The following is a 115,343-nucleotide window of genomic DNA, read 5'->3' on the forward strand; positions in this document are numbered from 1 at the left end:
CAGGAAAACACCGGGCATTACAGGAGTGTCATGGCAACCCGCCGTCCCAAGGTCCCCCGGGCAGACGCCCTCGGAGGTGCGCCACTGAAGAACCCCGACGGCGGCCACGTCATCCGTGCCGAATTCGGCGAGTCCCGCAAGGTGGCTCCGGGCCAGCACGAAGCCCCGGCCTCAGCGGGAGCGAAGGGATCAGCCGGCGCTGTTTCCAAGAACGGCGCGGTTTCCAAGAACGGCGCGGTTTCCAAGAACGGCGCAGTTTTCAAGAACAGTGCAGGCGGGACATCCACCGGGCGCGGCCGCACGGGAGACTCCACGGTTTCAAAGGCCTCCCATAAACCGACATCGTCCGGCAACGACGCAACCGTCGGCAGGCCGGTTCCCGCGAAGGCCTTTTCCGGCCGGATGCTCGCCCTCGCGGTGGTGATGATCGCGATCACCGTCATGCTCGCGCCGACGGTCAAGATCTGGCTCGAGAAGAAAGCGGAAATCTCGGGCCTCCAAGCCGATATCGCGAGCAAACAGGCGGAGCAGGCCGACCTGCGCAAGCAGATCACGCGCTGGCAGGATCCCAACTACGTGAAACAGCAGGCCCGGGACCGCATTAACATGGTTATGCCGGGTGAAGCCGGCTATTGGGTGTTCGGCGGCGACGATTCCGCCGGCACACCGGGTGGACGCACCGCCTCAGGCGCTTCGGGGACCCCGTCCAATCTGCCATGGGTGGATGGGCTGTGGGATTCGATCGTACGCTCGGCAACAGACTAGACGCGGTGCCCGCCGCCGTCGCGCTTTGGATAGACGCGACCCAACAGGGCAGGAAGGACGGCAGCGCCAGTGGAAGAAAACCCGGCACTTGCCTCGAAGGAGTCCCGCAAGCCAACAGCCCACGATCTCGATGTCTTGAGCCGCCAACTCGGCAGGCCCGTGCGTGACGTCGTCGAAATCCCGGCGCGTTGCGTGTGCGGCAATCCCTTGGTCGCGGCTACGGCACCGCGTTTGAGCAACGGCACCCCGTTTCCCACCACGTTCTACTTGACGCACCCCGTGATCACTTCTGCGGTTTCCCGTTTGGAAGCCGGCGGCCTCATGAACTACATGAACGACCGCTTGGCGGCGGACGAATCCTTGGCTGCCGCCTACCGTGATGCCCACGACGCCTACTTGCGGGCGCGTGAGGAGATCGCGGCCCGCGTGGGGACGGGGGATGTTCCCGAGATCTCGGGCGTTTCCGCCGGCGGCATGCCCACCCGCGTCAAGTGCCTGCACGTCCTGGTGGGCCACTCGTTGGCGGCGGGGCCCGGAGTGAACCCACTCGGCGACGAAGCCATCGAAGCCATCAAGGAATGGTGGACCGTGGACCGCTGCTATTGCGAAGGCGCGTGGGACAGCGCCGGACAAGCGCCTTCGAAGGACCTCAGCCGCCACGGCCCGCAAGGCCTTCCGGACATCGTGGGCCGGCCGGCACCCGTCCGAAAATCGCAGCAAGCCGTTACGAACGGAACCGACGCCCCGGAGCAGGACGCATGAACCGCGTAGCCGCCATCGATTGCGGTACCAATTCGATCCGCCTCCTCATCGCCGACGCGGACGACGCCGGCTCGCACGCCCCGCTCCGGGACATCGTGCGTGAAATGCGCGTCGTGCGCCTCGGGCAAGGTGTGGACGCGACTGGCGAATTGGCGCCCGAAGCCCTCGAACGCACCTTCGCGGCCGCTGGCGACTACGCCGGGCTGATCCGCCACCACGGGGCCGGACGCATCCGTTTCGTGGCAACGTCCGCCAGCCGGGACGCCCGCAACAGGGACGTCTTCGTGGACGGGATCCGATCGTTGCTGGGCGTCGAACCGGAGGTCATTTCCGGCGACGAAGAAGCGTCGCTGTCCTTCGCCGGGGCAAGCAGCGTCCTCCCGCCGAGCGGCAAAGACGCGGTGCTGGTGGTGGACCTCGGGGGAGGGAGCACGGAGTTCGTCCTCGGAGACGACGACGGCGTCATTGCGGCGAAGTCCGTCGACATCGGCTGCGTCCGGCTCACCGAACGGCACCTCCACAGCGACCCCCCGACGCCGGCGGAACTCGCCGCCGCGGAAGCCGACGTCGATGCCGCCATCGACCTGGCGAACCGCACCGTCCCGCTGAACCAGGCCACCGCCGTCGTGGGCGTTGCCGGGACCATCACCACCATCACGGCTCATGCGCTGGGACTGGGCGAATACGATCCCGGAGCGATCCACGGGGCGAGCCTCGACCTTGACACCATTTGCGACGCCGCCACGAGCCTGATCGAGATGACCCGCGAGGAGCGCGCGCGGTTGCCGTACATGCACCCGGGCCGCGTGGATGTCATCGGCGCCGGAGCGCTTGTGTGGCGCCGCATCCTTCAGCGATTGGCCGAGCTGAGCGATGGCGCGATCAGTGAAGCGACCTCAAGCGAGCACGACATCCTCGATGGCATCGCGCTGAGTATTCGCTGATGGTCCGCGGACACCAGCGAAGCAACCGTCTCCAGCCAGGGATCCGGCCTCGTCGGCGCTTCCGGGCGGCCGCGGCTGCGCTGGCCGCCGTCCTGGCCGGAGGGAGCCTGGCCGGCGGATTGTTCATCGCGCCGTCCGCGTTCGCCGACTCCTGGCGGGACAAGGAATATTGGCTCAACGAATACGGCATCTCCGCTGCCTGGCAAGTGTCGAAGGGCGCGGGCGTGAAAGTCGCCATCATCGACAGCGGCGTGGACGGCCAGCATCCGGATCTCAAAGACGCAGTGGTCGGCGGAACCGACGCGTCAGGGGCCGGTAGCCCGGACGGGCAGAAGAGCATTGGTTCCAAGCCCGAGCACGGGACACTCGTTGCCACGCTCCTGGCCGGGCGCGGGCACACTCCGCCGAGCCCGTCGGGAGCCCCGGCATCGCCTTCACCCGCAGCCGGCTCCATCGGGTCCGACGGCATAGTCGGCGTCGCACCCGAAGCCCAGATTTTGACCGTGTCGGCCTGGCTCGGTTCGCCGAACCCCGCGGGCAAGACGGACCAGGAACAGATTCCCGAGGCCGTGCGCTGGGCCGTGGACAACGGCGCCAAGGTCATCAATATTTCCTTGGGGAGCACCTCGCCGGACTGGCCGCAAAGCTGGGATGCCGCCTTCCTCTACGCCGAGCAGAAGGACGTCGTGGTTGTCGCGGCGGCCGGCAACCGGATCGCGGGCAACGTCCAAGTGGGCGCACCGGCAACCATTCCAGGCGTCTTGACCGTGGCGGGGCTTGACCGGAACCGCACCGCCAGCGTCGATGCCTCGTCGCAGGGGATAAGCATCGGGGTCTCGGCCCCATCGGAGCAACTCGTGGGCGGTCTCCCCGGGGGCAGCTATGAGGACTGGGCAGGAACGTCCGGCTCTGCCCCTATCGTCTCCGGCGTCGCTGCCCTCATCCGTTCCAAATGGCCCACCATGAGCGCCAAACAGGTCATCAACCGGATCGTGTCTACGGCCCAGGATGCAGGTGCTCCTGGCAAGGACCCAATTTACGGCTACGGCATCCTGAACGCCGAAGCCGCGCTCAAGGCCGACGTGCCGGAGGCGCAATCGAATCCCTTGGGCTCGATCGCGGACTGGATCCGGGTCCATCGCCGCGGGGACCTCAGTACGCCCACGCCGTTGCCGACCACCAAAGTCAGCAGTTCCCTGCCTCCTTTGGCCGACCCCACGGTCCCTGTCGCGAAGGCGCCGTCCGAGGCGGACACTACGGTTCCGGCCGCCGTCGTGGTTGGTTTTGGCGTCCTGTTCATTGCGATCCTGGCCGGTGCGACGTTCCAGTTGAGGCGGGCCTACCGGGCGCCTCCGAAGCCGGTGGAGGCGACGGAATCGGGCGAGGTGGAAGTCGTGGATCCGAGTCCGCCGAAATAAGGTTCGCGGCCCTGGCATGAGACTTGGGAAATAGCTAGTGAAGATTTTCACAAAGTGCTGTACCCTAGTGATATGACCACGCCTGAGCTTATTGACCGTCCCCGTGTCCTTGTTGTCGGCGGCGGGTACGTCGGCCTGTACGTAGCCCTCAAGCTGCAGAAGAAGATCGCCAACGCCGGCGGAATCGTCACCGTCGTTGACCCGCTTCCCTACATGACCTACCAGCCCTTCCTCCCCGAGGTGGCCGGCGGAAACATCGAGGCGCGCCACGCCGTCGTCTCCCACCGCCAGCACCTCAAGCAGACTGAGCTGATCCAGGGCCGCGTCACCAGCATCGACCACCAGAACCGCACCGCGGTTGTGGCTCCGGCTGACGGGGGTGAGCCTTTCGAGGTTCCCTACTTCGACGTCGTGGTTTCCGCGGGCGCCATCACCCGCACGTTCCCCATCAAGGGCCTCGCGGACGAAGGCATCGGCCTGAAGACCATCGAAGAAGCTGTGGCACTGCGCAACAAGGTCCTGGAGCGCATCGAGGTTGCCTCCACCATGACGGACCCTGCCGAACGCACCAGGGCGCTGACCTTCGTGGTTGTCGGCGGCGGTTTTGCCGGCATCGAGTGCATCACCGAAATGGAAGACCTGGCCCGCGCCGCCGTCAAGAACAACGCGCGCATCCGCCAGGAAGAAGTCCGCTTCGTCCTCGTCGAAGCCATGGGCCGCATCATGCCTGAGGTCACCGCACAGCAGGCCGAGTGGGTTGTGGGACACCTGCGCAGCCGTGGCATCGAGGTCCTCCTCAACACTTCCCTCGACAACGCCGAGGGCAGCCTCAAGCTCATCAACCTCCCGGACAAGACGCCTGCCCAGGAGTTCGAAGCAGACACCCTCGTGTGGACTGCGGGCGTCCAGGCCAACCCGATGATCCGCTCCACCGACTTCCCGCTGGAGCCGCGCGGCCGCGTCCGCGTCCTTCCGGACCTGCGCATCGCCGGTGACGAAGGCATCATCGACAACGCCTGGGCCGCCGGCGATATCGCGGCTGTTCCGGACCTCACGGGCAAGGGCCTGCCGGACGGTACCTGCGTTCCCAACGCCCAGCACGCCCTGCGCCAGGCCAAGCGCCTCGCGAAGAACCTGTGGGCATCCCGCTGGGACAAGCCGCTGGCCGACTACAAGCACAAGAACCTCGGTGCTGTTGCCGGTTTCGGCGAGTGGAAGGGCGTTGCCAACATCAACCTCTTCGGCCGCATCGGCCTCAAGGGCGGCCTCGCCTGGCTGGCACACCGTGGTTACCACGGCCTGGCCATCCCTACGGGCGAGCGCAAGGTCCGCGTTATCTTCAACTGGCTCTTGGGCATGACCATGGGTCGCGACACCACCCAGTTGCTGGACCTGGACAACCCGCGCGGCGCTTTCGTCGCCGCGGCCACCCCGGCTCCCAAGCCGGCAGCAGCTCCCGCGCCGGCTGCCGAGTCCAAGGACCCGGTAGCGGCCAGCGCAAAGTAGCACCACCCAAAGCAGTCCCGACGACGGCGACCGTTCCCCTGAAGGGGCGGTCGCCGTCGTCGTCCCCCGAGTTTGTGTACAGATAACGCCCTTAAAACCCGTCCATAAGGGCGTTACGTGTACACAATCTCTGCCTACACTTGGCACCATGGCAGGCGAAAGCGATCTGACGACCCTCCTCACGTCCATGCACCCGGCGCTCCGCGACGGCGACTACGTGTATGCCTTGTGGCCGCACGGCAAGCCCCTCGAAGGCCACGTTGAGGCCGCCGTCCGGGAGGCAGAAGGCTTGACCGTAGTGCTGCATCGCGACGAAGCCGAACGACTGGGCGTGTCCTACGATTTCGTCGCGGCCTGGATCACCCTCCAAATCCACTCCGCGCTGGACGCCGTCGGCCTGACCGCGGCCGTGAGTTCCGCGCTGACCGCCGCCGGCATCAGCTGCAATGTGCTCGCGGGATTCCACCACGACCATTTGCTGGTTCCGGCCGCCCAGTCCGGTCACGCGATGGACATCCTGGAACTCTTGGCGCAAGGCGTCGTGCTGCGGACGGAAAAGCCGTCCGACCGCGAGCACATCCTGGCGTTGACCGCTTCTGCTTTCTCGGTCAGCCCCGTTACTGGCCTGCCGGTGGAAGGGACGCCGGAGGAGGTGACGTTGTTGCGGGAGCTGTTCGACTCCGATGAATACCTTCCGGAATTCAGCATCGTGGCCGAGATCGGCGGCGACATCGTAGGGCACGTCATCAGTACGCGGGGCTGGATCGGCGAGCTCGGACTCCTGGGCCTTGGTCCCATCAGCGTGCAGCCCCACTTGCAACGTCGCGGGATCGGATCCGCGCTCTTGCGCGAGTCGGCCCGCCGGGCCGACCGGGCGGGGGAGCCGGGCATCGCCCTGCTTGGCAGCACCGCTTACTACCCGCGCTTCGGCTACGTCCCCGCGGGGACGCTGGGGATCGAAGCCCCCGATCCCGCCTGGGGAGACCACTTTCAGCTGTTGCCGTTAAAAGCATGGCCCGACGGCGTCAAGGGCACCTTCCGCTATGCGTCGCCTTTCCACGCGGGCTGACCGGCGACACTCCCGGGTTACAGGCTGGGTTACGATTGTCCGGGCGCCCCAGTAGCCCAATCGGCAGAGGCAGCGGACTTAAAATCCGCTCAGTCCGGGTTCGAGTCCCGGCTGGGGCACAAAATTTACATGTAGTTCACGCGGTGAATTCGTGCTGCCTGCCATTACCGACCGTTACACGATCCTGACCTGCAAATATGTGTTGTGGGACACATATTTGGTAGTACGCTCATGGAACATGTTCGAAGTGAAAGCCGCTTCGGGCGAATGACCACGAATCACATGCGGCGCGGAGGTTATTTATGTACGGGAAGAAAGTCATTTCGGCGATAGCGACGACGGCCGCCCTCGGCATGTTGGTGGCTGGCTGCGCGAACCAGTCCGGCCCAAGCAATACGGAATCTTCGGGGAGCAGCGGCAGGGTCAACATCCCTTCGATTTCCAAGGTCGACGTTCCCGCCGGGGCTGTACTACCCGCGGGCGACGGCAAGGGAACGTGCCCGTCCACCACCACCATTGCTTATGCCGGTGCCGAGACCGGACCCAATGCCCAGCTGGGCATCAACATCTTCAACGGCATCCAGTTGGCCGTCAACCAGCACAACGCCGCCAACGCCGGCTGCCAGGTCCAATTCAAGAAGTTCGATACAGAAGGCGACCCGAACAAGGCCACCGGTCCGGTCACGCAGATCGTCTCCGAATCGGACATCATCGGCGTTGTTGGTTTGCCCTTCTCCGGCGAATCCAAGGCAACAGGCAACATCTTCGAACAGAAGGGCCTGGTCCACATCACGCCGTCGGCCACCAACCCCGGCCTGACCAAGAACGGCTGGACCACCTTCTTCCGTGCCCTCGGCAATGACGCCGTTCAGGGACCGGCGGCAGCCAAGTTCCTCACGGACAAGCTGCAGGCCAAGAAGGTCTACTTGGTCCAGGATGATTCCGACTACGGCATCGGCCTGGGAACCACCACGTCCCAGGCGCTCGGTTCCGCCATGGTCGGTTCGGACAAGGTAGTCACCGGCCAGAAGGACTTCTCGGCCGTCATTTCCAAGATCATGAACGCGAAGGCGGACACTGTCTACTACGCCGGCTACTACGCGGAAGGCGCCCCGTTCGACCAGCAGCTGGTTGGCAAGGGATTCACGGGATCGTTCGTTGGCCCAGACGGCGTGAAGGATGACCAGTTCATCAAGCAGGCCGGCGACGCGTCGTCGAACGCCTACTTCACGTGCCCCTGCATTCCCGGAGAGCTGATCCCGAGCTTCGAGTCCGAATACAAGAAGCTGGCGAACGCAGAGCCCGGAACCTACTCCATTGAGGGTTACGACGCAGCTACCGTCCTGTTGTCCGGTATCGACAAGGGCAAGCAGACTCGCGCCGACCTTCTTTCCTGGGTGAAGTCCTACGACGCGGACGGGCTGTCAAAGCACTACAAGTGGGACTCCACCGGTGAACTGGCAACCCCGGATGTCTACGGCTACAAGGTCGAGAACGGCAAGATCGTCCCGATCGGCGTCATCGGCAAGTAGTGACATAGGCCGTCTGAATGCTGGGGGTTGGCATCCGTGCGGACCCCCAGCATTTCTTTGACAACAGCAGGAAGTGCCCATGATTAGTGAAGTAATTCCCACCTTGCTCCATTCGGTGCCTATGGATGACACGTGGATCACATTTGACGTCAATTCACTCGCCGAGAACTTCTGGAGCTCCACTTTCGACGGGTTCACCTTCGGCGCGATTTATGCCCTGGTGGCCCTTGGATACACGCTCGTCTACGGTGTTTTGAACCTCATCAACTTTGCCCACTCCGAAGTGTTTATCACGGGTTGCTACGGCGTGTTCTTTACGCTGAGCGCCCTCAATTTCGGGCCGTCCGCACCGCACCTTGCCTTTTGGGCGATCGTCGGAAACCTTATCCTTGCGCTCGTCGTCGCAATTATTGCTTCCGCATTGATGGCCGTGGTGGTTGAACGCGTTGCCTACAAACCACTGAGAACCCGCAAAGCCCCCCGGTTGGCCTTCCTGATTACGGCGATCGGGGTTTCCTTTGCCATTCAGTACACCATTTATTGGTGGCGCGGCCCCAGCCCCGAAGCGGCCTTGACCATGTTCCGGCCAATACCGATTTTCGATGTTTTCGGGACAATCGTCGATTCCCAGCAAGTGGTCATTGTCATCGCTGCCATCATTTTGATGATTGCCACCGACCAGTTCATCCGGCGTTCGCGCACGGGCCGCGGAATCCGCGCAGTGGCGCAGGACCCGGATACCGCCACGCTGATGGGCGTCAACAAGGAAAAGATCATTGTCACAACCTTCATCATCGGCGGAATCCTCGCTGGCGCGGCGGCATTGTTCTACGTCATGAAAATCCCTTCGGGCGTGCAGTACAACGGCGGCTTCATCCTCGGCGTCAAAGCCTTCGCGGCCGCTGTACTTGGCGGCATCGGCAACGTCCGGGGCGCTTTGCTGGGCGGTTTGTTGATCGGGCTGATCGGAAACTACGGCCAGGTCCTCCTGGGCAGTTCGCAGTGGACGGACGTTGTTGCCTTCGTGGTTTTGGTTTTGGTTTTGATCGTTCGTCCCGAAGGTATCCTTGGCAGCTCGCTAGGAAAGAGCAAGGCATGAGCACTACAGACGGTCCCACACTGATTCCGGATGATGCGGCGGCCCAGGATATTGCGGACCGCGAAGCAAGAAGGCGGCAGCGCAAAGGCTGGTTCCCGGGTCTCGGCGACAAGTGGAACGCGCTCCCGCGCCATATCCAATGGCTGATCCTGATCGTCGTGGTTGTCATCGCGTACTTGCTTCCGATCCTCAATCCGCCGTTGATCACCACGGAGCCCGGCAACAACTGGCAAATCGCCTTGGCGCAAATGTCCGTGTACGCATTGGTGGCCGTGGGCCTGAATGTCGTGGTCGGCTATGCGGGCCTCCTGGACTTGGGGTACGTGGCATTCTTCGCGCTCGGGTCCTATACGGCGGCGATGTTCACGAGTCCCGACTCGCCGTACGTGCACATTCCCTACCTGTGGACACTGCCGTTGGCGATGGCGGTCACGATGTTCTTCGGCGTGCTCCTCGGGGTGCCTACGCTTCGCCTCCGCGGTGACTACCTGGCAATCGTGACCCTTGGCTTCGGTGAGATCGTGCGTATCCTCGCGACCATCATCCCGGCCATGAAGGGCCAGGTCGGCTTCCAAAACGTCGGCCACCCTCCTGGAACGGATTCAAGCGGGCAGCCGATCTTCCTGAACTCGAACGGAACCCCGTGGTACTGGTTCACGTTGTCAGTGATCATCATTGTGCTGCTCGCCGCCGGAAACCTTGAGCGAAGCCGCGTGGGGCGGGCGTGGATCGCGATCCGCGAGGACGAGGACGCCGCCGAAATCATGGGGGTTCCCACCTTCAAATACAAGGTGTGGGCATTTGCCATCGGCGCATCCGTCGGCGGTTTGTCCGGCGCCTTGTTTGCCGGTCAGGTCGGATTCGTGAACAACCAGAAATTCGATATCGCCACCTCCATCCTGTTCGTCGCTGCCGTGGTGATGGGCGGCACTGGAAACAAGGTGGGTGCGCTTCTTGGGGGTTCCCTCGTGGCTTACATTCCTCTCCGGTTCACGGCCATCGCCGAATTCAAGTACTTGATCTTCGGAGCGGCCTTGGTGCTGATCATGATCTTCCGTCCAGGGGGAATCCTGCCGGCACGCCAGAGCCTCCTTGCGTATGGGCGCTTGGCGTACAACAAGGTCAAGGGTGCTTTTGGCGGTACCGCCGCCCCTGGGCAGACAATTGCCCGGGCTCCTGGACAAATAGCCACCGAACCCGCGAAGGGAGCAGGCAATGAGTGAAGCAATCGAGCCGGAGATCGACGTCGATGCCCTCAAGGAGCAGGGTGTGGACCTTGAGGTCGCGGAAAAGGTTGCGCCGGAGCGCGATATCGTCACCAAGGTGGGCGAGGCGCTGGTCCAAGTGCAGAACCTCACCATCAAGTTCGGCGGCCTGACAGCCTTGGACAACGTCACGTTCGATATCAACCGCGGTGAAATCCTGGGCCTGATCGGTCCCAACGGTGCCGGCAAGACCACGTGCTTCAACGCCATGACAGGGGTATACAAACCGACGGCGGGGAAGGTCCTGCTGGAGGGGAAGTTGCTCAATGGATTGCCGCAGCACAAGATCACCAGGCGCGGCCTCGCCAGGACTTTCCAGAACATCCGGCTCTTCGGCGAGATGACCGCCTTGGAGAACGTCGTGGTTGGCCTGGACGCCCGGCACCGAACGAGCGTCGGGGGGGCGTTGTTTCGCCTGCCCACCCATGTCCGGGAGGAAAAGACGGCCATTGAGCGGGGAATGGCATTGCTCGAATTCGTCGGTATCGCCGACCATGCGCATTTCCTGTCGCGGCACTTGCCCTATGGGTACCAGCGCCGCCTGGAAATCGCCCGGGCGCTCGCAACGGACCCCAAAGTCCTTTGCTTGGATGAACCGGCGGCCGGCTTCAACCCGGCGGAAAAAGAGGAACTCATGTCCCTCATCCGAACAATCCGCGATGACGGATACACGGTTCTGCTCATTGAGCACGACATGAAGTTGGTCATGGGCGTCACGGACCGGATTGTGGTCCTGGAGTTCGGAAAGAAGATCGCTGACGACGTGCCGAAGGTTATTCGCGATGACCCCAAGGTCATTTCCGCCTATCTCGGGGAGCCTGAAGATGACGTTGCTTGAGCTGAAGAACGTTTCCGTCCACTACGGCCGGATCCAAGCCATTTCCAACATGTCCTTCAGCGTCGAAGAAGGCGAAATCGTCTCGCTTATCGGTGCCAACGGTGCGGGAAAGACAACCACCATGCGGACCATCTCGGGTTTGCTCCATCCGTCGTCGGGATCCATCACGTTCGGGGGCAGGGACATCACCCGCATGAAGGCGCATGTCCGCGTCATGCAAGGAATTTCCCAAGCTCCCGAGGGGCGGGGGATTTTCCCGGGCATGACGGTGATGGAGAACCTGGACATGGGTTCGTATGGCCGCAAGGACCGGGCCAAGATATCGGAGGACCTCGAGCGGGTTTTCGACCTTTTTCCCCGGTTGAAGGAGCGCATCCGGCAGTTCGGCGGAACCATGAGCGGTGGCGAGCAGCAAATGCTCGCAATCGGCAGGGCGTTGATGTCCAATCCGAAATTGCTGCTGTTGGATGAACCCTCGATGGGCCTTGCCCCGCAGTTCATCCGGCAGATCTTCAAGATCGTCAGCGAAATCAACAACCAGGGCACCACGGTGCTTTTGGTCGAACAAAATGCCAACCAGGCCTTGGCCCGGGCCAACCGGGCGTTTGTCCTTGAGACCGGGTCGATCACGCATAGCGGCACCGGCAAGGAATTGCTTGCAAATCCGGTGATCAAGGAAGCCTACTTGGGCGTCGGATAAGAGACCGTGCCGGCGTCCCGGTCTCAATATGGGGACGCCGGCACAGGACCGATGGAACTATTCGGGCGGTCCGAGCGTAGGAATTGGTAGCGTGAACTATCACTTCGCACCCAAACCAAGAAGGACATCCATCATGGCACTCGGCGGCAACCCGATCTTCAACGGAAAGAGTTTCCGTGGAGCCACACAGGCACCGCGTGTTCCCAGTTATCCGCAAGGCCAGCAGCAGTACGGCCAGCCCCAATACGGCCAGCCGTCGTGGGAAACACAGCAGATGAGCAGCGACCAGCTGCAGCAGATGTACAACCGGCCTTCCGCCGGCCCGGCCGAGACAGGCCGGATGACTTTCGACGACGTCATCGTCAAGACGGCGGCTTGCCTCGCTGTCTTGCTGATCGGCGCGGCCATCAGCCTGTTCGTCGCACCTGGAACGTCCAGTCTTTTGATGGTCGTCGGTGCGTTGGGCGGCTTCGTCTTGGCCATGGTCAACACCTTCAAGAAGCAGCCGTCGCCGGCCTTGATCCTTGGCTATGCCGGGTTGGAGGGGTTGTTCCTTGGTGGCCTGACGCGTTTCCTGGACGCCTTGTACCCGGGCGTCGGCCTGCAAGCCGTGATCGGAACCCTGGCCGTCTTCGGCGTGACACTGGCGCTTTTCAAGAGCGGCAAGGTGCGCGCCACTCCCAAGGCGATGCGGTTCTTCATGATCGCGATGCTCGGGTACCTCGTTTTCGCCGTGATCAACATGCTCATGGTGTGGACCGGCGTGGTGAATTCACCGTTCGGCCTCAGCACCAGTGTCCACATCTTCGGCATTCCGCTGGGTGTCTTCATCGGGCTACTGGCCATCGGCCTGGCTGCGTTCTCGTTGGTGATGGACTTTACGAGCATTGAGCAAGGTGTCCTGCAGGGCGCTCCGGAACGGTATTCCTGGACGGCCGCGTTCGGCCTGACCGTCACCCTCGTGTGGCTGTACGTGGAGATCATCCGCCTGCTGGCGATCCTGCGAGGCGACGACTAACCCCGAGGAAGGCTAGGAAAGGCGCTCGAAAACGACAGCCATGCCTTGCCCGCCGCCGACGCACAGGGTCGCCAGTCCCAAGGTGCCGTCGCGTTCGCGCAAGCCGTTGAGCAAGGTGGTGGCCATGCGCGCTCCGGTCATCCCGAAGGGGTGGCCGAGGGCGATCGCGCCGCCGTGGACGTTGAGCTTTTCGGGATCGATGCCGAGTTCGCGGGCGCTCGCCACCACCTGCACGGCGAACGCCTCGTTGAGTTCAACGAGGTCGATATCCGCCATCGTCAGTCCGGCGGAGGCGAGGGCGCGGCGGGACGATTCGACCGGACCCATGCCCATGAGTTCGGGGGAGAGGGCGCTGACGCCGGTGGAGACAATGCGGGCCAGGGGTTGCAGGCCAAGCTCCCGGGCACGGGAATCGCTCATGACCACGACGGCGGCAGCACCGTCGTTGAGCGGGCAGGCGTTGCCCGCGGTCACGGTTCCTTGCGGCCGGAAAACGGGCTGCAAGGCCGAGACCGCCTCAAGGGTGACGCCTGCCCGGGGCGAATCGTCACGATCCACCACGGTGCCGTCCTTACGTTCGTACGGCGTGATCTCCCGGGCATAGAAGCCTGAAGCAATGGCGGCTTCCGTGCGGTTCTGACTGAGCACTGCCCACTCGTCCTGCTCTGCCCGGCTGATCCCTTGGCTTGTGGCAACGTTTTCCGCGGTCTGTCCCATCGCGATGTAGACGTCCGGCATCCTGCCGCCCCAGCGTGGATCGGTCCATGGCGTGTTGGATGCGGCTCGGGCAGCGGTGCGTGCCCTGGCCGCGGCGAAGAGGGGATTGTGGACGCTGGTATCGGTCTCGCCTGCGCCCACCCAGTTCTGGTAGCGGGAGACCGATTCGACACCCGCCGCCACGAAGGCGTTGCCTTCCCCGGACTTAATGGCATGGAACGCCATCCTCAGGGTCTGGAGGCTCGACGCGCAGAACCGGTTGATGGTGGCCGCGGGGACGATGTCCAGCCCGGCGAGGACGGTGACCACACGGGCCATGTTCGATCCCGCCTCGCCGCTGGGTTCGGCGCATCCGAGGTAGAGGTCGTCCAGGCCGCGCCCGTCCGCCGCGCCGGGATCGAACGCGGGAATCCGGGCCAACGCGGCGTTCACCATGGCTACTGCGAGGTCGTCAGGGCGTTCGTCCTTGAGGGATCCTTTGAACGCCCGGCCAATCGGGCTCCTGGCGGCTGACACGATGACGGCCTGAGTCATGTGCCCAGCTTACGCCCGCGGCAGGTGGCCGCACTCCGCCGAATCGACCGGCGGTGCGGCGCTCAGATCAGGCGTGTGGCGCCCGCTGCGGGGACTACGGTGAAGATGTCCGGCGTCGTGAATCCGGCCGCTTCGAAGGCGCGCACGACGGCGTCACGCACCTCCTGCTCGTGCCGCACCGGGGTGAGCGCGATGGCTGAGCCGCCGAAGCCACCACCGGTCATCCGTGCTCCGATGGCGCCGTGCGCGCGGGATGTGTCCACAGCAAGGTCCAGTTCCGGGCAGGAGATCTCGAAATCGTCCCGCATGGAGGCATGGCTTGCGTCGAGCAGCAGGCCGATATGGCCGGGGCCGTCCGAGGTAAGGCGCTCGACCGTTTGGAGTACGCGGTCGTTCTCGGTTACTACGTGGCGGACGCGCCGGAACGTCGTGTCGTCAAGCAGCCCGCTGGCTTCCTCGAGGTCGCCGACGCCGACGTCGCGAAGCGATGGGACTCCCAGGACCTGGGCGCCCAATTCGCATGATTCGCGCCGGGACGCGTAGCCGCCGTCGGCATGGGAATGGGAGACCTTGGTGTCGATGACCAGCAGCACGAGTCCTGCTTCCTCCGCGTCGAACGGGACCAACTGGATGCTTTGGTCGCGGCAATCCAGGAAGACGGCGTGGCCCGCGGAACCGCGCAGGGAGGCAGACTGGTCCATGATTCCGGTGGGAGCGCCGACGAATTCGTTTTCGGCCCGCTGCGTTTCCAGCACCATGTCTTCTGCCGTGAGGCCGGCTTCCTTGAGCTCGTTGAGGGCCAGGATGACGGCGCTTTCAATGGCGTGGGAAGAAGAGAGCCCCGCACCGAGGGGCACGTCGGAGTCCAGGAGCAGGTCGAAGCCAGGGACCTCGATGCCGCGCTGTTGGAGGGCCCAGGCCACGCCGAGGGGATATTTCGTCCAGCCTTTGGCGGAGCCTGGAACCAGCGTGTCGGCGTCCGCCTCGACGAGGCCTTGCGCGCCGAAGGTGGAAAGGAGCCGGATCCGCGAATCCGGGCGCAAGCGCAAGGCCACCTTCGCCGTCTTGTCGATCGCGAAAGGAAGCACGAAACCTTCGTTGTAATCGGTGTGCTCACCGATCAGGTTGACTCGTCCGGGAGCCTGCCACACGCCGTCGGGCACTGAACCGAACGCGGCCTCGAATTGTTCGGAGAGGGCACTCACTGCGGGAGCGCCGGGAGTGGAGGTCATGCTGAGGCCCCTTCCGGGATTCCGGTGGTGGTCTTGCCGGCTCGCGTGGAGCCGCCGGCGACCGAGCGCAGGCGGGCGGCCACGGATTCGGGCGTGGTGTCGTTGATGAAGGCTCCCATGGCGGCCTCGGAGCCGGCAAGGTATTTGAGTTTGTCGGCCGCCCGGCGGGGGGAGGTCAATTGCAGGTGCAAGTGGCCGGACTGTCGCAACGCCGGGTCCAGCGGCGCCTGGTGCCAGGCGGAAATGTAGGGGGTCGGTGTTGGATACAGGGCGTCGAGTCGTTTGAGCAGGTCGAGGTAGACGTGGGCCAGTTCGTCGCGTTCGGATCCGGTCAGGGCTGCCAGGTCCGGTACTTGGCGGTGGGGGACCAGATGTACCTCCAAGGGCCACCGCGCCGCGAACGGCACGTAGGCACTGAAATGTTCCGCTTCGAGCACCATGCGCCTGCCGTCCTGCAGTTCCGCCTTGAGGATGGAGGACGTGAGCGATTCCCGGCCCTTGGAGTCGTCGAAGTGCTTGCCGGCTTCGGCCCCGAGGCTCGCCGCGCGGGGCGTCACGTAGGGGTAGGCGTAGATCTGCCCGTGGGGGTGGTGGAGCGTTACTCCGATTTCGGCGCCGCGGTTTTCAAACGGGAAGACCTGCCGGACCCCGGGGAGGGCACTGAGCGCTTCGGTCCGGTGTGCCCAGGCTTCAATGACTGTCCGGGCCCTGGTCTCGCCGAGTTCGGCAAAGGATCCGGTGTGCTTCGGCGTGAAAGAGACAACTTCGCAACGGCCGAAGGCCGGTCCCGATGTTCCCCAGGAAGGCGCGTCCGGAGTGGATCCCACTGCCGGGCCCAAGGAGGGGAAGCGGTTCTCGAACACCACGACGTCGTAATCCGGCGCCGGGATTTCCGAAGGGTTCGCGGGGGTGGTGGGGCAGATGGGGCATTGGTCGGCGGGCGGGAGGTGTGTCCGGCTTTGGCGGTGGGCGGCGACAGCTACCCATTCGCCGCTGAGGGCGTCGTAACGCAACTCGCCCGGGTCAGCACGGGGTGGAAGGTCCCGGTGGTCCACCAAGGACCGGGGATCACGCTCCGGCGAGCCGGGGTCGTCGAAATAGATCAGTTCCCGACCGTCGGCGAGGCGTGTGCTGGTGAGGCGAGTCATGAAATTATGGTGCCACAGACCGCTCAAAAAGGCAAAATATCTAACAAAATTGAACATTGGACGCCTTCCGCCGCACGACTCGACGATGCAGTACGGTGGTGCCATGCCTCCTACATCCCCGTCGGCCGCCGTCGGCGACGCCGTTTCCCGCCGCTTCGCCACCGGCCGCCAATTCGAAATCCGCCGCGGTGACGCGTTCGCCGTCGTTACCGAACTGGCCGCGGGCCTCCGGTTGTTCAGCCGCAACGGTGTCCAATTCACGGAAAGCTACGGCGACGACCAAATCTCGCCGGGCGCCACCGGCATCACCTTGGCGCCGTGGGCGAACCGGGTGGAAGACGGTGTCTGGTACCTCAACGGCAAGAAGCAGCAACTCGACGTCACCGAGGTCTCGCGGAACAACGCCAGCCACGGACTCCTGCGTAACTCGTCTTATGCCCTCGTCGCGGAGGACGAGTTCTCGGTGACCCTCGAGGCCGTGATCTTCCCGCAGCACGGCTACCCGTTCCTGGCCCGGCACCAGGTCCGCTACGGGATCGACGCCGAACTCGCCCTGCGGGTTTCGCAAACCTTCATTAACGATTCGGCGTCGCCCGCTCCGTTCGTGCTGGGCGCCCACCCCTACTTCCGCATCGGCGACGTCCCGCCCGAGGAGACGGTCCTGACGGTCCAGGCCCGCACGCGCCTCGTCACCGACGAACGGCTCATCCCGCGCAGCGCGGTTCCCGTCGAGGGAGACTTCGATTTGAGCGGCGGCCGGAACGTCGGCAGCCTCGAGCTGGATTCCGCGTATTTGGACCTTGCGTTCGACGACGGCGTTGCCCGCCACACGCTGTCCGCGCCGGACGGCAGGACGGTCACTTTGGAGCAGGACAGCAACTGCACGCACGTCCATGTCTTCGTCACCGACACCTTCCCGGGACGTTCGAAGGCGGTTGCGCTCGAGCCCATGACGGGACCGGCCAACGCCTTTAATTCAGACGAGGGGCCGCGGTGGGTCGAGCCGGGGGAGGCGTTCACCATGAACTGGGGAATCGTCGCCGTGCCGTAGCCGGTTTCCCATCCTGCGATCCCTGCGGAATTATGGGGTCATGACGCCAGCACATGACGCCACTGCAGCAAGCGACTCCTCTCCGGGAAGGCTAGCGCCCCTCCCGGAGAACCGGATCGCGCAAGACATCCCGTACGGAATCCGGATCGCGGCGGCGTGGGCTTGGCGCGTGGGCCTCATCATGGTGGTTGTCGCCGCCCTCGTGTGGTTGCTGGGCAGGGTCAGCTTCCTGGTCATTCCCGTCATGGTGGCCGCGCTCCTTGCCGGTTTGCTCTACCCGGTCACAGCATCGCTCAGGAGGCTCAAACTACCGCAAGGCCTGGCGGTCGCCGTCACCGTCCTCGGTTTCGTCGGCGTCATCGCTGGTGCATTGGCGCTGGTGGGACGGCAACTGGCCGTGGGCTTCGGCGAGCTGTGGCAGGAGGCCCTCGTCGGAATCCAACAGATCCAGACTTGGCTCGCCGAAGGACCTTTGCGCCTGACCGCGGAACAAATCGACAAGTACGTCCAAGACGCCACGGCCGCCCTGCAGAACAACAGCAGCAGCATCCTGAGTGGCGCGTTGTCCTTCGGGAGCACAGCCGGGCACTTTGCCGCGGGAATGGTCCTGGCCCTCTTCATCCTCATCTTCTTCCTCCTGGAGGGGCCGCGGATCTGGGGGTTCATTGTGGGACTCCTGCCGAGGACCGCGCGTGCGGCGGCCGACGGCGCTGGACGACGTGGTTGGTCGTCCATGGTCAGCTACGTCCGCATCCAGATGTTCGTTGCTTTCGTCGATGCCGTGGGAATCGGTGTCGGCGCAGCCATCATCCAAGTTCCGCTGGCCGTGCCCTTGGCCGTGCTGGTGTTCATCGGTTCATTCATCCCGGTCGTCGGAGCCTTGGTCACAGGTGCGGTTGCCGTCCTTCTTGCCTTGGTGGCGAATGGTCCGGTCAATGCGCTCGTCATGCTCGGCATCGTCCTCCTGGTGCAGCAACTCGAAAGCCACATCCTCCAGCCGCTCGTCATGGGCAAGGCGGTCTCGCTCCACCCGGTCGCCGTCATCCTGACTGTCGCCGCCGGCTCCTACCTCGCCGGGATCCCCGGAGCGCTTTTCGCAGTTCCGCTGCTGGCCGTAGCAAACTCGGCGATTCGCTATATTGCCGCAAGGACGTGGGAACATGATGAAGGACCGGATGACGCCGCCGCTGCCCAAGCGCCCGCCGAACTGATCCCTTCAGGCAATGCCGCAGAAGAAACCAACAAAGGAGAATAACCCGTGAATACCCTCGACACCCTGCCCGTCACGCTGGACGATGTCCTCAAGGCGCGGGAGCTGCTCGAGGGCATTATTACCAAGACTCCCATCGAGTCCTCACGGGCCCTCGGCGCCATGGTTGGCGGCGACGTCTTCTTCAAGTGCGAAAACCTCCAGCGCGCCGGCTCCTTCAAGGTCCGCGGCGCCTATGTGCGCATGGCGCGTCTGTCCGACGAGGAAAAGAAGCGCGGCGTCGTTGCTGCCTCCGCAGGCAACCATGCGCAAGGCGTTGCGGTTGCGGCGAAATCCCTGGGAATCAACGCACGCATCTACATGCCGCTCGGGGTCGCACTGCCCAAACTGTCCGCGACGCGCAGCCACGGTGCCGAAGTGGTCCTCCACGGCCACAACGTGGACGAAGCACTTGCCGAAGCCCAGCGCTACGCCAACGAAACCGGTGCAGTCTTCGTCCACCCGTTCGACAACGTGGATGTCGTGGCCGGCCAAGGCACAGTCGGCCTCGAAGTGCTGGACCAGGTCCCGAACGTCGATACCGTCCTGATGGGCGTGGGTGGCGGCGGCTTGCTCGCCGGAGTCGCCGTCGCAATCAAGTCCCGCGCCCGTGAACTCGGCCGCGAGATCCGGATCATCGGAGTGCAGGCGGAAAACGCCGCCGCCTACCCGCCGTCGCTCGCTGCAGACGCCTTGGTGCCGCTCAAGAAGGTTTCCACGATGGCGGACGGCATCGCCGTCGGACGTCCCGGCCAATTGCCGTTCAGCATCATCCGCGAGCTCGTGGACGACGTCGTGACCGTGAGCGAGGATTCCTTGGCGCGGGCGCTCATCTTCCTGCTCGAGCGCGCCAAGATGGTGGTGGAGCCGGCCGGCGCCGTGGGCGTCGCCGCGCTGATGGACGGCAAGATCGAGAATCCGGGCACTACCGCGGTGATCCTCTCGGGCGGCAACATCGACCCCATGTTGATGCTCAAGGTGATCCAGCGCGGCCTCTCCGCCGCCGGACGGTTCATGACCGTCCGCATGATGCTGGATGACCGGCCCGGTTCCTTGGCCACCATCGCCCGCATCATCGCCGAGAACGATGCCAACGTGACGGGCCTGGACCACACGAGGGTGGGCGGCGCGATCAGCATGGGCGACGTCTCCATCACGATCAACCTGGAAACGAAGGGACACGAGCACAGTGAGCAAGTCCTCGCCGCTTTGAGGGCCGAGGGCTTCCACCCCATCGTGGTCCACTAAGCGGCAGGCGGCCATGGTCCTTTACCCGAACGCGGACGCGCCCTCGCCAGGCAAGGATTCGCTGGCGAGGCGCGCCCGCGGAGGACTGCTGTTCATGATCGGCTTCGTCGCCCTGCTCGCGGTGATCGAAGTCCTCAACACCATGATGTTCGGCAGCCTCAACCGGACGTTCGGCTTGCGCCCGCGCACCCTGGACGGGATCTTCGACATCCTGACGTTTCCGCTCCTGCACGCCAGCTTCGGCCACTTGCTCTCCAACGCGTTGCCGCTGATCATCTTCGGCTTCCTGGTGTTCCTGTCCGGCCTGCGGGTGTTCCTGACGGCGCTGGCCTTCAGTTGGCTCGGTTCGGGCCTCGCAGTGTGGTTCTTCGGTACCGGCGGGGTGACCGTTGGCGCGTCAGGGCTGGTTTTCGGACTCTTCGCGTTCCTTTTGGTGAGGGGATTCTTCAACCGCAGTTGGTGGCAGATCCTGCTATCCGTGGTGTTGTTCCTCGCCTATGGCGGGATCTTGTTCGGGATGCTGCCCACGGTCATGGGCGTCGTCTCGTGGCAAGCGCACCTGGGCGGGGCGATCGGGGGAGTCGTCGCGGCGATACTCCTGCGCCCGCGGCGGGCAGGGGCGCCAACAGCGTAGCAAGCCGCCGGCCACCCGGTGCCGAAACGCAGAAACGCCGGCCTTCCGCGAACGGGAGGGCCGGCGTCGTGTTTTGTGGCTGGTAGGCCGGAAGGCAGGTTAGCCGGAGAACGGCTTGGCGGAAACGATCTCCACCGGGATTTCCTTGCCGTTCGGGGCGACGTAGCTCAGCTTCTCGCCTTCCTTGTGGCCGATGATGGCAACGCCCAGCGGCGACTTCTCGCTGAAGACGTTGAGATCGGAATCGCCGGCGATTTCGCGGGATCCGAGGAGGAACGTTTCTTCGTCGCCGGCGATGCGTGCCACGACGAGCATGCCGGGCTCGACGATTCCGTCGTCGGCCGGAGCTTCGCCAACCTGGGCATCGCGCAAGAGCACGGTCAACTGGCGGATGCGGGCTTCGATCTTGCCCTGTTCTTCCTTCGCGGCGTGGTATCCGCCGTTTTCCTTGAGGTCGCCTTCCTGGCGGGCGGCTTCGATCTTCTGCACGATTTCGGCACGGCCAGGGCCGGAAAGGTGGTCCAGCTCTGCCTTCAGGCGGTCAAATGCGTCCTGGGTGAGCCAAGCTGCAGGTGCGCTGTTGGTGGTCGACACGGACTTCTCCTTATGGATCCGACAAGCAAAAACCCGCTGGTGTTGGCAACTCGTGGAACTCAGCAACCAACTCAGCGGGGTCGAGGTATTGATCCAGTGTAGTCAATCAAGTGGGCGAACCCAAGCTGACTGAGTCGCGGGTCACTTCTTTGTTATTTCCCGTTACTGTCGATCCAGCAGTTGTCCACGGAGGCGGAGACGGCTTGCGATTCGGTCCGCAGGATTGTCCTGTGGACAGTTGTCTGCCCGCCGTCGGCGCTGGCCTTGGGGTCGTTCGGGCCGATCACAACAACCTTCCAGCCGACCACCCCGAACGTGGAATCCAATGCCTTCACGGCGCACTTCGCCGTGGCGCCGGGATCCTTGGTGACCTGGAAGTCCGCTTCGGACTGGGTGGCATCCGTAGAGCTGTAACCCACGTCCTTGTAGGAAACGGAGGGGCCGGAAGGGGCCATGGTGATCCAGGCCAGGAGTCCGATGGCCACAAGGAGGCCGGCAATCAAAATGTTGCGCCTGGTTTTACCCCCGAAGGCGCGCTTTTGGCCGCCGTAGCGATTGGCTAGGCTGGTAGTTGCCGGCAGCGCCGCGCCCGATGGGTCCTCCGAAGTCACCCACCTAGTTTAGTGGCCTTCCGGAGCCTCGGCGCACACGGCCGGAGACGGCGTTCCGGCGAGCCCGAAAACGTCCAAGGGCATGAAGGCATCATGAAGGCAACACCGCAGAAAGAGGAACCGTTCCGGATGAGCACATCCACCAGCACCACCCCGCAGTTGAGGTTGCTCGCAGTCCACGCGCACCCGGACGACGAATCGAGCAAGGGCGCCGCGACCATGGCGATGTATGCCGCTTCCGGAGTCGACGTCATGGTGGCCACGTGCACGGACGGTTCCCGGGGAGACATCCAGAACCCTGCCATGGAGTCCGCGCCGCATCCGAAGCGGGACATGGCCGGAGCCCGCCGCCTCGAGATGGATGCGGCGGCCGCGGTGCTGGGAGTCAAGCAGCGTTGGCTCGGTTTTGTGGACTCCGGCCTGCCGGAAGGCGAGCCGATGCCCCCGCTTCCGCCGGGTTGCTTCGCGCTCCAGCCCCTGCAGCGCGCCGCCGCGCCGTTGGTCCGGCTGGTCCGCACCTTCAAGCCGCACGTCATTGTGAGCTACGACGAAAACGGCGGCTACCCCCACCCGGACCACGTCATGGCCCACAAGGTCGCGGTGGAGGCGTTCCACGCGGCCGGGGACCCTACGCGTTATCCGGGAACCGGCGAGAGCTGGGCACCGAGCAAGTTGTACTACGACCGCGCCTTTAGCCCGGAGCGGTTCCGCGCGTTGCACTTCGCCCTTGAGGAAGCGGGACTTCAATCGCCGTACGCCGAACGGCTTGCCGCCTGGCTTGAGGCCGACGCTGAAGGCCACACGCCGCCAAGAACCGCCAACCCGACCACCACCCAGGTTGAATGCGGTGACTTTTTCGAGGCCCGGGACGATGCCCTCCGCGCGCACCGGACCCAGATCGATCCGCTCGGCTTCTTCTTCGCGGTGTCGCCCGACATGCAGCGAAAGGCCTGGCCTTGGGAGGACTACACCTTGGTCCACTCGAGCATTCCTCCGGAACTGCCGGAAAAGGACCTGTTCGCGGGGCTAAGATAGGAGGGCCGGCGTTTTCTATCCTGCGTAGAATTCGCTCCTGGAACCCCCACAGCCTGGAACCCCCACAGCCTGGAACCCCCACAGAAGGTTTGAACCGTGCAGCACTTTCTCATTGCCCTGGCCGCGACCCCGTCGCCTTCCCCGACGCCGTCGCTGCGCCCCGGCTTGTCGGAAGACCAGGTGACCCCGGGAACCTGGGGATTCGTCCTGACAGCCTTCATTGTTGTGCTGACCACCTTCCTGATTGTGGACATGGTCCGCCGCATCCGCCGGGTCCGGTACCGCGCCCAGGTCGAGGAAGCGCGCCTGGCCGCCGAAACGGGCGGCGCATCCGACGTGGAAAACGATGGCGATGCCGGCGCCGGAGCCCGCTGAGCAGGGCACAGCCAGGGAATGGCCGGGGGCTTCGAACGCCCTCGGTTCCGAACCGTCCGCATACTTGCGCCAGCACGCGCACAATCCGGTGCATTGGCGCCCCTTCGGTGACGAAGCCTTCGCTTTTGCAACCGCCCGGGACGTCCCCGTCTTCCTCTCCATCGGCTACGCCGCGTGCCACTGGTGCCATGTCATGGCGCACGAGTCGTTCGAAGACCAGGGGACCGCGGACTACCTGAACGCCAACTTCGTGGCCATCAAGGTGGACCGCGAAGAACGGCCGGACGTGGACGCGATCTACATGGCGGCCACCCAGGCCATCAGCGGCGAGGGCGGCTGGCCGATGTCCGTCTTCCTGACTCCCGAAGGCCTCGCGTTCCACGCGGGCACCTACTTTCCGCCGAAGCCCCAGCCGGGCCGTCCTTCTTTCCGGCAAGTCCTCGAAGCGGTCCGGGAAGCCTGGCTGGAACGCCGGGACGCCGTCGAACAAAACGCGAGGGGACTCGCCGCCGGCATGGCGGAGGCGCAGCTTTCCACCGCGGTTTCCGTCGACGGTCCCCCGCCGGCGGTGGACCGCAAGCTGCTCTCGGAGGCCGTGCGGCTCCTTGCCCGCTCTGAGGACCCCGACGGCGGTGGCTTCGGCAACGCTCCCAAGTTCCCGCCGTCGGCGGTTCTTGAGTTCCTGGTCCGCCACGCGGCAGTCCCTTCAGGGACTTCCGACGCCGCCCGGGACCTGGCGGGGCGGACGCTCGCCGCGATGGCCCGCTCAGCTTTGTGTGACCAACTCGACGGCGGGTTCGCGCGGTATTCGGTCACGGCCGATTGGTCCGTGCCGCATTTCGAGAAGATGCTCTACGACAATGCGCAGCTGCTTCGCGTCTATACGCACTGGGCACGGCTGGAGGGCGACCGGGTCCTGCCCGCCGGGGAAGCCGCGGCTGTGGTCTCGCGGGCTGCCGACTGGATGCTCGACTCGCTCGGGGTTGGCGGCTCCACGGCGCCGGGAGGGCTCGCGTCCTCCCTTGACGCCGACACTGTGGTGGACGGTGTGCATCACGAAGGGGCGTCGTACCTGTGGACCCCTGAAGGCCTCGAAGAGGCACTTGGGCCGGGCGACGGCGCGGCAGTGGCGCAGTTCATGAATGTCGGTCCGCGCGGCACGGTTTCGGCCCTCGGTTCGCCGCTGCACCCCGGCAGGCACCTCTCGGGCTCCGAATCGAGGCTATGGAACCGTGTCCGGCCGGCCCTTCGCGAAGCCCGTTCCGCGCGCCCCCAGCCGGACCGGGACGACAAAGTGGTGGCCGGGTGGAACGGCTTGGCCATCGCCGGGCTCGCCGAGGCCGGAGCGGTCCTTGATCGGCCGGAGCTCGTCGCGGCCGCGGAAAACATCGCCGATTACCTGGCGCGAGTGCACTGGCGTCCGCCGGCGGGTGGCGGCGAACCCGTGTTGATGCGGGTCTCGCACGACGGCGTCGCCCGGGGCATCGGCGGCTCGCTCGAAGACTATGCCTTTTGCGCGGAAGGATTCCTCGCCCTCTACGCCGTCACGGGGAAACGGCGTTGGTACCGCTTCGCTGAGACGTTGATCCGGGAAGCCTGTGCCCGTTTTGTCGTGGACGGCAGGCTGGCCGACTCCGTGGGCGAATCTGCCCAGGTCTTCAACGCCCAGGGGCAGCACCCGGGGCTGGATCCTTTCGATAACGCGGCTCCGAGCGGGGCGTCTGCCTTCGCCGGCGTGCTCCTGGCTTACGCCGCATATTCCGGCTCGCACGAGCACCGGACCATGGCCGGCAACATCCTCTCCGTCCTGCCTCCGCTGGCTTCGCGTGCCCCGAGGGTGGCCGGATGGTTGCTCGCGACCGCCCAGGCGGCTGTTGCCGGTCCGGTCGAGGCGGCAGTGTCCGGTCCTGCCGGGCAGCGGCAGCGAGAGCTCCACCGAGCCCTTCTGTCGTCGCCGAGCCCTGGAATGGTCGTGGCCGTCTTGGCCGGTGAACAGGCCCGGAGGGACGACGACGGCGGCCTGCCCGGAACCGGGCATCCGGAACGTGAGGTGCCGCTGCTGGAGTCGCGCTTGCCTGCCGCCGACGGCTCGCCCCAGGTGTACTTGTGCCGGGGGATGGTCTGCGACCTGCCTGTTGGCTCCGTCGAGGAACTCGCCGCGCGCCTCCAGGCCATGACGGAAGATTCGGCGCAGGGCGGGACGGGTTGGTAGGGCGGGACGGGTTGACAGGGTGGGACGGGTTGGTAGGGCGGGACGGGTAGCTAACTGAGCACGGCCATCATGATCGCCACGAAGTGCGCCGCGAACGCCAGGACCGTGAAGGCGTGGAACAGCTCGTGGAAGCCGAAATTCGCGGGGCTGAAGTTGGGCCTCTTGATGCCGTAGAACACTGCTCCGGCGATGTAGAGCGCGCCGCCGACGCAAATCAGGATCGAGGCGGCGGCATTGGCTGCGAAGAATTCGGGCAGGAAGATGACGGCGCTGCAACCGAGGGCCACATAGATGGGCACGTAGAGCCAGCGGGGAGCACCCGTCCACAAAACCCGGAACAAGACCCCAAGTAACGCCCCTGACCAGATCATCCACAAGACGAGCTCGGCCTTTGGCCTTGCCAGGAGCACCCAGGACAAGGGCGTGTAACTGCCCGCGATGACCAGCATGATGTTGGTGTGGTCCAAGCGCTTGAGGATCGCTTTGGTCCGCGGTTTCCAAGTACCGCGATGGTACACGGCCGACACGCCGAAGAGCAGGGCGCCTGTGAGGGCGTAGATGGCCGAGGCGATTTTCCGGTCCGTCGTCGGCGCGACGGCCACCAGCACAATGCCGGCGGCTATGGCGAAAGGCGTCGCGACGGCATGTATCCAACCGCGCCACGTCGGTTTGAGTGGCTCGAGGGTGGGCTGCTCCAACATCATTCAAGGGTACCTCGCGGCTGGTCAAAGTTACCGGCGAGTAACGCCATTGGCCGTTTGACGCAAACCCCCGCATGCGCCGACCGGTCAGCTTGGGAAGGTAGCCTTGGTGGTGCACCTGCGGCACGGGTCCGCAGGTGGCGATAGCGGTTTGGCCGGGGCCACCAGCCCCACCCGCCTGCCGCCGTCGTAGTTTTCCGCTGTTCTGTGCCCAGGAAGTCAGGTGAGTGTCCGGATGGAGTTGCCCGGGTTCCTTTATGGCTTCTACGAGCGCAAATTGCTCCGCTCCCTGGAACAGGACAAGATTCCCCGCCACATCGGAGTCATGGTTGACGGCAACCGCCGGTGGGCCAGGCAATTCAACGCTCCCACGAGCGAAGGCCACCAGGCGGGCGCGGACAAGATCCACGAATTCCTCGGCTGGTGCCAGGAACTTGGCGTCAAAGTGGTCACGTTGTACATGCTCTCGACGGACAATATGAACCGTTCGGGGGAAGAGCTCGAACTCCTCATGGGGATAATCGCAAACACCCTGGACCGGCTCGACGAAGACGCCGATATTTCTGTCCACGCCATGGGCGCGCCGGAGCTCTTGCCCGACTACCTGGCCGAGCGTCTCAACAAACTCACTGCCCGCACGCCGGTGCGCGAGAAGGTCCACGTGAATGTCGCGGTCGGGTATGGGGGCCGTCGCGAGATCGTGGACGCCGTCCGCGAACTGCTGCACGACGCCGTCGCGCACGGCCGGGACATGTCCGACGTCGCGGATGGACTCTCGGTGGACGACATCTCACGGTTCCTCTACACCCGCGGCCAGCCCGACCCCGACCTCGTGATCCGCACCTCAGGCGAGCAGCGACTCTCCGGGTTCCTCATGTGGCAAAGTGCCTACAGCGAGTTCTACTTTTGCGAGGCGCTCTGGCCCGCGTTCCGGAAGATCGACTTCCTGCGCGCCCTGCGCGACTACGCGGGCCGCCAGCGCCGATTCGGTACCTGACCACGGTGTCGCGGCGGTGACGACGGCGTGATCCCGCGTTTACGGGAAGTTCACACGCTATCTACGCGAATCGCCGTTTGCGGTCACCGGAAATGTAATTGCCCCGGAATACGTTATTCCCATCAGCAGGCAAACCGCCCGCTGATCGGGGAGGCCAGTAGATGGAGCGAAGCATCGCACCAGTTACGTGGGGGGCCCGCCCGGCCTTCCGGCCGAGCCGCCTTACGAAGAAAAGCCGGGCTCGCGCCCGGGGCTGGAGTCGATGTGGCCATTTCTGAGCAACTGCCCGTAGTCGTTTCCAACGGGGAAGGTTCAGCTACCTCCCGCGCCAAGCAGGCCAAAATAGGGCGGACCGCGACGTCCGACGTACTGACTGGCCGAAGCTATGTGATTGACACCTCAGTCCTGCTTTCGGACCCGCACGCATTGCTGCGCTTCGCGGAACACGAAGTCATTGTGCCGATTGTGGTCATCACTGAATTGGAAGGAAAACGCCACGACCCCGAACTGGGATATTTCGCCCGCAAAGCACTCAGGCTCCTAGACGACCTGCGCATCGAGCACGGCGGCCTGAACCAACCCATCCCGATCGGTACCGACGGCGGTACCTTGCGCGTCGAGATGAACCACGTCTCCACCGAAGTCCTCCCCGCCGGATTCCGGGGGGCCGACAACGACAGCCGTATTCTGGCCGTCGCGAAGAACCTCGCCAACGAAGGCCGCAATGTCACGGTGGTTTCCAAGGACCTCCCGATGCGCGTCAAGGCATCCGCGATGGGGCTGCTCGCCGACGAATACCGCAACGAACTCGTCAAGGACTCAGGGTGGACCGGCGTCGCGGAGATCGAGGCCAGCGAGGACGAGGTCAACACGCTCTACGGCCACGAACCGGTCTTCATTCCCGCGGCGGCCGAAATGCCGGTCAACACGGGCCTGGTCCTGCTTTCGAACCGGGGATCCGCCCTGGGCCGCGTGGGAGCGGACAAGCAAGTACGCCTCGTCAAGGGAGACCGCGACGTCTTCGGACTGCACGGCCGCTCGGCGGAACAGCGCCTGGCGATCGACTTGCTCATGGATCCGAGCGTGGGAATCGTCTCGATCGGCGGCCGGGCGGGCACAGGCAAGTCCGCGCTTGCATTGTGTGCCGGCCTGGAAGCCGTCCTGGAGCGCCGCGAACACCGCAAGGTCATTGTCTTCCGGCCCCTCTTCGCGGTGGGCGGACAGGAGCTTGGGTACCTCCCCGGCTCCGAAGCGGAGAAGATGAACCCCTGGGCACAGGCCGTTTTCGACACCCTTGGAGCGCTCGTCAGCCAGGAAGTTGTTGAGGAAGTCATGGACCGGGGCATGCTCGAAGTAATGCCGCTGACCCACATCCGCGGCCGTTCGCTCCACGACGCGTTCGTGATCGTGGACGAGGCCCAGTCCCTCGAAAAGAACGTGCTCCTCACGGTCATGAGCCGGATCGGCCAGAACTCGAAGATCGTACTGACACACGACGTCGCCCAGCGCGACAACCTCCGGGTCGGCCGGCACGACGGCGTTGCGGCAGTGGTGGAGACCCTCAAGGGGCACCCGCTCTTCGGCCACATCACGTTGACCCGCTCCGAGCGCTCGCCGATCGCGGCACTCGTGACGGAACTGCTCGAGGGGGCTTAACAGAGTTTGAGGGCCGTGGCGGGGTTCGCCCGCCGCGGCCCTTCGCTTGCCTGGACTCTTGCCTGGCCTATCGACTGCCTGGACTGTCGACGCTCGCTCAAGCGTGCGGCCCGATGTCCCAGCTGATGTGCTTTCGGACGTCCGTGAGGTTCATCGATTGGGCGAGGAAGAGGTCATCCAGCATGTATTCGTCCACTCCGAGGATCCGCATCCAGTGGCCCTGGCCGGAGGTGTCGCCGTCGAGCGACTGGCTGGCGACGCACACGCCGGTTCCTGAATCCACGCGCAGCAAGGTACGCCCGGGGAAACAAAGCGGCCGGGCGGCGTCCGATGGGGCATAGGTGCGTCCCGGCGTCGCGATGGTTTCCAAGGCGGGGCGGCCCTCATGGTCCACTTCGCGGATGGGGCCGAGCTCAAGCCGGTTGGATTCGGGAAACTCGATGGGGACCGGAGCGTTGCCGGCCAGTTCCACGGGATCCAGCGCTGCCGCCAGGCGTCCGTTGCCGAAGGACGGCTCGCCGTACGCGGCCTCCGGGCGCCGGCGGACCAGGCCGTGGGAGTCGTACACGGGAGTCACGAGATGGGCAGGCAAGAGCCAGGACTTGCGCTTGGATCCGAGGTACAGGCCGTCGCGGGAATCGTTGATGCCGGTGGTGCTGTGGAGGAGCTTTCCGTCCTGCGTTTCGAGCCGGAGCGCCCCCGGCCGCCGAAGCCACGCCCGGACGATCTCGCTTTCGTTGCCGGGGCGGTCAAGGTATTCGAACCTCAAGCTGGTCCATTTCCAAGGGGAGGAACGGCAGAGGTTCCGGAAGATCGAGGGCATGTCGGCGGTTTCGTTTCCTTGGAATCCTGCACTGAAGCGCCCCATATCCACAGTTTAGACGTGCGTGACCGGCGAAGGGTTGCGAAACCCGATAGCATCCGAGGGTGATCCGACGACTCGGCGAATTATGGGGGACGAGTTTCCCGGCCTTCTGGCTCTTGCTTGCGGCATGCCTGTACTTTGCGGTCATGGCTGCGCGGCTGACAGTCATTGACGTGCGCCATCACTTGCTCCCCAACAGGATCGTGTTCCCTTCGTACGCGATCGCCGGAGTGCTCCTGCTGGGTGCCGCGATCGCCGCGGGGACGTCCGACGGCGGTGCTTCCTTCCTCGGCGTGCCGTACCTGGGGATCGTGGCCGGGGGAGCGGTGTTGTGGATTTTCTACTTCATCCTGCGCCTCGCGTACCCGCCGGGGATGGGTTTCGGCGACGTCAAGCTGGCCGGTGTCCTTGGCCTCTATCTTGGCTACCTGGGATGGGCCCATGTTTTCGTAGGAACATTCGCCGCGTTCCTCTTTGGCGGGCTGTGGGGCCTGGTGGTGCTGGCATCCCGGCGCGGCACGCTGAAATCGTCCATCCCGTTCGGACCGTTCATGCTGGCAGGCGCCGCGGCGGCCATGCTGGTGCTGCCGGCCTGAACGGTGCTGCAGGCCTAAATGGTCCTGCAGGCCTAAATGGTCCTGCAGGCCACAAGGGCTGTCCTTCGGCCAACGCCGTGGGATACTCGCCCTACTGGCGGTTCCCATCCGGAAATGGAGGCTTTGAGTGGCAGTCCCGGAATTCATCCTGAACATCCGCGAGAAGATCGGCCACGATCCCTTGTGGCTGCCGGGCGTCCGCGGAGTGGTCCTGGACGGCGAGAACAGGGTCCTCCTGTGCCAGCGGGCGGACAACGGCCGGTGGACCTTGATTACGGGGATGCTGGAGCCGGGGGAGCATCCGGCGCCCGGACTGATCCGCGAGATCTTCGAAGAGACCGCCGTGGTAGCCGAAACCGAGCGGATCCTGGCCGTTGGCGTGATCGGTCCCGTCAAGTATCCAAACGGGGACGTCTGCGATTTCCTGGACATCGCGTTCAAATGCCGTTACGTGTCTGGTGACGCCCGGGTCAACGACGACGAATCGATCGCCGTCGGGTGGTTCGATATCCACAACCTGCCGGAGATCAGCGCAGGCCACCGCGAAACCATACGGCTCGCACTCGAGCCGGGCACCGACGTCGTCTACCAGCGCGATTGAGTTTGTGTACAGGTCTTGACCCTTAAGCGGCCGTTTAAGGGGTGTGACCTGTACACAAACTCGGAGAGTACGACGGCGGCCGGCGCGCTCCGTGGGGAAGGCGCCGGCCGCCGTCGGTCTGGCTGGGTGAACGGGCCGGAGGCTAGGCCTTGTGGGCCGGGCGCGTCATGGTGGTGACGTCGAGGGCCTTGTCGAGCTGCTCTTCCGTCAGTTCGCCACGCTCGAGGTAACCAAGGGAAACCACGGCTTCACGGATGGTCAACCCTTCGGCGACGGCCTTCTTGGCGATCTTCGCAGCGGCTTCGTAACCGATGAACTTGTTCAGCGGGGTCACGATGGACGGGGAAGCCTCGGCCAGGAAGCGGGCGCGCTCCACGTTGGCGGTGATGCCGTCGATCATCTTGTCGGCCATGACGCGGCTCGTGTTGGCCAGCAGGCGGATGGATTCGAGCAGGTTGGCTGCCATCACGGGGATGCCGACATTGAGCTCGAAGGCGCCGTTGGTGCCGGACCACGCAATCGCGGTGTCGTTGCCGATGACCTGGGCGCAGACCATGATCGAGGCTTCGCAAATGACCGGGTTGACCTTGCCGGGCATGATCGACGAGCCCGGCTGCAGGTCCGGGATGGCGATTTCGCCGAGGCCCGTGTTGGGGCCGGAACCCATCCAACGGAGGTCGTTGTTGATCTTCATGAAGGAGATCGCGATGTTGCGCAGCTGGCTGGAGCCTTCGATGAGGCCGTCACGGTTTGCCTGTGCCTCGAAGTGGTCACGTGCTTCGGTGAGCGGCAGGCCCGTGTCGGCAGCAAGGAGTTCGATGACGCGCTCCGGGAAGCCTTCCGGGGTATTGATGCCGGTGCCGACGGCAGTGCCGCCGAGCGGAACTTCGGCAACGCGGGGGAGCGCGGCGTTGATGCGCTCGATGCCGTAGCGGACCTGTGCCGCATAGCCGCCGAACTCCTGGCCCAAGGTTACGGGAGTGGCATCCATGAGGTGGGTACGGCCGGACTTGACGACGTCCTTGAATTCCGCAGCCTTGCGGTCGAGCGAGGCAGCCAGGTATTCCAGGGCCGGGATGAGGTCGTTGATCAGCGCCGACGTGGCGGCAACGTGGACGGACGTCGGGAAGACGTCGTTGGAGGACTGCGACGCGTTGACGTGGTCGTTCGGGTGGACAACTTTGTCGCTACCCTTGGCGGCCAGTGCACGGGAGGCGAGCTCTGCGATGACCTCGTTGGTGTTCATGTTGGAGGACGTACCGGAACCGGTCTGGAAGACGTCGATGGGGAAGTCGCCGTCGTACTTCCCGGCGGCGACCTCATCGGCAGCGTCCGCAATCGCCTCGGCGAGCTCGCCGTCGAGCACCCCCAGTTCGGCGTTTGCCAAGGCCGCAGCCTTCTTGACGCGGGCCAGGGCCTCGATGTGTGCGCGCTCAAGCGTCTTGCCTGAGATCGGGAAGTTTTCCACGGCGCGCTGCGTCTGGGCGCGGTACAGGGCGTTCACGGGGACGCGAACTTCGCCCATCGTGTCATGTTCAATACGGAACTCGGCCGTGCTGGATTCTTGAGTGGAAGTCATGGGGCTAGCTTATGGCGAGCGGCCGCTTGACCGAAAACCCGCTCGCCAACGCTACGGTCCTGCTTCCGGGCCTCCAGGGAGGCCCGGAAGCAGGCTTTTAAAGCTGGCCGATGCCCGAAACCAGCGCCGCGCGGCCTTCGTCGAGTTTGTAGGAGAGCCCGACGACGGCCACCCGGCCGTCGTCGATGGCGTCGGAAATCACACGGGAGCTGTCAGCAAGCCGGTGAGCGGTCTGCCTGACGTGTTCCACCACCATGTCGTTCACTTCGGTCTCGTCATTGCGCTTCGCGGTCAGGACGGACGGCGTAATGCGCTCCACGAGGGACCGGATGAAGCCGGTGGGCATCTCACCGGTTTCCACCGCGCTCTTGGTTGCGGTCACCGCGCCGCAGCTGTCGTGGCCGAGGATCACGATGAGCGGAACATGGAGTTGGCTGATGCTGTATTCGAGGGAACCCAGGACGGCGTCGTCGATCACTTGTCCGGCCGTGCGGATGACAAAGACATCGCCGAGGCCGAGGTCGAAGATGATCTCGGCGGCGAGCCGGGAATCCGAGCAGCCGAAGATTACGGCGAAGGGGTGCTGGTCGTTGACGAGCGAACTCCGCCGGGATGCATCCTGGTTGGGGTGCTGGGATTCCCCGGCAACGAAGCGTTCATTTCCTTCGCGCAAACGGCGCCAAGCAAGGGCAGGAGTCAGGTAAGTAGCCACTCGGCTACTTTACGGCTTGGTGGTGGCAGGCTGCGAACGTGTGTCGCTGGCGGACGAGCTCGCGTCCGGGGAGGCGACGGGCGCCGCGTCCATCGCTTTCACCACGGCCGTGGCCATCGTGTCGAACTCATCGAAACCGGCCGTGCCGCTCAGGATGACGGTGGTGCCGCGGTAGTTGAGGACCAGGCTGCGGCTTCCCTTGCCTGTGTCATGGAGTTCCCAGTCATGCCCGCCGGCGCTACGGGTGCCGGTGACCGGAGCGTTGCCGGTTTCCTGGTAGACCCACGTCGGGTTGCCCTTGCGGGTCTGGATTATCCCGATGAATGCCTGCTTGGGAGTGAGGTAGCCGACCTCCCAGGTGGGGACGCCGTTGTTGGTCCCGGATTCCCAGCGCGCGTAGTTCGGACTGAATGTGTCGCCGGTATCGGGTGCAACAGGTGTGAATCCCGCCACATCTTTGGCGTTGGCCGAAGTCGCTGCCACATCCACGAGCGGCCGGAAGTTGGCGCTCTTCGGCGCCGGGTTCATCAGCACGATCGGCAGGAACGCCAAGACGCAGAGGAGCAGGGCAATGATCATGCCGATCACGGAGGCATTGGCCCGTTTGGCTGCTTTTGCCGCGATAACGGGCTTAACTACGGGTTGGTCGGCCGGGGCCGGATGGCTTGCTGCGGCGGCGCCTTCAGTCAGGGAAGAGCTGCCCATTGCTTTGTCCTGCGTTTCACTCACCATTCAATAGTCCCCTATCCGCGCGTCTAATACACATCGGAGGGTGTGCGCAAGGGCTACTCTTAGGGACGGTCATCCCATGACCGAGCCACTCTTCCGCGACTATGATCGTCCTATAACGAGGAATCATCCAGGCCGCCAGCTTCAAAAAACGCCAGGTTCAAAAAGGCTTGGCGTGGCCATTCCTGGTCCCACGAATCGCATCGAAGAAGAGGTTCACGTGTCTCCAGCGTCAATTTCCCCGAATTATTCCACCCTCTCGCCCGCACTCGCAGTTGGGACCGACGAGCCCGACCGTAACCTGGCCCTCGAACTGGTGCGCGTTACCGAGGCAGCGGCAATTGCCGGTGGTCACTGGGTTGGCTTCGGCGACAAGAACAAGGCGGACGGCGCCGCCGTCGACGCGATGCGTTCATTCCTCCACACCGTCCACTTCAACGGCGTCGTTGTCATCGGTGAGGGTGAGAAGGACGAAGCTCCCATGCTCTTCAACGGTGAGCAGGTTGGAGACGGCACCGGACCGGAGTGCGACGTCGCCGTCGACCCCATCGACGGAACCCGCCTGACGGCGCTTGGCATCAACAACGCGCTCGCCGTGCTTGCGGTCGCTGAACGCGGCGCCATGTTCGACCCCTCCGCCGTGTTCTACATGGAGAAGCTCGTCACGGGTCCGGAAGCTGCCGACATGGTGGACTTGCGTTTGCCGGTGAAGCAGAACCTGCACCTGATCGCCAAGGCCAAGGGCGTCAAGGTCAACCAGCTCAACGTCATGATCCTGGACCGTGACCGCCACCGTCCCCTCGTGCAGGAAATCCGCGACGCCGGTGCCCGCACCAAGTTCATCATGGACGGCGACGTCGCAGGCGCCATCGCCGCGGCCCGCTCCGGTACCGGCGTCGACGCCCTGATGGGCATCGGCGGCACGCCGGAAGGCATCGTGGCTGCGTGTGCCATCAAGTCCCTTGGCGGCGTGATCCAGGGCCGTCTCTGGCCCACGAGCGACGACGAGAAGCAGAAGGCCATCGACGCCGGCCACGACCTCGACCGCGTGCTGTCCACGAACGACCTCGTCACGAGCGACAACTGCTACTTCGCAGCTACCGGCATCACCGACGGCGACCTCCTGAAGGGCGTCCGCTACTCCAAGGACAAGGTCCTTACCCAGTCCATCGTGATGCGGTCCAAGTCCGGAACCATCCGCTTCGTCGATGCAGAGCACCACGCCAACAAATGGGAAACCTACGCCCGCAAGTAAGCTTCGTGTGCAAAAAGCGCCCCATTGCTCTGCGGCTATCTCCTCGTTCCTCGTCGATTTGATGCCGCTCCCGCAACAGGGCGCTTTTTGCTGTCCCAAGGCTTTCGTCGGGCTAATTGGAAGAAGGGATTAACGCAGTTTGTCCCGAAGCTTCCGCGCCAGTTGGTAAGCGCCGTACCGGAGCTTGTTCACCGGAAGGTCCCACGTTCCGGGGTACGAAATCTCGCGGCCCCCGAACGATTTCTTGAAGGCTGTGAAGCCGGCCCACTTGTGGTCGGGTTCGTCTTCCGGGGCGACACCCCACAGGTCCACATGCTGGAGCCCTTTCTCCTTGGCGTCGGCCATGAGGGTGACGAGCAACGGGATGCCCGCACTGAGCTTGCGGTGCGTGTCATCGAGCGCCGCATGGGCATAGGTCCGGGTGTCGGCGGAGTCGTACGCCAGGGCCGCCGCGATTGCCTCGCCTTCGAGTTCGGCAACAAAGAGGGTCCCGACGCCGGCGGGCATGAGTGAGCGGGCCACCGAAGCCAAGTACTCATCGCTTTGGGGTTTGAAGCCGTTGCGTGCCGCAGTCATGTGCAGGAAGTTCAGCAGGATGGAAATATCCTCTGGATCCTGCGACGAGCGGAACGTGACGCCCTTTTTATGGATGTTGCGGTAGAGGTTCCGGTTGGTGGGTTTCATGGCCGCCAGGACGTCCTTGAAATCTCCGGCGAGGTCCACCACCCAACTCAATTCGGGCTGCTGGTTGGACGGCGCGGGCTGCAGGCCGCGCGCCCGAAGCACGGCATCGCCGTCGTCCGCCCCGAACCCGGCGGTGACGGGCTCGATCCGGACGAATACAGCCCCCGCACGGCGCGCGATGGCCGCCAGGGCGGCAAGGGCGGCGTCGAACGCTTCAAGCGATTCCGCCACCGGACCGTAAGGCGCGTAGAGCACCTTTCCGGCAGGGTTCTTCTCTTCGACGGCGAGGAATCGCCAGCCTGGTCCCGACTGCTCGTGGACGGTGCGGCCGAGCGACCGCTGGAAGGAAGCCCACTCAGGCGTTTGCAGGAAATACTCCACCGCTAGTTCTCCAGACCGGTGGTGACGGCAAAGGCGATGCTCGGTGCCGTGCCGCCCATTGCCGGGTGCACCATGACGGGTTCCTCGGAGGCCGGGATGAAGGCGCTTCCGCCATGCGCGAGGCCGAGCTCGCTCTTGGGGGAGTCGAGCACGACGTCTCCGGACACGACGAGGACGACGGCGGGACCCGCCTGGGCGAGCGGCACCGGTTCCGCGCCGGGAGCCAGTTCAATGCGCTGGAGCTGGAATTCACGGAACGGCGGCACGTACAGGTCCTGGCCAAGGCCGGTAGTGCTGGGCCAGATGTGCGGGACGCCGAGGGACTCGAATTCGATGTTCTTCAGGAGCTCCGGCACATCGACGTGCTTGGGGGTCAGGCCGCCGCGAAGCACGTTGTCCGAAGCCGCCATGACCTCCACGCCAAAGCCCTTGAGGTAGGCGTGGACGTTTCCGCCCGGCAAATAGATGGCATCGCCAGGATCCAGGAAGACGAGGTTCAAAAGCAAGGAAATCAAGACGCCGGGGTCGCCGGGGAACTCATTGTTGATGCTTTGCAGCGCTGTGAGTTCCGCGGTGTGCTGGCCCATCGGCGCGCCGGACCGCAGGACCGAAACCACTTCCTCGGTAGCGGCAGAGACGGCCTCGCCGCCGTCGATGAGCCGGGTGAAGGCAGCCCGGAGGGCGGCGGATTCGTCGGACATCGAGAGGTCGGCGATGACCCCGGAGATGATTTCCGGAACCTCGATGACGGCCAGGTCCAAGAGCTTTGCGAGGTGCTCGAAAACGCGGCGGGAGCGTGCCGCGGGACGGAATCCGCACAGGGCCTGGAACGGCGTGAGGGCGAGGATCATTTCCGGCTTGTGGTTGTCGTCGCGGTAATTGCGTTCCGGCGAGTCGGCGGCCAGGCCGGCCGCGTTTTCCCGGGCGTAGCCTTCCCTGGCCTGCTGCAGCCGCGGGTGGACTTGCAATGACAGCGGCTTGTCCGCGGCAAGGAGCTTGGTGAGGAAGGGCAGGCGGGGGCCGAATTCGGCCACGCTGGATTCGCCAAGGAAATGTGCCGGGTCCGTGCTGATCAGTTCGTCCAGGCCAACAAGGGAACCGTCGGGACGGGTGGCCACCGACGGCGAGTCAGGGTGCGCTCCGATCCACAGCTCAGCTTCCGGGCCGCCCGAGGCGGGCCTTCCCAGCAACGAGGAGATCGCCGTCGTCGATCCCCACGCATACGGGCGCAATACGTTCTCAAGCTGGTACACGGCAGGGAATCCTTGTCGTCACGGAACTGGCAAATAGGTGGAATGGACTCGCGCCTTCCGGAAGGCGCACGGGACCGGTCAGGCCGGTCCCGGGGTGGTGGGGGCCGGCCTGGCTGCTGGACAAAGCCGCCCCTCCTAGCGGCCGCTCCGCGCGGAGACGTTGGCAGTCGAGAAGACCTCGGCCACTTTGTCGCGCAGCCGGGCTCCCTTTTCGCTGGCCGTGTTGTTGAGTTCCTGGGCAAACGTGAGGAGCTCGCCGCGCAATCGCACTGCGAGGTCGTCCCTTCCGGACGCGAGCATGCGAACGGCGAGCAGCCCCGCGTTGCGTGCCCCGCCGATCGACACTGTGGCCACGGGAACACCCGCGGGCATCTGCACGATCGACAGAAGGGAGTCCATGCCGTCAAGGGTCTTCAGCGGCACGGGGACGCCGATGACGGGCAGGGGAGTGACGGACGCGAGCATGCCGGGCAAGTGGGCCGCTCCGCCGGCGCCGGCGATGATGACGCGGATGCCGCGTTCATGCGCGGTTTGGCCGTAGCGGATCATCTCGGTGGGCATGCGGTGTGCGGAGACGACGTCGGCTTCGAAAGGAATGCCGAACTCGGCCAGGGCGTCCGCCGCGGCCTCCATGACGGGCCAGTCGGAATCCGAGCCCATGACGAGGCCTACGATCGGGGCTGCGGTTTGGTTGGCGCTGGTCTCTGCGCTCATGCGGTCTCCTCGGTGGTTGTCACTGCCGGCAGGCGGCCATCACGGATGGTGTCGGCCACTACCGTGGCGCGCTTGCGGATGGAATCGACGTCCGCGGCCGACGTGCCGACCAAGTTGACGTGGCCGATCTTGCGGCCCGCGCGCACGGACTTGCCGTAGCAGTGGACCTTCGCGGCCGGCTCGTAGGCGAGGGCCTTCGGATAGGCACTGAAGAGGTCCTCGTTGCTGCCTCCGAGGAAGTTCTTCATGACCACTACCGCGCCCAAGGCGTCCGTGGCACCCAGCGGGAGGTTGAGGACAGCGCGCAGGTGCTGTTCGAACTGGCTCGTGACCGAACCATCCTGCGTCCAGTGGCCCGTGTTGTGGGGGCGCATCGCGAGCTCGTTGATCAAGAAGCCGACGCCGACGCCAGGAGTTTCAAAAAGCTCAGCGGCCATGACGCCGGTAACGCCGAGTTCATTGGCGATGCGCAGGGCGGCTTCCTCGGCGGCTGCGGCAACCTCCACGGGAATGTCCTGGGCCGGGGCGATGACTTCGTCGCACACACCGTCCACCTGGATAGTGTGGACCACCGGCCAGGCGCGGGATTCGCCGTCGGGAGTCCTCGCCACGAGCGCCGAAAGCTCGCGGCTGAAATCGACCTTCGCTTCTGCGAGAAGCGGGCTCATGGATTCGAACCAGTCGCTGGAGGACCGGGCGTCCTCGGCGGAGTGCAGGATACGGACACCTTTGCCGTCGTACCCGCCGCGCGGGGTCTTCAAGACGATCGGCCACCCGGTTTCGTCGCCGAAAGCTACGAGGTCTTCCACGCCGTGGACGGCTGCCCACGCCGGGTTGGGGAGGCCGAGCCTGTCTATCGCCGCGCGCATCACGAGCTTGTCCTGGGCGTTGACGAGGGCGTCAGGTCCTGGCTGCACGTTGACGCCGGCCTCGATGAGGGCACGCAGGTGTTCGTTGGGGACGTGCTCGTGGTCGAACGTCATGACGTCCAGGCCTTTGGAGAATTCGAGCAGCGCCGCCAAATCCTTGTAGTCTCCAACGGGAGCCGTTGCCACTGCCTGGACCGCCGAAACGTCCTCGCCTTCGGCCAGGACCCGGAGTTCAAAGCCGAGGGCTGTAGCTGCCGGAGCCATCATTCGGGCGAGCTGGCCGCCCCCCACCACACCAATTACTGGAAAAGTCACAAGGTTCAGCCTACCGAACCGGCGGCCGGATCCTTGATTCCGCATCGGTTTTGAGACTAATCAGGGGCGCTTTGGCGGCCCCGGAGCCGGGATCCATTCGGCGGGCTCCAAGGAAACGGCGCTAAAATAGTGATTTCGGCCCATCGGCCCCCAAATAACCACGGCCATGGAGGGTCATGATCAATTCACTTGCAGATCGCATGCGCGGGCTTGCCTCGCTCTTTTGGCGCGAAGTAGCCAAGTTCGGCGCTGTGGGCGGTGTTGGGTTCGTCATAGACAACGGCCTCACCTACTATCTCATGCACGGTCCGATGTCGGACAGTGAAGCGAAGGCCCGTTTTGTCGGCGCTACCGCAGCCACGATCTTCTCGTGGGTTGCCAACCGGTTCTGGACGTTCCGCCACCGCCGCCAGGCAAACGTGGTCCGCGAATTTGTCATGTTCATCGTGATCAACGGCATCGGCATCGGCATCTCCACGGGCTTCACCGCGATCGCCAAGTACGGCATGAACATCGAGGACAAGAACATCCTGTTCGGCGCCGGCGTCGTGGGCATTTTGGTTGCGACGGTGGTGCGCTTCTTCGCCTACCGGTTCCTCGTGTTCAACAAGGAGCTGGACGAAGAGCCGGCCTTCTCGCACGACCACGAGCTTATTGAAGCCCGCCGGAGGGCAGGCAACCTCGAGGAGTCCGGTTCCGAAGAAGGCGAAGAATCGCTTAGGCGCCGCTGACGCGTTCGTTGTCCAGCAGGTGCTGGGTGACCTCGACGTCCGGATGCACCAAGACGACGGAGCCGTCCTTCGTCCACGCGCCCAGGGCGTGGGCAAGGGCGGCTTCCAGTCCGTCCCCTGCGCGGACCAACAAGCGGACCCCCGGTTCATGGTCGGCGGCGAAACCGTCAAGCAATTCACTGTGCGCGTGCGCGGCGTCCGCCCGACGCAGCGCAGGCAGCGCGGCATCCGGTTCGGCGTGGGCCATGAACACGTCGCCGTGCGAACGGACTTCGGCCGCATAGTCGACGACGCCAACCGGCAGCTCTCCGGGCCAGCGCATCGCGAGTGCCGCGAGCGGAACGGCGACGACGGCGTCGAAGTCCGCGCCAGCGCCGGCGTCGGGCGTGTCCGTGACCAGGAGGTCCGCGCCGCCGCCGTCGAGCACGAGTTCCATTCCCACTTGCCAGCCGGCCAGCGCCCACACGAGGGACTTCCAGTGGGCCGGCAGGTCGAGGCGCAGGCTCATGCCCGGTTCGGCGTCGAGTTCGTCCTGGAGCAGGTTGCTGGTCTTGGCCACCCAGTTATCAAGCACGCGGCCTGAAAGCTCCACCCGTTCGGCGTCCGGCCCGTACCAGGTGAGCCGGGGTGACGTGGCGTTTCCGGAGCGCAGGGATGCCATCAGGTTTGTCGCGGGGGTGCTCATGGCTACATCTTGCCACGCGGTCCGCCGGCAGACGCCGGAGAAAGTGAATTGCGCCACATGGCCTGCGGCTGCAATGATGGCTTTGCCCGGTCCTTGATGGTTGATTTCGCGGAAATTCAAGAGAAATTCATCTCAATTGATGCGCGGCTACCGTTTCCCGCGGTGACACGCGGAACGCGCGGAAAAAATCCCGGGCGTGGCGCGGCCGGAATTCCTCCGGAATGTTGATTATTATCCCGGCGCGGCTTGACGGCCCGGTAGTTACACGCGTGTAATTAGGTATCGAAAGCCGTTGCGGTTAGATCGGATACACCACCGAGTACCGAATGAGCACGGCAGCAGCTGCAACATCAGGAGGGGCGCCATGGGGCATGCGTTGCGTATCCAGGAAGATGCAGTCGTCGCAGACTACGCGGCGGTTAAATACCGTTCGCGGGAAGTTCCGGGGGACTGGTACGTCGATCCGGCAGATCCGGAAGCGGCGGACCGCTACATCGAGACAACCCGCGAAGCACTCGAAGACCAGGCAACAGCTTTCCTCGCCGCCCATGAGGTGCTTGTAGGCGAGGCCGCGGCAGATCCGGAGGACGATCTCGACGATCCGCCCATGGAACTGCTCAGTCCGCTCGACAACCCGGCGCAGCCGGTGTGGATCGGACTTCCCGGCCAGGGAGGGTTCGCCGACGAGGGTGAACTTGGCTGGCAGACGGACGCTTTGTGCGCCCAGACGGATCCCGAGGCCTTCTTCCCTGAAAAGGGAGGCTCGACGCGGGATGCCAAGAAAGTGTGCGGGGCCTGCAACGTCCGTTCGCAGTGCCTCGAATACGCACTCGCCAACGACGAACGTTTTGGTATCTGGGGCGGGCTCTCCGAGCGTGAGCGCCGTAGGTTGAGGAAGCGAGCAGTCTGATTCTCAAAGCAGTACACGTTACCGCCGTCGTCGTCTCCCACGACGGCGGTAACTACCTCCCCAGAACACTGGCGGCTCTTCTGGGCCAGACGCGTCCGGTAGATGCCGCCATTGGCATCGATACGGGCTCCCGGGATAGGTCCCTGGCACTGTTGCAACGGGCCTTCGGCGAAGCCAATGCCGCCAACATCGGCGAGGCGAAGGGCGGGTTCGGCGCGGCCGTCATGGCCGGGTTGCCCGCTGCCGGCGCCGCTGGTGAATCCAGCCCCGTCGAATGGGTCTGGCTCCTTCACGACGACGCCGCCCCGGCACCCGACGCGCTGGCCGAACTCCTCCAAGCCGTCGAACGCGCCCCGTCGGTCACCGTGGCCGGTTGCAAGCAGCTGGCATGGGATGCCGAGCGCCGGCTCATCGACGCCGGTCTGTCCACGAGCCGTTGGGCCGAGCGCTTGACGCTCATCGAGGCAGACGAACTCGACCAAGGCCAGTACGACGGACGAACCGATACTTTCGCCGTGAATTCGGCGGGCATGTTGATCCGCCTGGACGCCTGGGAGGAACTGCGGGGCTTTGACCCGGCGTTCCCCGGCGTGGGCGACGACGTCGACTTCTGCTGGCGAAACTGGCTCGCAGGCAACAGGGTGGTGCTGGTTCCAGCCGCACGGATGTTCCATGTGGAGAACCGTCCGAACGGGATTGCGACCCCCTCCGCGGCCCGCAAGAGCCAAGTCCATTTGCGGCTCACCCACACTGCGCCGTGGAAGGTGCCCATCCACTGGATCGGCGCGCTCCTCGGCAGCTTGCTGAAGTTCGTGGCGAGCATCCTGGTCAAGGAACCGGGCTACGGGTTCTCCCAACTCGGCGCAACGCTGGCCGCTTTGTTCCGGCCCCGCGCGCTGTGGCGCTCGAGGCGGAACGCCCGCCGGACCCGCCGCGTTCGCCGTTCCGTCATCAGGGGCCTGCAGACGTCACGCCGCGAGGTGTGGGCCCACCGCCGCTCGCTCGTCGAGGCGATTGGCGCAGACGATTTTCCCGAGGCCCCCGACTCGCAGTCGTTGGAGCCGAGCGGCGATTCCGCCGACGATTTCGCCGACCTCGCCACCAATGAGCGCGGATGGATCGGCGCCGGCGCGGTGGCTGCCGGAATAATCGCCTTCATTGCATCCGCCTTCGGATTGCTTGGCCTCTGGGGTGCGAGCGGCGTCGTAGGTGGCGGCCTCTTGCCGTTGGACGCTGCCAGCGACATCTGGCGTTCGGCGTCGGGTTGGTGGATTGGCCTGGGCGCCGGCCTGCCCGGCCATGGCGACCCCTTCGGCTACGTGCTGTGGCTCGTGGCGATCCTGGGCGGGGGCGACTCCAACACGTCCGTTGTGTGGCTGCTGTTGCTCGCCATGCCCTTGGCCGGCCTGGGCGCCTGGTTTGCGGCGGGCTCCATGACAACGCTGCGCCGGTACCGCTTCATAGCCGCACTGGTGTGGGCCGCCGCCCCCGCCCTGCAGCTTGCCGTCAACCAGGGGAGGGCAGGAGCGCTTGTTGCCCACGTCGCCATGCCCTTGCTTTTCCTGGCGCTCATGCGGGCCACGGGGTCGGCACCCGGCCGGGACACGTCGTCGGCCTCGTCGAAGGCGATTGCCCCGGTGGAGGTCCGGAAGGCTCCCGGCAAACCGGGGACCAACGGCACGCCGTCCTGGACGGCCGCGGCAGCGGCCGGGCTCGCGCTGGCCGTAGTAACCGCTTCAGCGCCATCCTTGCTGCTTCCCTCGGCTGTCCTCATTGTCCTGTGCGGTGTTTTCCTCGGACGGCGCGGGCGGACCATGTGGTGGGCCCTGCTTCCGAGCGCCGCCCTGTTCGCGCCGTATGTGTTGTCCGTCCTCGAGCGGCCACGCGCGCTGCTGGCCGATCCGGGGTTGCCGTTGCCGTTCGATGCCGCTCCGCTGTGGCAGCAGTTCCTCGGCCAGCCGTTGAAGTTCGATATCAACGGCGGCCTGGCCGGGTTGTCGATGTTCGGTCCTTCGGGCGTGCCGTGGGCGCTGCTGCTCGCAGTACTGGTCGGCGGGCCCGTGCTCCTGCTCGCGGTGGCCGGCCTGTTCATTCCGGGGCGCCGCTCGAACATCGCGCGGCTCCTCTGGGCGGCCGCCCTCGTTTTCCTCGCCTGGGCGTGGCTCGCCGGGCATGTGGCAAGCAGCGCCAATGGCAACCAGCTTATTTCGACGTTCACCGGTCCGGCGGTCTCGGCCGCGGGCTTCGCGATCCTCGGAGCCGCCCTGATCGGCGCAGACAACCTTTTCCAGGTGGGTGCCAAGCCCGGGAACGGCCGCTTGGCCGGCCATGCCGCGCAGCGGACTATCTCAGCCGTGGCTACACTCCTTCTGGTCGCCGGTCCGTTGGCGAGCATGGGCGTGTGGGCAACCCAGAACGTGGTCGGAAATAGCGGAGCGTCCTCCGCGGGAGCCCTCGGCTCTGCACGCCTGGTCCAGCCGGCGGCCCAGAACACGCTTCCCGCCACCGCCGTCGACCACGGCCTCGGACCGGAACAGACCCGCACGCTGGTCATCACGGAAGATGACGACGGCGGCTATGCCTCCTCGCTCATGCGGGGCTCCGGCACCACCTTGGACTCGCTTTCCACCATCGCCTCCGCCAACTCCATCGTCGGTGCGCCGGGACAGGAAAAACTCGTTGCCGACGACGACGCGACGGCGTCGATCAGGAAGGCCGTGGCCACGATCGTCGCGGGAATCGGCGTGGACCCGCGTCCGGGCCTCGAAAAGCTCGGTGCCGGATTCGTGGTCCTCAAGGCTGACGACACCACTGCTCCGCTGACCGCAAGCAGGATCGACTCGGTTCCCGGCCTGGTGGCCGTCGGAAAGACCGACTCCGGATGGTTGTGGCGCGTCACACCGCTCAACCCGGCAGCCAATGCCGACGCGGAAACAGCGCACCGGGCGAGCGTGGTGGACGCCAAGGGCTCGGTGGTTGCGCTCCTGCCGTCGGACGGAACCTCGGTTGAAGCCAGAATTCCCGCGGGCGACGACGGCCGGCAGCTTGTGCTCGCTGAGCGGGCAGACGCCGGCTGGAGTGCCTGGCTGGATGGCCGCCAGCTAACCCCGACGACGTCGGGATGGGCCCAAGCGTTCACCCTGCCGACCGCCGGCGGCAAGGTCGAAGTCCGCTACAGCACCCCGTGGGAGCCGTGGCTCGGCGTCCTGCAGGTGGTGGTCATTGGACTGACTGTGTTGCTGGCCATCCCGATGCCCGCACGGAGGCCGAAAACGGGCGTCCTGAAGGAACAAAACTCCCTCCGTAAGGAATACAGCAGTGTCTAAGAAGAACCGCTCCAAAAAGAATGCCTTGGTGGTCGGCGTGCTGTCCGCCGCGGTTCTTCTCGCGGCCGGTGCGGGCATGGTCTCGGCTGCGTCCATCGTTCCGGGACCCGCGGGCAGCAAGTCGGTCGACCCCTCTTTCGCCGACGTTCCGGCCGGCCAGGCGACCGCCGTGTGCCCCGGGGCGCCCCGCCTCGCCGAGGGTAGCGCGGAGGGCACGGACAGCCAGTTCAGTCCTGTTTCGCGTTCGGCCAAGACCTTCCTCGATGCCCTGGTCGTGAGCGATGCCTCCGGTTCTGTTCCCCGGAGCGGGCTCGCGGCCCTGAACGGTTCGCCATTGGCCGAGATCGCCAAGGCTCCGGTGTCTGCGCCGGCTCCCGCCCCCGGACCGCCCGTCCTCAAGGCCGGAGTTGTTGCCCAACGGCCGATGGGGGACGTCACTGTGGTCGATGCCGATCCGGTCGGCGGCCAAAAAGCCGCAGTGGCCGGCTTGATGAGCTACTCGGCGAACGACGGCGATCTCCGCGGCCTCGCGGCGGCCCCTTGCCAGCAGCCCGGCAATGACGCGTGGCTTGTCGGCGCGAGCACGGCCCTTGGACGTACGGCGGTATTGAACATCAGCAATCCTTCGGGAACGCCCGCCACGGTCAACCTCGACCTCTACGGTGCCCGCGGCCAGGTCCAGGCGTCCGACAGCCGCGGCTTGTTGGTCTCGCCCGGGAGCACCCGCTCCATCAACCTGGCCGGTCTGGCCCCCAACGAAGGCCAGCTCGCGGTGCATTTGCGCAGCAGCGGCGGCCCGGTTGCCGCGAGCATCCAGCAGAGCATCCTTCGCGGTTTGACTGCCGGCGGCGTCGACATCATTACGCCCGGCGCTACCGCCGCGGATTCACAAGTCATGACCGGCGTCGACATCCAGGACCCGGGTGCCGTGAAGTCCCTCGCGGACAAGCCGGGCTTCGCCGACGTCGTTCCAACCTTGCAGATAGCCGTTCCTGGCTCCGTCGACGCGGTAGTTGACGTGCGCTTGTTCGGGCCGAACGGCCAGCGTGCCCTGCCGGGCGGGGGAGCTGTGACCGCCAAGGCAGGATCCGTTACCCAGGTGCCGCTCACCGGGGTCCCGGCCGGCATGTACACAGTGAGCGCGACGTCGGATGCCCCCTTCGCTGCGTCGAGCCGGGTCACGCGCGGGCTCAAATCGGACTCGCCGGTGGACTTCGCCTCGTCTCCCGCTGCGGTCCGCTTGGGCAGCCAGCACGTCATGGCGGTTCCGCAGGGCGGCACCCGGTTCTTGAGTTTCGGCGTGCCGGAGGGGCGGGCGACCGTCAGCTACACGCCGGTTACGTCCGACGGCAAAGTCCACAAGACCGAAACAGTGGACATTGCCGGGGGAACCACATCGGTGATCGAGGTCCCGGACAAGTCCGACGGCGCGGTGGTCTCGGGATTCATCGTCTCGGCCTCGGGCGATGCGGCCTACGGCGCGCTCGTGCTGGGCCAAAGCGACCAGCCGGGGGTTTCCGTACTTGCCATCCAGGACGGCGCCGCAGGGCAGGAAAAGGTCCAGGTCACCCTGGATTACTGACCGGCGGACCTACTGGTAACGACGGCGGTAGACGGGATCGAGGGTCTCCGGCGGCACGCCGAGCATTTCGGCCGTGTATTCGACCACGACGTCGTGGACCAGTTCCTGGAGTTCTTCGCGCCCGACGGTGGTGTGCTCGACGACGCGCCGATAGACGGTGATGACGGGTCCCGCGCCGTGGGCGGCCGGCGTATAGGCGCCAAGCGGAGCAGGGGCACCTTGGGCGACCAACTGTTCGAGATTTGGCGGGATTTCGTCGACGGCGAAGGAGACGCCGTCGAGCCGCTTGCCCCACATATCCTGCAGGCGTTCCGCCGAATCCAGGACGAGGTCGTCAAAACGCTCCGAGCGCGTCCGGTAACCGGGCAGGTTCGGAAGCAGGATTTCGCCGCGCAGCCCGCGCCCGTGGCGGTTCCTCCGGCGTTGCCTGAAGCCGCGCTCGGAAGGGCCCGCCGTGGTGGTCTCCTCGCTGCCCGCGGGTTCGGACAGATGGACTGTGAAGCCCGGAACGTCGTGCTGTGACTGCATATATCGACTCTAGACCCGTGTTTCGAGCAACGCGACATAATGCGCATCGGGAGGCAATACACGGCGACACGGCAAAGTGCCGCTAATCTGGGATGTTGTGGGTGCCATTCGTCAGTGTTCCAGATCAGCCTGCCGCCAGTCCGCGGTAGCTACTTTGACGTACGTCTACGCCGAATCGACCGCCGTGCTCGGCCCGCTGGCCACGTACGCCGAGCCGCATTCCTACGACCTGTGCGCGCAGCACGCAGAGTCTCTTACTGTTCCGCGCGGCTGGGAGGTCATGCGGCTCGCCATGCCGTCCACCCGCCCTGAGCCTGGCCCGGACGACCTCCTCGCCTTGGCGAACGCCGTGCGGGAGGCTGCTTCCGCCCAGGCCGCTCCGGAGCCGCAGCAGCGGACGGTGCGCACCCCCTTCGACGGGCCCGCCGTCGTCGAGGGCGGCAGGCGGCACTTGCGGATCCTGCGGGACCCTTCCTGAGGCCTGGCGCAATACTGCCTTCGTGACAACGTCCGTTATCCTCGCGGGCTGTACGCTGGAAGCTGCAAATCAGTCCAAGCGGCGCCCCGGGTGGCGCCATCCAGGGAGCTTCAACCATGCCCAAGGTCAGTCCTGAATTGTTGTCCATCCTTCGTTGCCCGGTCACGGGTTCCGCGCTGGAGCAGGACGGCGAGGAACTTGTTTCGACGGCGGCAGCCGCCTCGGGCGAGAAGGTCCGCTATGCGATCCAGGACGGCATTCCTTTGCTTCTTCCTCCGGAATTGCTAGCGGCCGCTCAGTCCGCCGCGCAGCCCGACTGAGTCCACCTGACGATTTTTTACCGGTACTTCTAAGGACTTCCATGACTTTCGACTACAAGGTTGCCGACATCTCCCTGGCCGAAGCCGGGCGCCACCAGATCCGCCTGGCCGAGCACGAAATGCCGGGCCTCATGTCCCTGCGTGCCGAGTTCGGACCGAGCCAGCCGCTCAAGGGTGCACGCATCGCCGGTTCCCTCCACATGACCGTGCAGACGGCCGTACTCATCGAAACGCTGACCGCCCTTGGAGCCGAGGTCCGCTGGGCTTCGTGCAACATTTTCTCCACGCAGGACGAAGCCGCGGCGGCCGTCGTCGTGGGCAAGGGAACCGTCGAGGACCCCCAGGGCGTCCCGGTGTTTGCGTGGAAGGGTGAGACCCTCGAGGAATACTGGTGGACGGCCGAGCAGATCCTGACGTGGCCCGGCGCTGACGCCGACCCCGAACTGGGCCCGAACATGATCCTCGACGACGGCGGCGACGCCACGTTGCTGGTCCACAAGGGCGTCGAATTCGAAGCCGCGGGCGCGGTGCCGCACGCCACGGACGAGGACCCCGAGGAATACGCCCTCATCCTCGACGTCCTTCGCCAGAGCCTTGCGGCCGATCCGAAGAAGTGGACCCGCATCGCGGCCGGGATACGCGGTGTGAGCGAGGAAACCACCACGGGCGTCCACCGGCTCTACCAGCTCGCGGAACAGGGCACGCTCTTGTTCCCGGCGATCAACGTCAACGACTCCGTGACCAAGAGCAAGTTCGACAACAAGTACGGCATCCGCCACTCCCTGCCGGACGGCATCAACCGTGCCACCGACGTCCTCATGGGCGGCAAGGTCGCCGTCGTGTGCGGTTATGGCGACGTCGGCAAGGGTGCCGCGGAAGCGCTGCGCGGCCAGGGATCCCGCGTGATCGTGACCGAGATCGACCCCATTTGCGCGCTCCAGGCGGCAATGGACGGCTACCAGGTGGCCAAGCTCGAATCCGTCCTGGAACAGGGTGACATCTTCATCACGACCACGGGCAACAAGGACGTCATCATGGCCTCCGACATGGTCCGCATGAAGGACAAGGCAATCGTCGGCAACATTGGCCACTTCGACAACGAAATCGACATGGCAGGGCTCGCAAAGGTGCCGGGCACCCGGAAGGTCGAGATCAAGCCGCAGGTCCACGAATGGGTATTCTCCGCGGCGGACGGCCGGGGCGAACACTCGATCATCGTGCTGTCCGAAGGCCGGCTGCTGAACCTGGGCAACGCGACCGGGCACCCGTCGTTCGTCATGAGCAACTCCTTCGCGAACCAGACGATCGCCCAGATCGAGCTGTGGACGAAGAAGGACCAGCCTGAGGGCCAGCGCGAATACTCGAACCAGGTGTACGTGCTGCCGAAGATCCTCGACGAAAAGGTTGCTCGCCTGCACCTTGACGCCTTGGGCGTGGAACTGACCGAGCTCAGCAAGGAGCAGGCCGAGTACCTGGACCTTGACGTAGCGGGTCCCTACAAGCCGGAACACTACCGGTACTAGAATCCCGGCTGGGAGCGCGCCGGCGTGCTCCCAGCCAATGCCAAGCCACGCCCCTTAGGATGCGGCTGTGGGGCGCGAGTTTCTGGAGAAAGCAAAAATGGGTCAACATCGTGGCGTTGAGCCGCTGGACGGCGGGGAAAATCTGGACGGCAGCGGTCAGCCGGACGGCGGCTTCGAATCCGTCGACGGCAGCGAAACGTCCGCTCCGGCGCCGAAGCGGAACAAGTTCCGGACGGCAGCCTGGATTGTGGTGGTCTGCGTCATTGCCGCGTTGAGCGGCACCTTCGCGGCGATGGCTCCGCATGCGGCCAGCGCTGCGATCGAATCCGAAGGTTCCTCCGGGGAACGCAGCGCAGCGGGTGCTGTCATGCCCGTCGTGAAGCCGGTCTCGGTGGTGACGTCGCCCGCGAGCGGGGCAAAGCAGGTAAACCCCGCAGCCCCGGCGACGATCACGGTCACGGACGGCTCGCTGGAGAGGGTTTCCCTGACGAGCACGAACGGGAAGGCCGTTGACGGTGCATTGAGTCCGGACGGGCTTACGTGGACCGCATCCACACCGCTTGAGTTCAACACGTCGTACACGTTCAGCTACACGTCCCAGGACGGTGCGGGCCGGGCGACATCGAAGACCCAGTCCTTCAGTACGGTATCCACCCAGAACGAGGCAGATGCCGCGATGTACCCCTTGGACGGTACCAAGGTGGGCGTCGCCCAGCCGCTGCAGATCACCTTCAGCGAACCCGTGGTCAACAAGGCCGCCGTCGAGGCAGCCATCAAGGTGTCCTCCACTTCCGGGCAGGTCGGAGCGTTCCACTGGTTCAGCGACACCATGGTGCGGTACCGGCCCGAGAACTTCTGGGCAGCCAACAGCACAGTCACCGTGCAACTCAACCTGTTCGGCGTGGACTTCGGCCATGGCCAGATCGGAAACTTCAACAAGACGAACTCGTTCAAGATCGGCGACAAGAAAGTGGCCGTGGCCGACGCCGTGGCGCACACCTTCACCGTCAGCATCAATGACCAGCAGGTGGGGACGTGGCCGGACACGATGGGGGACACCCGCTTCCCCTCGGCCCGCGGGTACCTCGTACTGATGGAAAAGTACCGGGTGGAACACATGGATGCGTCCACCATCGGCCTCAAGCCGGGCGACCCCGCCTACTACGGACAGCTCGACGTCAACTACGCCACGCGGTTGACTCCGAGCGGTGAGTTCATCCACCAGGCGACCGACTCCGCCTTGCCGTTCATCGGGGTCACCAACCTGTCCCACGGGTGTATCGGCCTGGGACCGGACGGGGCGAAATGGGTCTACGACAACATGGGCGCGGGAGACGTCGTCCAAGTGGTCAATACCCAAGGCGACTACGCCAACTTCGATGACGGCTTTGGCGACTGGAACATTCCCTGGGCCCAATACGCCAACTAAACCCAGTACGCGAATAAACCCAGTACGCGAACTAAACCCAGTACGCCAATAAACCCAGTACGCGAACTGTCCCGGTGAGCCTTGGGAGCGCGCTGATACACGCCTAGCCGGTGAACGGAAGCTTGTTGAGCCGTTCTCCGACGGCGGCGCTCCGCTGTTCAGCGCGTCGCAGCCTTTCCAGGTCGCGGTTGCGCCTTTCGCACAGGACTGCCTGCAAATAGTCTTCCGCCGTTGTTCCGGGCGGCGGTGGCGGGGCGACGTAGGACGCCAATTCGCCCGCGAGCGAAGCGGCCATGCGGATACGTGATTCCGGTGCCATCCGGTACGCCTGCTGGGTGAATTGGGACGCCCGCCGTGCGGTGCCGTCCGGAACCCGGCCGATGTCCGCAAGGGCGACCCAGCCTTGAAGATGCGGCGGCGTGTATGGAAGGACCTTGCGTTCGGTGGGAACGCGCTGCCTGAGCGAATAGCAGCCCGCCACAACATCTCCGAGCCGCTTCGACTTGCCGTTGAACAAAGCCACGGCGATGGCGAGTCCACCGAACGTCGCGTAAATCTCCACGAATCCGATGAGGCCGCGGATCAGGGCGTGGCGGAAACGGATGGCTCCGCCGTCGTCGCGCACGATCCTGAGCCCCGCAGCCAGCTTGCCGAGCGAACGTCCCCGGCTAAGCGTCTCTACGGCCACCGGAACCAGTACCAGGCACAGCACCACAAGGAACAAGCTCCAGGCCTGGACAGCGGCGTCGTCGAGGTCGGGCGCCACCGCGCTGAGGAGCAACAACAAGCCGAACAACAGCACAACATGCACCAGGACATCGAGCATGAGCCCCAGGGCCCGCGCCCCGAACGAGGCGGGCCGCAGCTCAAGGACCACGGCTTCACCGGTAATAATCGAACTCAAGCCGCCCCCACGAACACCTTCGACGTGAGCGGGCCCGGACGGATCCCGCTGGATCGAGTGTAGCGGGGCTAGGGTAGTGCCGTGGACATAGATGCCTTCACGGTCGTGAACAGCCCCAAGTGGGCACGTTTGCACGATCTCGCGCACAAGCGACGCCTCGACGGCGGCGAAGCGGATGAGCTGTTGCGCCTTTACCAGACGGCGTCGTCCCACTTGTCGCTGATCCGATCGGTGGATCCGGAGAGTGCCTTGTCCTCATCGTTGTCCGCGGCGCTCGCCCAGGCGCGCACCCGGTTCACGGGAGCGCGCTCGAATTTCATGGAAGACCTCGCCCGGTTCTTCGTGGTGTCCCTCCCGGCGGCTTTCTACAGATTGCGTTGGCTGACCGTCTGCTGCGGCGTTTTCTTCCTGCTGGTAGCCACGGCCTATGCATTCTGGATCGGAACGTCGCCGGATGCGCTGCGTGCCCTCGGAAGCAGCAGCGCCGTGAAACGGTACGTGGACAGCGAGTTCGTTGACTACTACTCGGAGAACCCCGCGGCGTCCTTCGCCGGTGCCGTCTGGACGAACAATGCGTGGATCGGTGCGCAGTCCGTGGCGTTGGGCATCACTGGTTTTTGGGTGCCATACATGCTGTTCTCGAATGCACAGGGCGTAGGAATCGCGGCCGGCGTGTTTGCCGCCTCCGGCAAGGCGGACGCGTTTTTCAGCTACATCCTCCCGCATGGCCTCATGGAATTGACGGCTGTGTTCATTGCTTCGGCCGCAGGCCTGCGGATTTTTTGGGCGTGGGTTTCGCCGGGACCCCGCCGCCGGGCCCAGGCCTTGGCGGACGAGGGACGCTCGTTGATCACGGTGGCGCTGGGCCTGGTGCTTGTCCTGTTCGTCTCGGGCCTGGTCGAGGCCTTTATTACGCCGAGCCCCCTTCCCGTGTGGGCCAAGATCCTTATCGGTTCGATCATCCTGGCGGCATATTGGGCCTACGCCCTGATATTGGGCGGGCGGGCGTACCGTGCCGGAGCCACGGGAGACCTGGACAGCAACGACGCCGGATACGGTGAGATCGCGGCCTAAGGGCACGGTCTGGTTGCAATCCGGCTTTCACCGGGCTGGATGCTCGTTCCGCGGAAGGGCTGACTGTAGGCTCGAAGACAGAGAAGATTGCCGGCATACCGTTCCTGCCTGGCATGTGAATCCTACGGAAGTGAAGCTGAAGTGACCGAGAAGAGCCCGATTCCCAAAGAGCCGGACGCGGATTTCAATGACGACGGCGATGAGCCCGCCTTCGAATGGATGAAACCTTCCCCCAAGTCCGCGGGAGAACCGGCCGTACCGGTAGTTTCAGGCCCGGCCGCCCGGACGGACGGCGGGCCCACCGGCTCCCGTCCGGTTTCCAGCGCCACGGGGCCCGGGCAGCCGGAGACCCGTGCCGACCGCAAGGCCGCGGAAGCAGCCGAAGCCGGGGCCGAGCCTGCCCTCTTCGCGGAGCCCTTGCCGACGTCGGCCCTCCAGGTCCGCCCGCCGGAATCGGAAGTTGAACGGCGGAACCACGAGCGCGAACAGGCAGCCAACGCCAAGCCGGTGGCCCCGCGTGTTTTCCAGGTCATCCTTGCCATCTTCTATCCGGTAGTCCTCCTGGTGCTCGCCATCCGCGCCGTCACCAGCCCGCTCTTCCTGTGGGTGGAGTACTACCGTCCTGGATTCCCGGGCGACGGTTATGGCTTCAACGCCGACGACCGGATGACCTACGGTTCCTACGCCGTGGACTACCTCAGCAACTGGGCAGGACCGCGCTACCTCGGCGGCCTCGTCAACCAGAACGGCGAGAAGCTGTTCAAGGACGGCGAAGTTGCCCACATGGCCGACGTCAAGACCGTCATGTTGTCCGCGTTTGGTGCGGGTACCCTCCTGGCGATCATCGGAATCATCGCGATGCTGTACCTGCGCAAGCGGAGCAAGGGTGGAATCCGCCGAGGCTTGTTTGCGGGATCGATCATTACGCTGGTGCTGATCCTGGGACTGGGCACGCTCGCCATGCTCGGCTGGCAGCAGTTCTTCACCGACTTCCACGAGATTTTCTTCGCCAACGGCACGTGGACCTTTGCCTTGGACGACACCTTGATCCGCTTGTTCCCCGGACAGTTCTGGATGGACGCAGGCCTCGCGATCGGCGTCCTGGTCTTCCTCGCGTCCTTTCTGACGCTGATCTTCACGTGGCCAACGCGCCGTCGCCGGGGACTGCCTCCCAAGAAGGACGCTGCCGCGAAGCCGGCCGAAGGCGAATCCGTCGACGCGGAAGCCGAACTGGAAGCGGACCCGCTCGAGAAGTAGACCGTCAGATCCAGGAAGGCATCCACATGCGCATGCGCCAGTCCTGGTAGCTGATGGTCTCCGCAGTCCAAATCGGATAGAAGAACGCGGACAAGAGCACAGCCACGACTACTACCAGGCCCACCAGGTACAGGCCGGAGCGGCGCCGCCATGGCGGATCGTCGCTCCGGCCGAGCACCAGGCCCAGTCCGTAGGCGAGGGCCAGGACCATGAACGGTTCGAAGGAAATCGCGTAAAAGTAGAACATTGTGCGGTCCGGGTACATGAACCACGGGAGGTAGCCCGCGGCCATCCCTGAGAGGATCGCTCCGGCACGCCAGTCCCGCCGTCCCGCCCACCAGAAGAGAACCACGAAGAGCGCGATGGTGGCGCCCCACCAAATCACGGGATTGCCTACCGACAAGATCGCCGAGGTGCAGTTCGGCACCGTGCAGCCAGGAGTTCCTGGTTGAGGGGACTCGTAGTAGAACGACGTCGGCCGGCCCATGACCAGCCAGGTCCACGGACTCGATTGGTACGGGTGCGGCGCGCTGAGGCTCTGGTGGAAGTTGTAGGCCTGCATGTGGTAGTAGGCGAGCGACCTCAGTGGACCGGGAATCCAGCCCCAGGTTGCGGAAGGGTTGCTGTCAGCCCATGTCCGGTAATAGGCGTCCTTGGAGAGGAACCACCCGGTCCAGGTGGACAGGTACACGGCGGCGGCCACCGGGATCATGGTGAAGAACGCCGGTATTCCGTCCTTGATGATCGCCGAGCTGGGCCAGCTCCGGATGCCCGCGATGCGGCGGGCGCTCATGTCCCAGAAAACCGTCATCAGGCCGAACACGGCGACGAAGAACAACGCGGACCATTTGGTGCCGACGGCCAAGCCGAGGCACACGCCGGCCGCCAGGCGCCACCAGCGGAAGCCGAGCCGCGGGCCTGAGGCGAGTTGGAAAGCCGTGGGGCGGCCGTCCTTCGAGGCTCGCGCCAACGCGGCGAGCCGGGCAGCCAGGCGGCGCCGGCCGTCGTCGCGATCCATCAAGAGCGCACCGAACGCGGCGAGCAGCCAGAACATCAGGAAGATGTCCAGCAACGAGGTGCGCGACATCACCAGGTGGTGGCCGTCGATGGCGAGCAGGAGTCCCGATATGGCTCCCAGGATGTGTGACCGGAAGAGCTTCAGGGCGATCAACGCGAGCAGGAAGATGGAGAGGGTTCCAGTGAGCGCGGCCGAAAAACGCCAGCCGAACGAATTGTCCGAACCGAAGAGCCACATGCCGAACGCGATCATCCACTTTCCCACCGGAGGGTGGACCACGTATTCGGGGGAGTTGAGCAGGACGTTCGGATTGCCGGCGTTGAAGGCGTCGTTGGCTTTGTCCGGCCAGGCCCTCTCGTAGCCGCTGACCAGGTACGAGTAGGCGTCTTTGACGTAATAGGTTTCATCGAAGACGAGGCTGTGGGGGTCGCCGAGGCGCACAAACCGTAGGATTCCGCCGATGACGGTGGTGATGGTCGGGATCAACCAGAACCAAAGCCGCAAGGTGGGCGGATAGTCCCGCCAGCTTTGGATGCTTCCGATGAGCCGCGTGCGCAGGGCCTCAGCCGTGAATGCATCCTGTGGCCGCACTATCCAAGGCCGTTTCAGCGAGGCCCCTGCGGACCTGGTGAGGGGAACGGGGCGCACGGAGGTATCGGTCACTCGGCCCATGCTACCTTTTGCCCCCGCCAGCTCCCTGAACGTCCAGCTCCCTGAACGGCCAGCTCCCTGAACGGGCAACTCCTTGAAACAGGAAACCCGCCACCGGCGCGGGGGACTAGGCTGGACGGGTGACTGATCAGCTGAGCTCCCGGGACGATTCCACCGAAGCACCCGTGCTTCCGGCGACGGGCGATGGGACCGGACGGATTGTCCTCGCCGCCACGCCCATCGGGAATGTGGGCGATGCGTCCGGCAGGCTCATCGAGCTGCTCCAGACAGCCGACATCGTTGCGGCCGAGGACACCCGGCGCCTGCATCGCTTGGTCCACTCCCTCGGCATCACCGTGGGGGGCCGTGTCATCAGCTACCACGAACACAACGAGGCCGCCAAGACCGAGGAACTCCTCGAGCAGGTCCGGGCGGGCAAGACCATCATCATGGTGAGCGACGCCGGTATGCCGGCAGTCTCGGACCCTGGCTTCCGCCTCGTCGAGGGAGCGGTGGCGGCCGGGCTCTCGGTGACGGCGTTTCCGGGCCCGTCGGCTGTCCTGACCGCGCTCGCCTTGTCCGGGCTGCCCACGGACCGCTTTTGCTTCGAGGGTTTCCTTCCGCGCAAAGCCGGTGAACGCAGTTCCCGCCTCGCGGACCTTGCCGGGGAGCGCCGGACGATGGTGTTCTTCGAAGCGCCGCACCGGCTTGAACCGATGCTGCGGGCACTGCACGAGCGGTTCGGTCCGGATCGCCGGATCGCCGTGTGCCGTGAACTGACCAAGACCTACGAAGAAGTCCTGCGGGGAAGCGTCCGTGAACTGCTGGAATGGGCGGAGAACAACGAGGTACGCGGTGAAATTGCCGTAGTTGTGGCTGGTGCACCCGAACAGGCGCCGGGCGCTCCGGAGGACCACGTGGCCGCGGTCAACGCGCTTGTGGCGCAAGGCGTGAGGCTCAAGGAAGCTGTTGCGGCAGTGGCTGTGGACGCCCGCATCAGCAAGCGCGAGTTGTATTCGGCGGTCCTCGCCGCCCGCTGAGGACCGATCCCGGACGCCGTGTGCGCGGCTGTGCAAGTGCACAATCCGGCAGGGCCCCGGCAGTGCGCGAAGGCGTAGACACTGCTTCGCGGCGAGCAGTACCGTGGCAGTAATTCCACCCAACAAGGGTTGGTGCATCCCTCCAAAGAGCACTGACTGACGAAGGAGTCACTGTGACTGTTACCGCCGATCGCGAAAGCGAACTTCTCGCCTCCGTTCCCACGGGTCTGCTCATCAACGGCCAGTGGCTGCCTGCCGCGTCCGGGAAGACGTTCGACGTCGAGGATCCCGCCACGGGCAAGGTGCTCGTAAGCATTTCCGACGCCGGAACGGAAGATGGCGCCGCGGCCCTCGACGCCGCCGCCGCTGCCCAGGCTTCCTGGGCCCGTACCGCTCCCCGCGAACGCGGCGAGATCCTGCGCCGCGCGTTCGAGCTCGTCACGGCCCGCGCCGAAGACTTCGCGCTGCTGATGACCCTGGAAATGGGCAAGCCTTTGGCCGAGGCCCGCGGTGAGGTTGCCTACGGTGCCGAATTCCTTCGCTGGTTCTCCGAGGAAGCCGTACGCGTTTCAGGCCGTTACTCCGCCGCTCCGGACGGCAAGAACCGCATCCTCGTGCAGAAGAAGCCCGTTGGTCCGTGCTTGCTGATCACTCCGTGGAACTTCCCGCTGGCCATGGCCACCCGCAAGATCGCTCCCGCTGTTGCCGCGGGCTGCACCATGGTTCTTAAGCCGGCCAACCTGACGCCGCTGACCAGCCTGCTGTTCGCGCAGGTCATGCAGGAAGCCGGCCTGCCTGCCGGTGTCCTGAACGTCATCCAGACCTCCACCGCGGGTGCTGTCACCGGACCGCTCATCAAGGACGACCGCCTGCGCAAGATTTCCTTCACCGGTTCCACCCCTGTGGGCCAGGCCCTCATGCGCGAAGCCGCGGACAAGGTACTGCGCAGCTCCATGGAACTCGGCGGAAACGCCCCGTTCGTGGTCTTCGAAGACGCCGACCTGGACAAGGCCGTCGAAGGCGCTGTCGCGGCCAAGATGCGCAACATGGGCGAGGCCTGCACGGCGGCGAACCGCTTCATCGTGCACGACTCCATCGCGGATTCGTTCGCGGAGAAGTTCGCCGCGAAGATCGCGGCGTTGAACCCCGCCCGCGGCACCGAGGCGGACTCCACGGTGGGTCCGCTGATCGACGGCAAGGCCCGCAACGGCGTGCACGCCCTCGTGTCCGACGCCGTTGCCAACGGCGCGGTGGCCGTCACCGGCGGTGCCCCGGTGGACGGTCCCGGTTACTTCTACCAGCCCACGGTCCTGAAGAACGTCTCCGCGGATGCCCGCATCCTCAAGGAGGAGATCTTCGGGCCGGTGGCTCCGATCGTGACCTTCAAGAGCGAAGACGAGGCCATCCAGTTGGCCAACAACACCGAGTACGGCCTGGTCGCCTACGTCTACACGAAGGACCTGAACCGCGGCCTGCGCGTCAGCGAACGGATCGAGACCGGCATGCTGGGCCTCAACGCGGGTGTCATCTCCAACGCGGCAGCCCCGTTCGGTGGCGTGAAGCAGTCCGGCCTGGGCCGTGAAGGCGGCTTCGAGGGCATCGAGGAATACCTCACCACCCAGTACGTCGGCATCGCCGACCCCTACGCGGACTAACCGCTAACCGCTAAGCGCTAGCAAAGCAGGGCACCGGATCCATGGCTCCGGTGCCCTGCTTTTTGCGTGTCCCGCTTAGCGCTGCCGGCGAATCCCGGCACGCAGCATGCGCCCAAACCACGCCAGGCGGCGCCCCAGCGAAATCGAAACACCGCGGAGCAACCGGACGGGCGACAACGCCCGCCTTGACCAGGTGGACATCAACGACGGCGGGAACCAGTCCGCGCGGAAGCGTGCGAACCAGCCGGCGTTGTTCCGCAAAGCCGCGCGGACAGCAGCGATCCGCGCGGCCGCCGTCGAGCGCTCCAGCACGTCCCCGCCTTCGGTGCGGGATCCTTCCGGAGGGCCGTAGCGTTGCCGTTCGAAATCGCTCGTGAGCGATCCCACGGCGCGCTGCGCGTCGTCGTCGGTGCCCGACGGCGTCGCGTGGCCCGCCCGTCCCACTCCCAGCGCCGCCGAGGTGCCCAAGCGCGTGGCGAAATGCCGGGGAGTCTCACTGGGCACGGGCGGCAGGCCGTAGTCGGTGGCGAGGTCCTGGAGTTCATCCCACGCGAGGATTGGCCCGTCGCCGGGCGGGGCGGGCCCGCCTCCGGCCGACGTGGCGGCATGGCCGGCGCCTGCCGACCGGGTCGGGCGCAAGCGCCGCGTCCGGATTCCGGTCCGGATGAGCCGCTGGGACGCCAGGAGCGCCGCCACCAGCAACGCTCCGGCGAGGGCATAGAGGTCCACCACGGTGCGGGAGTTCGTTGCCGTGCCGACGCCGGGAGCGGCGAGCTGCGGCCCGGCGGAGGTGCTCGGCTGGGAAGTCGCCCCGCCTGGGACGAGGTTCTCATCGTGCAGGCTGGTGCTGGGGACGTTGGGCGCCGTCGCGTCGGAGGCATAGGTGGGAACCACGCCGCGCGAAGGTGTCGGCTCAAAGGCGATCCAACCGTAGCCTTCGAAGTAGAGCTCGGGCCACGCGTGTGCGTCGCGGGCATCCACCTCGAATTCGGGCAGCGGTTCCTGCCCCGCCACGGCAACTGTGACGCCCGTGGAGTGGCCAGGAGCGTAACCGACGGCGATGCGGCTCGGAATCCCCTCGAGGCGCGCCATCACTGCCATGGCGGAAGCGAAATGGACGCAATAACCACTCTTCTTCTGGAGGAAGTCCGCGAGCACTGACATTCCGTTGCCGTCGTAGCCACCCTGGACCGGAGCCTCCAGCGAGTAGCTGAACTGGGACGAACGGAGGTAGTCCTGGATCGCCATCGCTTTGGCGTAGTTGCCGTTGGCGCCGGCGGTGACTGTCTTGGCCGTGTTGCGGACGATGGCTGGGACGTTGCTGGGCAACTGGGTGAAATCCTGCGAGATCGACGCCGGCTTGTCATTTGCCTGGCTCAATTCCACGGCGGTCACTGCCGGCAACGCCGAATACACGGTGTATTGCTGGTTCCGGCTAGTGGTGTCCTCGCCACGGATGCTCAGGGTTTCGGGATCCCAGGACCACCGCCCGCTCAAGCCGTTCACGGCGGTCGGGGCATAAGGGACGGGCAGGTAGGGGCTCGTGAATTGGCCGGTGTCCACCACCGTCAATTGCCGCACGAGTTCGTCCGGGAGGGAATAGTCCGGGGCAATGCGTCCCGCGCCGATGCGCCTGGCTGCCTCGCGATCGTCCGGGGCCCAAGTGTCGCCGTCGAAGTGGTCAATCGTCACTGATCGCAAGTAAAGGGGGGCCGTGGAGCTTGTGGCGTAGGTGATCCGCCCGCTGCCTGTGGGATTCCGCAGGCTGTTTCCCAAAGTGATCATGGGGTTCAGGCCGTTGGAGGTGCCCCAAGGGTTCAGCCGCGAACCTACCGGGAACGTGCCGCGATCGAAGCCCGGAATCGCGAACGGGAGCAGCAGGCTCAGGGCGAGGGCAGCGGCGCCGATGGCGGCGGAACGTTTGAGTTGCCCGGCCCCGCGCGCCCTGTCGCTCTGGAGCCGCGGATCCGGCGCGAACCATTGGCTGCACGCCAGGACCACGAGGTACCCGAGGGCGGCGCCGAGATAGCCGAGAAGCCCGGAGCCTTGCGGCTTGATGGTCGCCGGGAAGACCAGGATGGCCAGCAGTCCCAAGCCGCTCGTTGCGGGCATGCCGAGAGGAACGGCCAAGGCATCCATGAGGACAACCACAAGGCCAAGGCTCGCGCAGGCCACGAAGACTATGCCGGCGTTGGGAGCGACGGGAGCCGTCTCGGAGACCACGGTGTCTCCGGCCCGCTTGAGGAACTGCCCCAGTTCATCAAGGGTCGCCTGGGACGGGATGAAGCCCGCGGTGCTCTCTGGCCGGAAAAAGATGAAATCGAGGATGAACACCAAGGAGACTAGGCCGCCGAGGGCCACGAGCAGCGACGGCGTCCGCAAGGCGCGAAGCACGGCGAGCGTCCCGGCGACGGTACACACCGTGGTGAATGCCGGCATGAACCAGATCCAGCCACGGAACACCCCGTTGAGCGAAAGGGCCGTGCCGAGGACCGCGAAGGAGATGGCTGCGGCCATCGCCCACGGATACACCCCGAGGCCCGTCTTCAGCCGCCGATGGGGGAGATCCGGCAGGTCCGCGGGTTCGGCGGCATCTGCCGGCCGGGTCCGTTCCGGAGAATCGTGCCGTGAGGTGGTGGTCATCGGGGCACCGCCGCCCCGCGCCTGACGTCCATGGCCGCGGCGGCAGCCGCGAGGATTTCGCCTTGGTCGAAACCGGCCCAGGCCGCGGGAAGATCAGTCCTTGGGCTCACGGCGACGGCACGCCAGCCTCCCAGCTTCAGGGCCTCGATGACGGGCTGGGCATGGCGCGGGTGGTCCGTGACCACGAGGGCGAAGGCATTGGCGCCGTAGCCCGCCGCGGGGGCAAGCGCCCGGGCCTCGGCCACGGGCATGTTGCCGAGCAGCGCCAGGACCGGCCCGCGCAGGCGGTGTGCCGCCAACTTGTCCATCAGGTGGTCATCGAAGGGTGCCTCCGTGGCGTCGACGACGGCGGACGCGTCCTTGTGGCGCTCGCCGTGCCCGTGCCTCGGACCGCCGAGCTGAATCGCGGCGAGGCTTTCGGCGATGGATTGCAATCCGCCCAGGCCGGTATATTCCTCGGTTTCGGGGTACGGCGCGGAGCGTGACCCGCGAAAAGCGGGATTTCCGGCGGCATCGAGGAAGCGCAATGAGTAATTGCGGTCGGCGAGATGCGAACTGATGGACATGGCCGCCGTCACCACCCACTCGAACGCCTCGCTGCTCAGCAACTCGACCGCGTCCTCGTGGGGGCCGAAGACTGCCCCCGATCCGGAGACAAACGCGGAATACCGTTGGTCCAGGATGATCGTGGCCTCGGGCGTGGTCACGGATTCTTCCTGGCGCACCATGAGTTCCCCGTGTCGGGCGGTCGCGGCCCAATGAACGCGCCGCATGGGGTCGCCGTGCCGGTACTCGCGGGTCATCACGTCGTCGTCGCTTGGGTTGGCCCGGATCCGGGTGGCGGTGACGCCGTCGTTCCCCCGTGCTCCCGCGAGCCCCGTCGCGGGAAGCTCGACGGCGGCGGGCGTCACGGTGAGGATGTCGCCGTCGTCGATCGCGTGCCGGTGCAGCGACAGGCCGAACGGATCGCAGAACTCGGCCGTGACCGGTCCGATCCGGAACTGGCCGCGTTTGCCCGAGCGAAGGTGGTATTCATAGCGGCTGGTCCCGCCGGACGCCGAGCGCGTTGGAAACCCGAACGCCGGGGGCTCACCGAAGCGCGGAGGCAACTGTTCCTCCATGATCACTGGTCCCGTTGCCGTACCTGTCCGCGCCACCGCCAGGCGGACCGTCGCCGTCGACGACGTTTCCACCGTGGAGGGATGGAACTCGCGGAACACCTGGAACCGGGGCTTGAGCACCCGGAGGCCTGCCAGCGCCACTAAAGGCAACGCCACGAGAAGGATGCCAAGGGCCAGTAGATCGCGCCGGCCCATGATCTGGGCGAGTAGCAATGACGCGACGCCGCTAGCCAGCAATCCCCAGCCGCGCGTGGTGAAGAGGTGCTTGGGAAGCCGATCCACCAAGGCCATGCCGGACCTCCTTTCGCGCCTAGCTGCCGCGGCGTTCGGCGCCGGTTTCCTGGTTGACCGGGAGGGAAGCCAGGATGGAGCGGATGACGCTTTGCGGGGTGTCTCCGGAGCTTGCGGCCTTGCGGTCAAGGATGATCCGGTGCGCCAAAACCGACTCGGCCACCAGGATGACGTCATCCGGAAGGACGAAATCCCTGCCGTCGAGGGCTGCGGTCGCCTTGGCTGCCCGCAGCAATTGCAGGAGGGAGCGGGGGCTGGCTCCGAGGCGAAGCCGCGCGCTGTCCCTCGTGGCCCGGCCCAGGCCCACCGTGTATTCCTTGACGGACTCGGAGACGAAGACCCGCTGTACCGTGGCGATCATGGCGGCGACGTCGGACGCGGTGACCACCGGGGTGATCTTGGACAGGGGAGAGACCGCCTGGTGCGTCCCGAGCATTTCAATCTCCGAGAGCTTGTCCGGATAGCCCATTGAAATCCGTGCCATGAAGCGGTCTCGCTGCGCCTCCGGCAGCGGGTACGTTCCCTCCATTTCGATGGGGTTCTGCGTTGCCACCACCATGAAGGGTTCGGCCAATTGGTAGGAGAAGCCGTCCACCGTCACCTGGTGTTCCTCCATGCATTCGAGCAAGGCCGACTGGGTCTTCGCCGACGCACGGTTGATTTCGTCGCCGATCACGATGTTGGCGAACACCGCGCCCGTCCGGAACTCGAACTGCCGCGACGATTGGTTGTAGATGGAAACGCCCGTGACGTCCGAGGGGAGGAGGTCCGGGGTGAATTGGATGCGGCTGACCTTGCAGTCGATTGTGCGGGCGAGGGTCTTGGCGAGCAGGGTCTTTCCGACGCCGGGCACGTCCTCCACCAGGAGGTGACCTTGGGCGAGCAGCACGGTCAACGCCAGCTTGGCGGCTTCGGCCTTGCCGTCGATCACCTGGTTGATGACAGCCAGGATCTTTTCGCTCGCCGTGTGGAACTGGGCAGGGTCCATGACCGCGGGCTTGTGGCCGTTGGGGGATTCGTGTCCTGGAGGCGCGATCGCAACGGCGTCGTCGCGCAGCCGGTCCTCATCGAACGTTCCCTGACGCTTTGAATCCATGGACAGCCCCTCAGCCATGACAGCGTCCCCGCCGGGCCGCGGTGCCCTGGCAGGGAATTACCGCCTTTCGTTACCAGACTACCCAGCCTAGGCCCACCGCAAACAGAGGGAGGGATACCACCTCGGGAAAGATAGGGTGGAAGCATGTGCACCTCCCTCCCACCGGTTCCCTACCGCGCGCCCGAAACGTCCCCGGAGGCCCAGGGCGGAAACTCACGCAAGGAATTCCCGCCGGCGCCGGAGCCTTTGCCCGTTCCGGTGATGGACAACCACACCCACCTCGACTTCCGGCACGGGTTGTTGGAAGTGGCTGTTGTGGATGCCCTGGATGCAGCCGAAAGCGTTGGAGTCCAGGGAGCCGTGCAAGTGGGTTGCGACCTTGAATCTTCACGGTTCACGGTGCAGGCTCTGGAGATGGACCAGCGGCTCCTTGGCGCCGTGGCCATCCACCCCAATGACGCTCCTGTCTACGCGGGACGGGGCGAACTCGAATCCGCCCTGGCCGAGATCGAGGAGTTGGCGGCCCACCCCCGGGTCCGCGCCATCGGCGAAACCGGCCTTGATTTCTTCCGCACCCACGGAGACGGATTGGTGGCCCAATGCCACTCGTTCCGCCGGCACATCGATATCGCGAAGAGGCTCGACCTCACCCTGCAGATCCACGACCGCGATGCCCATGACGACGTCGTCCAGGTCCTCCGCGAGGAAGGGGCTCCCGGACGGGTGGTGTTCCATTGCTTCTCGGGTGACGCTGAACTGGCCCGGATCTGTAACGACAACGGTTGGTACATGTCCTTCGCGGGCACCATGACGTTCAAGAATGCCGGGGACCTGCGGGAAGCACTCGCCATCGCGGATCCCGAATTGCTGCTGGTGGAGACCGATTCCCCGTTCCTGACCCCGCATCCATTCAGGGGCCGGCCGAATGCCAGCTACATGGTTCCGTATACCGTTCGTTCGATGGCCGAAGTAACAAATCGAGATCTTTCCGAGATGTGCGGGCAGCTCGCCCGGAACACGCTTGCCACATATGGTTCATGGGACTGAAACCTGCATAGGAACGTGACCCGCTGCATACTCAGTATGCAATTTTCTTGGCCACTTTATAACGCTTCGGTTACAGTGGGTAACCAGTAGCCGGGGTCGGGGAAGGCCACCGGAACACTTGCTCCGTTCGCAATTGGAAATTTTCAGTTGAATTGAGTGTGGCGGCGCCCAGCCCCGCCGCAGTCCTCCAGCACGGCTTCGGCCGGTTTGGGACCGCGGCAGGTTACCCCTGTGCGCTTTTCCCCGTGCCCGGATGGTCCAAAAGTTACGGGCAAACATGGTTAAGTTCTTCACCACGGACGGCAAGTTCAGTTTCGTCAAAGTCGGTGCGCAGCTGCTGGTGCTTTCGGCACTGGTGCTTGGGGTCGTTGCCTTCACGGGCAACAACAAATCGGTCACCCTCAATGTTGATGGCAAAGTGAGTTCCGTCCAGACCTTCGGCAATACCGTTGACCAAGTGGTCAAGGCGGCCAAGGTCGACCTGAAGCCGGAAGACCGGGTCTCCCCGGCTCTGGACAGCTCGGTGCAGAACGGTTCCATCATCAACGTCAACCTGGCCAAGGCCGTCACCGTGAGCCTTGACGGGGCGAAGCGTACGGTCAACACCACGGCGCCCAACGTCGGCGGCCTCGTCTCCGAACTCGGCGTAGCAAGCGCTTCGGCCGTGTCCGAGCCGAAGGACCAGCAACTGGAAGTTGCGGGATCGTACGTTTCGATCCTGACCCCTAAGACGATCAGCCTGATCGTCGACGGCCAGAGCTCGGCGAAAACCACGACGGCGCCGGACGTCGCCACGGTCCTGAGCGATGCAGGTGTTTCGCTCGGCGCCAACGATCGCGTGTCCCAGCCCAACTCGGCTCCGGTCGTCGCCAACATGGTCATCAAGGTTTCCCGCGTGGACACCAGCAAGACGGCAACCGAGACGGAGAACGTACCGTTCGACACCGTCACCACCGAGGATCCCAACCAGTACACGGACCAGAAGACCGTGACCCAGGAGGGCGTCCTCGGGTTGCTCACGAAGACGTTCAAGCTCGTCCTGGTGGACGGCCGCGAAGCGGACCGCACCCTCGTCTCGTCGAATGTGACCACCAACCCGGTCCCGGCGAAGGTCACGGTGGGAACCAAGGCACGCCCCGCGCCGGCAGCCGCCGCGGCATCCGGACCCACCGGCGCCCCGAACGAAGCCATGTGGGACAAGGTCGCCCAGTGCGAGTCCGGCGGAAACTGGGCAATCAACACCGGTAACGGTTACTACGGCGGCCTGCAGTTCGACGTCCAGACGTGGCTCGGTTCCGGCGGAGGAGCCTACGCTCCGAACGCGAGCCTCGCCAGCAAGGCCCAGCAGATCGACATCGCCAACCGCGTGTACGCGCAGCGCGGCCTGTCGCCGTGGGGCTGCGGCTGGGCGGCTTCGGCCTAAGCCAGCCGGCGCACGGCATAAGCACGGCGAAAAGGGCCGGGTCCGGTGACGGACCCGGCCCTTTTCCCGCCCAAAAACAGCCTCCGGAAGCAGCCGTTCGGCGGTCAGACGATACGATACCTAGGTGACTGAACCGAATCCCGAACACGCCGCCGTCGCGCCCCTCCTGGGAGCTGTGGACATCCGACGGCTCGCCGAGGAAATCGGTGTCCGCCCCACGAAAACGCTGGGACAGAACTTTGTCATCGACGGCAACACGATCCGCAGGATCGTCTCGGCCGCTTCGATCGATCCCGGGGAAACCGTCCTCGAAGTCGGGCCCGGCCTCGGATCCTTGACGCTTGGCCTCCTCGACGCCGCGAAGTCGGTTGTCGCCGTCGAAATCGATCCCGTGCTGGCCGCCAAGCTGCCGGAAACCGTCCGCGCGTGGCGGCCCGACGCCGTCGACGACTTCCACCTGGTCCTCTCGGACGCCATGAAAGTCACCGAACTTCCCGTCCAGCCGACGGCCCTCGTAGCCAACCTGCCGTACAACGTCGCGGTGCCGGTGGTCCTGCACCTCCTCCAGCACTTCCCGAGCCTGCAACACGGCTTGGTCATGGTCCAGGACGAAGTGGCTGACCGGCTCGCCGCCGCGCCCGGCTCGAAGATCTACGGGGTGCCTTCCGTCAAGGCCGCGTGGTACGGGACCATGCGCAAGGCCGGCGTGATCGGCATGAACGTCTTTTGGCCGGCCCCCAAGATCCACTCGGGGCTCGTCGCATTCACCCGGAGCGCGCCGCCTGCCACGCATGCCACCCGTGGGCAGGTCTTCGCCGTGATCGATGCCGCCTTCGCTCAGCGCCGGAAGACGCTGCGCGCGGCACTGGCCCATTGGGCCGGAAGCCCGGCCGAAGCCGAACGTTGCCTCGTGGCGGCCGGCGTCGACCCGAGCGCGCGGGGGGAGGTCCTCGACATCAACGCTTTTGTCCGCATCGCCGAGGCCCGCCACCCCATGGACGCATGAGCCCGGGCATCAGCGCCGCGAGCCGCGGGCGCTTCGCCGCCCGCACCGTGCGGGTCCGCGCACCCGGCAAGGTGAACGTCTCCCTCAACGTCGGCCCGTTGCGGCCCGATGGCTACCATTCCGTCGCGAGCGTTTACCTCGCGGTGTCCCTCTACGAGGAAGTGGCCGCCACAAGCACCGAGGAACCCGGGATCACCGTCAGCATCAACGCGGCAAGCACGCTGGACCTCGATGGCGTGGACATTCCCCTCGACGAGCGCAACCTCGCCTACAAGGCCGCGGCGATCATGCGGGACGTCTCGGAGAAAGCCACCGGCGTCCACTTGGACATCACCAAGCGGGTGCCCGTCGCGGGAGGCATGGGTGGCGGCTCCGCCGACGCCGCCGCCACGCTCCTGGCGTGCGACGCCCTGTGGGACAGCGGATTGTCGCGCGAGGAACTCGCCCACCTCGCAGCCGAGCTGGGCGCCGACGTGCCGTTTTCGCTCCTCGGAGGCACCGCCGTCGGGCTCGGAGTCGGCGACGAATTGTCTCCGGCCCTCGCGAAAGCGCAAATGGACTGGGTCCTCGTCTGCGCCGACTACGGGCTCTCGACGCCGGAAGTCTTCCGGACGCTGGACACGCTCCGCAATGCCGAGGGACTTGAGGTGCCCGAACCGCTCGAAGTGGACGCGAAGATCCTCCAGGCCCTGCGCAACGGCGATCCCGATTCCTTGAGCAAGCTCCTCGTCAACGACCTCCAGCGTGCTTCGATCGAACTCGCGCCGGGATTGCGGGACACGATCGGCCTCGGCGAGGCGAACGGCGCCCTCGCCGGGATCGTCTCCGGTTCCGGTCCCACCGTGGCCCTGCTCGCGGACAGTTCCCCGGCCGCAGGCGAGCTCGCCGAGGAGCTGCGGCACCTGGGGCACAACGCCCTCGCCGTGCACGGCCCGGTTCCCGGTGCCCGGATCATCTCCGATACCCTCCTATGACAACCCGCCTTCCGCGGCTGTCCTCAATCACCACCAGAAAGTAGTACCCATTGGCCCACCTCCTCGGCGGTGAAAACCTCACCGTTTCGTTCGCGACCCGCACCGTCCTCGACGGCGTCACCCTCGGTTTGGAGGACGGCGACAGGATTGGCATGGTGGGGCGCAACGGCGATGGTAAATCCACCCTGATGCGCTTGCTGGCCTTGCGTTCGACGCCGGACTCCGGCCGCGTGACCAAGCGCGGCGACGTCAACATCGGCTACCTGGACCAGTCGGACGTGCTCGACGGCGACCTCACCGTGGGGGCGGCGATCGTTGGCGACCGTGCCGACCACGAATGGGCCGCCAACCCGAAGATCCGGGAAATCATGGGCGGGCTCGTGGGCGACGTCGACTGGCACGCCAACGTCCACGCCCTCTCCGGCGGGCAAAAGCGCCGTGTGGCCTTGGCCAAGCTGCTCATCGAAGACCACGACGTCATCATGCTCGACGAACCCACCAACCACCTCGACGTCGAAGGCGTCGCCTGGCTGGCCCGGCACTTGAAGACCAGGTGGCGCGCCAACCATGGCGCGTTCCTGGTGGTCACGCACGACCGCTGGTTCCTGGACGAAGTCTGCAACCGGACGTGGGAAGTACACGACGCCATGGTGGACCCGTTCGACGGCGGCTACGCGGCTTACGTGCTCGCCCGCGCCGAGCGGGACCGGATGGCGTCCGTCGTCGAAAGCAAGCGCCAGCAGCTCGTCAAGAAGGAACTGGCATGGCTGCGCCGCGGCGCTCCGGCCCGCACCTCGAAGCCCAAGTTCCGCATCGAGGCGGCCAACGAGCTGATCGAGGATGTCCCCGCGCCCCGCGACTCGGTGGCGCTGAGCAAGATGGCGACGGCCCGGCTCGGCAAGGACGTGCTGGACCTGGAGAACGTGTCGCTCGATTTCGACGGCCGGAAGCTCTTCGACAACGTGACGTTGCGGCTGGCCCCGGGGGAGCGGCTGGGCCTCGTCGGCGTCAACGGGGCCGGCAAATCGACCCTCCTGCGGCTGCTCAACGGCGAAATCGACCCCAGCCAGGGCCGGCTGAAACGGGGCAAGACAGTGGTCACCGCCGTGTTGTCCCAGGACGTGAAGGAGCTCGACGAAGTTTCCGACCTGCGGGTCATCGAGGTGATCGAACGGGAGAAGCGTTCCTTTGCCGTCGGCGGCAGGGAAATGACCGCTGGGCAACTCGTTGAGCAACTGGGCTTCACGAAGCAGAAGCAATGGACGCCCGTCCCGGATCTTTCGGGCGGTGAGCGCCGCCGCCTGCAACTGCTCAGGCTCCTGGTGGGCGAACCCAACGTGCTGATGCTCGACGAGCCCACCAACGACCTCGACACCGACACCCTTGCCGCCGTCGAGGACGTGTTGGACGGCTGGCCCGGCACGCTGATCGTGGTGAGCCACGACCGTTACCTCCTGGAGCGTGCCACCGACCACCAGATGGCCCTCCTCGGGGACGGCAAGCTGCGCGGCCTTCCGGGCGGCGTGGACCAGTACCTGGAGTTGCGCGAAGCCGCTTTGGCGAGCGGAACCGTCCCGGGCCCGGCCGCCGCCGGTGGAAGTCCGACGTCGGGCGCTGCTGCGGGGATGGCGACCTCGGGCGCGAGCGAGGCGGAAAAACGCGAAGCGCGCAAGGACTTGAACCGGATCGACCGCCAACTGGGCAAGATCGCCCAGCAGGAGGAAAAACTCCACGTGCAAATGGCGGCGAAGTCCGAGTCGGGCGATTTCGACGCGCTCAGCGACTTGAACGCCCAGCTGCAGGAACTCCTCGACGAGAAGGAAGGCCTCGAACTTGAGTGGCTCGAGGCGGCGGAGGTCCTCGGCGAATAGGGGGCTAAGCGTCCGAGGTGAGCTCCGGGTCTTTCTGCAGGCCCGTCAGGCCGTTCCACGCCAGGTTGACCAAATGGGCGGCCACGGCCCTTTTGTCCGGCTGCCGGTGGTCCAGCCACCACTGGCCTGTCATGGCAACCATGCCCACGAGCATCTGGGCGTACATGGCACCGTCCGCGGCACTGAAACCACGCCGGGAGAATTCGTCGGCAAGCAAGTCCTCCACCCGCTCGGCCACATGGGAGAGCAATGTGGCGAACGCGCCTTCGGGTTGCGACGGCGGGGCGTCCCGCATGAGGATCCGGAACCCGTCGGTCCGCTCCTCGATGTAGCCAAGGAGGGCTAGTGCGGCTTGCTCGACGAGGATCCGCGGTTTGGCTTCGGCGGCCAAGGCTTCGTTGATCGATTGCAACAGGACCTGGAATTCGAGCTCGACAACCTGGGTGTAGAGCCCTTCCTTCGAGCCGAAGTGCTCGTAGATCACGGGCTTGGAAACGCCTGCCGCTGCCGCGATTTCGTCGATCGTCGTGGCATCGAGTCCGCGGGCGGCGAAGAGGCTCCGGCCAATCCCGATGAGCTGGTTACGGCGCTGGGAAGCCGTCATGCGGGAACGGGCCACCTGGCGTTCCGGCGCGTTGTTGATGACCGCGGAACCCGTGGAACGCTGGGGGATTCCTGTGCTCTTGCTCACGCATCTATCATGCCTCAGCTCAAGCACGAAGGGACTTCGGGGGCCCCAGGCCGGAACCAATCCAGGACTCGGGGCCGCGCCAAGTCGCGAACACGCAGCTCACATGGCAAACTAGTTTCTTGTGTGTGCGACCCGGTCAAACGGGAGCCCCGCGGAAGCCGTTCCGCAGGGCGGGCGTGCGCACGGTCCGCTCTGGTGTAACGGCAGCACCCCGGCCTTTGGAGCCGTGGAGTATAGGTTCGAATCCTATGGGCGGAACTAGTCGGTCATCTGCCGGCTCGTCTCTGAACGATCAAGGAGAGCGACTTCGTGAACCCTGACACCACCGGCCCCGCCGCAGTCATCGTCCTTGCGGCTGGAGCCGGTACGCGCATGAAGTCCCGGACCCCCAAGATCCTGCACGAAATCGGCGGACGCTCCATGGTGGCCCACGCCATTCGCGCCGCGCGTTCCATCGACCCCCAGCGCCTCGCCCTGGTAGTGCGCCACGAGCGCGACCTCGTGGCCGCGCACATCGAAGAAGTCGATCCCGAGGCCGTCATCGTGGACCAGGACGAAGTGCCCGGCACCGGCCGCGCGGTCGAAGTCGCCCTCGATGCCTTGGACGAGAAGGAAGAAGTCCGCGGAACCGTCGTGGTCACCTACGGCGATGTCCCCTTGTTGACGGGGGCCCTTCTCACCGAGCTTGTTGCCACCCACGAATCCGAAGGCAACGCGGTAACCGTCCTGACCGCGATCCTCCACGACGCGCACGGCTACGGCCGGATCCTGCGCGCTGAAGACGGAACCGTCCTGGGCATCCGCGAGCACAAAGACGCCACCGAGGATGAGCGTGCCGTCCGCGAAATCAACTCGGGCATCTACGCCTTCGACGCCAGCGTGCTCCGCACCCAGTTGCGCAAGGTGACCACCGAGAACATCCAGCGCGAAAAGTACCTCACCGATGTCCTCGAATTGGCGCGCGACGCCGGAGGACGGGTTTCCGCCTTCGTCACCGACGACCGTTGGCAGGTTGAGGGCGCGAACGACCGCGTGCAGCTCGCCGCCCTTGGCGCCGAACACAACCGCCGGATCGTCGAAGCCTGGATGCGCGCGGGCGTGACCGTGGTGGATCCCGCCACTACGTGGATCGACTCCACGGTTGTCCTCGACGAAGACGTGCGGATCCTTCCCAACACTCAGCTCCACGGCGCCACCACCGTGGCGCGTGACGCCGTCGTCGGGCCTGACACGACCCTCGCCGACGTCTCGGTGGGCGAAGGCGCGAAGGTGACCCGCACGCACGGCTCAGGTTCGACGATAGGCGCCCACGCCAGCGTCGGTCCGTTCACCTACCTGCGGCCCGGCACGGTCCTCGGCGAGACCGGCAAGATCGGCGCCTTCTACGAGACCAAGAACGTGACGATCGGGCGCGGATCCAAGTTGTCCCACCTCGGCTACGCCGGTGACGCCGAAATCGGCGAAGACACCAATATCGGCTGCGGCAACATCACGGCAAACTACGACGGCGAGAAGAAGCACCGCACGGTGATCGGATCCGGTGTGCGGACCGGGTCCAACACGGTCTTCGTGGCCCCCGTGACAGTCGGCGACGGCGCGTACAGCGGCGCCGGAGCCATCATCCGCAAGGACGTTCCCGCCGGAGCCCTGACGTTGAGCATCGCCCCGCAGCGCAACTCCGAAGGCTGGGTCATCGCCAACCGCCAGGGCAGCAACTCGGCCAAGCTGGCGCAGGCCGCGCAAGCATCCGCCGCCCCCGATTCTTCAAGTACTCCGGCAACCACAGAAGAGGGCACACAGGCATGAGCGAAATTACCGCAAACGGCGAGAAGAGACTGGTTCTCGCCGCCGGACGGGCACACCCCGAACTGGCGCAGGAAATCGCCAAGGAACTGGAAACGGAACTCCTGCCGGTTGACGCGTACGACTTCGCCAACGGTGAAATCTACGTCCGCGCCGGTGAAAGTGTCCGTGGAACCGATGCCTTCGTCATCCAGGCGCACCCCGCGCCCCTGAACAACTGGCTCATGGAGCAGTTGATCATGATCGACTCCCTCAAGCGCGCTTCGGCCAAGCGCATCACGGTGGTTTCGCCGTTCTACCCGTACTCGCGCCAGGACAAGAAGGGCCGCGGACGCGAGCCCATTTCCGCCCGCCTGGTAGCCGATCTGTACAAGACGGCCGGCGCCAACCGGATCATGTCAGTGGATCTGCACACTTCCCAGATCCAGGGCTTTTTCGACGGCCCGGTGGATCACCTCATGGCCATCCCGCTGCTTGCCGACTACATCCGCACCAAAGTCGCTGCTGACAACATCACTGTCGTGTCCCCGGACACGGGCCGTGTCCGGGTGGCGGAACAGTGGGCCGAGCGACTCGGCGGGGCACCGCTCGCTTTCGTCCACAAGATGCGTGACCTGACAGTGCCGAACCAGGCGGTGTCCAAGACCGTCGTCGGGCAGATCGAAGGCCGGACGTGCGTCTTGATCGACGACATGATCGACACCGGCGGAACCATTTCCGGTGCTGTCCAGGTGCTCAAGAACGCCGGTGCCAAGGACGTCATCATCGCCTGCACCCACGCGATCTTCTCCGAGCCCGCCTCCAAGCGGCTTGCGGAATCGGGCGCGCGTGAAGTGGTTGTCACCAACACGCTGCCGATTCCGGCGGAGAAGCGCTTCCCGCAGCTGACCGTGCTGTCCATCGCGCCGCTGATTGCCCGTGCCATCCGTGAAGTGTTCGACGACGGCTCCGTCACGAGCCTCTTCGACGGCCAGGCCTAGTCGGCTGCGTTTCGCTCCTGCGGGACGCGGCTGCTAAACTCGTGGGGATACCTTGGCGAGGGAGAGCGCATTGCGGTTCTCCGTTATCGACTGGGTCTGAAACTCCTTCACCGAAGGCGGACCGGCTGCGGCCGGGGTTCCGTCGGGCGTAGAAGGTCGCTACAGACCTCCGCCCTTGCTGATCAGCTTGCCTGGCAACGTGCCGGCCACAGTAATCAAGGAGTACATATGTCCGAGCAGAAGCTCGCAGCAGAACTGCGCACCGAATTCGGCAAGGGCTTCGCCCGCCGCGCCCGCGCAGCCGGCCAGATCCCGGCTGTCATCTACGGCCACGGCGCCGAGCCCATCCACGTCAACCTGCCGGGCCGCGCCACCACGCTGGCCGTCCGCACCGCCAACGCCCTGCTGTCCCTGGACATCAACGGCGAGGACCACTTGGCCCTGGTCAAGGACATCCAGCGCGACCCGATCAAGCAGATCATCGAGCACATCGACCTCCTGACCGTCCGCAAGGGCGAAAAGGTCACCGTCGACGTCCCCGTCCACGTCACCGGTGAAGCTGCTCCGGGTGCCATCGCGAACCAGGAAGCCGTTACGGTTTCCCTCGAAGCCGAGGCAACCCACCTGCCCACCGCCGTCGAGGTCAGCATCGAAGGCCGCGAAGCCGGCGCCCACGTCCACGCTTCCGACCTCGCCCTGCCGGCAGGTGTCACCCTGCTGAGCGACCCCGAGACGCTGGTCGTCAACATCTCCGAAGCCGCTCCCGTGGCCGAGGAAGAAGAAGGCGAAGCTGCTCCTGCAGCTGCAGCAGCGGAAGAGGCTCCCGCGGCAGAGTAGTCACCATGACTGCTTGAGGCGCATGCCCCTTGCTTTGTGGCCGGGACCTTCGGGTCCCGGCCATTTCTTTTCGTTCCGCCCCTTCGAGTCCCTAGGATGGCTCCATGACAGACACTTGGCTGATCGTCGGCCTCGGCAATCCCGGCAGTGAATATGCCAACAATCGCCACAACGTAGGCCAAATGGTCCTCGACGAGCTCGCTTCGCGGATGGGCGGAACCTTCAAAGCCCACAAGGCCAGGGCCCAAATAGTAGAGGGCCGGCTTGGAATCGGCGGACCGCGGGTGGTGCTGGCCAAACCCATGAGCTACATGAATGTTTCCGGCGGCCCTGTTTCAGGCTTGGCCTCGTTCTTCAATATTGCTCCGGACCACGTCATTGCGGTGCACGACGAAATTGATATCCCGTTCAACACGGTCAAGTTGAAGATCGGCGGGGGAGAAGGCGGCCACAATGGCTTGCGGGATATCTCCAAGGCCCTGGCGACCAAGGACTATTTGCGGGTACGGGTCGGCGTTGGAAGGCCCCCGGGCCGCATGGATACGGCAGACTATGTGCTGCGGGATTTCGGCACCGTCGAAAAGAAGGACCTGCCGTTTCTCCTCGACGAGGCGGCGGACGCCGTGGAGATGTTGATGAGCGACGGCCTCCTGGCGGCACAGCAAAAATTTCATCCAGTCAAGGCCTAAGCTCCTCATTCCAGCTATTTAACAAGCACGCTGTTAGTTGACTGATTGACTAATTGATTCGCGTGGATCGCTATGATAATTTGCAAATCAATGCAGGGCTGAAGAAGAAGCAGGAAGAAACAACCGCTGTACGTCACGTCCGCCGGAGCGACGAAGGTAGCGTGATCTGATTTGCGAGCTATACCGGAATCTGTGAGGGTGCGGCTTCCTTCGGACCGCCAAGCCTTGGGGGCTGCAGAACGCCGAAAATGGTCGTCACTGATCCGTCAGGACCTTCAGAAAACGGTGGTTGACTCGCTCAGCACCCCCGACGTCTATGGCGTTGTGGTGGTCGGGGCGCCTGGCGCCGGCAAGGCGACGTTCGCACGATCAGTGGAAGCTCGGCTCAATTCGAAAGTCCATGTCCTCCACCTCCACGGCTCCGCTGATGCCGAAGCCCCTTTCGGTTCCATGGCGCATTTGCTCGCGCGGCTTCCCGCGGAGGTCGCGGATAACCCGGGAGCCGTCATCCACGGCATTTCCCACCTGATACATTCCGATGCCGCGGGCCGTGAAGTGCTGGTGGTCCTTTCGGAACTTCCCTCCTTGGACAGCATGAGCACGGCCGTCCTGGTCCAGTTGTTGATCAGCGGCGTAGCAAAGGTGCTCGTCACCGTCCGGCAAGTGACCGATATGCCGGAAGACCTCATCAGGTTGCTCAAAGACGGGCTCCTCGATGAGGTTGAACTGCAGGTCTTTTCCCGCTCGGAGGTCTCCAAGCTGCTCGGTGGGATCCTCGGCAACCGGGTCACGGCCACCGCTGCGAGTGCCCTTCACGCGGCAAGCGGGGGAAGCCCCTTGGTGCTCCAGGCCATCGTTACCGAACAGCTTCGCTCGGGCAACTTGCACCTGGCCGGGCAGGTCTGGGCGATGAAGGGCGAAATCCACCTGTCATCCGCCGAAGTCCTGACCGAACTGGTCCGCTCGCGCCTCGCGAAAGAGCGGCCGGCCGTCCAGGAAGCGCTTGAATTGATGGCCCTCATCCGCACGGCCCCGCTGGCGGTGTTGCTGGACGTCCTCGAGCCTTCCGCGGTTGCCGAAATGGAGTGGTCCGGGTACTTGCGCATTGAGTCTTCGGGACCCAGGCGCGTATCGCTGCGTGATGACTACATGGGCGAAGTCATGCGCGGATGGATGGACTTGCCGCGTCGGAACGAATTGCGCAGGCTTGCCGCAGGCGTGATAGGCAGCATTTGGCGGGACCTCGACGCCGAGGCTTTGCTCGGCTTTGCCGCGTCCACTTTGAATTGCCGCGAACCCTTGGAGCCCGCGGTGGCCTTGGCGGCGTCGACGGCGGCGAACCGGCAATTCGATCCCTGGTTCGCTTTGGAGTGCGCCCGGCAGATAACCCCGGATGACAAGGAATGGGTGGCAGCAGCGCAACAGCGGTGTGTTTCCCACGTGATGCTTGCCGAGCACGAGGCTGCCGTTGCGGCGTTGGAGGCGGTGGCCCCCGAACACCTTCAAAGCCTTTCCGCATATGAGTACGCCGATTACGTCCAGGAACTTTGCAGTGCGCTGTTGTGGGTCCCGGACGGGCACTTGCGTATCCCCGGAATCGTGGCCGAAGCTTTCGCGGACCTGGACGGGCGTGCCCAGGAAAGCGGCACGGACACGGCGGACATCTCCCGGGCGCGCGGCGTGCTCCGGCTCGCCAGCTTCGAACTCCAAGTCCACCAAGGCGAGTACGCAGAGGTTGCCGGGGCGTTGGAGGAAGAGTACCGGGACGGCACCGACCTTGAGCAAAGGCTCAATTGCGGCAGCCTCCTGATCATGGCGTGGGCCGTGCTTGGCCGCGAGATGGAAGCCGTTGAGCTCGCCCGCGAACTCAGGCACAAGCTGCAGCGCGCCAAAGCACAACCGCGCCTGCACAATTGGCTTTCCGAAGGCTTGTTCGCGGCCTTGCTGTGCAGCGGGCAATGGGAAGAGCTCGCCCGGATGCTTACGCAGACCCTCGACCAGCAGCCGAAGAACATCCACTATCTGGGCGGCGCCGCGGAGCTCGCCCTCGGCGTGGCATACACCTACGCCGGCCGGGCCGCAGTTGCGATCGACACCCTGCTGGGGGCACAAGCGCAATTGGAAATCCGCCGCAATTACTATGGACCCTCATTGGCATATTCGGCCTTGGCCTTCGCCTACGCCCAAGCCGGCGACGTGAAGGAAGCCCGGACGTTCCTGGACCTGGCCGACAACAGCCAGTCGGAAACCGCGTGGTTTCCCGCGTGGATGGCCGAGTTTTGCGTCAAGATGGCACGGCGCTGGCTGAAGGACCCGGGCGCCAAGCAGGGCCTCATGGAGTCCGCCGCCCGGGACCTTGCGAAGGGCCGCACGACCACGGCATCCATCAGCCTTTTCGGGGCAACCGTCCACGGCACGGAAGAGGAGCTCCTGCTGTTGGAGGAAGTGTCCTCGAGGCGCCAGGGCAAGATGGCGGCCGTTAACCGGATGGTGGCGGAAGGCAGCCGGAAGAAGGAACCGAAGACCCTGCTCCTCGCAGCCTCGGTGGCCCAGGAATTGAACCTGGACGCAGTGGAAGCGCGATGCGCCGTGCTGGCACTGGACATCGCGCGGGACGTGGGAGACTCGGCGTCCGCGCGGCAGGCGCAACAGCGGCTCGACCGCCTGGTGGGCACGGTACCTGTATTGCCGTTGACCCCACACAGCTTTGGACCCGAGCTGACGGAACGGGAGCGGCAGGTTGCAAAGATGGCGAGTCAGGGGTTGAGTAACAAAGAGGTGGCCAACCAACTGCAAGTATCCGTACGCACGGTTGAGGGCCACCTCTACCAGATCTTCACGAAAATGGGCATTTCATCAAGGAGCGAGCTTGAAGGAACCGCACAGCCGTGACACCGCTGCGTCGGTGCATGGTCTTGGGGGCGAAAGCGGTGCAAGACAGAGTGAACCGTGGCTGGACTTTGGACAGCTCCTGCCGGGGATTACCGGCGCCATCAGGGCGGATGACTGTACCGCCGTCTTCGTCGTCGGTGAAACCGGCCTCGGGGCGTCAACCCTCCTTGCCCAACTGGACAGCGCTTTCGGCGGCGACAGGGCAGTAGTCCATATCCACGGCAGCCCGTCACTCACAGCGGTTCCGTACGGGGTACTCGCTCCGTTCCTTGCCCAGCTGCCAATTGCCGACATCTCGTCCCGCGTGGCCGTGCTGCGTGCCTTGTGGGACCACTTGGAGGGTATCCGGACAGGTTCCGGACCGGCATTGCTTCTGGTGGACGACACCCACTACCTGGATGACGCCACGTGCGAGATTCTCACGGAGCTCCTCCAGGCCGGTTGGGCAAAGATGGTTGCCGCGTTCGTCCCCTCTTCCGGCGTTCCCGAGCCGCTCCTGCGGTTGTGGCACGAGGGAACGGCCGAATGGTTCGAGCTTGAACCGTTGACCGCGGAGCAGGGCCATGAATTGTGCGAGGCGTTGCTGGGCGGCGTTGTCCTCAACAATACAAGCCGCGGATTTTGGACCCAGGCGGCCGGCAATACCTTGCTCCTGAAGACGCTCGTGCGGGAGGCCGAAGCGTCGGGCGGCCTGGTCCAGCGGAACGGAGTGTGGCTTAAGACGGCCGCGGTGCCGGTGCACACCGTCAGGCTTGAAGCCGTCGTCGAACTACAGCTCCTGGGGGTCTCATCCGAAGGCCGGGAGGCTTTGAGCCTGATCGCCCTCGCGGAACCCGTGGACCGCACGCTGATCAACGTCGTAGCCGGCGAAGACGCCGTCCAGGAATTGCTGGACCAGCGCTTGGTGGTTCCAGCCGGTAACGGTTTGCCGAGCATCCGACTCGTGAACCCGATTTACGGCGAGGTCCTCCGGAACCTTGTGCCTGCCGCGCAGAGCCTCCAGTTGCACCGGCAAATCATTTCGCGCATGGACGTGTTGGAGGACAACCCGGACTCGCTCCTAAGGATGGTCACGTGGTCGTTGGACTGCGGCGCGGACGTGCCTGACCGGTTATTGCTTCGCGCAGCGGTCCTCGCGGTCAAGCTCATGCAAAACGAGGCCGCACTGCGGATGGCCAACGCTGTTCGCGAGATGCCCTTGCACGCGGTTGCGCAGGCCGTCATGGCGCGCTCGTATTTCAATCTTGGACGCCGCGATGAGGCAGCCGCCGTCCTCACCCTGGATACGACCGACAGCGACGCCGGATCGTCCCGCGTGATCTTCGGCAGCCTCCTCCGCTCGGTCATCCGGGCCGGGATCGGCCAAGACCCGTCCCTGATCCAAGCCGACGCCGGGCAATTGCGGGAATGGGGCGGACAGCAACCGGCGCTGCAAGGCCAGCAGACTCCCGACGCGAAGGCAGCCGTGCCCGTCGTGGCGGACCTCATGGATCTGCTCGTGGCATCTTTTGAGGGCACGTACGGAGCGATGGCGGACGGCTTGGAACGTGTGCTCCGCCGGCTCGACTCGGTGGACGTGGCCTTGACCGTCCTGTTCAAGGCCTTGGCCTTCGCCCTCAAAGCGGAGATGCTGTGCGCCCTCGGCTTCGGGCGCCAAGGACGGCAGATGGCCCTGGAAGCCGCGGTCCTGGAACAGCCCCCGGACAACGACGTCTTCTTCCTTCCGCAGTTCATTGCTTCGCGGCACGTGGTTTGCGCCTTGGCGTCCGGTGACTGGAGCGACGCCCAGGGCCTTGTGGACGCCTATTACGAATCGTCGGGAACTGCCACGGCGTCCTTCGGCGGCGCCGCTTACGTAGTGCTGGGCTACGTAGCTGTCCGGCAGGGAAAAACCGCTGATGCCTTGCCCATGCTGACCGCCGGTTTGGAAGCACTGCGGGACAGCGATCCGCAGAACCTCTTCGGGTTGTGCGCAGCCATGGCATTCTATGTGGCGGCCGGTGCCGGTGCACCCGAGGCGGAACGGTTCAGGGCGGATTACAAGACCTGGGGACAGCGCTGCATGTACTTGCTTTCGGCCCAAGCAAGTAGTTTCTTCAACGCCGGAATCGAACTCCTGGAACACGACGGGTCCGGCATCAGGGGTCTGCGCCGGAACGCGGACGAAGCTGCGGGGGAATCGGCAACGTTCCTTGAGCTGCATGCCTTGGAATTGGCGCTCGGGCTCGGTGACACCGGCAGGCTCGACAGGTTCTGCGAAGTGGCGGACGCAACTGAGGGCGAATGGGCTCAGGCTTTGGCCGAATATGGCCGCGCGCTCAAGGGTGGAAGCGCCGACCAGTACCTGGCCGCGGCGGAGAAACTCCACGCGGCGTCCGCCTTCCAGCTCGCCGCAAAGGCCTATGCCGCGGCGCTCGAAGACGCGAACAAGACACGGAGCAAGGAAGTGTCAGCGATTGCGCGGGCGGGGCTTGCGCGGTGCAACGAGGAACTGGGCCAGGGCAGCGAGGAATCGCCGCATGAGTCCGTTGTTCCGAAGCTGACACGGAGGGAATGGGACATAGTCAATCTCGCGGTCCAGGGCCTCAGCGACCGGCAGATCGCCGACGAACTGTTGATTTCGGTCCGAACCGTTGAAGGCCACTTGTACCGGTGCTACTCGAAGTTGGGTATCGCGAGCCGCGACGACCTCGCCCGGGCGGCGGACCTCGCGCGTGGTACGGGCGGGAACGGCTGACCCCGAAATGCCAGCGGCGCAGGGATACATTCCGGTTTCAGCGGGACAGTACTGCGGCCAACGAGTAGCTACCACGCACGGGAGGGGTACTCACCCTGCCATACGAGTACCTGCCCGGAAGAAAGTCGAGTACTCACTACTGGTGTAGGCCTGACGCCCAGCTGGTTAATTGGGGGGTGTCACCACTCGAACACTGGGGGTCTCGCTCATGTTGACAGCAGGCAGTGCATCAAAGGTCCACGCCATCAGGCCCGGGGCAGGAACCCGGTTCCATGCGTTCGACCTGCCGTCGGCGCAAGGGGCGTCCGACGGCGCCGAAAGCAAGTCGGCCATCCCGGCTGCTTGGCCACCGATCGCACCCCGGGCCGCTGTTGAAGACATCGGACTGGCACTTGCCGCGTCGCGCGGCGGCGTCCTGGTGACGGGGCCGTCGGGAAGCGGCAAGAGCTACTTGACCACCCGCGCAGTCAACGAGATCCGCGAAAGCTCCTTCGTCGTCGTGATCCGGGGGAGCGCGGCGCTCGCACGGTCGCCCTACGGTGCCCTGAACATCCTCCTGAGCGACCTCGACCCCGGATACTTGGCCCACCCCGTCCTTGTGCTGTCCGCATTGTCGTCCCTGTTGCGTGAACGGGCGGAAGGCAAACGGGTGTACCTCGTGATTGAGAATGCCTCCGAGCTGGACGAACTGGCCGCCATGACGGTCGCCCAACTGGCCCGGAACGGCACCGCGCAGCTGGTCCTCACCGCCACCGACCCGCAGCGGCTCTGCGGCGAGATCACGAGGCTTTGCGGCGACGGCTTCCTGGACCGGATCGACCTCAAGCCCTTGACGTTCCATCAGTCGCACGACTGGCTCGAGGCGGGGCTGAGCGCCAAGGTTTCGCCGTCGGCGGCCCATGCACTGTGGGCGGCAAGCGGCGGAAACCCGCACTACTTGAAGATGCTCGCGGCGGAGCTCGCCGAGTCCGGTGCGCTCCTGGTACGCGACTCCGTGTGGGTACTTGCTTCCCGGAGCGAAAGCCACGGCCGCGCGATCACCGACCTCATCACCACGCGGCTCGGCCGCATGAACGGCGGCGAGCGCAAGGTCCTGGAGATACTCTCCCTGGCCAAGACCGTTCCTTTGGAGGCGTTGCTTTCGCTCGCGTCCTCCGACGACGTCGATTCACTCGAAAAGCGCAGCATCCTGGTGGTGGACGACTCGCTTCCCCGGATGGTGCGGCTGCAGAGCCAACTCGTCGGGGACGTCGTCCGGGCCAACGTCCCGCTCGGCCGCAGCAACGAATTGCGGAACATGATGGCCGGGACCGCGGACTACTTGCTCGGGCAACCGTCCACGACCCTTTCGATGGCTGCGTGGGCCCTTGACTGCGGGGCGAAGCTCGGGGTCGACGAAACGCTTGTGGCCGCCGCGATCGCGAACCGGCAGCTTGATGCGCGGCTCGCCCTTCGGCTGGTCCGCTCGCTGCCGAACCACGCCGGGATGCCGGTGGCAGTAGCTGAGGAAGCCCGCGCGTTGATGACGCTGGGCGAACTCACGGAAGCCCGGAACGTCCTGAAGCTCCACCTTGGCGGCAGCGAGCAGGCTTTCGACGACGTGCCGCTGTCCGAGTGGGTCCGGCTCAAGCTGGCCGAAAGCACGGTCCTGCTGGCCCGGCCCGACACCACGGCATTGGCGGCAGAAGTACTTGCCGGCGTCCGGCGCCGGCTGGATGAGGTGGCGGTCGTCGCGCTGCCGGACGAGGCGGGTAACGGTACTTCGACGGCGGAGCTGCGCGAGGCGCTGGTCCTTGCCGAGTCGCAAGCGGCGAGCTTCACCGGTTCCTACGCGGAGATGGCCGTCCGGCTCGAAGAGGTGCTGCAGGACTTTGAATCCCACGGCGTGGAATTCCGGCTCCTCGCGGGAAGCTGGCTGTGCGAGGCCTGGGCATTGACGGGCCGGCAATCCGAAGCGGCAGACCTGGCGGAGCAGTTGGTGGCCGATTGCCACGATCCGGCTGTTTCCCTCGCGGCGGCGCGGCGTGCCGCATCCCGGTTGAGGTTCGCTTTCGTCCTGGCCGGACACTGGGACGCGGCCGGAGACATGGTCCAGCCGGGCGATGCGGAAATGACGTCTTCGGCGGAGGCGCTTCCGACCGCGATTGACCTCCCCAAAGCGATTTTCCACTGCCTCCAAGGACGGGGGCAGGATGCTTTGGAAGCGCTCGTTCCCGTGATCAGCCAATTGCGGGTCCAGGACAACGAAGGCATGTTGGACATCGCGTGCACCGCGGCCGCGTACGCTTCGGTTTTGCAGGGCGAGCAGGAGCAGGCCGTTCTCTACCTGAAGGAAGCGGCTGCCGAGGTGCGTAGGCCGACGTGGCGGAAGGACCGGACCCAGAAGTACCTGAGGGCCCTCGCTGACGAGCACCTCAAGGGCCCGGAAGCCGCCGTCGAGGAGCTTCTCCGGCAGGCCGACTCCGCCCGCGACGAAGGCGCCCCGGGTCACGAGATTTTCTGCCTCAGTTCGGCCGTGCGGCTCGGCCACGTGGCCGCCGCGCCCCAGCTGCTGGAAGCGGCATTGGCTTGCCAAGGCCAGTTCGCCGAGCTGTGCGCCCTGTACGGACGGGCCACCGTTTCCGGCAATGCGGAGATGCTCTTGGACGCGGCCCGGCTGGCCGAAAGCATGCAGAACGACCGGTTCGCGTTCGACATCGCGGAGAGCTTGCTGAACTCGGAACAGGTACAGATGGACCGCGGCGTGCTGAGGCAGGCGAGACAACTCGCCGAGACGTGCCGGCAGCGCTTGCGGACTCCGCAGAGCGGGAACCAGGAAGGGCTGAAGCTGACGGCACGGGAGCTTGAGATCGCGAAGCTCGCCGCCAAGCGGGAAAGCAACAAGGGTATCGCGGCGAAGCTCCATGTTTCGGTACGGACGGTCGAAGGCCACCTCTACCAGATCTTCGGCAAGCTGAAGATCGTGGAGCGCTCGGAGCTTAGCTTCGCCCTCGGCAGCCTGGAAGGCGGCCTGTCATGACTGAGGTGGTGACCACGGAAACGTTGGTGGGGCGCTTCAGCGTCATGTCCGCCGTGGTCGATTGCCTCTTGGACGGCAACGGCCCGGGCGTCCTCCTTTTCGGTGATGCGGGGATCGGGAAAACCGCGCTGATCAATGAGGTGGTCAATGAATTGGGCCACCGCGTCCGCCCCTTCCGGATCTTTGCCGGACCGACCCTCGCTTCGGTCCCGTTCGCAGCCTTGGCGCCCCTCCTGACGGGGCTGACGCCGGGGCAGATCAACGAGCCGTTGTCCGTCCTCAGGGCTGTGGTGGCGGCGCTGAATCCGGCCGGCCAGCCGCACCCTGCGCCGGCCGTCCTCATCGTGGAAGACGCGCACCACATTGATGACAGCAGCGTTGCTGTCCTGGCGCAGCTCGCCGCGGCGGAGGCAGCCAAGGTCGTCTTCCTGTGCCGCCCCTACCCGGCGCCGCCGGCGGAGGTCTTCTCCATGTGGTCCGAAGGGCTCGTGGACCGTTTCGACCTCCAGCCCCTCAGCGAGCCGGAAGTCAACAAACTGTGCGCACAGGCATTGGATGCTCCCGTGGTTCAAAGCACCAGCGCGGTCCTGGGCAAGTACTCCGGCGGAAATCCGATGTTCCTGCTCGAATTGATCGAGCATGCCAAGTCCCTCGGCCAGCTTGTCTGCCACAACGAGGCCTGGATGCTCTCGGGCGAGTTGCGGGGGACCAGCGTGCGGTTGATGGACCTCGTCCGCAACCAGATCCTCCACCTGGACGTTGCCCAGCGCGACACCTTGGAAACCGTGGCGCTCGCGGAACCTGTTCCGCTGGCGGTGGTCCAGCAAGCGTGCAGCGCGGCGACGGTGGATGAGTTGCAGGAACTTCATTTCATCGAGATCGACGACGACCCCGCCCGCCATGTCCGGCTCGCCCAGCCGTTGGTCGGCGAAGTCATCCGGCAACTGGTCCCTACTGCCCACAGCATGACCATCCGCCGGCGCATCCTCGACCTGATGCAGGACAAGCCGCAGACCATGGACGGTCTGCTGCGGTACGTTTCGTGGGGGTTGGAATCGGGAACGAAGGTCCCCGACGCCGACATCCTCGAAGCCGCGCAGCTGGCGAACCGCCTGTTCATTCCCAGCTACGTGGAACGCGTGGCGGGAGCCATCAAGGACCCGGCTTTGAAGCTGGCGGCCCAAGTGGAAGTGGCCCGTGCCAAGTGGTACCGCGGCGATGTCCGCGGATCAGTGTCCTCGCTCGCCGGCGTCGTCGACCGGACGAACGATCCGCGGACAGTCCGTCAGGCGTCGATGCTCGCCGCCCAATTGTCCGGCCGCCAGGGCATCGGACCAAACGCCATCAAGCAGGCGGCCTACGAATGGGAAGCCGCCCTCGCCCGGCTCGCCGAATCACCGCGCGGAATCGACCCCCGCGAACTCGAACTCGGCAAGCTTGGCAGCCGCCTTTTGACCCTCGAAGGCCTCCAATCGGAACGCCACTATCTTGATACCGAGCGTGAACTGCGCCAGATCTGGAAAGAAACCGACGACGACGAGTCCCGGCTCGTCGCCGGTACCCTCCTTGCGGAAGCGATGGCAGTCACCGGACGGCCGGTTTCCGCACTCCAGATCCTGATGGGGATCCAGGAAATGGTGACCACGAGCGGCGACTGGAGCCTCCAGTACTCCGGGTTCGTGATGCGCAGCTACGTTTCGGCGCTGCAGCAGGCCGGCGAGCTTGACGTTCTGGACTCGTTCCTGAAGAACCACATATCGCAAGCGCCCAACTCGCTGATCTACGCTGGCGGCATGCTGCACCTGACCGCCGGAATGGTGGACCTGCGCAGGGGAGACCTCGGCGTCGCCCTGCCGCGCTTGCGCCAGGCTGTCAGCATGCTCCGCGTTTCGGACATGGGAAGCGACCTGCCCGACGCCGTTGCTGCCGCCGCCTACGCGGCGTCGATCCTCAAGCGCCGGGATACGGTCATGACGTACTCGGCCGAGTATGACGCCCTGGTCCGGGACGGCATACATCCCAGCCTGCTCGCCCAGGGCCACGCGACCATTGCCAGGGCCGACCATATCGGAACGCAGGCGGCGATCTCCCGGCTCATGGCGCTCGCGGATTCAGCGGCAGCGGACGGTGCGATCGGCGCGGAAATCGACCTCCTCATGCTTGTCCTGAGGCTGGGCGATACGACCGTGGCGCGCCGGCTGGTCGCCGTAGCGGAGGGAAGCGAAGGCAGGACCGCCGAATTCGCGTTGAGCGTCGGACTGGCGCTCATCCACAAAGACGCGGACCGGCTCATCGAACTGAGTGATTCGGCGGCGAAGGAAGGCATGGAACTCGCGGCCGCGGATTGCGCCGGCCACGCCCTCCGAATCCTGGAAAGCAGGGGGGACAAGGCCCGCCAGCTCGAAGGCCAGAGACTCCTCAAACGCCGCACGGCCGCCCTCGACAAGGCCGGTCCGGCGGTAGAGGGCAATTTGCCCGACCTCCAGAAACTGACCAGGCGGGAACAGGAAATTGCCGCCTTGGTGCAGGCAGGATCGAGCAACAAGGATATTGCGATGAGCCTTGGACTGTCCTTGCGGACCGTTGAGGGCCACCTGTACCGGATGTTCGCCAAATTGGGAATCAGCCACCGCGAAGACCTGATTAACGGCACCCACGGAACGGACAATTTGGGCTAGCCGGACTGCTCCGATTTCCACGGCGCCGCGGTGTCGGCAACCCGCGCGAGGCGGGTTGCCGCCTTCGTACGCTTTTTCCTTGCCCCGATTACTTGGTACCCCCGTATTCCCTCCCGTGGGCCGCAGTAATTCCCAGCCAATTCACAGCACCAGCGTGCCCGAAATCAGGGATAAAGCGGCAAAACAAGTACCGGCCCAAGTGGTTAAAAGTACCAGGGCGGGTAGTGGGGAGCATCGGGAAGGGTTCTGCATCGAAAGACGGGTAGATTCCACTCGCGCCCGGAGTTGGCCTTGGTTAATATCCTCATTCTTGATGGCAACCGCCACCAATTGGGGATAAGTGGGTCTCGAGATGAAACGCAGGAAGAATTCTTTGCTACAGGAAAGCCAGCCGGCATTCCGGCGAGAAGTCAGCTCCAATGCGACCGGTCTCCCGCGATACGCGGGGTCCCCCACAAGCGAGCCGACGGCGGGCGGTGACGCGCCTTCTGAGACCAGGGCACACGCCGCTTCGCCGTCGGCTTTTTTTCACACTGGAGACAACAGGCAGCGGGAGGTCGACTGACCATGGCACCGAACACGAGGGTAAAGACAGAGTTGAGCAGGGGTCCTCAGGCCCTTCACGCAGCACCAGGGTGGCCGGAGGAATCCCTCCTCACGACCGCCACGCAGGACCCGGCATTCACCTTCGACGTCGCGATCGTGGGCATGGGATACGTAGGGTTGCCTACGGCCCTGGCCCTCAACGCGTCCGGACGGCGGGTCCTGGGCTTGGACGTATCGGACGGCCGCCTGGCGGTTATCCGCGAGGAACGGGCTGACCTCCTGGACTCGGACAAGGCGCGGCTGAACAACGCACTCCAGGATCCCACCTTCATGCTGAGCAGCGATTTGTCCCTGCTCGCACGTGCGGCGGCGGTTGTGGTCTGCGTGCCTACCCCGGTGGACGAATACCTGGTCCCGGACCTCGGCATCCTACGCGCAGCCTGCGCTTCAGTCGTCGAGTTCGCCACCGCGGGCCAGCTGCTCATGCTGACGTCCACCACCTACGTGGGATCGACGCGCGACCTCCTGGCCCTGCCCCTTGCAGCGCGGGGACTCATCCCCGGACGGGACGTCTACGTCGCGTTCTCGCCCGAGCGCATCAACCCCGGCGTGGATTCGTTCTCGCATGAAGACGTTCCGCGGGTTGTGGGCGGCGTGACCCCTGCCTGCGGCGAAGTTGCCGAAAGGCTCTTGCTCGCCAGCACCAAACTGGTCCACCGTGTTCCGTCGGCGGACGTTGCCGAAATGACCAAATTGGTTGAAAACACTTTCCGTGCGGTGAATATCGCCTTGGCAAATGAATTCGCCGATATCTGCCATGAACTCAATATGGAGGTCATGGACGTTATTGACGCGGCGTCGACCAAGCCGTACGGTTTCATGCCATTCACGCCCGGCCCCGGCGTCGGCGGCCACTGCATTCCCTGCGACCCGCACTATTTGCTGTGGCAATTGCGCAAGGCGCGCGTCACGGCGCCGGTCATCGAACAAGCAATGGCGGGAATTGCCGGCCGACCCCACCAAGTGGTGGAAAAGGCCCGGCGGATCCTGTCCGACCGGAACCACGGAGTCGCCGGAGCCCGCGTCATGGTTTTGGGCGTCGCCTACAAGCCGGATGTCGAGGACCTTCGTGAATCCCCGGCCCTGGAAATCATCGCAGCGCTCATTGCGGACGGCGCCGTGGTGGCGTACTCCGACCCGTGGTGCCAGACCGCTCCCGACGGCCACGGTGGCATCCTCACTTCCGAGCAGTCACCCGCCGATTGGGGCGCCGACCTGGTGATCCTGCACACGCGGCACAGCAAGGCAGACCTCGAGTGGCTCGAAGGCGCCCCGGCAGTCCTCGACACCACCTACCGCCTGGCCAAGGCAGACAACATAACCCGCCTCTAGATCCCCCGGATTTCCGACGGAAGCAGGAGCAATGAAAACAGCAATAACCGGCGGTGCCGGATTCATAGGAAGCCACCTTGTCGAGCACCTCTTGGCGGCCGGGGACGAAGTCGCAGTCCTGGACAATTTGTCGACCGGTCGCCTCGAGAACCTCAAAGGGGTCATCGGCCACAGGAACTTCCACTTTGTCGAGGGCAGCATCCTTGACCGCGACGCAGTGGACAAGGTTGTGGCCGGTGCCGACAGGGTCTTCCACTTGGCAGCCGCGGTCGGCGTCAATTTGATCGTCGACCACCCGCTCGAGAGCCTCCGCACGAATATCCACGGCACTGAAGTGGTCCTGGATTCCGTCCTCGAGTCGGGTGCGAACCTCCTCCTTGCGTCCACGAGCGAGGTTTACGGCAAGAACACTTCGGACAGCCTCTCGGAAGAGGCAGACCGCATCCTGGGATCCGCGCTGAAGTCGAGGTGGACCTACGCGGCGGCCAAGGGCATCGACGAAGCATTCGCGCACGCGTACTGGCGGCAGTTCGGCCTTCCCGTGGCCATTGTGCGGCTCTTCAACACCGTGGGTCCGCGGCAAACGGGACGCTACGGCATGGTGGTTCCCCGGCTTGTCCGCCAAGCGATCGCAGGAGAGCCCCTGACGGTCTATGGAGACGGCCACCAGACCAGGTGCTTCTCCTACGTCGGCGACATCGTTCCGGCCATCACCCGGATTTCCGAAGAACCCCTTGCCTACGGACAGGCCTTCAACCTCGGTGGCAGCTACGAGATTTCCATCCTGACGCTGGCCGAGCGGATCGTGGAGCTTGTGGGAAGCGAAAGCCCCATCACTTTGGTGCCGTACGAGCAGGCATACTCCGAAGGATACGAGGACATGCGGCGCCGCGTTCCGGACAACAGCAAGGCCTGCGGGCTGGTGGGGTTCAACCCGAAGACCACGCTGGACGAAATCATCATGAACGTCGCCAACGACTACAAGCCGGCGAAGGTCCTTGACCCAGCGGGTTGGAAGATAACGCTGGCGTCTTGAACACGGGCATCGGCCGGCCTCAGGCCGGCTCGCCACTAGGGACAGGCGGCTGGAAACGGGGCGGATAATCCGCTCACCGGCCGCCTGTTCCCGTGTCTTGCGTAACAGGTTGTTTCGCGGACCGGCCACATCACGCCAAGGAGCAGATTGTGAAGCACACAGCAACAGGACGGAACCGCCACAGCCGCGGCGTAGTGTCCGGCCTCGTGGCACTGACGTTGCTCACCGCGGCGTGCGGCGGACCGAGTCCCAAACCGAGCCCCACGCCGAGTGGCCAATATCCCTGGCACACCGGAATCGTGGCCACCACCTTCTGGGTGGGCGAGATCTTCGATCCCACTGCCGCGGACGGAAGCCAAGTGATGTCCACCTACGACTCCCAATGGATGCAAAACTACGGAGGCTGTGACGGAGTCATGGTCAACAACACGTGCCAGACGGAGGCGAGGTCGCAAGCCAAGGGCTACGCCCCGACGAGCATGACTCCCAAACAGAACCCGTTCTACCTCGACCTGCCTTTCGACGACGTCAACGATCCGACCGCTTTTGCCGAGAGGGCATCGGTGATTCCCTGGGCGAACGATCCCGGCTTCGCCGGAAATGCGCAAAACACAAACTTCAGTTACATGAAGAACCAGTGGGTCCGGATCCGCAAGGACGGCCATGAATGCTACGGCCAGATCGAAGACGCCGGCCCTGGGCAGTACCACGACAAGGACTACGTGTTCGGTTCCAACGACGCGCGGCCGGCCAACAAGAAGTTCAACGGGGCCGGCATGGACGTCTCACCGGCCCTCAATAGCTGCCTGGGCTTCTCCGACCTCAACGGCGAGTCGGACAAAGTCGACTGGCAATTCGTCACGCGGGACAACGTTCCCGCCGGCCCTTGGCTGAACACCGTCACAACAAGCCAGGTCCAGTAGAACCAGATAGCAACAGGAGGCATCCATGCAGTGGATTAAGAGGCTGTTCCGGCGCGGCAACGGCCGCCACCTTGCCCGGCCCGCCCAGGCCAAGGACCAGGACCGGACGGAACGTCCCGGCTTGGCCTAGGAGGCCCTGGCTCAAGGCAGCTTGCCTTGGAAACCCGCGCCCAGGATATCCGAGAAGCGCTGGCCTCCTTGGTCGATGCCACTGCAAATGTGGCTTGCGGAATCGTCGGACGTGTCCGCCGGGCACGAGGTGTCCCGGTTAAGGGACCACATGGAAACCCGGGTGATGCCCTTGCTGTGCGCGAAGGCGTTCAACCCCCGTGCGGCGTCGATGTCGAACACTTCACCGGGGAGGTCGTTCCGGCCGATCATGGGGGTCAGCCCCATCTTCTTCCAGACTTGGTCGCTCTCGAGGGGCATCCCCGCCCGCTGGTAAATGATGCTGAGCTGCTCATGTGTGGACTGGGCGGCGGACAGGGAAGCGTCGAGCATGCTCTGGGAGGGGCTCCTGCTCGAACCGTAGTTCATGGTCATGATGTTGACGCCTGACAGTTGCACGCCGGCGGCGAGCATCTCGTCCACGCCGGATGTTCCGGCGTCGGTCAATCCTTGCGGTGTTACCGGAAGCGTCAGCCAGACGGCCAAGGGTTTCCCCGCGTTGGCCCGTTCCTTTTGAAGAGCCGCGATGACCGTGGCCCGGCGCTGCCACGCGGCGGGGTCACTGAGGTTCGCGCCTTCGATGTCGAAGTCGATGGTCGCCGGGTTGTAGCGATCCAGGACGGCCTTGTAGGCCTTCTCCAAGTCAGCCGTGTCCTGGCAGGAATCTGCGAGTTCGCTGTTGACCGAGCCGCCGAAGGACACGCCGATCGAGCCCCAATTGGACCGGAGGCGCGCGACGCGTTCATCGAGGTCCAGCGAGGTCTTCGCGGCATCAAGGCTATAGGTGCTTCCCCAGCTCGGGGCGCAGGGCTGTCCCGTCTGTGCAACGACGAAGGCGAGCATGACGTTCTTGGTGCTCGCGTCCACAGGGGTGTCGAGCGGGTACTGGGGGACCACCGTGACATCGACGTAGCCGCCGAACCACGGCGCCGGTACCGCCGTCGCGCCGTTCACACTTCGCCATACAAGGAAGCCGCCAATCGCCAGTGCCACCAAAACTGCGGCGATTCCGGACCGTGCCATGGCCGTCAACCCGCGCCGGCCCTCCCTGGGACGCGGAGACGGGCGGACACGGGCCCCGTTTTCCTCAGCGGCAACGGACGTGCCAATTTCCTCGTTCTTGGACACGCTCTCCGCCATCCTCGGATAACCCCTTACTACCCTGACTCACCATTTGATCACGGCCGGGCCCGGAACGAGTAGGCCAGCCGCCCGCGGGTCACGTTTGAGTAAAAAGACGGGTAGGCACCACTCGTGTCCGCGGTTTGGCGAATTCATAACCTAGTGGTGTCAGTTGGTTGAGGGCAGCGGGGGGAGAGCAGGTCTCACAATGGAATTGAACGCTCTGGTCCGGGCGGTAGCAGGCCAATCGCCGATTGACGAGGCTGCCGTACGGCAGCTTGCCCTCACAAAGAGGGCCCTTGAGCGGGGGCCGGTGGTGAATAAGCCTTTGAGACCGAGGCTTCCCCCAGTCGCCACCGGCCCCTTCAAGGACGCGCGCGGCAGCGGAGACCCACGATGAGCTCCCGAGGGGGCTACGTGGATGGTCCCGTGCGCGCACCCCGGAAACGCGCGGGCCTGTGGGCCGTTTCGTGGGTGGCAGCGCTGGTCCTCTTCACCGGAGGTACTTCGCTCTTGAACGGAAACGGGACACCGGTCGGCGAGGCCCAGGCCACTCCGACGGCAAAACCCGCCCCCTTGTCCTCGGTCAGCCTCACCTTCGATTCCGGCCGGGCAAGCCAAATGGTGGCAGCCGGCATCCTCAAGGCCAATGGTCTTCGGGGCACCTTCTTCATCAACTCGGGCTTCATTGGCTCCGCGGACTATATGACCGTGGACAACCTCCACACGCTCGCCGCGGACCAAAACGAAATCGGTGGCCACACGGTCACGCTGGCGGATGTGACCGCGGTGGAAACCGACGAGGCGTCCAGGCAGATCTGCGACGACCGGGCGACCCTCACGGACTGGGGATTCAAGGTCACCTCCTTCTCGTACCCCTTCGCCGCGTCGAGCCCGCAGACCGAAAACCTTGTGGCGGCTTGCGGCTACAACAGCGCCCGGGGACTCAACGAAATACACACGCCCCTTGATTGCCCCAGTTGCGCCGCAGCGGAGACGGTCCGTCCGACGGACCCGTTCCGGACGCGCGCGACGTCGGAGGTCGGCTCGAGCTGGACGCTCGCGGACCTTGAGGCAACAGTCGAACAAGCCGAACAAGCCGGCGGCTGGTTGCAGTTGACTTTCTACGACATCGACACGAGCGGTAGTCCGCGGTCCATCAGCCCGGCGTTGTTCGAACAGTTCGCAACGTGGCTCGCGGCCAGGTCGGAACAAGGGACCATGGGGGTCCGGACCGTCCATGACGTGATCGGCGGCGTCGCGAAGCCCGCAGTCAACGGACCGGTTGCCGCGCCCGCCGCACCCGGGCAGAACGCGCTGCGCAATCCAGGCTTGGAAACGCCAGGAAAGTACGGCTTGCCGCAGTGCTGGCAGGTTTCGTCCTACGGCACGAACACGGCAATCCTCAGCACCTTGAATCCCGGCCACAGCGGCGAAGTCGCCCGACGCCTGGATGTCTCGGACTATTCATCCGGGGACGCCAAGCTGCTCCCCGTGCTCGATCTGGGTGCATGCGCCCCGAGCGTTCTGGAAAACCACAGCTACTCACTCCGGGCGTGGTACCAGTCCACCGCCAAGACGCAATTCGAGGTCTACTACCGCACCAAACAGGGCACCTGGGTCTACTGGACGGCAAGTTCCTGGTTCCCGGCCAACACCGGCTACCAACAAGCCGTATGGGAAACCCCGCCCGTTCCGGCAGGCGCCGAGGCCATCAGCTTCGGTCTGAACCTTTTCAGCGACGGCCAGCTCGCAACCGACGACTACGCAATGTACGACGCAGCGGGAGCTCCGGCACCGTGATACTTCTTTCAATAATCCTGGTGCTGGGAGTCAGCACAATCTTCTGGTCCTGCGCCGGGCTTGTCCGCCTGGCCGCGGAGAACTCGTGGCGGGCCGAGGAAATCCGTGCCCGGTTCCGCGAATGGATCGCCCCCTTGACAGGCCGCCCGGCCGTGAGCAAGCGACACAGGCCGGCCCGGCACCGCTCCAAGGGAGTCCGGCTCTACCCTGTGAATGTCGCTGTCCTGATAGCGGCCCACAACGAAGAACTTGTCATCAACGAGACAATCCTTTCGGCCTCGGCACTGGTGCCGCGACGCAACATCCACGTTGTCTCGGACATGTCCACCGACAACACCGCCGCGATCGCGAGGGGAGCCGGGGTGAAAGTCCTCGAACTCGAACCCAACCGGGGAAAGGCGGGGGCGCTCGCGGCGGGAATCGCACACTTCGGCCTGTGCAAACGCTTCAAAGTGGTCATGCTGTTGGACGCCGATACGAGGCCGACCCCGGACTACCTGGAGACCGGACTGCAGTTGTTCTCCGATCCCACGGTGGTAGCCGTCGCGGGACGAGCGAAGTCGATCATGACTCCCCGGTCTCCGACAAGAATCGGCCGCTTCCTGGTGGCGTACCGGGAACGCCTGTACATCGTGGTGCAGTTGATGCTCAAGTACGGCCAAGCGGCACGCGGAGCCAACGTCGTCTCGATCGTCCCCGGATTCGCCAGCATGTACAGGACCAACGCGCTCGCAGAGATCGAGGTCCTCGCTCCGGGGCTCGTGATCGAAGACTTCAACATGACGTTCGAAATCCATGCGAAGAAGCTGGGCCGGATTGCGTTCCATCCGGCTGCCGCCGTGGCCTATACCCAGGATCCGGACACCTTGAAGGACTACGTCAAGCAAGTGCGGCGGTGGATCCTTGGCTTCTGGCAAACCGTGCGGCGGCACCGCATGCATTTCGGCAAGTTCTGGTTTGTCTTGACCCTCTACATCATCGAGCTTGTGGCCAGTTGCATCTTCTTCGTGCTCTTGGTGCCGGCCTTCCTTTTGTCGACGATCGCCGCAGCCGAAGTCTGGATCTTCGGCAACCGTTGGCAAGTCTTCTATGTATTGTCCGGAGTGCTCCGCCCACAGGATGTGCTGATCGGAGTCTTCCTGCCGGACTTGCTGTTGACTGTGGTCGCTGCGATCTCGATGCGCAATCCGCGGTTCTTGCTCATGGCGCCGCTGTTTCCGTTCATGCGGATCCTGGATGCCATGATCTGCCTGCAGGTGTTGCCGAGGGCATTTTCGGCGAGTTCCTCCGGCGTTTGGGTCAGCCCCGTGCGCCGGATCCAACAGCGGGCTGGTGAAGCGGGCCCGGCCAAAGGCAGTCAAGCCAAAGTGCCAAGCGCCCAACCATCGGCCGCCCGCTCATCCGCGGCGCGGATCGGCTAGCACGGCGGTTCAACAGACGCCCTTGAGAAGCAAAACGTCCATGCCCCGGCCGGGAAGGCCGGGGCATGGACGTTCAATGCTAGTTCGTGACTCCGGCAGTGGTGACAACAGTCAGCCACGGGCCGGCCGGCACGCTGGCACGGTCCACGAACCGCCACGAGACGTGGTCGGTGTCGCCGTCCAGGGATGCGAATCCGAGGCAGCCGTTCAGCGCCGGGGAAACGTCCATGCCCGCGCCCTGGCTGGGATCTCCCGAGAACTGCTTGTTGACGGGACGGGCGTTATTCGCGCCGAATACATACGCGGAATCGTGGTACAGCGAACCGCTCGACGGTCCGGCGTCTTCGACCTGTCCGTAGCAAACGTTGCCGTTGGGTCCGGTGATCTGGACCCAGGCGTTCTTCATGTAGCTGTAGTTCGAGTCGGCACAATGGTTGACGCCGGTGGCGGCGTTGTCCGCCGCGGCCCACGGAATGACATTGCAGCGCTCTGCGAAGGCAACGCTGTCGTTGACGTCGTCATAGGGCAGGTCGAGGTAGAACGGGTTCTGCAGGGGCTTGGGCTGGTGGAGCGGGAAGTATCCGTTGCTCGCTACGCGCTGTTCGGTTGCGCATTTGAAGTTCGAGCCGGTGCCGGAACTGACGCCGTCGCAACCGCCGTAGGGACTGCCCGGGCAACCACTCGCGTTGGTCGGTGTGGTTCCGAGGTTGATGCCCGTGTGCTGCATGGCCCACTGGCCGTTGTAGGTGGAGCACACTTGCGAACCGTCCGAGAGGCTCGCGTTGAAGATTTCGCCCACCCAGAAGGTGGTGCTCACGATGTTGGTGTGCAGCGGGTAGTTCCCGGTGACCGGCAAGGGTGCGGCGGTCGGCGTCGCGGCGGCGGTTACGGCGGGAGCCGGGGCCGGCGCTGCTGCCACGGGAGTGCTGGCCGGCGTCGTGGGCGCGGCCTGGGGCTGCGTCGGCGACTGGGTTGGTTTGGGAGTGACCTTCGGGGTGGAGGAAGCTGACGGTGAAGGGCTCGAACGCCAGCTCGTAGAAGTGACGCCATCTCGCGCGGACGACTTGTGGGACGACTGGACGGCGGAAATCGTGGCGATTCCGCCGAAGGCCAGAAGGCACACGGCTATGAGTGCTGTGAACAGGTGTTTCATATTTTGGATGACATATCTGTTGGGGACATAGGCAGCGAGACCGTGGCTGTGGATCCGACGAAGGGCAGGCAAAAATGCCGCATCGTCGAACACGGCCGATGGGTGTGTCAGGACAGAGTTGTTGCGGGAATCGGCTGCGCTTCAACTCCCCAGTAGTAGCCAGCCGGAACGTACTCTTGCGTGACCAGCTTACACAGTCAGATCACAGGACGGTAACAGCGGATACAAATCCGCGTTCGTGAAGAGACACATGAAGAGGCAAGCGCAGAGGCAAGTGACCACCCTGCACGGGCCCGGGAGCGGGCCTTGCGGAAGCCCCGTGGAATGCCGTGAGTCGAGGGCAAAAAACCGCGAAAAACCAAGTAGTTACCACTCAATCCAGGCAAAGAACCCGCAGGTAACGTTTGGAAAAGACACCGGTCCGTGCCGCGGCCAACAGGCATATCTGTCCGGGCGGCCCAACGATGAGACAGGACCATGGACGATATCGAAGGGACCCATACCTCGCCCCCGATCATTCGGGCAGCCGAGCTCCAGGAGATTGTTGTTGCCCTCTCAGGGCCCGAGCCGGCCGGCGTGATTCTCTCCGGGCCGGGCGGTTCCGGAATGACCACACTGCTGGACGCCGCCGCGACCGTCTTGCGTGGATCGTTCAGTGTCATGTCGCACTACGTCTCCGAGTCGTTCGCGGACATCCCGTTCGGCATAGCAATGGCCCTCGTTCCGGATCTTCCGGCCCGTGCCAAGGTGTGGCCGAGATCGATCGTGAGCGAGTGCCGGAAGGCTGTGCGCGCCGCGGCGGCTCCGGGCTCGCCCGTCCTTTTGGTGTTGGACAATATCGACTTCCTCGACGACATGTCCTTGTGGCTTTTGAGCCAGTTGCTGGTTGAACCGGACATCCGCATGATCGCGACCCACCGCTCGGACCGGCCCTTGAGGATGGAGCTCATGGAGTCCGTCGTCTCGAGGCAACTCTCGGTGGTGGCACTCGAGGACCTGACCCAGGAGCAGGTACGCGAATTCATCGACGACCGCCTGGCCGGGCGTGCGGCGGGGAGCGTCGTCCGGGACATCCACGCTCTCACGGGCGGCAACCTGCAGACCGCGAAATTGATCCTGGACGAAGCCGCCGCGCGCGGCGAAATCGTGGAACAGGCGGACACCTGGACCCTGTCGCGACCCATCCGCGTCGACGGTTCCCAGGCGTTGGAGCTGACCAGGCACCGCCTCGAAGCGTATTCAGTGCCGCAGCGCCAGGTGGTGGACATCCTGGCCGTCGCGGAACCGATCCCGTTGGCCGTGCTCGAGGAGCTGGTCCAAGGACGTGCCCTCGAAGCCCTCCGGAACGATGGGACCATCCGGGTCCAGCTGGACCACCAGCACATGGTTTCGCTGGGCCACGCCGCCGAGGGGCGGCTGGCGCGGCAGCAGCTGGAGCCTTCCCGCCGGCTCGAGCTTCGCCGAAGCATTTACACGATGTTGGCATCCGTTCCTGACAGCTCGCTGTGGACGCTGTTCCGCCGTGTGGACCTGGAACTGGAAAGCGGACTGCCGGTCACCGACGCCGACCTCCTCGCCGTCGCGATCGCGGCGAACGACCTCCACGACAACAAGCGGGCGCGCAGGGCGGCCGAAGCTGTTCGAGGTCCGGAGTTTGCCCTGCCCGCGGGCCTGGAATTGGCGCGGGCGCGCTACCACTCGAGGGATTTTCCAGGCGCGGTCAGGATCCTCAAGGGCCTCGTGGCGAACACGGGGGACGTCGCCACGGCGGATTTTGCCGGCGCTGTCTGGTTGCTGCTCCACGCCCTCCGGCCGACCTCTCCCGGACCAAACGTCCTGCAGACAGTCCTGGATGATGCCCGACGGCGGCTGGAAGCTGCCGCCGTCGACCTCCCGCCGGGGGAGTCGGGACCGGCCGACCCGACGGCCGTCCGCGACGAACTGGACGTCCTCCAGCTGTATCTCGATGCGCAAAACGGCAGCTGGCCGCCGCCGTCGGGCGAGCTGTTCCGTCGGCTGTGCCACGCGCAACTCGTCGACGCCGGGCTTGGACCGGAACGTCAGTTGCCACCGCCAAGCCAGGCGGGAGTGCTCCTCATGGCGCTAGTCTCCCAAGGGTTGGCTGTGGGCGGGCGGTTCGCGGACGCCGTCGGGCTCTCCACAGTGGCGCTCGAATCGTTGGACCGCTTGCCGCGGTGCCCGGTCGACTTCCACTCCACGGTGCTGACGATCCACGGATCCAACCTGATTTGGCGCGGTCAATGGGGCGGCTCCGAAATGTTCTGCGAGGGGAGCTCCAGCTACAGCAACCGGTTGAGCTACTTTGGCGGATCGGCACACCTGTACCGTGCGCTGGTCCTCGCCAGGCAGGGCAGCCTGGAACTGGCGTGCGAACAATTCCGCCAAGCGAAGTCCCGGCTGGACGAAGCCGACCCGGACGGACTCTTGCCGCCAACGCTCGGCGGTCTGGCCGCCGCCTCCTGGCTGCTGGGCGACGTCAATCAGGTGCGCCGCGCTTTGGCGGCCTACGATGCGCGCAGGAGCGGTGGCAATTATTTGGCCTCGCAGCTCGCCGAGAGCTACGCATCGGCCGCCCGCTCGGTGTTGATCGGGGCGGAACATTCGCATCGGAAACTCCTCCAGCTGGCCGGATCGGCGGCCAAGAAGGGACACCGTGCCTTGGAGATGTTGAACCTTGGACTGGCAGCCCGCACCGGCAGCCGCGGTGCCCGCCAGCAGGGACTGGGCGTGGCGGAGCTGGCGTGGAGCGCCGAATCCGGCATCCCGTCCGGCGAAGGATTGCCGCAGGATTTCGGGCAAGGGCCCTGGAATGAAGCCGAGCCGGACAAGGGGTTCGACCTCGAGGAGTCGCCGGCACCCGAGGAAACGCACCTCGAAGGCCAGGAGCAGGGATCGGGTGCTTCGCCCGCCGTCGTCAAGCTTTCCCAACGCGAACGCGAAGTGACCGCCTTGGTGGCTTCCGGGCTAAGCAGCGCGGAGGTGGCCGCCCGGCTGGGCATCGCCGTGAACACAGTTAACGCCCACCTGCAACGGGTCTACGGAAAGCTCGGAGTCTCGCGAAGGCAGAAACTCTCCGAGCTGTGGGATGAGCTGGCGAAGCCTGAAGAGTAGGCGTGGCGGCTGCGTCCGCCGCCTGGAGGAAGGCGCCTACCCGGATTGGTGGGACAATTACTAGGTAACGCCGCCACACCCGGCGGCTGCCCGTGAGGATTGCAACCGGTCCTCGAGAACGCCTTCCTCCAAGGAGCATCAGTTTTGACAACGGTTTCCACCCCTGTTTGGGGAGAATCCCGGATTTCCGCGCTCGACGATGATGAAGTCCGGCGCATCCGCAATGACTTCCCCGTCCTCGACCAGGAAATCAACGGCAAACCGCTGGTCTACCTGGACTCCGGAGCGACCTCCCAAAATCCGCGGAGCGTCCTGGAAGCCGAGCAGGAGTTCTACGAGCAGCGGAACGCGGCCGTCCACCGTGGAGCCCACCACCTCGCGGTGGAAGCGACGGATGCATTTGAGGACGCCCGCGCCACGGTGGCGCGCTTTGTGGGCGTGCAGGACGATGAGCTGATCTGGACCGCCAACGCCACGGCCGGGCTGAACCTGCTGGCCTACTCGTTCTCGAATGCCAGCGTCGGCAATATAGGCGGTGGGAGCGAGCGGTTCGCCCTGAAGGCGGGCGACGAGGTGCTCGTCACGGAAATGGAACACCACGCCAACCTGATCCCGTGGCAGGAGCTCTGCCGGCGGACGGGCGCGACGCTCCGGTTCATTCCCATCGACGACGCCGGTGCGTTGCGGCTTGAGGAGGCCGCGAAGCTGGTCTCGGGCCGCACCAGGATCCTGGCCTTCACCCACACCTCGAACGTGCTCGGCAACATCAATCCGGTGGACGTCCTGGTCCGGATGGCGCGTGAAGTAGGGGCCTTGGTGGTCCTGGACGCCTGCCAGTCGGTTCCGCACCTTCCCGTGGACTTCAAGGCGTTGGACGTGGATTTCGCCGTCTTCTCCGGCCACAAGATGCTTGGTCCGACCGGGATCGGCGCGGTCTTCGGGCGCAGCGAATTGCTGAACGCCATGCCGCCCTTCCTGACCGGAGGATCCATGATCACCACCGTGACCATGGAAGAAGCCCGGTACCTTCCGGCCCCGCAACGGTTCGAGGCCGGCACCCAGGCCATTTCCCAAGCCGTCGCACTCGCTTCCGCCGCGAACTACCTGGGCGAAACCGGCATGGACCGGGTGGCCCTCCGCGAAGCGGAGCTCGGGCAGCGGCTCGTCACTGGCCTCACTGCGATCGACGGCGTCCGCGTGCTTGGACCCGCGGCGGGCGAGGAACGCACGGGCCTGGCCGCGTTTGACGTCGCCGGGGTCCACGCGCACGACGTCGGCCAGTACCTTGACGAATTGGGCATCGCCGTCCGGGTGGGGCACCACTGCGCCCAACCTCTGCACCGCAGGCTCGGCCTGACGGCGTCAACGAGGGCGAGCACCTACCTCTACACCACCACGGACGAAGTGGACCGTTTGGTGGACGCCGTTGCGCAGGTCCGCCCGTACTTCGGCGTGGCAAACACGGAAGGCAAGGCATGAGCCTCGACTCGCTCTATCAACAGCTCATCCTCGAGCACTCGAAGGCGCGGACCGGCGGGGACCTGGCGGGCCTTCCGGCGCTCGCCGCGGGAACGGCCGGCACAGGGGAGAGCCACCAACTCAATCCCGTCTGCGGAGACGAAATCACTGTCCGGCTCAGCGTCGGGGCGAATGCGGACGGGCGGGACGTGGCGGAAATCCACTGGAACGGCGATGGATGCGCCATTTCGATGGCGTCAGCGTCCATCCTGAGCGAAATCGCCCCGGGGATGTCCACCGGGTCCTTCCATCACATCATCGACCACTTCCGTGAATTGATGCGTTCCAGGGGCAAGCTTGAGGCCGATGAGGACCTCCTGCAGGATGCCGCGGCCTTGGCGGGAGTCGCGAAGTACCCGGCGCGAGTGAAATGCGCCATGCTCGCATGGGTAGCCGCGGAAGATGCACTCCGTCAAGCCGAATCCGGAGTCGAGTAGCGTCCACTCTATTGGGAGGCCGTGGCACTGCCTTAGCCTCGGATCATGATCATCTTGGAGAGCAGGCGCGAGTGGCGCCGGAGCCAGCACCGGGTCCGGCGTGCCGAGTTTGTGGTCGTGGGCATGCTCGTGGCCCTCGTCTTCGTGACGGTCCTTGCCGCGGTCACGGGTTTTGTGCGTTGATGCGTTTTCAGCGCCGTTCTCATTGGAAATTCAACATGGCATAGAAAAGCTCGGACCCGTTTTACCGGCCCGAGCTTTTTTGAACTGTTATACCGTTGGCTTGTTCACCGCATCATTTGGGTACTGCTGCGATGAGAACCGAAATCGACATGAGCCCGAGAACTGCCCAGACAAAGAACAAGGACCAGTTCTTTGGCTGCGCCTTCCTGTGGCTCCCGTGCCACACCCGTTCCATACTATTCGCGTCCATAGCAGCAAGGTATTCCTGCCGAAACCGCGCAAACAGCGTGCCCGCCACTCCACTTCGGGCGTGCACCACTCGATTTAGTAATTGCACTACTCGCCCTCGGAAGTCGTTATTTCCGCCCGAAAAACACCACCTATCCCACCGCCGTCGTCATCGCCATTTTCACCATGCGCCACGCGCCGGTAGTGCCTGTTACGGCTCTTGAGGACGACGGCGGCGAGGAGCGCCGCGATGAGGGAACCCGTGAGGATGGCGACTTTCGCGTGGTCGTCTTGCGGCGAGCCGGTACCGAAGCCGAGTTCGGCGATCAACAACGAAACCGTGAAACCGACGCCGGCCAACAGGGACAGGCCGGCGACGTCCACCCAGGCGAGTCCGTCGTCCAAGCGGGCACGGGTTGTCTTGGCAACAAGGAATGTGGTGCCGAAAACTCCGACGGCCTTGCCCGCTACGAGCGCCAAGACTATGCCGATCGCCACCGGGTCGGCGAGGGCCGCGCCCAGCCCGGGTACGCCGCCAAGGGAAACCCCGGCGGAGAAGAACGCGAAAACCGGCACGGCAAAGCCCGCCGAAAACGGCCGGATCCGGTGTTCAAAGCTCTGCGCGAGGTTCACCGGCACGGCGAATCCAAGCAATACTCCTGCCACGGTGGCGTGGATGCCGGAGGCATGGACGAAAGCCCAGGTGGCGGCGGCGAGCGGGAGCAGCAGGTACCAACTGCGGACCTGCTTCCGGACCAGCAGGGTGAACAGCCCCAATGGCACCACGGCGGCCAACAGCATGACAGGCTCGAGGCCGTGCGAGTAGAAGAAGGCGATGATGCCGATGGCGATCAGGTCGTCAACCACCGCGAGGGTCAGGAGGAAAACCCGCAACGCCGCCGGCAGGTGGGTGTTGATGACCGCCAGGACTGCCAGGGCGAACGCGATGTCCGTTGCTGTCGGAATCGCCCAGCCCTGGAGCGTTTGCGCGCCTGTGCCGGGAATGCCGGTGCCGGGAATGCCTGCGCCGAGATTGACGAAGACATAGATGAGTGCGGGAAGCGCGACGCCTCCCGCGGCTGCCGCGACGGGCACGATCGCCTTTGCGGGATTCCGTAATTCGCCGGCCACGAATTCCCGCTTCAATTCAAGGCCGGCGAGGAAAAAGAAGACTGCGAGGAGGCCGTCTGCGGCCCAATTGCCCAAGCTCAATTCGAGGTGCCAAGGCGCGTACCCGAGCTTTAGTTCGCGGAGCGCGAAATAGGCGCCGGCAAAAGGGGAATTCGCCCAGGCGAGTGCGAGGACGGTTGCGGCAAGCAAGAGGGAACCGCCGACCGTTTCGGTGCGCAGGATTGCGAGGACTGGGTTTGCGCGGACTGGGTTTGCCCGGACTGGGTTTGCGGCAGGGGACGTGGTGCGCGGGCGGCGTGCCAATCGGTTCTCCTTGAGGGGTCGGCGATATCGTTGCCGACCAGACTTCCCGGCGCACCCTGTTCTATTTTATCTGTCCTATTTTATCCAACGGAAGCTTTATCCAACGGAAGCGCAGTGGGTGCCGCCGCGAATTGTCAGGCGTCACCCACTGCGCTTCAGATAGCGCCAGCTACGTGGACTAGTGGCTTTCGAGCCAGGACTCGGCCTGCTGCGCCTGGATCTTGAGCGCCTTGCCCACCATCGGCTCAGCGGCATCGGCAATCTTGCCGCCGAGGAACGGCACGGACGAAGAAACAGTGCCTTCGAGCTCTACGCGGGTGTTGCCGCCTTCGGCCACGAGCCGCTGCACTGCGGTGACGTCCAGCGGAGCGCCGGAGACCTTCAGCGCGATGTGGCTGGTGCGGGAGCCGTCGGCCGTGGGAGCGTCCCACTTTTCCGTCTGGGTCACGGTGAGGCTTTCGCCCACGACCTTCCGTGCGATTTCGGGGAGCCGGGTGGTGGGAAGCGTACGCACGGTGGTGGTGGTGAAAGCGCCGGCAACATCGCCATCGATCGTGAAGGACTCCAAGGTGCCGCCGACGAATTCGCTCGTGTGGCGAAGGAAATCCTCGTCGATGAACGTCGCGGTGACGCGGTCTACGGCATGGGGCAGGGTGGTGGATGCGGTCAGGGCCATGGGGGTCCTCCGTGTATATCTCGCTGGGGAGTACGTTCGTTTGGGAGCGGTTGGGCTCCCGAATCATCCTACGGGGAAGCGGCATCGCCTGCTTGCAGGTCTGCGGCCGCACGGGCGATATTCCGCGACATCGCGGGGAAAATCAGGCTGTGGAACGGCAACACGGCCAGCCAGTACAGGCGGCCACTAAGCCCCTTGGGAAAGAAGATGGCGCGTTGCCGGTAGAGGGTCCCGCCGCCGTCGGGCTCTACGGACAGTTCCAGCCACGCACGGCCGGGAGCGCGCATTTCCGCCCGAAGCCTCAGCAGCTTTCCACGCTCGATCTTTTCGACTCGCCACCAGTCCACTGCCTCGCCGACGGCCAGGCGATGGGGATGGCGCCGGCCCCGGAGCAGTCCAGCGCCGCCGCTCAGCTTGTCCAGCCAACCGCGGACACGCCACGCGAGGGGCAGCGAGTACCAGCCGTTCTTCCCGCCGATGCCTTCGATGACCCGCCACACCTGCTCCGGCGGGATGCCGCTGTGGTACTTCCTTTCGTCGAGGTAGACCCGGTAGCCGGCCCACTCCGGGTCGCTCGGAAGGGGATCGGCATCGGCGCCGGCGTTCGCCCACGTGGTCTCCACCTGACCGTCCCGTTCCTTGCCCAGCGCCAAGGCGACGGCGCGTCGATAACCCGTGAGCCCGCCGTCGGGCCGGGGGATGAGGAGGTCGACGTCGTGCTCCCGGGAGACCGCGTCGTGCTGGAGCGACTCGACGAGGGGCAGCGACATGGACCACGGGATCGGCGTTACCAACGCGACCCACAATCCTGCGAGCCGGGGCGCCGGAACAGGAAGCGCGAGCACGAGCCTCCTCGGCAACCCCGCTTCAAGGGCATATTCCTTCATCATGGCCTTGTAGCTGAGGACCTCGCGGGAACCGATATCGAAAGCCCGGTTGACCGATTGGGTGAGGGCCGCGGCGCCCAGCAAGTAATGCAGGACATCTCGCACCGCGATCGGCTCGATCTTGTTCCCCACCCAGCTCGGGGCAGGCATCACGGGCAGGGTTTCGGCCAGGTGCCGGATCATCTCGAACGATGCAGAACCGGAACCGATCACCACGCCGGCCTGGAACACGATCGAGTCGACTCCGGATTCGAGGAAGACCTTGCCGACGCTTTCGCGGGAGCGCATATGCGTGGACAGGCGTATGCCCGGCGGGTGCAAGCCGCCAAGGTAGACGATCCGGGAAGTACCGGCCTTGCGCGCCGCCCCGGCCACGAGCCCTGCCATCCGGCGTTCCTCGGCCTCGAAGCCGCTGCCCGAGGCCATGGAATGGACCAGGTAGTACAACACGTCCACCCCTGCTAGGGCGCGCTCAAGGCCCGCGGCATCCGCCAGGTTGTCCTTGACAACCTCCACGTCGTCCCGCCAGGGAACGCTGGCGATCTTCTGCGGCGAGCGGACGAGGACCTTGACCCTGTAGCCGGCTTCCAGGAGCCGGGGAACCAATCGCCCGCCGATGTAGCCGGTGGCGCCGGTCACCAGGACGGTCCGCCGGGGTTGGTGTGCGTCGTTCACTGCGGACTCCTTCGGGCCGGGGGCGGGGTAGTCTGGAATGACCCGGGATCCATCAGGAATTCCGGGCATTTGTGTTGCCTGCCCCAGAACCCACCCTAGGAGTTCCAGCGATGAGCCTCAACGGTCTGCGCCGCGCACTGGCCGAGGACGCGAGTTTTGCGCGTATCAGCAAGGAAGCCGCGCGAAGCTTCGACGGACGCAGCAACGACTACCAGATCAGCGCGCCGGCGGGCCTGAGGGCGGCGCTCCTGGCCGAGATGGCCGACGGCCTCGCCGCGCAGGACTCCAGTGCCGCCGTCGTGCTGGCCGTGACGGCCACCGGTCGCGAGGCGGAGGACCTGGCCGAGGCACTTGGGGCGTACCTCCCCGCGGATTCCATCGCTGTTTTCCCCAGTTGGGAGACCTTGCCCCACGAGCGGCTCTCGCCCCGATCGGACACCGTGGGCCGCCGCCTATCGGTGCTTCGCAGGCTGGCGCACCCGGAGAGTTCGACGGCGGGATCCCTGCGGGTGGTCGTCGCGCCCGTTCGCGCCGTGGTCCAGCCGGTCGTGGCCGGGCTGGGCGAGCTGGTCCCCGTGACACTTCGGGTGGGGCAGGAAATTCCTTTCACCGAGCTTGTGCGCAAGCTTGCCGACGCCGCCTACTCGCGCGTGGATATGGTGACCCACCGTGGCGAATTCGCGGTGCGGGGCGGGATTTTGGACGTCTTCCCGCCCACCGAAGACCACCCCATCCGGGTTGAGTTCTTCGGGGACGAAGTGGACCAGATGCGCTGGTTCGCGGTGGCCGACCAGCGCTCGCTGTCCGGACCCGCGCTGCACCACCCCACCGAATTGCACGCCCCGCCTTGCCGGGAAATCCTCATCACGCCGTCGGTGATGTCCCGCGCCGCGAAGCTCAAGGCCGAAATGCCCGCCGCGGCGGACATGCTTGAGAAGATCGCCGGTGGAATCGCGGTAGAGGGCATGGAATCGCTCGCGCCCGTGCTGGTGGACGCCATGGTGCCGTTCGTTGAGCAGTTGCCCGAAGGCTCACTTTCCGTGGTGATCGAACCCGAGAAGGTCCGCACGCGCGCCCATGACCTCGCCGCGACGAACGAAGAGTTCCTGGAGGCTGCTTGGTCCACGGCGTCCGACGGCGGTGCCGCTCCTTTGGACCTGGCCTCCCATGCGGCGGCCACGCTTCATGAAGCAAGCTTCAGGTCGCTGACCGAGACGCGCAGTTCGGCCCTTGCCCACCAGGTTTCCTGGTGGTCCATCACGTCGCTCGCGACGGACGAAGAACTTGTCCTCGACATCGACGTCCTGAACCTGCACGCCCGCGAACCGCGCGGCTACCAAGGTGACGTCGCCGAAATGCTCGAGTTCATCGGCTCCCATGTTCGCGAGCAATGGCGGATCGTGGTGGCCACCGACGGCCCCGGTCCTGCCCAACGCCTGGCCGAACTGTTCCACGACGCCGACATCCCGTGTTCCCGTGTCGACTCCCTGGCCGAGGAACCCCAAGCGGGCATCATCGAGGTGACCACTGCCGCCGTCGGACGCGGTTTTGTCCTGGACGGACTCAAACTGGCGCTCCTGACGGAAGCGGACCTCCTGGGCCGGTCCTCCGCGGCCTCCACGAAGGACATGCGGCGCATGCCCTCCAAGCGGCGCAACGCCGTCGACCCCCTCCAATTGCACGCGGGCGACTTCGTGGTCCACGAACAGCACGGAATCGGGAAGTTCGTGGAACTGATCCAGCGCAAGGTGGCGGGTTCCGCGCCCGTCGATGCCGGTCTCCGCGAGTACCTCGTGCTTGAGTACGCGGCCTCCAAGCGCGGCGCGCCCGGCGACCGTCTCTTCGTGCCGACCGACCAACTGGACCAAGTGACCCGCTACGTCGGGGGAGACACGCCGACCTTGAGCAAGATGGGCGGCGCGGACTGGGCCAGCACCAAGTCCAAGGCACGCAAGGCCGTCAAGGAGATCGCCGGGGAACTGATCCGGCTGTATTCCGCGCGCATGGCCTCCCGGGGGCACGCCTTCGCCCCGGACACGCCGTGGCAACGTGAACTTGAGGAAGCTTTCCCGTACGTGGAGACCCCGGACCAGTTGACCACCATCAACGAGGTCAAGGCGGACATGGAACGGGAGATCCCCATGGACCGCCTTGTCTCGGGCGACGTCGGGTACGGCAAGACCGAGATCGCAGTACGTGCTGCGTTCAAGGCGGTTCAGGACGGGAAGCAGGTGGCCGTGCTCGTTCCCACCACCCTGCTCGCGCAGCAGCACTACGAAACTTTCACCGAGCGCTTTTCCGGCTTCCCCCTTCGTGTCCGGCCGCTGTCCCGTTTCCAGAGTTCCAAGGAAGCCAAGGAGACGTCCGACGGTGTCAAGAACGGCTCGGTGGATGTTGTCATCGGTACGCACCGCCTGTTGTCCAAGGACTTTGAGTTCAAGGACCTCGGACTGGTGATCGTCGACGAGGAGCAGCGCTTCGGCGTCGAGCACAAGGAAGCGCTCAAGAAGATGCGTACCAACGTGGACGTCCTCGCCATGAGCGCCACACCGATCCCGCGCACTTTGGAGATGTCCCTGACCGGCATCCGCGAAACGTCCACCTTGGCGACACCGCCGGAAGAGCGGCACCCCGTGCTGACTTACGTGGGGCCGTTCACCAACAAGCAGACGTCGGCCGCGATCCGGCGCGAACTCATGCGCGAAGGCCAGGTGTTCTTCGTCCATAACCGGGTGTCTTCGATTGAGCGCATCGCGGCCCAGATCCGCGAACTCGTTCCGGAAGCCCGGGTGGAAGTAGCCCACGGGCAAATGTCCGAGAGCCGGCTTGAGAAGATCATCGTGGACTTCTGGGAAAAGCGTTTTGACGTCCTGGTCTGCACCACGATCATCGAAACCGGACTGGATATCTCCAACGCCAATACCCTGATTGTCGATGGCGCGGACAAGTACGGCTTGTCCCAGCTGCACCAGTTGCGCGGTCGCGTGGGCCGTGGCCGTGAACGCGCCTACGCCTATTTCCTGTACCCCTCGGAGAAGCCGCTGGGCGAGGTCGCCCTGGAACGGCTGAAGGCGGTGGCGGCCCACAATGAGCTCGGTGCCGGCATGCAGTTGGCCATGAAGGACCTTGAGATCCGTGGCGCGGGCAACCTGTTGGGCGGGGAACAGTCCGGCCACATCCAAGGGGTCGGCTTCGACTTGTACATCCGGCTTGTCGGCGAGGCCGTGGCCGAGTACCGCGGCGACGCCGAGGAGAAGGCTGCCGAGATGAAGATCGAGCTGCCGGTCAACGCCCATTTGCCGCACGACTACGTGCCCGGTGAGCGACTGCGCCTCGAGGCGTATCGAAAGCTGGCTGCGGCCATGACCAACGAGGCGATCGACGAAGTGCTGGCCGAACTCGTGGACCGCTACGGCGAGCCGCCGCTCCCGGCGAAGAACCTGATCGACGTCGCCCGCTTCCGGGTCGGCGCGCGCGAAGCCGGCCTGTCCGACGTCGCGCTCCAAGGCAACTTCATCCGCTTCTCGCCCGCCCAGCTGCCCGAATCCAAGGTGATGCGCCTCAACCGCATGTACCCGGGTTCGCAGGTCAAGCCGGCCCTCGACGCGGTGCTGATTCCCAAGCCGAAGACCGCCCGGATCGGGGGACGCGACCTCCAGGACGCCGAAATCCTTGAGTGGGCCAAGAACGTGATCGACGCTGTCTTCGCCGCCGCTCCAGCCGCACCCGCGCCGCAGACGGCAGGCTAAGCCGATGATGGGAGGACATCACGCCGCGTCCGGGGCCGCGGCGTGGATAGCTATCGCGTCCACCGGCCCGTACACGCTCGGCTGGTACCCGCTCGACGCCACAGGGGTCCTGATTGGGGCGATGACGACGGCGGGAACCGCCTTGGTGTGCGACTGGGACCACCGTTCGAGCACCATCGCGCATTCGCTGCCGCCGCTGTCGAACGTGATCGCCGTCGGCATCGAGAAAGCCAGCGGGGGTCACCGCCAAGGAACCCACTCCCTCTTGGGCGCTTCGGCTTTCGTGGTGCTCGCCGCGATGGCCGCGCAGTTCCAGCTGGACACCCCGGTTGGGCGTTTGTCCGTCGGAGCGGGCCTGCTTTGTATGTTCATGATCAACCTGGCCGCCAAGGCGCTCAAGCTGTTCCCGAACTCGGGGTGGATCGTGAATTGGGTCTTCGCCCTCGCAATGGCGGGATTGGTGACCTGGTTCGCCCCGCACCAGTGGTCCTGGCTTCCGTTGTCCATGCTGACCGGCGTCGTCATCCACATCGTGGGGGACATGATCACCACCGGGGGCGTGCCCCTGCTGTGGCCCATCGTCATCAAGCCGCCGAAGTTCTGGCGCAAGCTGCCCCTCGTGAGCGGGATTTGGAGGGCCAATGGGGCCTTCAGCATCCCCTTGCTCGGCAAAGCGGGTTCCAAGCGGGAATGGCTGGTCCTGATTCCCGTAGGCGGTTATGCCATGGTCGGCCTCGGCGTAGCCGCCTGGTCCCTTGTCCGTCACCAGTGGCCGGTGGTCCAGGCTTTCCTGCTGACCTTGGGTGGTTAGCAGGAAAGCCTGGATCCTAGGGTCAGAACTTCGTTTGCCCGCCTGTGGTGATGGTTCCGAGGGGGTTGCCGGCCTTGTCCGCAGCGCCCGGTACCGGAGTGTAGACCGGAGCGGCCGGTGAGAGGCCGGTTCCGGCTGTGCCACCCGAGCCCATTGAGGTGAAGGTGATGACCAATGCTCCAGAGGACTGGGTCCATGCCATGGTTGCCGTGAAGGTCCGCGCCGCGGTGCCTGTGTTGTAGGCGGCATTAAGGGAGACGCTGCCGAACGCGGGTGCCGTGCAACTGGGGCTGGAGAACGTCAATACGTTCCCTGTGCTGATGCTGGCGGTACCGTTTGCAAGCTGGCTGGCGGACGTAGAGTCCCAGCCAGAGCACAAGGTGTGTGGATCCATGTCATTCGAGAAGGTGATGGTGAGCGTGTCCCCGGAATCGGCTGTCTTTGCCGTGCCGCCGTTTGCCATGGCGACGGAGCTGACGGTCGGGGCGGTGGTGTCGATCTTGACCGTTTGAGCCTGGGGGTTGCTGGCGTTCCCTGCGATGTCCGTTGCGAAGTAGGACACGGTATGAGTGCCGCCGCCACTTACGTTCACCGCGGCCGTGGCTGCGTTCACGATGACTTGGGTGCCGCCGTCGACGCTGTACTTGATGTTGGCGACACCCGAGCCGCCGGCATCCGTCGCACTGAGGTTGACTGTCACAGGGCTTGTCCTGTTGTAGCCTGCCGCGTTCGGAGCAGGCGAGATGGATGCGACGGCCGCCACCGGCAAAACTGTGTCGATCTTGACCGATTGGGATTGCGGCGTGCTGGAGTTCCCGGCAGCATCGGTGGCGAAATAGGAGACCGTGTGGGTACCGTCGCCGCTCACTTTCACGGCTGTAGTGGCGCCGTTGACGCTCACCGGGCTGCCGCCGTCGAGCGCGTAGGTGACCGACGCAACGCCGGAACCGCCCGCGTTGTCCGTGGCGCTGAGGTTCACGGTCACTGGGCCCGTGTTGTTGTAACCCGCGGCATTAGGCGTCGGGGCAACGGACGACACACTGACGGTCGGCGGAATCGTGTCGGAATTAACGCCGGTGCTCCGTGCGCTTTCCGAACCGGTCCACAGCGAAATCACGGGGGTCACCGTGTAATACCACGTTCCCGCCGGCACGTTTTGCTCAGTGCATGCCAGGGTAGTCACAGTTCCCGCGCACCCTCCTCCGGCGGCGACTTTGGTGCCTCCTGTGGAGGACGAGTATCGGGCGACGGTATAGCCGGTCACGGCGTTGCCGCGCGGAGTAGCGACGGCGGCCCAGCTGACCGTGGCGCTCGTCCCGTTCAAGGACACGGCAGGGGTGCTCCCTTGGGGCACCGTGTCCGCTTTTGCCGCTCCGAAGTTGCTGTTGCTGAGCGACTGCCAATAGGCGTTTGCACCCGGGCCGCCCCAGGCGATGAAGAGGACTGCCAACGTCGCCCAGGCGGCACGACGGCGGATCACGCGCTTGTTCTTGCGGCTTGCCGGGTTCTGGGGCTTGTTCATTTGCGTACCGCCATCGTCACTGGAAGCTGGAATACGGAGCCCTGGCATGCGGATTGTGATGCGGCCGACATCGACGCGGCGCCGGGAAGCGTGATCAAGATCGAGGAGCCCGCGGGGATGGTCACCGTGGGGGCGAATGGAGTCGCCGGCACGTTGAACGTCACACCTGTGGTGGTGCACAAGGGGTGTGAGGCGTCCGCTGTCGCGGCACCGCTGGAAGTGAAGCTGTAAACCTGCACCGGGAAGGCGTTCGGGTTGCTCGCGCGAACGATCACGTCGGCGCTGCCTCCAGGGACCAAAGTGGTTGCGGGGGTGTCGCCGGCAACCAGTGCATCCACGGTCACCGTCTGCATCCCGGAGTTGGCAGCCGAACCGCTGCCGACACCGATGGTGGACCAGTAGGCGTAGGCCGTTCCGACGCCGAGGACCAACGTGAGGACCGCAACTGCCACAGCTGCTTTGATGGCCCTCAGGGAGCTGCTTTTCATCATTTTCGCGTTCATGTCAGTTGCCCTGCGCCGTTCCGGAATAGCTGAGCTGAAGCGTTGCGCCTTTGCAACCGTCCTGGTTCGCTGAACTGTTCAGCATTTGTATTCGGGGCCATTGGCTTGAGGGGATGCGCAGGGCCGAGAGCGAAGAGTTCCCGGGTGGTGCGGTGAACGGGTAACTGCCGCTGAACTGGACGATCGCGTAATCCGAAGGGTTGCACGGCCGATTGTTCGCCACTGCCTGGGCGGTCCGGGCAATGCCGGCAATGGACACCGTGAGTCCTGTAATGCTGAGGTTCGAATTGCCCGGGTTGGCCAGTTGGAGGTCAATCGGTGCGCCGTAGCCGGGCGCCAGGACGCCGGCGGGACTGCCCGAGATCGAGAACTGCTGGTGTTGACCCGCCGTCACCGTCAGGGAAATGTCGACGGCGGAACTGACCGTTCCGCTGGTGCCTTTCACGGTCACGGTAAACGTGCCAAGAGGCGTGGCGGACGTGGTGGAGAGGTTCAGTGCCACGTTTCCCGAACCGGGCCCGACGGCGACCGTCGCCGGCGAAAACGATGCGACCGTTCCCGCCGGCAAGCCGGATGCCGCGAGGGAGACATTTCCGGTAAATCCGCCGCTCGGCTGTACTACGACGTTGTAGCTTGCCGAGGTTCCTTGCGTGGCGGATTTACTGGCCGGTGCCACTTGCAGCGAGATGCCCTTTTGGCTGCTGCTTTGGCTGCTGTTTCCTGCGGCGACCACGACCCCGGCGGTCAGGACCACCAGGAAGAAGCCGGCTAGTAGGGCTTTGGCTCCCGCGCGAACCGTGCGGATCTTCGAGCGGTAGGGCTCATCGATGCTCGGCACCGGGGCCTCCTAGGGGATGTGTAGTGCGAGTTTGTTGCAGGCTGGCGTGACCAGCTGGTGGGCCGCTGAGGTGGCCCACCAGCTGGGGATCTACTTGCTTGTGACAGACACAGTGATGGTTGCGCTCTTGCAGCCGTCCTGGTTGGCGGCGCTGTTGGCGAAGGCCAGCGTTCCGCTGCCAACCGACGTGCCCGTGGAGTTGCCCACGACCGTGGAGTTCGAGGTAACCGCGGTGACCGTGAACCACGAGGCGAGGCAGTTCGTGGGGTCGCTCGTGGAAACGGTGGCGGCAAGTGCTCCTACAACGGTGTCGGTGTTGCTGGAATTGTCGGCGGTGTAAGCCACCGCGGTCGAGTTGCCGGGTGCGAGCCCGGCGTCGAAACTCGCGTGAAGGACAACGGTGCCGCCTCCCGCCGAGTTTGCCGCGCCGCCGGAACCGGTGCCGGTGGTGGTCCAGTATGCGTAGGCAGCTCCGCCGCCCGCCGCCACGAGGGCAATGGATGCCGCAGCTGCGTATACTTTTCCTCGCTTGCTCAATGTGCGCATGAGTGACTCCTTTTGAATTGGTATTCCCAGAAATTGCGACAATGGGCAAAGAATTCGAATTTACCAATCCCGGGGGATTGCCCATCCGTCGATAAACAAATGCTGGCATGCGCGATGATTAACTATCTACGAGTGGGAATACCTGTTTCTGGTTAACCAAAGCGAGTGGTCCTACTTGTTCGTGATTTGTGCGCGTGCGGGGCGGTGTGTCCGGGCGGCGCCTTTTGGCTGTGTGTTGCAGCGTTGGATGGGGTGTTACGTTGGCCAATTGGCAACCTGGCGTGGGGGCTTTCCGCTACGGGCGCCCGTGATTGCTTGTGTTTCCGGGCAGAAGGCAGGTGGTGGCTTGCGGCGCCGGGCGGAGCTCAGCCGCGTAGTGTGCTCACCGGTGATAGTTAACGCTGTACAGGCTGGGCACGTTGAGGTCGGTTTTGCGGATCCGGGAGCCTGGGATCGGCGAGCCTTCAGGGGTGGTTCGACCCGACTCAAGTCGACGACGCCGATCGCGAGCCCCTCGCTTGATGCTCCGGAATTTCAAACAATTACCGCTGAGGGCGGGGATGGCCCTTTTGTGGCGTGCCCTCGGTGATGACTCTTGCGATGCGCGTTCGACGACGCCGGCGCCGTTCCCGTCGCTGGTTGCGGCGGAATTTCAATCGAGAACTGCCGTGGGTGGGAACGGCGTTTAATGTCCGGGTGTGCTGTGAGGCTTTGATTATGGACGGGATTGGGGGATCGGTTTTGCGGACGCGGCAGCTTCGGACGGCGCGTATCCGGGTGGTGGTTCGCGTGACGCAGGTTGACGACGCCGGCCGGAATCCTTTCGCTTATGCTGCGGGATGGCGAACGAAAACCGGTATGGGTCATGCTGGCCCCTTTACTGTCGGGGGTCCGTGGAACGCTGTGGTTATGGACGGGATTGGGGGATCGGTTTTGCGGACACGGCAGCTTTGGACCTGCGCGCCGTCGGATAACGGCTAGCGGGGCGCAGGTCGACGACGCCGGCCGCGATTCCGTCGCTTATGCTGCGGAATCTAAAAGAAACTCCGGAATGTGAAACAAGAACCGTAGCGGGTCGTGCGGGGCTTATTTTGTCAGGGGTCCGTGGGAGGCTGTGGTTATGGACGGGATTGGGGGATCGGTTTTGCGGACGCGGCAGCTTCAGACCGGTGCGCCGTCGGGTAACGGCTTGCGCGGCGCAGGTCGACGACGCCGGCCGCGACCCCATCGCTTGATGCACCGGTTTTGAAAACAAGCGCCGCTTTTTCGAACAAGAACCGTAGCGGGTCGTGCGTGGCTTATTTTGTCGGGGGTCCGTGGGAGGCTTTGGTTATGGACGGGATTGGGGGATCGGTTTTGCGGACGTTAGAGCTTCGGACGGACACGCCTTCGGATATTGGCTTGCGTGGCGCAGGTCGACGATGCCGGCCGGGATCCCGTCGCTTGCGCGGCGGAATCTAAAGGAAGCTCCGGAATCTGAACCAAGAAACGTAGCGGGTTGTACGGGGCTTATTTTGTCGGTGCCTTCTGGGAGGCTTTGGTTATGGACGGGATTGGGGGATCGGTTTTGCGGACGCGGCAGCTTCGGACCGGCGCGCCGTCGGATAACGGCTTACGTGGCGCAGGTCGACGACGCCGGCCGCGATCCCGTCGCTAGATGGTCCGGTTTTGAAAACAAGCGCCGGTTTTTCAAACAAGAACCGTAGCGGGTTGTGCGGGGCTTATTTTGTCGGTGCCTTCTGGGAGGCTTTGGTTATGGACGGGATTGGGGGATCGGTTTTGCGGACGCGGCAGCTTGGGACGGACACGCCTTCGGGTGATGGTCCGCGTGGTGCCGGCGTTCGTGGTGCCGGCGTTCGTGGTGCCGGGTCGCCGGTCGCTGCTCTTCCCGGGACGGATCCCGGTCCAGTTCCTGGTACCGATCCGTTCGCCTTGATCGAGGCGGCGATCGCCGCGGTAGTGGCCTTCCGTCCCGGCACCCCCACCCCTTTGGCCGGCACCGCTTTGACCGGCACCGGCAGCACCGGCACCGCCGGCACGAGCAACCCCGGCAGTAGTGGCCCGGGCACCGGCAACCCTTTCGCCGACACCGCCGACAGTGACCCCGAAACGGCCGGGATTACCGGCGGCGCGGGGGCGGGGGCGGTGTTGATTGGTCAGTTGCGCCTGTTGGAGGATTTGAAGTCAGCGATCGCCGGGGCGCAGGCCCGGATCACCGTCGCGTTCGATAATGTGCAGCGCCGCGCCCACGCCGGGCAGGGGGTTCCT

General features: G+C 65.0%; 92 protein-coding genes and 2 tRNA genes (1 of these 94 cut by a window edge). 63 read left to right on the forward strand and 31 right to left on the reverse strand.

Annotated elements, in window-relative coordinates; translation table 11 throughout:
* Nucleotides 1-30 precede the first annotated feature (30 nt).
* The 13 genes from ABCW42_RS05970 (at nucleotide 31) to ABCW42_RS06030 (ending at nucleotide 12,916) form a co-directional block, all read left to right on the forward strand.
* Nucleotides 31-765, forward strand: a complete 735-nt coding sequence (locus ABCW42_RS05970; protein ID WP_423183988.1) for an FtsB family cell division protein — start codon at nucleotides 31-33, stop codon at nucleotides 763-765.
* Nucleotides 766-834: 69 nt separating this feature from the next.
* Entirely contained in the window at nucleotides 835-1,527 is a 693-nt protein-coding gene (locus ABCW42_RS05975) for a DUF501 domain-containing protein (RefSeq protein WP_423183989.1), read from the forward strand.
* A complete protein-coding gene (locus ABCW42_RS05980; protein WP_423183990.1) occupies nucleotides 1,524-2,471 on the forward strand; it encodes an exopolyphosphatase in 948 nt (315 codons plus the stop codon). Before ABCW42_RS05975 ends, ABCW42_RS05980 begins: the two co-directional genes overlap by 4 nt.
* Nucleotides 2,471-3,889 (forward strand): S8 family serine peptidase, encoded by a 1,419-nt coding sequence (locus tag ABCW42_RS05985; protein WP_423183991.1) that lies wholly within the window; start codon nucleotides 2,471-2,473, stop codon nucleotides 3,887-3,889. The genes ABCW42_RS05980 and ABCW42_RS05985 overlap by 1 nt, the downstream gene beginning before the upstream one ends.
* Before the next feature lie 72 nt (nucleotides 3,890-3,961).
* Nucleotides 3,962-5,395 (forward strand): NAD(P)/FAD-dependent oxidoreductase, encoded by a 1,434-nt coding sequence (locus ABCW42_RS05990; protein WP_423183992.1) that lies wholly within the window; start codon nucleotides 3,962-3,964, stop codon nucleotides 5,393-5,395.
* Nucleotides 5,396-5,543: 148 nt separating this feature from the next.
* The gene (locus ABCW42_RS05995; protein ID WP_423183993.1) at nucleotides 5,544-6,464 is read left to right on the forward strand and encodes an N-acetyltransferase; all 921 of its coding nucleotides are present in this window, start codon (nucleotides 5,544-5,546) and stop codon (nucleotides 6,462-6,464) included.
* 45 nt (nucleotides 6,465-6,509) lie between these two features.
* Nucleotides 6,510-6,583 (forward strand) — tRNA-Leu (locus tag ABCW42_RS06000).
* 183 nt (nucleotides 6,584-6,766) lie between these two features.
* On the forward strand, nucleotides 6,767-7,996 hold the full coding sequence (locus tag ABCW42_RS06005; protein ID WP_423183994.1) for a branched-chain amino acid ABC transporter substrate-binding protein: 1,230 nt from the start codon (nucleotides 6,767-6,769) through the stop codon (nucleotides 7,994-7,996).
* 79 nt (nucleotides 7,997-8,075) lie between these two features.
* Nucleotides 8,076-9,095 (forward strand): branched-chain amino acid ABC transporter permease, encoded by a 1,020-nt coding sequence (locus ABCW42_RS06010; protein ID WP_423183995.1) that lies wholly within the window; start codon nucleotides 8,076-8,078, stop codon nucleotides 9,093-9,095.
* Complete coding sequence (locus ABCW42_RS06015) at nucleotides 9,092-10,318, forward strand: branched-chain amino acid ABC transporter permease (RefSeq protein ID WP_423183996.1); 1,227 nt, start codon at nucleotides 9,092-9,094, stop codon at nucleotides 10,316-10,318. The genes ABCW42_RS06010 and ABCW42_RS06015 overlap by 4 nt, the downstream gene beginning before the upstream one ends.
* Nucleotides 10,311-11,198 (forward strand): ABC transporter ATP-binding protein, encoded by an 888-nt coding sequence (locus ABCW42_RS06020; protein ID WP_423183997.1) that lies wholly within the window; start codon nucleotides 10,311-10,313, stop codon nucleotides 11,196-11,198. The genes ABCW42_RS06015 and ABCW42_RS06020 overlap by 8 nt, the downstream gene beginning before the upstream one ends.
* Nucleotides 11,191-11,898, forward strand: a complete 708-nt coding sequence (locus ABCW42_RS06025; RefSeq protein WP_423184817.1) for an ABC transporter ATP-binding protein — start codon at nucleotides 11,191-11,193, stop codon at nucleotides 11,896-11,898. The genes ABCW42_RS06020 and ABCW42_RS06025 overlap by 8 nt, the downstream gene beginning before the upstream one ends.
* Nucleotides 11,899-12,031: 133 nt before the next feature.
* Nucleotides 12,032-12,916 carry a Bax inhibitor-1/YccA family protein gene (locus ABCW42_RS06030; protein WP_423183998.1) on the forward strand — a complete coding sequence of 295 codons (885 nt, stop codon included), beginning with the start codon at nucleotides 12,032-12,034 and terminating at the stop codon, nucleotides 12,914-12,916.
* A gap of 12 nt (nucleotides 12,917-12,928) precedes the next feature.
* Here the strand turns inward: ABCW42_RS06030 and ABCW42_RS06035 are convergent, their stop codons facing one another.
* The 3 genes from ABCW42_RS06035 to galT form a co-directional block, all read right to left on the reverse strand.
* Entirely contained in the window at nucleotides 12,929-14,167 is a 1,239-nt protein-coding gene (locus ABCW42_RS06035; protein ID WP_423183999.1) for an acetyl-CoA C-acetyltransferase, read from the reverse strand.
* Between the two features lie 62 nt (nucleotides 14,168-14,229).
* Nucleotides 14,230-15,399: a galactokinase gene (galK, locus tag ABCW42_RS06040; RefSeq protein WP_423184000.1), complete on the reverse strand. Its 1,170-nt coding sequence runs from the start codon at nucleotides 15,397-15,399 to the stop codon at nucleotides 14,230-14,232.
* Entirely contained in the window at nucleotides 15,396-16,547 is a 1,152-nt protein-coding gene (galT, locus tag ABCW42_RS06045; protein ID WP_423184001.1) for a galactose-1-phosphate uridylyltransferase, read from the reverse strand. The genes galK and galT overlap by 4 nt, the downstream gene beginning before the upstream one ends.
* A gap of 103 nt (nucleotides 16,548-16,650) precedes the next feature.
* Here galT and ABCW42_RS06050 point away from each other — a divergent pair, with 103 nt between their 5' ends.
* Genes ABCW42_RS06050 through ABCW42_RS06065 form a run of 4 tightly spaced genes read left to right on the forward strand, consistent with a single transcriptional unit; the run spans nucleotide 16,651 to nucleotide 20,729 of the window.
* Nucleotides 16,651-17,598: an aldose 1-epimerase family protein gene (locus tag ABCW42_RS06050; protein WP_423184002.1), complete on the forward strand. Its 948-nt coding sequence runs from the start codon at nucleotides 16,651-16,653 to the stop codon at nucleotides 17,596-17,598.
* Between the two features lie 40 nt (nucleotides 17,599-17,638).
* Nucleotides 17,639-18,853 carry an AI-2E family transporter gene (locus ABCW42_RS06055; RefSeq protein ID WP_423184003.1) on the forward strand — a complete coding sequence of 405 codons (1,215 nt, stop codon included), beginning with the start codon at nucleotides 17,639-17,641 and terminating at the stop codon, nucleotides 18,851-18,853.
* Between the two features lie 3 nt (nucleotides 18,854-18,856).
* The gene (ilvA, locus tag ABCW42_RS06060) at nucleotides 18,857-20,095 is read left to right on the forward strand and encodes a threonine ammonia-lyase (protein WP_423184004.1); all 1,239 of its coding nucleotides are present in this window, start codon (nucleotides 18,857-18,859) and stop codon (nucleotides 20,093-20,095) included.
* A 13-nt stretch (nucleotides 20,096-20,108) separates the two neighbouring features.
* Complete coding sequence (locus ABCW42_RS06065; protein WP_423184005.1) at nucleotides 20,109-20,729, forward strand: rhomboid family intramembrane serine protease; 621 nt, start codon at nucleotides 20,109-20,111, stop codon at nucleotides 20,727-20,729.
* A 99-nt stretch (nucleotides 20,730-20,828) separates the two neighbouring features.
* Here ABCW42_RS06065 and greA read toward each other — a convergent pair whose 3' ends face one another.
* Nucleotides 20,829-21,323 (reverse strand): transcription elongation factor GreA, encoded by a 495-nt coding sequence (greA, locus tag ABCW42_RS06070; RefSeq protein WP_133204114.1) that lies wholly within the window; start codon nucleotides 21,321-21,323, stop codon nucleotides 20,829-20,831.
* 152 nt (nucleotides 21,324-21,475) lie between these two features.
* Nucleotides 21,476-21,934: a DUF4307 domain-containing protein gene (locus ABCW42_RS06075; protein ID WP_423184006.1), complete on the reverse strand. Its 459-nt coding sequence runs from the start codon at nucleotides 21,932-21,934 to the stop codon at nucleotides 21,476-21,478.
* Between the two features lie 129 nt (nucleotides 21,935-22,063).
* On the opposite strand from ABCW42_RS06075, the gene mca reads away from it, so the two are divergent.
* The 3 genes from mca to ABCW42_RS06090 all read left to right on the forward strand — a co-directional run bounded on the left by mca (nucleotide 22,064) and on the right by ABCW42_RS06090 (nucleotide 25,556).
* Entirely contained in the window at nucleotides 22,064-22,969 is a 906-nt protein-coding gene (gene mca / locus ABCW42_RS06080) for a mycothiol conjugate amidase Mca (RefSeq protein ID WP_423184007.1), read from the forward strand.
* A gap of 96 nt (nucleotides 22,970-23,065) precedes the next feature.
* Complete coding sequence (locus ABCW42_RS06085; RefSeq protein WP_423184008.1) at nucleotides 23,066-23,344, forward strand: hypothetical protein; 279 nt, start codon at nucleotides 23,066-23,068, stop codon at nucleotides 23,342-23,344.
* Complete coding sequence (locus ABCW42_RS06090) at nucleotides 23,322-25,556, forward strand: thioredoxin domain-containing protein (protein WP_423184818.1); 2,235 nt, start codon at nucleotides 23,322-23,324, stop codon at nucleotides 25,554-25,556. Before ABCW42_RS06085 ends, ABCW42_RS06090 begins: the two co-directional genes overlap by 23 nt.
* A gap of 50 nt (nucleotides 25,557-25,606) precedes the next feature.
* Here ABCW42_RS06090 and trhA read toward each other — a convergent pair whose 3' ends face one another.
* A complete protein-coding gene (gene trhA / locus ABCW42_RS06095) occupies nucleotides 25,607-26,260 on the reverse strand; it encodes a PAQR family membrane homeostasis protein TrhA (RefSeq protein WP_423184009.1) in 654 nt (217 codons plus the stop codon).
* A gap of 232 nt (nucleotides 26,261-26,492) precedes the next feature.
* Here trhA and ABCW42_RS06100 point away from each other — a divergent pair, with 232 nt between their 5' ends.
* Both ABCW42_RS06100 and ABCW42_RS06105 read left to right on the forward strand, forming a co-directional pair.
* Nucleotides 26,493-27,254, forward strand: a complete 762-nt coding sequence (locus ABCW42_RS06100; RefSeq protein ID WP_423184819.1) for an isoprenyl transferase — start codon at nucleotides 26,493-26,495, stop codon at nucleotides 27,252-27,254.
* A gap of 342 nt (nucleotides 27,255-27,596) precedes the next feature.
* Nucleotides 27,597-28,910 carry a PhoH family protein gene (locus ABCW42_RS06105; protein WP_423184820.1) on the forward strand — a complete coding sequence of 438 codons (1,314 nt, stop codon included), beginning with the start codon at nucleotides 27,597-27,599 and terminating at the stop codon, nucleotides 28,908-28,910.
* A 97-nt stretch (nucleotides 28,911-29,007) separates the two neighbouring features.
* On the opposite strand, the gene ABCW42_RS06110 is transcribed toward ABCW42_RS06105, so the two are convergent.
* The gene (locus tag ABCW42_RS06110) at nucleotides 29,008-29,778 is read right to left on the reverse strand and encodes a hypothetical protein (RefSeq protein ID WP_423184010.1); all 771 of its coding nucleotides are present in this window, start codon (nucleotides 29,776-29,778) and stop codon (nucleotides 29,008-29,010) included.
* 59 nt (nucleotides 29,779-29,837) lie between these two features.
* Here ABCW42_RS06110 and ABCW42_RS06115 point away from each other — a divergent pair, with 59 nt between their 5' ends.
* The gene (locus ABCW42_RS06115) at nucleotides 29,838-30,371 is read left to right on the forward strand and encodes a prepilin peptidase (protein WP_423184011.1); all 534 of its coding nucleotides are present in this window, start codon (nucleotides 29,838-29,840) and stop codon (nucleotides 30,369-30,371) included.
* Between the two features lie 127 nt (nucleotides 30,372-30,498).
* Nucleotides 30,499-30,972 carry an NUDIX hydrolase gene (locus ABCW42_RS06120; protein WP_423184012.1) on the forward strand — a complete coding sequence of 158 codons (474 nt, stop codon included), beginning with the start codon at nucleotides 30,499-30,501 and terminating at the stop codon, nucleotides 30,970-30,972.
* A gap of 142 nt (nucleotides 30,973-31,114) precedes the next feature.
* Here ABCW42_RS06120 and ABCW42_RS06125 read toward each other — a convergent pair whose 3' ends face one another.
* The 3 genes from ABCW42_RS06125 to ABCW42_RS06135 form a co-directional block, all read right to left on the reverse strand.
* On the reverse strand, nucleotides 31,115-32,551 hold the full coding sequence (locus tag ABCW42_RS06125; protein ID WP_423184013.1) for a class II fumarate hydratase: 1,437 nt from the start codon (nucleotides 32,549-32,551) through the stop codon (nucleotides 31,115-31,117).
* A gap of 97 nt (nucleotides 32,552-32,648) precedes the next feature.
* The gene (locus ABCW42_RS06130; protein WP_423184014.1) at nucleotides 32,649-33,263 is read right to left on the reverse strand and encodes a carbonic anhydrase; all 615 of its coding nucleotides are present in this window, start codon (nucleotides 33,261-33,263) and stop codon (nucleotides 32,649-32,651) included.
* 9 nt (nucleotides 33,264-33,272) lie between these two features.
* Nucleotides 33,273-33,968: a DUF4245 domain-containing protein gene (locus ABCW42_RS06135; RefSeq protein ID WP_423184015.1), complete on the reverse strand. Its 696-nt coding sequence runs from the start codon at nucleotides 33,966-33,968 to the stop codon at nucleotides 33,273-33,275.
* A 259-nt stretch (nucleotides 33,969-34,227) separates the two neighbouring features.
* Between ABCW42_RS06135 and glpX the strand changes: the two genes are divergently transcribed.
* Entirely contained in the window at nucleotides 34,228-35,247 is a 1,020-nt protein-coding gene (gene glpX / locus ABCW42_RS06140; protein WP_423184821.1) for a class II fructose-bisphosphatase, read from the forward strand.
* A 129-nt stretch (nucleotides 35,248-35,376) separates the two neighbouring features.
* Here the strand turns inward: glpX and ABCW42_RS06145 are convergent, their stop codons facing one another.
* From ABCW42_RS06145 to ABCW42_RS06160, 4 genes are all read right to left on the reverse strand, one after another.
* Complete coding sequence (locus tag ABCW42_RS06145; RefSeq protein WP_423184016.1) at nucleotides 35,377-36,312, reverse strand: lipid II:glycine glycyltransferase FemX; 936 nt, start codon at nucleotides 36,310-36,312, stop codon at nucleotides 35,377-35,379.
* A gap of 2 nt (nucleotides 36,313-36,314) precedes the next feature.
* Nucleotides 36,315-37,565 carry a mannose-6-phosphate isomerase, class I gene (gene manA, locus ABCW42_RS06150; protein ID WP_423184017.1) on the reverse strand — a complete coding sequence of 417 codons (1,251 nt, stop codon included), beginning with the start codon at nucleotides 37,563-37,565 and terminating at the stop codon, nucleotides 36,315-36,317.
* 135 nt (nucleotides 37,566-37,700) lie between these two features.
* On the reverse strand, nucleotides 37,701-38,279 hold the full coding sequence (purE, locus tag ABCW42_RS06155; protein ID WP_423184018.1) for a 5-(carboxyamino)imidazole ribonucleotide mutase: 579 nt from the start codon (nucleotides 38,277-38,279) through the stop codon (nucleotides 37,701-37,703).
* Complete coding sequence (locus ABCW42_RS06160; protein ID WP_423184822.1) at nucleotides 38,276-39,415, reverse strand: 5-(carboxyamino)imidazole ribonucleotide synthase; 1,140 nt, start codon at nucleotides 39,413-39,415, stop codon at nucleotides 38,276-38,278. The genes purE and ABCW42_RS06160 overlap by 4 nt, the downstream gene beginning before the upstream one ends.
* Before the next feature lie 224 nt (nucleotides 39,416-39,639).
* Here ABCW42_RS06160 and ABCW42_RS06165 point away from each other — a divergent pair, with 224 nt between their 5' ends.
* Nucleotides 39,640-40,194: a GtrA family protein gene (locus tag ABCW42_RS06165; protein WP_423184019.1), complete on the forward strand. Its 555-nt coding sequence runs from the start codon at nucleotides 39,640-39,642 to the stop codon at nucleotides 40,192-40,194.
* Here ABCW42_RS06165 and ABCW42_RS06170 read toward each other — a convergent pair.
* Nucleotides 40,181-40,879 (reverse strand): TIGR03089 family protein, encoded by a 699-nt coding sequence (locus ABCW42_RS06170; RefSeq protein ID WP_423184020.1) that lies wholly within the window; start codon nucleotides 40,877-40,879, stop codon nucleotides 40,181-40,183. The genes ABCW42_RS06165 and ABCW42_RS06170 overlap by 14 nt on opposite strands.
* A 364-nt stretch (nucleotides 40,880-41,243) precedes the next feature.
* On the opposite strand from ABCW42_RS06170, the gene ABCW42_RS06175 reads away from it, so the two are divergent.
* From ABCW42_RS06175 to ABCW42_RS06185, 3 genes are read left to right on the forward strand one after another with little or no spacing between them, the layout of a single operon-like run.
* Entirely contained in the window at nucleotides 41,244-41,789 is a 546-nt protein-coding gene (locus ABCW42_RS06175; RefSeq protein ID WP_423184021.1) for a WhiB family transcriptional regulator, read from the forward strand.
* Entirely contained in the window at nucleotides 41,789-45,115 is a 3,327-nt protein-coding gene (locus ABCW42_RS06180; protein ID WP_423184823.1) for a glycosyltransferase, read from the forward strand. The genes ABCW42_RS06175 and ABCW42_RS06180 overlap by 1 nt, the downstream gene beginning before the upstream one ends.
* Nucleotides 45,108-46,697 (forward strand): DUF5719 family protein, encoded by a 1,590-nt coding sequence (locus ABCW42_RS06185; RefSeq protein WP_423184022.1) that lies wholly within the window; start codon nucleotides 45,108-45,110, stop codon nucleotides 46,695-46,697. Before ABCW42_RS06180 ends, ABCW42_RS06185 begins: the two co-directional genes overlap by 8 nt.
* 9 nt (nucleotides 46,698-46,706) lie before the next feature.
* Here the strand turns inward: ABCW42_RS06185 and ABCW42_RS06190 are convergent, their stop codons facing one another.
* Nucleotides 46,707-47,225: a metallopeptidase family protein gene (locus tag ABCW42_RS06190; RefSeq protein WP_423184023.1), complete on the reverse strand. Its 519-nt coding sequence runs from the start codon at nucleotides 47,223-47,225 to the stop codon at nucleotides 46,707-46,709.
* 97 nt (nucleotides 47,226-47,322) lie between these two features.
* Here ABCW42_RS06190 and ABCW42_RS06195 point away from each other — a divergent pair, with 97 nt between their 5' ends.
* The 4 genes from ABCW42_RS06195 (at nucleotide 47,323) to ABCW42_RS06210 (ending at nucleotide 50,975) form a co-directional block, all read left to right on the forward strand.
* The gene (locus ABCW42_RS06195) at nucleotides 47,323-47,703 is read left to right on the forward strand and encodes a DUF3499 domain-containing protein (protein ID WP_205754154.1); all 381 of its coding nucleotides are present in this window, start codon (nucleotides 47,323-47,325) and stop codon (nucleotides 47,701-47,703) included.
* A 116-nt stretch (nucleotides 47,704-47,819) separates the two neighbouring features.
* Nucleotides 47,820-48,023, forward strand: coding sequence for a Trm112 family protein (locus tag ABCW42_RS06200; protein WP_423184024.1), 204 nt, complete (start codon nucleotides 47,820-47,822; stop codon nucleotides 48,021-48,023).
* A gap of 41 nt (nucleotides 48,024-48,064) precedes the next feature.
* Nucleotides 48,065-49,546 carry an adenosylhomocysteinase gene (gene ahcY / locus ABCW42_RS06205; protein WP_423184025.1) on the forward strand — a complete coding sequence of 494 codons (1,482 nt, stop codon included), beginning with the start codon at nucleotides 48,065-48,067 and terminating at the stop codon, nucleotides 49,544-49,546.
* Nucleotides 49,547-49,643: 97 nt separating this feature from the next.
* Entirely contained in the window at nucleotides 49,644-50,975 is a 1,332-nt protein-coding gene (locus tag ABCW42_RS06210) for a L,D-transpeptidase (RefSeq protein ID WP_423184026.1), read from the forward strand.
* Nucleotides 50,976-51,078: 103 nt separating this feature from the next.
* Here the strand turns inward: ABCW42_RS06210 and ABCW42_RS06215 are convergent, their stop codons facing one another.
* A complete protein-coding gene (locus ABCW42_RS06215) occupies nucleotides 51,079-51,879 on the reverse strand; it encodes an RDD family protein (protein WP_423184027.1) in 801 nt (266 codons plus the stop codon).
* Between the two features lie 81 nt (nucleotides 51,880-51,960).
* On the opposite strand from ABCW42_RS06215, the gene ABCW42_RS06220 reads away from it, so the two are divergent.
* Both ABCW42_RS06220 and ABCW42_RS06225 read left to right on the forward strand, forming a co-directional pair.
* Nucleotides 51,961-52,953, forward strand: coding sequence for a stage II sporulation protein M (locus tag ABCW42_RS06220; protein WP_423184028.1), 993 nt, complete (start codon nucleotides 51,961-51,963; stop codon nucleotides 52,951-52,953).
* Nucleotides 52,954-53,094: 141 nt separating this feature from the next.
* The gene (locus ABCW42_RS06225; protein WP_423184029.1) at nucleotides 53,095-54,210 is read left to right on the forward strand and encodes a TIGR01906 family membrane protein; all 1,116 of its coding nucleotides are present in this window, start codon (nucleotides 53,095-53,097) and stop codon (nucleotides 54,208-54,210) included.
* Nucleotides 54,211-54,214: 4 nt separating this feature from the next.
* Here ABCW42_RS06225 and ABCW42_RS06230 read toward each other — a convergent pair whose 3' ends face one another.
* Nucleotides 54,215-55,900, reverse strand: a complete 1,686-nt coding sequence (locus ABCW42_RS06230; RefSeq protein WP_423184030.1) for a dolichyl-phosphate-mannose--protein mannosyltransferase — start codon at nucleotides 55,898-55,900, stop codon at nucleotides 54,215-54,217.
* Nucleotides 55,901-56,064: 164 nt separating this feature from the next.
* Here ABCW42_RS06230 and rsmI point away from each other — a divergent pair, with 164 nt between their 5' ends.
* Both rsmI and ABCW42_RS06240 read left to right on the forward strand, forming a co-directional pair.
* Nucleotides 56,065-56,919 (forward strand): 16S rRNA (cytidine(1402)-2'-O)-methyltransferase, encoded by an 855-nt coding sequence (rsmI, locus tag ABCW42_RS06235; RefSeq protein WP_423184824.1) that lies wholly within the window; start codon nucleotides 56,065-56,067, stop codon nucleotides 56,917-56,919.
* 173 nt (nucleotides 56,920-57,092) lie between these two features.
* Complete coding sequence (locus tag ABCW42_RS06240) at nucleotides 57,093-58,574, forward strand: NAD-dependent succinate-semialdehyde dehydrogenase (protein ID WP_133204084.1); 1,482 nt, start codon at nucleotides 57,093-57,095, stop codon at nucleotides 58,572-58,574.
* Nucleotides 58,575-58,649: 75 nt separating this feature from the next.
* Here ABCW42_RS06240 and ABCW42_RS06245 read toward each other — a convergent pair whose 3' ends face one another.
* From ABCW42_RS06245 to ABCW42_RS06255, 3 genes are read right to left on the reverse strand one after another with little or no spacing between them, the layout of a single operon-like run.
* Nucleotides 58,650-61,217 carry a transglutaminase TgpA family protein gene (locus ABCW42_RS06245; RefSeq protein ID WP_423184031.1) on the reverse strand — a complete coding sequence of 856 codons (2,568 nt, stop codon included), beginning with the start codon at nucleotides 61,215-61,217 and terminating at the stop codon, nucleotides 58,650-58,652.
* Entirely contained in the window at nucleotides 61,214-62,629 is a 1,416-nt protein-coding gene (locus ABCW42_RS06250; protein WP_423184032.1) for a DUF58 domain-containing protein, read from the reverse strand. Before ABCW42_RS06250 ends, ABCW42_RS06245 begins: the two co-directional genes overlap by 4 nt.
* Nucleotides 62,630-62,648: 19 nt before the next feature.
* Nucleotides 62,649-63,725 carry an AAA family ATPase gene (locus tag ABCW42_RS06255; protein WP_423184033.1) on the reverse strand — a complete coding sequence of 359 codons (1,077 nt, stop codon included), beginning with the start codon at nucleotides 63,723-63,725 and terminating at the stop codon, nucleotides 62,649-62,651.
* Between the two features lie 144 nt (nucleotides 63,726-63,869).
* On the opposite strand from ABCW42_RS06255, the gene ABCW42_RS06260 reads away from it, so the two are divergent.
* The 5 genes from ABCW42_RS06260 (at nucleotide 63,870) to ABCW42_RS06280 (ending at nucleotide 70,046) form a co-directional block, all read left to right on the forward strand.
* Complete coding sequence (locus ABCW42_RS06260) at nucleotides 63,870-64,772, forward strand: TatD family hydrolase (protein ID WP_423184034.1); 903 nt, start codon at nucleotides 63,870-63,872, stop codon at nucleotides 64,770-64,772.
* Nucleotides 64,773-65,049: 277 nt separating this feature from the next.
* A complete protein-coding gene (locus ABCW42_RS06265) occupies nucleotides 65,050-66,195 on the forward strand; it encodes a transglycosylase family protein (protein ID WP_423184035.1) in 1,146 nt (381 codons plus the stop codon).
* A gap of 124 nt (nucleotides 66,196-66,319) precedes the next feature.
* Entirely contained in the window at nucleotides 66,320-67,201 is an 882-nt protein-coding gene (gene rsmA / locus ABCW42_RS06270) for a 16S rRNA (adenine(1518)-N(6)/adenine(1519)-N(6))-dimethyltransferase RsmA (protein WP_423184036.1), read from the forward strand.
* Nucleotides 67,198-68,175, forward strand: coding sequence for a 4-(cytidine 5'-diphospho)-2-C-methyl-D-erythritol kinase (locus ABCW42_RS06275; protein WP_423184037.1), 978 nt, complete (start codon nucleotides 67,198-67,200; stop codon nucleotides 68,173-68,175). The genes rsmA and ABCW42_RS06275 overlap by 4 nt, the downstream gene beginning before the upstream one ends.
* 50 nt (nucleotides 68,176-68,225) lie before the next feature.
* Nucleotides 68,226-70,046 carry an ABC-F family ATP-binding cassette domain-containing protein gene (locus ABCW42_RS06280; RefSeq protein ID WP_423184038.1) on the forward strand — a complete coding sequence of 607 codons (1,821 nt, stop codon included), beginning with the start codon at nucleotides 68,226-68,228 and terminating at the stop codon, nucleotides 70,044-70,046.
* Between the two features lie 4 nt (nucleotides 70,047-70,050).
* On the opposite strand, the gene ABCW42_RS06285 is transcribed toward ABCW42_RS06280, so the two are convergent.
* A complete protein-coding gene (locus ABCW42_RS06285) occupies nucleotides 70,051-70,650 on the reverse strand; it encodes a TetR/AcrR family transcriptional regulator (RefSeq protein WP_423184825.1) in 600 nt (199 codons plus the stop codon).
* 273 nt (nucleotides 70,651-70,923) lie between these two features.
* On the opposite strand from ABCW42_RS06285, the gene ABCW42_RS06290 reads away from it, so the two are divergent.
* The 12 genes from ABCW42_RS06290 to ABCW42_RS06345 all read left to right on the forward strand — a co-directional run bounded on the left by ABCW42_RS06290 (nucleotide 70,924) and on the right by ABCW42_RS06345 (nucleotide 90,269).
* A tRNA-Gln gene (locus ABCW42_RS06290) sits at nucleotides 70,924-70,995 on the forward strand.
* 51 nt (nucleotides 70,996-71,046) lie between these two features.
* Nucleotides 71,047-72,543, forward strand: coding sequence for a bifunctional UDP-N-acetylglucosamine diphosphorylase/glucosamine-1-phosphate N-acetyltransferase GlmU (gene glmU / locus ABCW42_RS06295; RefSeq protein WP_423184039.1), 1,497 nt, complete (start codon nucleotides 71,047-71,049; stop codon nucleotides 72,541-72,543).
* On the forward strand, nucleotides 72,540-73,520 hold the full coding sequence (locus tag ABCW42_RS06300) for a ribose-phosphate diphosphokinase (RefSeq protein WP_133204074.1): 981 nt from the start codon (nucleotides 72,540-72,542) through the stop codon (nucleotides 73,518-73,520). Before glmU ends, ABCW42_RS06300 begins: the two co-directional genes overlap by 4 nt.
* Nucleotides 73,521-73,748: 228 nt before the next feature.
* Nucleotides 73,749-74,357, forward strand: a complete 609-nt coding sequence (locus ABCW42_RS06305; RefSeq protein ID WP_133204073.1) for a 50S ribosomal protein L25/general stress protein Ctc — start codon at nucleotides 73,749-73,751, stop codon at nucleotides 74,355-74,357.
* A gap of 104 nt (nucleotides 74,358-74,461) precedes the next feature.
* Nucleotides 74,462-75,046 carry an aminoacyl-tRNA hydrolase gene (gene pth / locus ABCW42_RS06310; protein WP_423184040.1) on the forward strand — a complete coding sequence of 195 codons (585 nt, stop codon included), beginning with the start codon at nucleotides 74,462-74,464 and terminating at the stop codon, nucleotides 75,044-75,046.
* 285 nt (nucleotides 75,047-75,331) lie between these two features.
* Nucleotides 75,332-77,938: a LuxR C-terminal-related transcriptional regulator gene (locus tag ABCW42_RS06315; protein ID WP_423184041.1), complete on the forward strand. Its 2,607-nt coding sequence runs from the start codon at nucleotides 75,332-75,334 to the stop codon at nucleotides 77,936-77,938.
* Nucleotides 77,916-80,675: a LuxR C-terminal-related transcriptional regulator gene (locus tag ABCW42_RS06320; RefSeq protein WP_423184042.1), complete on the forward strand. Its 2,760-nt coding sequence runs from the start codon at nucleotides 77,916-77,918 to the stop codon at nucleotides 80,673-80,675. The genes ABCW42_RS06315 and ABCW42_RS06320 overlap by 23 nt, the downstream gene beginning before the upstream one ends.
* A gap of 208 nt (nucleotides 80,676-80,883) precedes the next feature.
* On the forward strand, nucleotides 80,884-83,694 hold the full coding sequence (locus ABCW42_RS06325; RefSeq protein WP_423184043.1) for a LuxR C-terminal-related transcriptional regulator: 2,811 nt from the start codon (nucleotides 80,884-80,886) through the stop codon (nucleotides 83,692-83,694).
* Nucleotides 83,691-86,372 carry a LuxR C-terminal-related transcriptional regulator gene (locus ABCW42_RS06330; RefSeq protein WP_423184044.1) on the forward strand — a complete coding sequence of 894 codons (2,682 nt, stop codon included), beginning with the start codon at nucleotides 83,691-83,693 and terminating at the stop codon, nucleotides 86,370-86,372. The genes ABCW42_RS06325 and ABCW42_RS06330 overlap by 4 nt, the downstream gene beginning before the upstream one ends.
* 567 nt (nucleotides 86,373-86,939) lie before the next feature.
* Complete coding sequence (locus tag ABCW42_RS06335; RefSeq protein WP_423184045.1) at nucleotides 86,940-88,310, forward strand: nucleotide sugar dehydrogenase; 1,371 nt, start codon at nucleotides 86,940-86,942, stop codon at nucleotides 88,308-88,310.
* A gap of 31 nt (nucleotides 88,311-88,341) precedes the next feature.
* The gene (locus ABCW42_RS06340) at nucleotides 88,342-89,346 is read left to right on the forward strand and encodes a dTDP-glucose 4,6-dehydratase (protein ID WP_423184046.1); all 1,005 of its coding nucleotides are present in this window, start codon (nucleotides 88,342-88,344) and stop codon (nucleotides 89,344-89,346) included.
* Nucleotides 89,347-89,495: 149 nt separating this feature from the next.
* Entirely contained in the window at nucleotides 89,496-90,269 is a 774-nt protein-coding gene (locus ABCW42_RS06345; RefSeq protein ID WP_423184047.1) for a hypothetical protein, read from the forward strand.
* A 141-nt stretch (nucleotides 90,270-90,410) separates the two neighbouring features.
* Here the strand turns inward: ABCW42_RS06345 and ABCW42_RS06350 are convergent, their stop codons facing one another.
* Nucleotides 90,411-91,565 (reverse strand): chitinase, encoded by a 1,155-nt coding sequence (locus ABCW42_RS06350; RefSeq protein ID WP_423184048.1) that lies wholly within the window; start codon nucleotides 91,563-91,565, stop codon nucleotides 90,411-90,413.
* A gap of 390 nt (nucleotides 91,566-91,955) precedes the next feature.
* Between ABCW42_RS06350 and ABCW42_RS06355 the strand changes: the two genes are divergently transcribed.
* Both ABCW42_RS06355 and ABCW42_RS06360 read left to right on the forward strand, forming a co-directional pair.
* Entirely contained in the window at nucleotides 91,956-93,362 is a 1,407-nt protein-coding gene (locus ABCW42_RS06355) for a polysaccharide deacetylase family protein (RefSeq protein WP_423184049.1), read from the forward strand.
* Between the two features lie 20 nt (nucleotides 93,363-93,382).
* Nucleotides 93,383-94,783, forward strand: a complete 1,401-nt coding sequence (locus tag ABCW42_RS06360) for a glycosyltransferase family 2 protein (RefSeq protein WP_423184050.1) — start codon at nucleotides 93,383-93,385, stop codon at nucleotides 94,781-94,783.
* 79 nt (nucleotides 94,784-94,862) lie between these two features.
* On the opposite strand, the gene ABCW42_RS06365 is transcribed toward ABCW42_RS06360, so the two are convergent.
* Nucleotides 94,863-95,936, reverse strand: a complete 1,074-nt coding sequence (locus ABCW42_RS06365) for a hypothetical protein (protein ID WP_423184051.1) — start codon at nucleotides 95,934-95,936, stop codon at nucleotides 94,863-94,865.
* A gap of 477 nt (nucleotides 95,937-96,413) precedes the next feature.
* On the opposite strand from ABCW42_RS06365, the gene ABCW42_RS06370 reads away from it, so the two are divergent.
* The 4 genes from ABCW42_RS06370 (at nucleotide 96,414) to ABCW42_RS06385 (ending at nucleotide 101,206) form a co-directional block, all read left to right on the forward strand.
* Nucleotides 96,414-99,068, forward strand: coding sequence for a helix-turn-helix transcriptional regulator (locus tag ABCW42_RS06370; RefSeq protein WP_423184052.1), 2,655 nt, complete (start codon nucleotides 96,414-96,416; stop codon nucleotides 99,066-99,068).
* A gap of 144 nt (nucleotides 99,069-99,212) precedes the next feature.
* A complete protein-coding gene (locus ABCW42_RS06375; RefSeq protein WP_423184053.1) occupies nucleotides 99,213-100,547 on the forward strand; it encodes an aminotransferase class V-fold PLP-dependent enzyme in 1,335 nt (444 codons plus the stop codon).
* The gene (sufU, locus tag ABCW42_RS06380) at nucleotides 100,544-101,023 is read left to right on the forward strand and encodes a Fe-S cluster assembly sulfur transfer protein SufU (RefSeq protein ID WP_423184054.1); all 480 of its coding nucleotides are present in this window, start codon (nucleotides 100,544-100,546) and stop codon (nucleotides 101,021-101,023) included. Before ABCW42_RS06375 ends, sufU begins: the two co-directional genes overlap by 4 nt.
* Nucleotides 101,024-101,068: 45 nt before the next feature.
* On the forward strand, nucleotides 101,069-101,206 hold the full coding sequence (locus ABCW42_RS06385) for a hypothetical protein (protein ID WP_165962268.1): 138 nt from the start codon (nucleotides 101,069-101,071) through the stop codon (nucleotides 101,204-101,206).
* Between the two features lie 336 nt (nucleotides 101,207-101,542).
* Here ABCW42_RS06385 and nhaA read toward each other — a convergent pair whose 3' ends face one another.
* The 3 genes from nhaA to ABCW42_RS06400 form a co-directional block, all read right to left on the reverse strand.
* Nucleotides 101,543-102,868, reverse strand: a complete 1,326-nt coding sequence (nhaA, locus tag ABCW42_RS06390; RefSeq protein WP_423184055.1) for a Na+/H+ antiporter NhaA — start codon at nucleotides 102,866-102,868, stop codon at nucleotides 101,543-101,545.
* 178 nt (nucleotides 102,869-103,046) lie between these two features.
* Nucleotides 103,047-103,544, reverse strand: a complete 498-nt coding sequence (locus ABCW42_RS06395) for a DUF2505 domain-containing protein (protein ID WP_423184056.1) — start codon at nucleotides 103,542-103,544, stop codon at nucleotides 103,047-103,049.
* 68 nt (nucleotides 103,545-103,612) lie between these two features.
* Nucleotides 103,613-105,175 (reverse strand): SDR family oxidoreductase, encoded by a 1,563-nt coding sequence (locus ABCW42_RS06400; RefSeq protein WP_423184057.1) that lies wholly within the window; start codon nucleotides 105,173-105,175, stop codon nucleotides 103,613-103,615.
* 41 nt (nucleotides 105,176-105,216) lie between these two features.
* On the opposite strand from ABCW42_RS06400, the gene mfd reads away from it, so the two are divergent.
* Together mfd and ABCW42_RS06410 are read left to right on the forward strand one after the other, a co-directional pair.
* A complete protein-coding gene (gene mfd / locus ABCW42_RS06405; protein ID WP_423184058.1) occupies nucleotides 105,217-108,855 on the forward strand; it encodes a transcription-repair coupling factor in 3,639 nt (1,212 codons plus the stop codon).
* A 4-nt stretch (nucleotides 108,856-108,859) separates the two neighbouring features.
* The gene (locus ABCW42_RS06410) at nucleotides 108,860-109,666 is read left to right on the forward strand and encodes a metal-dependent hydrolase (protein ID WP_423184059.1); all 807 of its coding nucleotides are present in this window, start codon (nucleotides 108,860-108,862) and stop codon (nucleotides 109,664-109,666) included.
* 22 nt (nucleotides 109,667-109,688) lie between these two features.
* On the opposite strand, the gene ABCW42_RS06415 is transcribed toward ABCW42_RS06410, so the two are convergent.
* From ABCW42_RS06415 to ABCW42_RS06430, 4 genes are all read right to left on the reverse strand, one after another.
* Complete coding sequence (locus ABCW42_RS06415) at nucleotides 109,689-111,188, reverse strand: OmpL47-type beta-barrel domain-containing protein (protein WP_423184060.1); 1,500 nt, start codon at nucleotides 111,186-111,188, stop codon at nucleotides 109,689-109,691.
* On the reverse strand, nucleotides 111,185-111,679 hold the full coding sequence (locus ABCW42_RS06420) for a hypothetical protein (protein WP_423184061.1): 495 nt from the start codon (nucleotides 111,677-111,679) through the stop codon (nucleotides 111,185-111,187). Before ABCW42_RS06420 ends, ABCW42_RS06415 begins: the two co-directional genes overlap by 4 nt.
* Nucleotides 111,680-111,692: 13 nt before the next feature.
* Nucleotides 111,693-112,529 carry a hypothetical protein gene (locus ABCW42_RS06425; RefSeq protein ID WP_423184062.1) on the reverse strand — a complete coding sequence of 279 codons (837 nt, stop codon included), beginning with the start codon at nucleotides 112,527-112,529 and terminating at the stop codon, nucleotides 111,693-111,695.
* 90 nt (nucleotides 112,530-112,619) lie between these two features.
* Nucleotides 112,620-113,075 carry a hypothetical protein gene (locus tag ABCW42_RS06430; RefSeq protein ID WP_423184063.1) on the reverse strand — a complete coding sequence of 152 codons (456 nt, stop codon included), beginning with the start codon at nucleotides 113,073-113,075 and terminating at the stop codon, nucleotides 112,620-112,622.
* Nucleotides 113,076-114,830: 1,755 nt separating this feature from the next.
* Between ABCW42_RS06430 and ABCW42_RS06435 the strand changes: the two genes are divergently transcribed.
* Nucleotides 114,831-115,343, forward strand: partial view of a DUF222 domain-containing protein gene (locus ABCW42_RS06435; RefSeq protein WP_423184064.1) — the start only. Its footprint extends 1,731 nt past the window's final position; only the first 513 of its 2,244 coding nucleotides appear in the window; the start codon lies at nucleotides 114,831-114,833; the stop codon falls past the right edge of the window.

The sequence above is a fragment of the Arthrobacter sp. NyZ413 genome (assembly GCF_049390645.1).
Taxonomy (GTDB): Bacteria; Actinomycetota; Actinomycetes; order Actinomycetales; family Micrococcaceae; genus Arthrobacter.

What these genes read in the sequence shown, in the direction of transcription:
- ABCW42_RS05970 (WP_423183988.1), top strand. Translation starts at nt 31, where the DNA reads ATGGCAACCCGCCGTCCCAAGGTCCCCCGGGCAGACGCCCTCGGAGGT.
- ABCW42_RS05980 (WP_423183990.1), top strand. Translation starts at nt 1,524, where the DNA reads ATGAACCGCGTAGCCGCCATCGATTGCGGTACCAATTCGATCCGCCTC.
- ABCW42_RS05985 (WP_423183991.1), top strand. Translation starts at nt 2,471, where the DNA reads ATGGTCCGCGGACACCAGCGAAGCAACCGTCTCCAGCCAGGGATCCGG.
- ABCW42_RS05990 (WP_423183992.1), top strand. Translation starts at nt 3,962, where the DNA reads ATGACCACGCCTGAGCTTATTGACCGTCCCCGTGTCCTTGTTGTCGGC.
- ABCW42_RS05995 (WP_423183993.1), top strand. Translation starts at nt 5,544, where the DNA reads ATGGCAGGCGAAAGCGATCTGACGACCCTCCTCACGTCCATGCACCCG.
- ABCW42_RS06005 (WP_423183994.1), top strand. Translation starts at nt 6,767, where the DNA reads ATGTACGGGAAGAAAGTCATTTCGGCGATAGCGACGACGGCCGCCCTC.
- ABCW42_RS06010 (WP_423183995.1), top strand. Translation starts at nt 8,076, where the DNA reads ATGATTAGTGAAGTAATTCCCACCTTGCTCCATTCGGTGCCTATGGAT.
- ABCW42_RS06015 (WP_423183996.1), top strand. Translation starts at nt 9,092, where the DNA reads ATGAGCACTACAGACGGTCCCACACTGATTCCGGATGATGCGGCGGCC.
- ABCW42_RS06020 (WP_423183997.1), top strand. Translation starts at nt 10,311, where the DNA reads ATGAGTGAAGCAATCGAGCCGGAGATCGACGTCGATGCCCTCAAGGAG.
- ABCW42_RS06030 (WP_423183998.1), top strand. Translation starts at nt 12,032, where the DNA reads ATGGCACTCGGCGGCAACCCGATCTTCAACGGAAAGAGTTTCCGTGGA.
- ABCW42_RS06035 (WP_423183999.1), bottom strand. Translation starts at nt 14,167, where the DNA reads ATGACTCAGGCCGTCATCGTGTCAGCCGCCAGGAGCCCGATTGGCCGG.
- galK (WP_423184000.1), bottom strand. Translation starts at nt 15,399, where the DNA reads ATGACCTCCACTCCCGGCGCTCCCGCAGTGAGTGCCCTCTCCGAACAA.
- galT (WP_423184001.1), bottom strand. Translation starts at nt 16,547, where the DNA reads ATGACTCGCCTCACCAGCACACGCCTCGCCGACGGTCGGGAACTGATC.
- ABCW42_RS06050 (WP_423184002.1), top strand. Translation starts at nt 16,651, where the DNA reads ATGCCTCCTACATCCCCGTCGGCCGCCGTCGGCGACGCCGTTTCCCGC.
- ABCW42_RS06055 (WP_423184003.1), top strand. Translation starts at nt 17,639, where the DNA reads ATGACGCCAGCACATGACGCCACTGCAGCAAGCGACTCCTCTCCGGGA.
- ABCW42_RS06065 (WP_423184005.1), top strand. Translation starts at nt 20,109, where the DNA reads ATGGTCCTTTACCCGAACGCGGACGCGCCCTCGCCAGGCAAGGATTCG.
- mca (WP_423184007.1), top strand. Translation starts at nt 22,064, where the DNA reads ATGAGCACATCCACCAGCACCACCCCGCAGTTGAGGTTGCTCGCAGTC.
- ABCW42_RS06090 (WP_423184818.1), top strand. Translation starts at nt 23,322, where the DNA reads ATGCCGGCGCCGGAGCCCGCTGAGCAGGGCACAGCCAGGGAATGGCCG.
- trhA (WP_423184009.1), bottom strand. Translation starts at nt 26,260, where the DNA reads ATGATGTTGGAGCAGCCCACCCTCGAGCCACTCAAACCGACGTGGCGC.
- ABCW42_RS06100 (WP_423184819.1), top strand. Translation starts at nt 26,493, where the DNA reads ATGGAGTTGCCCGGGTTCCTTTATGGCTTCTACGAGCGCAAATTGCTC.
- ABCW42_RS06110 (WP_423184010.1), bottom strand. Translation starts at nt 29,778, where the DNA reads ATGGGGCGCTTCAGTGCAGGATTCCAAGGAAACGAAACCGCCGACATG.
- ABCW42_RS06125 (WP_423184013.1), bottom strand. Translation starts at nt 32,551, where the DNA reads ATGACTTCCACTCAAGAATCCAGCACGGCCGAGTTCCGTATTGAACAT.
- ABCW42_RS06135 (WP_423184015.1), bottom strand. Translation starts at nt 33,968, where the DNA reads ATGGGCAGCTCTTCCCTGACTGAAGGCGCCGCCGCAGCAAGCCATCCG.
- purE (WP_423184018.1), bottom strand. Translation starts at nt 38,279, where the DNA reads ATGAGCGCAGAGACCAGCGCCAACCAAACCGCAGCCCCGATCGTAGGC.
- ABCW42_RS06160 (WP_423184822.1), bottom strand. Translation starts at nt 39,415, where the DNA reads ATGATGGCTCCGGCAGCTACAGCCCTCGGCTTTGAACTCCGGGTCCTG.
- ABCW42_RS06165 (WP_423184019.1), top strand. Translation starts at nt 39,640, where the DNA reads ATGATCAATTCACTTGCAGATCGCATGCGCGGGCTTGCCTCGCTCTTT.
- ABCW42_RS06170 (WP_423184020.1), bottom strand. Translation starts at nt 40,879, where the DNA reads ATGAGCACCCCCGCGACAAACCTGATGGCATCCCTGCGCTCCGGAAAC.
- ABCW42_RS06175 (WP_423184021.1), top strand. Translation starts at nt 41,244, where the DNA reads ATGGGGCATGCGTTGCGTATCCAGGAAGATGCAGTCGTCGCAGACTAC.
- ABCW42_RS06190 (WP_423184023.1), bottom strand. Translation starts at nt 47,225, where the DNA reads ATGCAGTCACAGCACGACGTTCCGGGCTTCACAGTCCATCTGTCCGAA.
- ABCW42_RS06200 (WP_423184024.1), top strand. Translation starts at nt 47,820, where the DNA reads ATGCCCAAGGTCAGTCCTGAATTGTTGTCCATCCTTCGTTGCCCGGTC.
- ahcY (WP_423184025.1), top strand. Translation starts at nt 48,065, where the DNA reads ATGACTTTCGACTACAAGGTTGCCGACATCTCCCTGGCCGAAGCCGGG.
- ABCW42_RS06210 (WP_423184026.1), top strand. Translation starts at nt 49,644, where the DNA reads ATGGGTCAACATCGTGGCGTTGAGCCGCTGGACGGCGGGGAAAATCTG.
- ABCW42_RS06230 (WP_423184030.1), bottom strand. Translation starts at nt 55,900, where the DNA reads ATGGGCCGAGTGACCGATACCTCCGTGCGCCCCGTTCCCCTCACCAGG.
- ABCW42_RS06245 (WP_423184031.1), bottom strand. Translation starts at nt 61,217, where the DNA reads ATGACCACCACCTCACGGCACGATTCTCCGGAACGGACCCGGCCGGCA.
- ABCW42_RS06250 (WP_423184032.1), bottom strand. Translation starts at nt 62,629, where the DNA reads ATGGCCTTGGTGGATCGGCTTCCCAAGCACCTCTTCACCACGCGCGGC.
- ABCW42_RS06255 (WP_423184033.1), bottom strand. Translation starts at nt 63,725, where the DNA reads ATGGATTCAAAGCGTCAGGGAACGTTCGATGAGGACCGGCTGCGCGAC.
- ABCW42_RS06260 (WP_423184034.1), top strand. Translation starts at nt 63,870, where the DNA reads ATGTGCACCTCCCTCCCACCGGTTCCCTACCGCGCGCCCGAAACGTCC.
- ABCW42_RS06265 (WP_423184035.1), top strand. Translation starts at nt 65,050, where the DNA reads ATGGTTAAGTTCTTCACCACGGACGGCAAGTTCAGTTTCGTCAAAGTC.
- ABCW42_RS06275 (WP_423184037.1), top strand. Translation starts at nt 67,198, where the DNA reads ATGAGCCCGGGCATCAGCGCCGCGAGCCGCGGGCGCTTCGCCGCCCGC.
- ABCW42_RS06285 (WP_423184825.1), bottom strand. Translation starts at nt 70,650, where the DNA reads ATGACGGCTTCCCAGCGCCGTAACCAGCTCATCGGGATTGGCCGGAGC.
- ABCW42_RS06300 (WP_133204074.1), top strand. Translation starts at nt 72,540, where the DNA reads ATGAGCGAAATTACCGCAAACGGCGAGAAGAGACTGGTTCTCGCCGCC.
- ABCW42_RS06305 (WP_133204073.1), top strand. Translation starts at nt 73,749, where the DNA reads ATGTCCGAGCAGAAGCTCGCAGCAGAACTGCGCACCGAATTCGGCAAG.
- pth (WP_423184040.1), top strand. Translation starts at nt 74,462, where the DNA reads ATGACAGACACTTGGCTGATCGTCGGCCTCGGCAATCCCGGCAGTGAA.
- ABCW42_RS06325 (WP_423184043.1), top strand. Translation starts at nt 80,884, where the DNA reads ATGTTGACAGCAGGCAGTGCATCAAAGGTCCACGCCATCAGGCCCGGG.
- ABCW42_RS06330 (WP_423184044.1), top strand. Translation starts at nt 83,691, where the DNA reads ATGACTGAGGTGGTGACCACGGAAACGTTGGTGGGGCGCTTCAGCGTC.
- ABCW42_RS06335 (WP_423184045.1), top strand. Translation starts at nt 86,940, where the DNA reads ATGGCACCGAACACGAGGGTAAAGACAGAGTTGAGCAGGGGTCCTCAG.
- ABCW42_RS06340 (WP_423184046.1), top strand. Translation starts at nt 88,342, where the DNA reads ATGAAAACAGCAATAACCGGCGGTGCCGGATTCATAGGAAGCCACCTT.
- ABCW42_RS06355 (WP_423184049.1), top strand. Translation starts at nt 91,956, where the DNA reads ATGAGCTCCCGAGGGGGCTACGTGGATGGTCCCGTGCGCGCACCCCGG.
- ABCW42_RS06365 (WP_423184051.1), bottom strand. Translation starts at nt 95,936, where the DNA reads ATGAAACACCTGTTCACAGCACTCATAGCCGTGTGCCTTCTGGCCTTC.
- ABCW42_RS06370 (WP_423184052.1), top strand. Translation starts at nt 96,414, where the DNA reads ATGGACGATATCGAAGGGACCCATACCTCGCCCCCGATCATTCGGGCA.
- sufU (WP_423184054.1), top strand. Translation starts at nt 100,544, where the DNA reads ATGAGCCTCGACTCGCTCTATCAACAGCTCATCCTCGAGCACTCGAAG.
- ABCW42_RS06385 (WP_165962268.1), top strand. Translation starts at nt 101,069, where the DNA reads ATGATCATCTTGGAGAGCAGGCGCGAGTGGCGCCGGAGCCAGCACCGG.
- ABCW42_RS06395 (WP_423184056.1), bottom strand. Translation starts at nt 103,544, where the DNA reads ATGGCCCTGACCGCATCCACCACCCTGCCCCATGCCGTAGACCGCGTC.
- ABCW42_RS06400 (WP_423184057.1), bottom strand. Translation starts at nt 105,175, where the DNA reads ATGCCCGGAATTCCTGATGGATCCCGGGTCATTCCAGACTACCCCGCC.
- mfd (WP_423184058.1), top strand. Translation starts at nt 105,217, where the DNA reads ATGAGCCTCAACGGTCTGCGCCGCGCACTGGCCGAGGACGCGAGTTTT.
- ABCW42_RS06410 (WP_423184059.1), top strand. Translation starts at nt 108,860, where the DNA reads ATGATGGGAGGACATCACGCCGCGTCCGGGGCCGCGGCGTGGATAGCT.
- ABCW42_RS06415 (WP_423184060.1), bottom strand. Translation starts at nt 111,188, where the DNA reads ATGAACAAGCCCCAGAACCCGGCAAGCCGCAAGAACAAGCGCGTGATC.
- ABCW42_RS06420 (WP_423184061.1), bottom strand. Translation starts at nt 111,679, where the DNA reads ATGATGAAAAGCAGCTCCCTGAGGGCCATCAAAGCAGCTGTGGCAGTT.
- ABCW42_RS06430 (WP_423184063.1), bottom strand. Translation starts at nt 113,075, where the DNA reads ATGCGCACATTGAGCAAGCGAGGAAAAGTATACGCAGCTGCGGCATCC.